Source organism: Methylobacterium sp. W2 (assembly GCF_020662345.1).
GTDB lineage: Bacteria > Pseudomonadota > Alphaproteobacteria > Rhizobiales > Beijerinckiaceae > Methylobacterium.
Genome location: NZ_VMOA01000002.1, coordinates 57,672 through 172,269, shown reverse-complemented (window position 1 = coordinate 172,269; position 114,598 = coordinate 57,672). Strand labels below are relative to the sequence as shown.

Below are 114,598 nucleotides of genomic sequence, written 5' to 3'. Positions count from 1 at the left end.
CCCGCCATTGCCCGGCGACCATCACCCGGTCGGCCCGGTGCGCCCCGCACAGGACCAGCGCGGCGAGTGGATCGTGGCTGCCGGAGAAACGCAGTTCGTCGAGGGTGAACAGGGCGAGGTCGGCCTCGCGGCCCTCCTCGATCCGTCCGATGTCGCTGCGCCCGAGGCAGGCGGCGGAGCCCTCGGTGGCCCAGCGGAGGGCGTCGAGATGGGTGACCTTCTCCGCGCCGTAGGTGAGGCGGTTGAGCATCAGGGCGTGCCGCACGCCCTCCATCAGGTTCGAATTGTCGTTCGAGGCCGAGCCGTCGACGCCGAGGCCGACGGGGCTGCCCGCCGCTTCGAGGTCGCAGGTGCGGCAGCAGCCGGAGGCCAGGGTCATGTTCGAGGTCGGGCAGTGGCAGATTCCGACCCCCGCCTTGCCGAGACGGGCGATCTCCGCGTCGTTGAAATGGATGCCGTGGGCGAGCCACGCGCGCGGGCTCATCCAGCCGACCTCCTCCAGGTAATCGACCGGGCGCAGCCCGAAGGTCGACAGGCAATAGGCCTCCTCGTCGAGGGTTTCCCCGAGATGGGTGTGCAGGCGGCAATCGTGGCGTTCGGCCAGCGCCGCGCTCTCCTGCATCAGCCGCTTCGTCACGGCGAACGGCGAGCACGGCGCCAGCCCGATCTGCACCATGGCGCCGGGCCCGGTGTCGTGGAACAGGGAGAGCACCCGTTCGCTGTCGGACAGGATGGTGTCGTCGTCCTGAACCAGGGTGTCCGGCGGCAGGCCGCCGTCCCGCACCGACACGCTCATCGAGCCACGGGTGACGACGGCGCGGATGCCGAGGCTGCGTGCCTCGTCGACCTGGATGTCGACGGACGCCTCGAGCCCCTTGGGGAACAGGTAGTGGTGGTCGCCCGCCGTGGTGCAGCCCGACAGCAGGAGTTCGGTATAGGCCAGCCGGGTCGCGAGGCGGAACGCATCCGGGGTGAGCTTGTCCCAGACCGTGTAGAGCGCCTTCAGCCAGGGAAACAGCGGCTTGTTGATCGCCAGGGGATGAGCGCGCGTCAGCGTCTGGAAGAAATGGTGATGCGTGTTGACGAGGCCGGGAATGACCACGTGGCGCGAGGCGTCGACGGTTTCGTGCACAGCCGCCGCCGGTGTCCCGCCCGACCGCACGCACTCCACGATGCGCGACCCCTCGACGACGATGCCGCCGGCGGACTCCGCCGCGAGGATCGCCAGCGGGTTCCTGATCCAGAGGCGGTGGGCTCCGGCGTCTCGTTCGCTCATCCTGGCTCCCGATGTCGTGCGCCCCTGAGCGGAGCACATTTCAGGCCGTTCGGGTATCCGTTCGTTCAGAAGATGTGGAAGGCGATGCCGGCGAGGAAGCTCTTCTCTTCGTTGCCCTTGAAGTTCGCGCGATCGACGTTGCCGAACTTGTTCAGCCAGTACTGGAACCCGATGAAGGCATCGAGCTTGTTGGGCTGGTTCCAGATCATCTTGCCGACATCGAGGACGAGGTTCGTCCGCGACAGGAACTCGACGCCTGTCCCCGGATAATAGCCGCCCGGATAGTTGAACGGGTCGCGGATGCCCTTGCCCTTCGGCGTCACGATGTTGTTGAAGCCGGCGATGCTCAGCGGAAGGTTCGGGATGAAGGTCAGCGGGAAATTGTAGACGATCTCGAACTCGGGAACGGTGTCGAAGCTGACGTCACGATCGGGCTGAAAGTTGAAGCCGTTGTGGTTCCATTCCTTGTAGGCATGGGCGCTGATATTGAGGAAGCCCGCCGGCACGTCGACCGAGAATGTCAGGCCCCCGACGACGTCACGCTTCTTCGGGCCGAAGGCGGTGTTCTTCGCGTTGGCATCGAAACCGAAGGAGAGCGAGACGTCCTTGACGATGCCCGGAATGGCGAAGGCCTTGGTCCCGGTGAGGGCGTTGAGGCTCAGGGTGCCGCGGTAGAGGCCGTAGGCTTCCGTGGCGCCGTGATCGTATTGCGCGAAGCCGCCCGGGACGTTGGTGGTTCCCGCCGGATCCTGAGATGTCGATTGCAGGATGTCGATGGAGAAGAAGTTCGTGCCGTAGGCCCAGGCGTTGGCGTGGGAAATATTGGTGATGTATTTCGGAATGTCGCGATTGCGGAAGCTGCCATCCGCCTTCTGGATCTGCACGCCCGGCTCCGCGGCCGGGAACTGGTAGCGAAAGCTGACCTGCGTATCGGAGAACAGGAAGAAGGACGGCGCCTTCACCGGCGCCGGCTCCGCGACCGTTTTCTCCGGATCGAGATCGGCCGCCATGCTGCATCCGATCATGCCGAGCGACAGAGCCGCGGCCGTAAGCCCCCGTGCGACCATCGTTCTTCTCCTCATTCGCAACATGTGAGGAGACGGCCGCAACCGATGTGCCAAGATGGGTCATCGGCCCGACGCCGATGGGCACCGTCATATAATTGCAACAAATCCCGGCTGCGCGCAGCCGTGTCGCCATCGCGTTGCCGCAGGCGGGAGACTCGTCGTACTCATGGCGCGCGCAGGCTGCCCCTGCACCGATCGCGTGTCGGGAACCGAGACCACAGTGCCTGCGTCCCCCACCCGCTCCGAAAGCCTGTCCGACAGAATCGCCGACGCCATCCTGTCGGGTGAATTCCCGCCGGGCGCCCGGCTGGACGAACAGGTTCTGGCCACGCGCTTCGGCGTCTCGCGCACACCGGTGCGCGACGCTCTGCGGCTCCTCAACGGCACCGGCCTGATCGACCTGCGCCCCCGCTTCGGCGCCACCGTGCGGACGATCACGCCGGATCAGCTCGACATGCTGTTCATCGCCATGGGCGAGATCGAGGCGACCTGCGCCCGCCTCTCGACCCTGAGCATGACGCCGACGGAGCGCGCCCAGCTTCGGCTGCTGCATGAGCGCATGGGCGTCCTCGCCGAGGCCGGGGACCACGACAGCTACGTCGTCGCCAACCAGGACTTCCACGGGCTCCTCTACGAGGGCGCCCACAATACGGTGGTGGACGAGATCGCCCGCAATCTGCGGCGGCGGCTGACGCCGTACCGCCGCATCCAGTTCCAGGCGCCGGGGCGGCTCGCCCGCTCGCATGCGGAGCACGGCCTCGTCGTCCGCGCTATCCTCGCGCGGGACGCCGCCGCCGCGAATTCCGCGATGCTCGTCCACATGAGCGTCGTCGAGGACGCCTTCGAGACCCTCGACGCCAAGAGTGCCGCCGCGCGCGAAGCGGCCGGCGAACGGGCGCGGGACCGCCTGGAACGGACGGCCGCACCGGTCCGCGCGGGCAAGGCGCGCCTGCAGCGCTGACGGCGTCGATCCCCTTGGAACGTGCATAGAAGCTCGCCAGGACGAGGCAAATCTTCGGGCATCGAAGTGTATGGTTTGGGCAGGGTTTCCCCCGTCTTTGCATACATGATGAAGCGCAGTCGGTCCGATTCGCGATTGCGCGAGGCCTCTCATGCCCAACCTCCTCGACGCCCAGCCGTCCCCGCTCCCCTTCGATGCGTCGAGCACGGCCCTTCTCATCATCGACATGCAGCGCGACTTCCTCGAGCCCGGCGGCTTCGGGGAAAGCCTCGGCAACGACGTCTCGCTTCTCGCCTCCGCGGTGCCGCCGACGAGAGCCCTCCTCGACACGGCCCGCGCGTCGGGACTTCTCGTCGTGCATACACGAGAGGGTCACCGGCCGGACCTCTCCGATGCGCCGCCGGCCAAGCTGGAGCGCGGCGAGCCCACGGCTCGGATCGGTCAGCCCGGACCGATGGGCCGCATCCTGATCCGGGGCGAACCCGGTCACGACATCATTCCCGCGCTGGCGCCGCAGGACGGCGAGCCGGTGATCGACAAGCCCGGCAAGGGCGCCTTCTACGCCACTGAACTCGCCGACGTACTCGCGGCCCTCAACATCGCGACCCTTCTCGTCTGCGGCGTGACCACCGAGGTCTGCGTGCACACGACGGTGCGCGAGGCCAACGACCGCGGCTATCGCTGCGTCGTCGTCGCCGATGCCTGCGCTTCGTACATCCCCGAGTTCCACGCCGCCGGCCTCGCGATGATCAAGGCGCAGGGCGGCATCTTCGGCTGGGTCTCGGATTCGGACAGCGTCATCGCTGCCCTCGGCCGGCACGGCTGAACCCCTTTTCCCGGCGCGGCACCTCGCCCCGCCTCGGTATGATGGAGGGCACCATGGTGAGCGGCATGACGAACACGGCCGGCGCATTCCGCCGCCCGGCCCTGTGGGTGCCCGGCGACTGGAACGCGTTCTTCGGCTTCGGCACCAACATCCTCGTCAACATGCTGGTGCTCACCGGCCTGCTGCGCTTCGTCCTCGGCATGCCCGACGCGATCACCTTCGGGCGCATCCTGCCCGCGGTCGGCCTGATGCTCTTCCTCTCCACCGCCTATTACGGCTGGCTCGGCTACCGGCTCGCCAAGGCCACCGGCCGCGACGACGTCTGCGCGCTGCCCTCCGGCATCAGCGTGCCGCATATGTTCATCGTGGTCTTCGTGATCATGCTGCCGATCAAGCTCTCCACCGGCGATCCGGTGAGGGCCTGGGAGGCGGGGCTCGCCTGGGTGTTCATCCAGAGCTTCATGCTGATGATCGGCGGGTTCATCGCCCCCGTCATCCGGCGCATCACGCCGCGCGCGGCGCTCCTCGGGACCCTCGCCGGCGTCTCCGTGACCTTCATCGCCATGCGCCCGGCGCTGGAGCTGATCCAGACCCCGGTGATCGGTGTCGTCGCCTTCGCCATCATCCTGCTCGCGTGGTTCGGCGGCGTGCGCTATCCGGGCCGCCTTCCGGCCGGCCTCGTGGCCATCCTGTTCGGCATGGCCGTGGCCTGGGGCGCCAAGCTCGTCGGGATCGACATCGGCGGGGTGAGCGGGCCCGGCCTGACGAGCGCGCTCTCCGGCATCGGCTTCTCGGTGCCGCTGCCGGCCATCGGCCACGTCTTCGGCGGATTCGAGTTCATCGGGATCATCCTGGTGACGGCGATCCCCTTCGGCATCTACGACCTCGTGGAGGCCATGGACAATGTCGAGAGCGCGGAAGTGGCGGGCGACGCCTACCCGACCACGCGGGTGCTCACCGCCGACGGGATCGTCAGCCTGATCGGCTGCCTCATGGGCAACCCGTTCATCAACGCCGTCTATATCGGCCATCCCGGCTGGAAGGCGATGGGCGGGCGGATCGGCTATTCCCTCGCCACCGGCATCGTCGTGCTGATCCTGGCCTGGCTGAACCTGATCTCGCTGATCTCCAGCGTGGTGCCGATCGTCGCGATCTCGCCGATCCTGCTCTATATCGGCATGCTGATCGGGGCGCAGGCCTTCCAGGAGACGCCGCATTCGCACGCGCCCGCCATCGTGCTGGCCTTCGCGCCGCATCTCGCGGCCTGGGCCAAGACGCTGATCGACGGGGCGCTGGGGGCGGCCGGCACCAGCGCCGCTGCGGTGGGCATGGACAAGCTCGGACAGGTCGGCGTGCTCTATCACGGGCTCGCCGTGCTCGGCGAAGGCGCGATCCTCGGCGGGCTCATCCTCGGCGCCATCGCGACCTTCATCATCGAGCGCGACTTCTTGCGGGCCTCGGCCTTCGCGGCGGCCGGGGGCGTCTTGACCTTCTTCGGCTTCATGCACGGGCCTGCCGTCGGCTTTGCGGTGACCCCGACCCTGGCGCTCGCCTACACGCTCGTCGCCGGCCTGCTCTTCGTGGCGGCCCGGGGCGCGGTCCCGGTGCCGGCGATGGCGCCGACCGCGCACGCGCCGGCTGAATAGGGCTTCCGCCCGCCGTCCTCCGTCCGAGGGCAACGATGTTCATACATCTCGCGGGCATCACCGGTCCCCTCTCCTGGAAGGAGAGGGAGCACGTCGCGCCTCATGTCGAACCCTCTTGGATAGAGCGAACAGCCTTCGGTTCGGCAAGTAATTGCTGTCCCGGCGCACGCGCCTCCTGTCCAATGCCCTCCAGTCCGATGGACCCTGGAATGGACAGCGACGTGATCCCGATCCCCGCCTCTCCGCCGATCGATCCCGAGGCCATCCCGGAGGAGGCCGCTCTTGCGCGCGACAAGCGCAGCTTGCGTCTCACGTGGCACGACGGCACCCAGGCCGTGCTCTCGGCGGCGACCCTGCGCCTGCGCTGCCGTTGCGGCTGGTGCACCCGCGACCGCCTGCAGGACCGCTTTCCGGCGGTGGAGCAGGACATCGCCCTCACGCGCATCGAGCCGATGGGCGGCTTTGCGGTTCACCTCGCCTTTTCGGACGGGCATGCGCGCGGGATCTACCCGTGGGTCTACCTGCGCGAGCTCGCGCGCGAGGCCGCCGAGCCCGCCCGCGCGGCCTGATCCGCGCCGCTCCCCCCTCACCTCATCGCACCGTCTGCACGAGCGCGCGCCTTGCGGCCGCGCTCGGGAACCGAGAGATCGCCATGGCCGCGAGCGCCCACAGAATCGAGATCATCGAGACGGACATCCTCGTCATCGGCGGCGGCACCGGCGGTCCGATGGCGGCGATCAAGGCGAAGGAGGCCGATCCGTCCCTGCGCGTCATGGTGATGGAGAAGGCCAACGTGAAGCGTTCGGGCGCCATCAGCATGGGCATGGACGGGCTGAACAACGCCGTCGTGCCCGGCTACGCCACGCCCGAGCAGTATGTGAAGGAGATCACCGTCGCCAATGACGGCATCGTCAACCAGGCGGCGGTGATGGCCTATGCGCGGGGCTCGTTCCCGATGATCCAGTATCTCGACAAGCTCGGGGTCAAGTTCGAGAAGGACGGGTCCGGCGAATACAACATGCGCAAGGTCCACCATCTCGGGACCTACGTGCTGCCGATGCCGGAGGGGCACAACGTCAAGAAGGTGCTCTACCGGCAGCTGCGCCGGCTCCAGGTGGCGGTGACCAACCGCTACATGGCGACGCGGCTGCTCAAGGGGCCGGACGGGCGCATCGCCGGCGCGATCGGCGTCAACACCCGCACCTCCGAGTTCCTCGTGGTGAAGGCGAAATCCGTGGTTCTGGCCTGCGGCGCGGCCGGACGCCTCGGCCTGCCGGCCTCGGGCTACCTGTTCGGCACCTACGAGAACCCGGCCAATTGCGGCGACGGCTACGCCATGGCCTATCACGCCGGCGCGCAGCTCGCGAACCTCGAATGCTACCAGATCAACCCCCTCATCAAGGATTACAACGGCCCGTCCTGCGCCTATGTCACCGGCCCGTTCGGCGGATACACCGCCAACAATCGCGGCGAGCGCTTCATCGAGTGCGATTACTGGTCGGGCCAGATGATGCTCGAATTCTGGCGCGAGCTTCAGAGCGGCAACGGCCCGGTCTTCCTCAAGATGGATCACTTGCGCGAGGAGACGATCGCCGAGATCGAGACGATCCTCCATACCAACGAGCGGCCCTCGCGCGGGCGCTTCCACGACCGGCGCGGCACCGATTACCGTCACCGCCCCGTGGAGATGCACATCTCGGAGATCGGGTTCTGCTCGGGCCATTCGGCCTCCGGGGTCTGGGTCGACGAGCACGCCCGCACCACGGTTCCCGGCCTCTACGCCGTGGGCGACATGGCGGGCGTGCCGCACAACTACATGCTCGGCGCCTTCGTCAACGGCGGCATCGCCGGCGCGGATGCCGCGGCCTACTGCGCCTCGAACCCGCTCGCGTCCTACGACCAGGGCGACATCGACGCCGAGACGGCGCGCGTCCTGGCACCGACCCTGCGCACGGACGGCCTCACCCCTCACGAGATGGAGTTCAAGACCCGCCGCCTCGTCAACGATTACCTCGACCCGCCCAAGGTGACGGCCAAGATGAAACTCGGCCAGCGGCGCTTTGCCGAGATCCGCGAAGATCTCGACCTCCTCGTCGCCCGCGATCCGCACGAACTGCACCGGGCGCTGGAGATGCAGTCGATCCTCGACTGCGCCGACATGGCGGCCGCCGCCTCGCTCTACCGCACCGAGAGCCGCTGGGGCTTCTATCACCTGCGCGTCGATCACCCCGAGACCGACGACGTCAACTGGAACTGCCACACCGTGCTGTTCAAGGACGATCGGGGCCGCATGGCGCATGCCAAGCGCGAGGTCGATCCGTACATCGTCCCCGTCGCGGCCGAGGACATGTCCGCCTACCACCAGCTCCGCATCAAGACGCCGGAAGCGGCCGAGTGACTTTTACGCGATCCCGGAGAAGACCATGCCGATCATCACCCAATCCTCCAGCGCCGCCGTCGTCATCGACGATGCCAAGTGCATCGCCGAAAAAGGCTGCCGTGTCTGCGTCGACGTCTGTCCGCTCGACATCCTCGCCATCGACGAGGTTCGCCAGAAAGCTTACATGAAGTACGACGAATGCTGGTATTGCATGCCCTGCGAGGTCGATTGCCCGACCAATGCGGTGAAGGTCAACATCCCCTACCTTCTGCGCTGAGGCCATCGACCATGTTCGATCCGTTCGACGACGATCTCGACGATGTGGCGCTGCGTTGCGCCGATGCCGATCCCGGCATCAGGCGCGTGGCGATGATGGAGCTGGCCGAAGCCGTGGGCGCGCGCGCCGCTGTGCTGCTGCTCGACGGGCTCGGCGATGCCGACCCCGTCGTTCGCGCCGCCGCCGCCAAGGCGCTGGACGAGCACGATGGACCGGCCGTCGTCGAAGGTCTCGTGCGCTCCCTGGAGGATGGCGATCCGGACGTGCGCCGCATGGCGGCCGACACGCTCGCCGCAAAGAAGGAGCCGTCCTGCGGGCCCCTCCTCATCGAGCGGGCCGAGCATCCCGACCCCTTCGTGCAGGCCGCCGCCCTCAGGGCCCTGCGCGAACTCGTCCTGCCCGATGCCTTGTCCGCCGCCCTCCGTGCGCTTCGGAGCCCGGCACCGGAGGTCCGTCGCGAGGGGATCGGCGTCATCGGCTATCTCAAGGCGGACAATGCCCTGCCGGCCCTGATGGCCACCGCCGCCGATCCCGACGAGACCGTGCGGCGCGCCACCATGGCGGCCCTGGTCTTCGTCCGCAGCGCCGGCCCCGGCGTCGCGATCCTCCTCGGCGGCTTAGCCGACACCAACTGGCAGGTCCGCGAGGAGGCCGTGGTCTCCATCGGCAAGATCCGCCTGCCGGAGGCCGTCGATCCCCTCATCGCCACAATGGCGGATCCGTTCTGGCAGGTGCGGAGCAAGGCGGCCAACGCCCTCGGTCGCATTAAGGCGACGGGGGCCATCCCGGTCCTCGGCGCCGCCCTCGGCTCCGATGTCAGCAACCTGCGAAAGGAGGCGGCCGCCGCCCTCGGCGAGATCGCCGATCCCCGTGCGCTGAGCCTCCTCGAAGCCTCCGCCGACGATCCCGATCCGGACGTGCGCAAGCTGATCCGCTGGGCGATCGGACGTTGCCGGGCGAGTGCCTGATCCGGCGTCTCCTCCGGCACCGACGCGCGGTTGCCGGCGGAGGCGATATCCTTCGGCCGGGCCTCACGATCGACGACGAAAAAAGGGGTTGCCTCATCGGCAACCCCTTCGCATTCCGGCCCGAAGCGTCGGACTATTCCGCGGTGCCCCACTCGTCCTTGGCCTGGGCGGAGGTCCGGTTCAGCCGGACCTTGCCGTCCTCCACAGCATCGATCGAGTCGATGTGGATGAAGTGATGCCGGCCCTGTGCCTCGGGATCGGTCCGGGTAAGCTTGATGCGCTGCCCGTCGAGGTGGTCGACCGTGCCCACATGGCCGTCATCCGAACCGACGACCGGCATGTGCTCCTGGATCTTGCTGGTATCGACCATGGTTCGAACTCCCTACTTGGTCTTGGCCTTCGACTCGGTTTTGCCGCTCTTCTTCCGCGGAGCTGCCTCCTCCTCCGTCTCGGCCTCGTCCTGTGTCGCGGCCTTGTCGTCGGTCCCGGCCTCGTCGGAGCCTTCGACGTTGAGGCTCAACGCGATCTGCGTGAGGAGTTCGTCGGTCTTCTTCTCCTCCTGAAGGGTCTCGTCGAGGAGCTTGGCGGCATCCTCGTAGCCGAGCTGGCTCGCCCAGGTCTTGAGGGTGCCGTAGCGGGCGATTTCGTAATGCTCGACGGCCTGCGCGCAGCCGATCAGGACCGCATCCGCTGCGGGGCTGTCGCCGAAATCCTCGAGATCCTCTTCCATCTCGGCGGTCAGACCCTGCATGGCCTCGCAGGTCTTGGCCCGCGCCGACTTGCCGATGATCTCGAACACCCGCTGGAGGCGCTCGACCTGGACGGCGCTCTCCTCGGCATGGGTCTCGAACGCCTGACGCAACTCGTCGTGCTCGGCGGATTTGGCCGACTTCTTCAACGCGCGGACCGATTGCTTCTCCGCATAATAGACGTCCTTGAGGGTCTCGTAGAAAGCATCATTCAAGGTTTTCTGCTTGGCGGCCATAGACATCATCCCACTTGAACGAGTGTATTGTTTCGTACCGACGCGGCATGGCGCTGGCAGTCCTTCAAGGAACGCTCGCTTTGCCTTGCGGCTCCCAAAAAATAGAGATCAATATTTGGGGGAAAACTATGGGGATTGCCCTCTGCCGTGGAACCTTTCGCTTCCCGGTCGCTCTCTGCCGCGCCCACCGGTCGTGCCGACGTCAGGACGCGGCGGGAGGATGGAGCCGCAGGCGTCCGGCCTCGCCGCAGGCCGTGAACCAGTCTCGTTCGGCGTCCCAGGGATGGCCCGACCAGCCGGCAAAGCCGAACCCGTAGACGTCGATCGGGGGCAGTGACGGTCTCCGCCCCTCGATGATGGCGAGGGCCACGAGGAAGCCCGTGCTCGGGTTCGGGGTGCCGGAGACACGAGGGGCCAGCAGGCCGCGGGCACGGTCATGCAGGGCAGATGGCAGGACATGGACCGGGCGGTGGGCGAGCTTGTCCCTCAGGGGAGCCGTCCAGCAGACGCGCTCATGGGCTCCCTCCTCGTCCGGCGAGAGTTCGGGGAAGGCCAGCAGGTAGCTGCGGGCCCGCCGGATCACGGGGCGATCGAGGAACCCGTCATCCTCCACCCAGGCGCGGGCCTGGCCCCCGCGATTGACGAGGGCGAGGAGGCTCACGCGCGATCCCGCCGGGCCGCCGAAACCCGCGGCGTTGTTGAAGCGCACCACGCAGGAGGCCCCGTCGATGGCCCGGCCGTGATCGCCGATCTCCGGCGCATTGCCGACGAGGGCGAGGTGGGGATCGTCGAGGTCCGGCCATGACGACATAAGCTGGGTTCCTTGGGCGGGCCACCGGTGCGGGGACTCGCGGATGGGGCGTTGTGTCCTATGGCGGTCCGTCAGACCGGGGCAGGGATGATCCGGGTGCCGTCCGCTCCATGGCGTTGAGGACGTCCGCGAGGGCATGGGCTGCCTCCCGGCCCAGCCCGACCTGCCGGACGCCCTTCACCCGCGCCGGCTCCAGCGTCTTGGTGTCGTAGACCGTCCACCCTCCGAGTTCGGGAGCGATGGCGTAGACGGCATGCTCGTTGTCGTTCATGGCGCGCCTCGCAGTCGAGGAGAGAGGATAGGGCGCGAAGGCCCGACTCCCAGCCTCGCGCGTCGGCTCCCTGCGCCCGCGCCGCGTCTTCCCGCCCCGTCAGCCGCCGGAATCAGGGCGCGAGGGGTTGGCCAATACGGAAAAGCCCGCCTCGGCCGAAGCCGGGCGGGTGAAGTTTTGCTCATAGGAAGGCTCCTCTCGAGGAGCGTCCGCATCTTGGTCTCTCTGGTATACCAGCGTCAAGCCCGGAACGTCACCGGATCACCGGAAACCGCAATCCCGTCGGTTTGGCTCACACCATGAGGATCCTCGCGTTATCCCCGCGCCGAGATCCTTGGAAAGATCCTTGGAAAAAGAGCGGGGAGCCGCCGGCCCCCCGCTCTTCGTGTGGTCGTCGCCGGCGTGTCGCGCCATCCGGGGCCGGAGGGCGATCGACCGTCGGTGGAGCCGCGTCAGACGATGAACGACCCGCTGTCGAGGACATGCTGGCCCTGGAGCAGGACGGCGAAGTCGGTCGCTCCATCGCCGTTGGTATCACCCTGCAGGAGGGTGTTGCCGCCGCCGAACTTCATCCGCAGTTCGCCGGCCTCGCCCGAGAACGCCTGGGTTCCGACGAACTGGAAGCCCTGGTCACCGGCGAGCCCGAAATTCGCATCGATCGCGCTCAGGTCGATGCGGTCGCCTTGAGCGAAATCGAAGTCCTTGATGATGTCGCGTCCGCCGACGGCGACGTCGCTGTCGGTGGCGTCCTTGAACACGAACGTGTCCGCACCGGCGCGGCCGTAGAGAAGGTCACGGCCGTCGCCGCCGTAGATCTCGTTATTGCCGGCATTGCCGTAGATCTGGTTGTTGGTGGCATTGCCGTTGGCGGTGAGATCCTCGGTTCCGTACAGCACCATCCTTTCGATGTTGGCTTCCATCGTATGGCTGACCGTCGACCGGATCGTGTCGGTGCCTTCACGAGACTGTTCGACTGCAACGTCGCCAGCGTCGTCGACGACATACGTGTCATTGCCGCGCCCGCCGATCATGGTGTCGGCTCCGGTGCCGCCGATGAGCGTATCGTCCCCGCCGTTGCCGACGATCCTGTCGGCGCCCGCTCCGCCGTCGAGGCGGTTGTCGCCATCGTTGCCGACGAGGCTGTTGTCGAGGGCGTTGCCGCCGCCGTTGATGTTCGCACCCCCGGTCAGGACAAGGGACTCGACATTGTCGCTGAGGATGTGGTTGACCGAAGAACGGACGGTATCCGTGCCCTGGCCGGCAAGCTCGATGACCTTATCGCCCGTGGCATCGACCACGTAGATGTCGTCGCCGAGCCCGCCATAAAGGGTGTCGGAGCCGGTTCCGCCGTCGAGGACGTCATTCCCGCCGTTGCCGTACAGGATGTCGCTCCCGCCCCCGCCACTCAAGGTATTGTCTCCGCCGGTTCCGAAGATGGCGTTGTTCAAGGCATTGCCGGTTCCGTCGAGATCTCCGGCGCCGCTCAGGACGAGGCGCTCGACATTGTCACCGAGGGTGTAGTCGATCGAGGAGCGCACGGTATCGGTGCCCTCGCCGGGCAACTCGATCACCCGATCGCCTGCATCGTCGACCACGTAGGTGTCGTTTCCGGTGCCCCCGCGCATCGTATCCGCACCGGTACCGCCGATGAGGGTGTCGTTGCCGCCTCGTCCGGCGAGCGTGTCGTTTCCGGCGCCGCCGTCGAGACGATTGTCGGCTCCATTGCCCACGAGGCTGTTGTCGCCCTCGTTGCCGGTGGCGTTGATGGCGTCGGTTCCGATGAGGATGACGTTCTCGACATTGGCGCCGAGGCTGTAGGTCACCGACGAACGGACGGTGTCGTTGCCCTCGTCGGCGGCCTCGATGACCTCATCGCCCGTGGAATCCACGACGTAGACGTCATCGCCGGCGCCGCCGCGCAGGGTGTCGTCGCCGGCGCCGCCGATGAGGACATCGTCGCCGCCGCGTGCGGTGAGCCGGTCGTTGCCGGCCCCGCCGTCGAGGCGGTTGTCACCGTCATTGCCGACGATGCTGTTGTCGAGGGCGTTGCCGGTGCCGTCGATGTCGCCGGTGCCGAGGAGGATCAGGTTCTCGACGTTGTCGGGGAGGGTGTAGGTCACCGACGAGCGGACGGTGTCGTCGCCCTGGCCGGGGGCCTCCACGACGGTGTCGCCGGGTGAATCGACGATGTAGGTATCGTCGCCGCGGCCGCCGATCATGGTGTCGTTGCCGGCGCCGCCGTCGAGGGTATCGCCGCCGATGCCGCCGCGCAGGGTGTCGTCGCCATCGCCGCCGGTCTGGGTGCCGCCGGCATCGATGACGATGTCGATGAGATCGGGCGTGGCATCGAGATTGAGCCCGACCAGGGAGACCGTGTCATCGAGGGTTCCGAGAAGGATGTCCACGGTGCCGCCGACGAGATCCGTCACGAGGGTTCCGACGCTCCCGAGAATGCCGGCACTCGTTTCCGTTCCGAGGTTCACCGGCTGGAACGGCAGGTCGAGCGTCGCCAGGACGGTGTTGCCGAGCTTGACCTCGACCCCGTCATACCCGCCCGACGCCGAGACCGTTCCGGTCACCAGGCCGGTCGAGGCCTCGATCTCCCAATTGCCGCTGTAGTTGTAGGTGAGGCCGTTCGCCTCGATCGTCAGAACCTCGAACGTATCGGTTCGGGTGCCGTCGAGAAGGAGGTCCCCGACGCTGTCGACGAGCCCTGTGAATGTGAGGTCGGCACCACCCAGGTTGGGAACAAAGAAGTCGCGAACGTCGAAGCCAGCATTGGTAAGGATCGAGACAGTGGCCATTGTTTTCTCCAAACCCACAAATCGAGAACGACGGGATAAATTGAAGATCATGCCGGCTTACATGGCATGGGGGCGTTTGATGCCCGAGCTTCAAAGGCCTTGCATGCTCAAACGGTTCCGGAGCACTGCCGCAGTTCCCGCCATATTGAGGGTTGGGTACGATTCAATACTTAATGATCGTTTTCGTATGCTTCGGAATCTGTATTCGTTTTGCTGCAGTGAGTTATCGTTTTGTGCTCTGCAGCATTCGATGGCAGGAAGAGGCTAAAGCCTTCGACGTCAAGCCATTTCGGATCGTAGTTCAGGGCCGCCCCGCGACGGCGGCCGTCCGACGGGCTTTGGACGGACCACGCATCCCAGCGGGAGGCGCGTCACGTCGGGCTCTCTATCGATCCCGGTTGCCGGGGTGCGAATGTCGGACGTCGGCGTACAGCGCCTCGCACGCGTTCAACCAGACGTCGTGCGTGAAGTGGCGGCGGACGCGGTCATGCGGGGTCCGTCGCGGGATGGCCAATGCCTGCCCGATCGCGTCGGCGAGGGCGGCGGCGTCTCCGGGCGGGGCGAAGGCGCCCGCTTCGCCGATGACCTCGCGGGCCGCTCCCCTGTCGATGCTGGCCACGGGCAGGCCGCAGGCCATGGCCTCGATGGCGACGAGGCCGAACGGCTCGTCCCAGCAGGGGGTGAACAGGAAGACCGAGGCCCGTCCGACTTCCGCCGCGAGGGAGGCCCCGTCGAGATGGCCGCCATAGCGGATCGCCCCGCCGAGGAGCGGCCTGACCGCCTCTTCCCAGTATTCGGCATCCTCCGTCGAGCCGAAGAGGGTGAGGGCGATGCCCGCCCTGCGGGCCGCCTCGATGGCGAGGTGCGTCCCCTTGTAGGGCGTGATCCGGCCGCACCAGACGGCACTGCCGTCGCCCTGGTCGCGGTAGGGCCAATCGGCCGGGTCGATGCCGTTATGGAGCACCGAGACTTCGGGCGGCGCCCCGTCCGGGAACCAGGCCCGCAGCTGCCCTTGCGACGTCACCGTGATCCGGTGAGAGGGGGCGACACCGTCGTGAACGAACCAGCGCAGGGCATCGTAGGGCGGCACGTGGAGGGAGGTGACGGTGGGCACCGCCTCCGTTCGCCCGCGCGCCAGGGGCAGGCGGCTGAGGCTGTTGTTGTGGACCACGTCGAAGCCGCCGGCGGCGATCCCGTCGCAGGCGGCGGCGTAGCCGGCATCGAGATGGGCGATCAGCGCCGGGTTGCCGGTATGCTCCTGGCCGGGGAACGTCCGCTCCTGATGCTCGGGCAGGACCGGGTCGAGGGTGAAGCGCGGGTCGCTGTCGCCGGAGGCGAACAGCACGACCTCGTGGCCGCGGGCCTGCAGCCCCCGGGCGAGGTGCCAGCTATGGGCCTCCATGCCGCCCTTGAACGGCTGGGCGATGGGCTGGCGCACATGGGCGAGGAGCGCGATCCTCATCGGATGGCTTTCATGCCGGCTCGGGCTCCGCCGCGAGGATTCCAGCCCGCTCGGTGAGGGCGGCGGCGTTGCGCGCATCGAGGATGCGGATGACCGAAGCGGTGTTCGAATAGGGCTGGTGGCTCTGCTGGCCGGTGAGCGCCAGGTCGTCGGCATCCGGGCGGCGCAGGATGCGGATCGGCCGCCCGGGCGTGTCGTCGATCAGGCCCATGAGGCGGAACGCATGGAGCCAGTGGCCCATGGTCCGGTAGCCCCATTTCGCCTCGAACAGTTCGGCGTTGCGCACCACGCTATCGAGATGATGGATCGGCGGCATGTGGTGCGGGTGGTACTGATGATAGACGCGCGCGCCTTCGAGCCAGGCGATGGCGATGCCGCGCCCGTCGAGGAGCTTGCCGAAATCGGTGTCCTCGCCGCCATAGCCCGCATAGCGCTCGTCGAAACCGCCGACGCCGAGGAAGGTCGCTTTCCGCATGGCGAAGTTCAGGGACCAGAAGCAGCGATAATCGTTGCAGATCTCGATCCCCTCGGCCGGCGGGCCGCGCCGGTCCGAATGCCGGACGGCGACATCCGCGAAGCCGTCGCAGCTCCACGCGCCGGCAGTGGCGCCGCCGGGGAGGTAGAGTACCTCGCCCATCAGCAATCCGTCGCATTCCTCGAGGCGGCGCGCGTAATCCGCCACGAGGGTGGGCGCGGGGATGCAGTCCACGTCGAGGAAGACCACCGCCTCCCCGGACGCGGCCGCCACGGCGCGGTTGCGCGCGGCGGCCAGCGGCAGCGGGTCGCCCGCCACCGGGATCTGACGGATCGGGAACGGCGCCTCCGGCAGGTCGTAGGGCTCGTCCTGCATGCGGGCGACGACGAGTTCGGCGGGCGCTTGCGTCTGACGCATCAGGCCGAGGACGAGGTTGGTGAGATGCGTAGGCCGTCCCTTGGCCAGCGTCACGACGGAAACGGTCGACATTCTCGAGGTCCGATTTTGGGGAGCGGAAGGGTTCAAGCGGCGGGCGCGCCGGCCCAGAGTTCGTCGGTGAGGGTTTCGAGCCAGCCGGCGGCGCGGGCGGCGGCCTCCGGGGCATGGAGCGGGCGCAGGGTCTCGCCGTCGAGCCGGCGCGCCCGGTCGAGGAGATCGCGCCAGCCCTGGAGGTCGCCGGGCCAGTGCGGAGCCTGCACGGCGACGCCGAGGCGCACCAGGGCCTCGGCCTTGCGCGTCTGCTCGCCGAAATAGCGCCATTCGGGCATCACCACGAGGCGCCCGCCCACCCGCGCGACCTCGTGGACCGTGTTGTCGCCGGCGGACGCGATGACGATGTCGGCGGCGGCGATATAGTCGGTCACGGACGGCACCCAGCCGAGTTCGCGCAGGTTGCCGAAATCGGTCTCGTGGCCTTCGCGGTGGGTCGGCCCGAGGGTCAGCCAGAGGGCGTCGGGCACGGCGCGTGCCGCGACGGTGAGGGGCGCGTAGGGCGTGCCGCTGCCCCCGCCGCCGGTCACGGCGACGACGATCTCCCGGTCGGGATCGAGCCGCAAGCGGGCGCGGGCCTCGGCGCGCGAGAGCACCGGATCGACGCTGGTGCACAGGCCGCCGCTGTAGAAGGTCCTGGCGCGGAGATAATCCGGGTAATCGTCCTGCTCCAGCCGCTCGTCGAAGGGGGCGAGCATGCCGATGCAGGCCTCGTAGGCGCCCACATGGCCGATGTCGGAGCGGTCTCCGTGCATGCGGATCTGCACCGCCGGCACGCTCGCCGCGCGCGCCAGCAGGGCGATCTCGGCCGAGACGTCCACCACGAACAGGCCGACCTCCCGGTCGTCGAGATGATCGAGGATGGTGCGCATGGTCCGGCGCGTCTCCCTCACGCCCAGCGGCACGCAATGCATCACGCGGGGCGTCGGCTCGGCGAACAGGCGCGCGGTGGGCACCCTGGCGCCGATCATGTTGGGCAGGGCGACGATCTCGATATCGCGGGAGAACCCGTCGAACAGGCTCGGATCGGCGGTGAGGACGGAGACCGGCCGCGTGGCGGCGAACTCGGCCACCACGGCGCGGGTGCGGTTGGCGTGTCCGCGCCCCTGGTGATGGACGAAGAAGGCGATGGGTTTCGTCATGGGGCTCAGGATGGGTTCAGGAGAACAGGCGCGTGCCGGGCTGCCGGGCGGCGGCGATCTCGGCGGGGTCGGGAGCGCGCAGGCGCCGGATGGCGGTGGCCTGCGCGTCCCAGGCGATGAGGCCGGCCTCGCGGAACTGGCCGAGCCAGTATTCCATGCACCAGGTGCCGTGCCGGGCATGGAAGCGGCTGGCGTTGCGCAGGATCGAGTCGAAATGCGGCAGGGGCGGCACGTGGACCGGGTGATGCTGGTGGTAGGCCCGCGCCCCCCCGATCCAGAAGGTCGGCAGGCCGGAGGCCGCGAGGCGCACGGCGAAATCGGTTTCCTCGCCGCCATAGCCCGAGAAGCCCTCGTCCATGCCGCCGACGCTGCGGTAGGCGGAGGCCGGAAGGGCGAAGGACAGGCCCCAGAGCTCCCGCGCCTCCGGCTCCGGGCGCAGGCCGGTCTCCGGGATCGGGGGCTTGGCCGGATGCACCCGCCCGGCACGGTCGAGGGCTTCGCAATCGAGGTGAGGCCCCACGGCGCCCTCGGGCAGGTAGAGCACCTCGCCGAGCAGCAGCGCCTCGGCTTCGGCTCCGGCATAGGCCGCGACCAGCCCCGGCCCGGGGATGCAATCCACGTCGAGGAAGATCAGGCGCTCGCCCTCCGCCGCCTCGGCGGCGCGGTTGCGGGCGGCGGCCAGCGGCATCGGCTCCCCCGGCACGTGCAGGTGGCGGACGGGACAGCCGGGATCCGGCAAGTCTGGGGCCGTCTCCGGCTGCATCCAGGCGATCACGAGTTCCAGGGGCGCCACCGTCTGCCGGGCGAGCCCGCGCATCAGGTTGCGCAGATGCTCCTCGCGGTGGCGGACCAGGGTGAGAACGCTCGCCGAGGCCGTGCTAGCCGGCATGGACGGGCGTCTTCCGGAAATGCGCGACGCCCTCGATGACGCCGCGCGCATGCGAGGCGCGGGCGACGTAGGAATGGCCGAGCGCCGCATGGGTGGCGAGGTCGTCGGAGAAGTTGGCGACGATGATCGCCTGTCGCCGCACCCGCAGCATCTCCACGTCGTTGCCGGAATCGCCCGCTACGAACACGTTGCCTTCGGCGAGGCCGTACAGCGCGCGGACGTGATCGACCGCCGTCCCCTTCGAGGCCGCGGGCGGCAGCACGTCGAGGTAGCGGCCGTGGCTGTGGATGATCGAGGCGGCGAGGCCCGAGGCGTCGAGCCTGCCCCGCACGCGCCGGGCGGTGGCGGCGTCGCCAAAATAGCTGAGCTTGTGCGGGCGCTGTTCCAGGGGGCCTTGCGGAACGAGGTCGGGAACCTGCCCGAGCACGGCCCGCACCTCCTCCCGGCTCCAGCCACGGGACACCACGTCCCGCCACGCCCGGTCGGCGGTGTAGCTCACCCCGTTGGCGTCGAGATGATAGATCTCCGAGCCCACCGACGTGATCATCACCTGGGGGCGCGGGCTCGCCTGCTGCTCCAGGATCGCCATGGCGCTGTGGAACGACCGCCCGGTGGCGACGCCGAAGGCGAGGCCCTCCTGCTCGCTGCGCCAGAGCCGGAACGCGGTGAGGCCGGCGTCGCATCCGACCAGGGTGTTGTCGATGTCGCAGATCAGGAGCTGGCGCGGATGGCTCGACGGCCCCTCGGCCGCCTCGAGGGCGCGCAGCAGGGCGTGGTAGCGCACGGCATGCCGGTCCCAATCGTAGGCCGCCGCCGCCCGCTCGCCGCCGGCGACGTAGCGTTCGCGCAGGCCGGGCTCGGTGAGGATGCGCAGGCAGGCCCGCGCGATCTCGGCCGGATCACGCGGATCGACGAGGAGGCCGTTGCCGCAGGTCTCGACGATGTCGTTGGGACCGCCGCTATCGGTGGCGACCAGGGGCAGGCCGGCGGCGGAGGCCTCGAGCAGGGTCAGGCCGAAGGGCTCGTTGAGGGCCGGGTTGACGAACACCCCGCCGCGCTCGCGGGCATAGGCGTAGAGGGCCGGCACGTCGTCGGGGCGGTGGGTCTTCGGATAGGCCACCCGCCCGTAGAGATCGTGGCGGTCGATGAGCACGAGGAGGTCGCGCATGGTCTCGGCCATGCCGCCGTCGAGGTCGTCGAGGTCGTCGCGGGTTCCGGCCACGAGGACGAGGTTGGCGCGCGCCTGGAGCTCTGGGCTCTCGCCATAGGCGGTGACCAGGGCGGCGAGGTTCTTTCTCGCCACGGGCCGGGCGAGAGCGAGCAGCGCGGGCTTGCCGGGCTCGCGCAGGAAACGGTCGATGGAGGCGTCGACCCTCGGGCAGGTACGCGCCGCGTGGAAGCGCGCCAGGTCGCTGCCCGGCGGCAGGACGCGGATGCGGCCGGGATCGTAGGCGGCATAGGTCGCGTATTGCACCTCGGCCTCGTCGCGGGAGGAGGCGATGACCAGGGCGGCGCGGGCCAGGGCCGTCTCCTCGGCCGCGATCCGGTGCGCCAGGGACGGGGTATCCGTCGGCGGCCGGCCCATGGCGCGGGCCTTCACCCGCCCGAGGGAATGCGCGGTGAACACGAAGGGGATGCCGAGCCGATCCTCCACCAGGGCGGCGACGGCGGCAGCATCGGCGTAATGCGCGTGGATCATGGCGGGGCGCACGGGCTGCGCGGCAATCCAGGTGACGAGGGCTTCGGAGAAGCTCGCCACCTCCCCGTGCAGCGCTTCCTTGGGCAGGTAATCCGGCGACGCGCTGGCGAGTCGCACGATCGTCACCTTGTCCGATACGGCTTCCTCGGGCACGGCATAGTCGGCCCCGAGCGCACTCTCGAACAGGCGGGTGGCGATGACGATCCGGTCTGCGGCCGCGTCCTGGGCACAGGCCCGGACGAGATCGAGCAAGTAGCGGATATGGCCGCCCGTATCGGCGGTCAGGCCGTAGGCGACGTCGTCACCGCGAAGACATCCTTGAAGCGCGATGTGAAGAACGAACATCAGCGGCGGGGTGCCGTCACATGGAATACGGATAAAGTGTCAAATGTTATTTCTAAAACACAAGAACAACCTGTGATCCGTATTGCGCAGGTTGCACCCAACATCTTTCCGACCCCTCCGACGCATCATGGCGGGACGGAGCGCGTCATCCATGATCTGAGCATAGCACTGCGGAACTTAGGGGTGGAAATAATCCTCTTCGCCCCGGCGGACAGTGTGACAGATATACCAAGGGTCGGGGATCACCTCAGTCTCGCCGCCCTGGAGGCCCGTGAGGGCCGGGTGGCTCCGGGGGTGCCCGCCGCCCTAGAAGCCCTGCAGATGGAGGCGCTTGCCCGCCGCCTCGACGATTTCGACATCGTCCATTGCCACGGCGAGTTCGCGCATGCCCCCGTGCTCGGCGCGCGGCGATGCCGCAGCCTGACGACGGTGCATTGGCGCGTGGACGAGCGCGACCGGGCGCTGTTCTTCGCCGGCTTCCCCGACCTGCCCGTGGCGGCGATCTCGGCGGCGCAGGAAGCCGGCATCCCGGCGGCGAACCGCGCCGGTATCGTCCATCACGGCATCGCTCGCAACCGTTACGCCCTGCGGACGGAGCCGGAGGGCCATCTCGCCTTCATCGGCCGGATGACCGACCAGAAGCGGCCCGACGTCGCCATCCGCGTCGCCCGCGCGGCGGGCCTGCCGATCCGCCTCGCCGGGACGGTGGATGTGGGAAACCCGGACTATTTCGACCGGGCAGTCCGCCCGCTGCTCGGTGACGACGCCGTCTATGTCGGCCCGGTGGATGACGGCGCCAAGGGCCGGCTCCTCGGCGGCGCCCGCGCCCTGCTGTTCCCTATCGACTGGCCCGAACCCTTCGGCCTCGTGATGATCGAGGCCATGGCCTGCGGCACCCCGGTGATCGCCTGGAATCGCGGCTCCGTGCCGGAGATCGTCGAGGACGGGGTCACGGGCTTCGTCGTCTCCTCCGAGGCCGAGGCGGTGGCGGCCCTGGCGCGGGTGGGCGAGCTCAACCGGGCGCAGGTGCGCCGCCGCTTCGAGGCGCGCTTCACCGCCGAGCGCATGGCCGCCGACTACCTCGCGATCTACCGGCGTCTGCTCGGCCGGTGAGCGGGTGCATGCGCACGGCGCTCCTCGCCTGGGACTATCCCCCCGCCCCGAGCGGGCTCTCCACCGCCGCGCGCGAGATCGCCGAGAGCCTGAGCGCGCTCGGCATCACTGTCACGGTGTTCACCCTCGACCGTACCGGGTCCGGCGACCATGCGGGCGTCGGGGTCGAGGGGATCGGCCTCCCGCCGGCCTCCTCCCTCGCGCGGCTGCGCCTGTGGGGATCGGCCGGGCACCTCGCCGCGCCCATCGCCTTCCGCCGGGCGGTGCTGCGGGCGCATGCCCGGAATCCCTTCGATTGCATCGAGGCCACGAACTGGTACGGGCCGGCCGCCCTCCTCGGAGGCGGTGATGCCCCGCCCCTGGTGACCCGCAATTCGACGCCCGCCGCCTTCTCGCGCGAACCGGCCGCCTCCCTGCGCGACCGCCTCGACGGTCTCGCCGCCGACCGGCTCGAACGTCGGCAGGCCCGGGCGAGCGCCGGCCTGATCTCGAACACCGGCGAGCACGCCATGCGGATGACGGCGCTCTATGGTCTCCGCCCCGGCCGGCCCCACGCCGTGATCGGCCTGAGCCTGCCCCCGGAGATGCTGGAACGCGCTCGCGCCGCGCCCTACCCGGAGGCCACGGACGGCCCGGTCCGCCTGCTGTTCGTCGGCCGGGCCGAGCCGCGCAAGGGGTTCGATCTGCTGCTGGCGGCCGCCGCGATCCTCGGTGCCGAAGGCGAGACCGGAACGCTTCCCGCCTTCGAGATCGCCCTCGTCGGCGTCTCCGAAGCCGACCTCCCGGCGGATTGTCCCGCCGTCGCGCGACGGCGCCTGCGCGCCCTCGGCCGGATCGACGCCGTGGCCCTGGAGACCGCCTATGGGCGAGCGCATGCGGTGCTCGCCCCCTCGCGCTACGAGAGTTTCGGCCTCGTCTATCAGGAAGCCCTGGCCCATGGCCGCCCGGTGGTGGCCTGCGCCGAGGATGCCAGTGCCCGCGCCTTCATCGGTGGGCCGGGCGCAGGCATTCTCGCGCAGGAGGCGACCGGGGCGGCCCTGGCCGACGCCATCCGGCCGCTGCTCCTGGATTCCGTCCTGCGCCTGCGCCTGCGGGACCGCGCCCTGGCGGCGAGCGGTGCCTTCGACCGGGCGCGGCTCGGAGCCGAGACCCTGGCGCTCTACGAACGCGCCATCGCGGGAGCGCGTCAGGGCCGATAGGGGCGCAGCAGTGCCGTTTCCTCCTCCGGCCGCCCCCGGCCGGGATCCATCGCCTCGTAGCGCCGGGACCGCGCCTCCACATGGGCGCGCGAGAGCCGGTGCTCGATGGCGCCGTAGAGGGCGATGAAGCCCCGCCGCCACGCACCGCCGAGATCGGGCCGCTCGTGAACACGCCCCCCGAAGCGGACATCCGCGCGATTCAGGCGGTACTGAACGTCCGGATAGACATCCGACAGGATCCCGTCGACGCGGTTGCGCCGGGGCAGGCCGATGGAGAGGACGTCCCCCTCCTCGGCCAGGGCGGCCAGGGCCGGAAGCAGCTCACCCACGGCGGGTGCCAACTCCTCGTCGGCGTCGAGCTGGAGCATCCAGGCACGGCGCGACAGGTCCTGCAGCGCGTTGCGCTGGGCCGCGAAGTCGCCGGCGAGGGGCCGGGCGGCGATCCGCACGGCGCCGGGGGGATAGCCGGCGATGGCGGCGGAAACCTGCGGGCTGTCGGGAGCGTCGAGGAGGATCGCCACGTCGCTGGTCCAGGCCGCATGGGCGGGGAGGCGGGCCAGCACGGCGTCCAGATCCTGCGGCCGGCAGAGGAGGCCGAGCGAGACCGTTGCCGGCAGCGCGGCGTCGAGATCGAACAGGTCTCCGGCGGCGGCCCGTTCGGAATGCGGATGGAGCAGTGCCGCCCGGTCGGCCTCGCACGCCGCCCGCACGCCACGGCGCAGCCGGGTCGCGGCAAGGCGCAGGGTGTAGATGTCGAGACCGTAGGGCGCTTGCGGGTCGAGGCGGAACGCGCGTCCGGCCAAGCCTCGCGCGAGATCGGCCCAGCATGCGGCGGACTCCGCCCCGGCCTCGATCAGCACGCCGCACGAGGCACAGGCGAAGGGAAACGCCCGCCGTCGCCCATCCTCATGGACGATGTGCCGGTCCGTCGGCTCGAGGCTATCGGCCTCACAGACGAAACAGCGTCGCATGGATCTCATTCCTCGCGCCCTGCCTCATCGCGCCACGGGCGTACCCGGCTCCGGCAAGGCGGCGTCTCGCCGGCCACGTTCGAGGTGGGTCTCGATGAGGTACGTCACGTTTGCTCCGGACGAGTTCACCGCCACGCTGGCGTGTCGCGGCGAGGGCGTGACCGACACCTCGGTCCCACACCCGTTAACCGGGATTCCCAGCTCGGGATATCGCGAAGGGGATGTCGACGCAGTGTCTTCGTGATCGGGAACGCAGCGGATTCGTCACGCGTCCCGTGGACCCGACCAGCCCTTCGAGTCGGGAGTCTCGATGGGCGGATCTGGGCCGCGCACTGTTCGGCCCATGGGACGTGCCGGCCGAATGGGCTGAGGTCGAACACCGAAGCGTCCGCGAGGCAAGGCAAGGCTACGCTTCGACGGTGACGCATCAAGCGGTCGCCACACCTTGGCTTGACATTGGTTGCCCGTTGCCGGTCCTCGCCCTCGTCAAGGACGGTATCGGGCCGCCGGCTCCGAGTTGCTGAACCCCTTCGCCAAGGCGAACCGCGCCTCTTCGAACGCGTCCCACGCCGCCGCCTCGGGAACCGGCGGGATCGTCACCATCTCTTTGCGGTCGAACCCGACCAACGCCGCATCGACGAGATCGTCGACCTCCATGACGTTCGGCACCGCGTCGATGGTGCCGCCGGCACGTTCGTAGATCTCGGTGCGCGTGGCGGCCGGCAAGACCGCCTGCACGTAAACGCCGTGCGGGGAGACTTCGGCCGCCAGGCTCTGCGAGAGCGTCAACAGGTAGGATTTCGTGGCCGCGTAGATGCCGGGCGAGTATTCGGGCAGCAACGCCAGGACGGACGCGATGTTGACGATGGAGCCGGTGCCTCGTTCGACCATGCCGCCGATGACGGCGGAGGCGAGCAACGTCGGGACCACGACGTTCAGGGTCAGAAGCGTCTGCATCGCTTCGGCCTCGGCCTCGACGAAGCCTCCCATCAACCCCGCGCCGGCATTGTTGACCAGGAGGTCGATGGCCGGGGTCGAGCGCAGACGCGCCAGCACCGGTTCGCGCTGCGCCGGGTCGACGAGGTCAGCGGTGATGACCTCGACGGCGACGCCGTACGCGGCCCGCAATTCATCGGCGAGGGTGTTCAGTCGGTCGGTCGCCCGGGCGACGAGGACGAGATCGTGCCCCCGGGCGGCCAGGCGACGTGCGTAGACGGTGCCGATGCCGCTCGATGCACCGGTGACGAGCGAGGTTGTCATGGACGTATCCCTTTGAAGCCTGGACCGCCGGAACCGGCTTTCGCCACGATGGCGTGCGGGCGGTCGTTCGGTGGAGGTGTCAGCCCCGCGCCTTGAGGTGCAGCATCGGATGGTGCTCGTAATGGCCGGCACCGTTCCGCACGATGGGGTCCTGCGAGGTGAGCGCCGCGATGTCCTGGTCGTCGGCGATCCGGTAGAGCGAGACCCCGTATGGACCAGTCGGGTCCATGACCGGACCATGCGCGACGATGGTGCCCTGTTCGAGCAGGTCGTCGAGGAAGGCGCCATGCCGACCCATCCAGTCCTTCTCGTCGGCGCTCATCGTCGCCAGAAAGTCGGAGCGCGGCGGGATGTACTTGCAGAGATAGTATTTCATGGCTGGACCGAATTCCTGTTGCTCGATCATGACTTGGGCGAGGATGGTTCGTGTCAGACGACGCCCATCTGCTTGCGGAAGCTCTTGTCGAAGGCTTTTTCGGGAACGTAGCGCCGCATGAACCGGAGCCGGCCGGCCGTCTTGCCCGGCGTGTAGCGGATGCTCGGCTGCTGATCGGTGGCGGCTGCGACGACCTTTTCGGCGACGGCCTCTACCGGATCTCCGGAGGCGATGCCGTTTTGCCAGGTCGCGATCATCGCCTGGCGACCTGTGTCGTAGACGCTGAGGGTCCGGTCCGGCTTGTCCGCGTTGGTCTCCAACTCGGTCCGGGTGAAGGCGGGTGCGACGAGGGAGACGCGGATGCCGAAGCTACGAAGCTCGTGGTCGAGAGACTCCGAATAGCCTTCGACGGCGTGCTTGGTCGCGCTGTAGAGCGCCGTGTACGGCCCCGGCAGGAAGCCCGCCACCGAACTGACGTTGACGATCCGGCCGCTACCCTGCGTGCGCATGATCGGCAGGACGGCATTGGTGGTCCGGACGATGCCGAAGAGGTTGATGTCGAACAGGCCTTGAGCCTGGCCGAGGGAGGATTCCTCGGCGGCGCCGATGAGGCTGCGGCCCGCATTGTTCACGAGGACGTCGATCCGGCCGGCAAGCCGGATGACCTCCGCCACCGCCTGCGTCACGGATGCGTCGTCGGTGACGTCGCAGCGCAGCATGGCGATGCCTTGATGCACCTCGCCGGGGGACGCTTTCCGGCTCGTACCGAAGACGCGGAAGCCCCTCCGGCTCAAGGCGACGGCGGCCGCGAGGCCGATGCCGCCTGCGGCACCCGTGACAAGGGCAACCTTTTCGGTGGCTGCTTTCCGCTCGACGTTGCTCATGGCTGCTCGCTCCAATGATTATGTTCGTCATCAATAGCTATTGATGATGACCGTCATTGTCAAGCGGGTCTTTGGAACCAAGGCGGCTGACAAACCGACGGGGGTGCCTTATATGTCGATCATCATCATTGACGGGGTCCGACGTGAAGGTCAGCAGGGAGCAGGTCGAGCAGAACCGACATAAGGTGCTCGATACCGCCGCGACGCTCTTCCGCGAGCGCGGCATCGCGGGCATCGGCATCGCCGACCTCATGAAGGCCGCCGGCCTGACGCACGGCGGTTTCTACCGTCAGTTCAGGTCGAAGGACGACTTCGTGGTCGAGGCCGTACGCCGTGCCTATGAGATGTCCAGCCAAGACATTCGGGAACGGATCAGCGCGGAGACCGGAGACGCCTTCGCGGCGCTCGTTCGTTACTACGTCTCCGAGCAACACCGGGACAATCCGGGAGTTGGATGCAGTCTCGCGACCTTGGCGATCGATGCGGCGCGGAGTGACGACCCGAATCTGCGCTCGTTCTTCGGGACGATCGTCAGCGGCTATCTCGACCTTCTCGTCGCCATCATGCCGGGTGCGGATGCCACGGACAAAAGGTCAGCGGCGGTCGCGGCCCTGTCCGAAATGGTGGGCGCCGTCATCCTGTCCCGCGTCGTCCCCGATCCCGCGCTTTCCAGGGAGATCCTTGGCCGCGTTGCGGATGATCTCCTCGCCGCCGCATGTCACGAACCGGACTGAACCGACCACGACCTCAGTGAATCAAACGTCCGATCACGGAACGGACTTCTGCTCGTGTCATCGGCTCCAGATCCACCGACCGATGGATCGACAGGCCTTCGATCAAGGCGTCCAGCACCTTGGCGGTGTCGGGCGCGAAATGCCGCCGCAACGCCGCGCGGCTTTTCTCCATCCAGTCCTGCATGACCTGACGCACCGGGGGATTGCGGGCCGCGAAGGCATACAGCTCGTAGCTCAGCAGCATGGTGCGGGGCGTGGCCCAACTCTCATCGACAATGAGATCGACCACGGCCTCGCACGCCTCGTCGAGGTTCGTTGCCGTGGCAAGGCGCTCCGTGAACCGCGTCGACACCCTGTCCGCGAGAAGCCTGAACGCCTCGACCAGCACCTCGTCCATATTGGTGAAGTGGTAGGTCATCGAACCGAGTGGCACGTCGGCGGCTGCTGCAACCCTGCGGTGCGTCGTGCCGGCGACGCCATGCGAGGCGACGACGTCGAGTGCGGCGCTGATGATACGGAGACGACGCTCGGGATCGTGACGGCGCTGGGCTCCGGTCAAGGCAATCTCCAAAATGACGGGCCGACGAACCCGTCCGGCCGCGGTTGGCATCCTCCACCGATGCGTACATATGTACACGTGGGCGGCTGAGGACAGGCCGTCGACGTCCAAACGCGCGGGGATCGACCGATCATGAGAACCGAAAAGCAGAAGATGCTGGCGGGCGAGGCCTACCTGCCGGGCGACCCCGAACTCAAGGCGGATGCTCAGCGTGCCCGGGAGTGGATGGCCCGATACAACACGACCCTCGCGTCATCGCCCGCCGAGCGGAGAGTGCTGTTGCGCCAATTGTTCGCTCACGTTGGCGAGGGCGCAGTGGTGCGCCCACCCTTCCACTGCGATTACGGTCAGCACATCTCCCTCGGCGAGGGCGTGTTCCTGAACTTCAACTGCGTGATCCTCGACGTCGCTCCCGTTTCCATCGGCGACCTGACGCAGGTGGGGCCCGGCGTGCAGTTCCTGACCGCCGATCATCCTCGCGATCCCGCGCTCCGGCGTGAGGGGGTCGAAAGCGGGCTGCCGATCCTCATCGGGGCGAATGTGTGGATTGGAGGAGGCGCGCTGATCCTTCCAGGGGTCACCGTGGGGGACGATGCCATCATCGGTGCGGGGGCGGTCGTCACCCGCGACGTGCCTGCGGGAGTGACCGTGATGGGCAATCCCGCCCGGCCGCGCTGAGCGGCATGACAGGAGCGATATTGCGACCGGCATGGTGCAGGCAGGCGCGGCGTGCCGCGGACCCGACGCGGTCATCGCCCGCGTCCCATCCCCCGTCGTGCCACCGTCGGATGTCAGCAATCACGGGGCGGTAGCCATCCAGGCTCGGGTCTCGGAGAGGATCTCGTCCGAGAGCGTCGGTTCGTCGACCGCACGCGCCAGGATCAGGGCGCCAAGCATGGCCGCGTAGGTGCCGATGGCCTCGCGGCGTCTATCCGCGGTGACGTCGTCGGGCAGCGCTCGAGCCAAGCCGTCGATCTGGCTGCGGATGCCTACACTCATCGCCGACCGCGTTGCGGGAGGTCGGTGTCGGACGTCTGCGGCCAGGGCTGCCATCGGGCACCCGTCCGCGACGTTGTCGCGATGTGCGGGTGACAGGTACTTCGCCACAAGGGTCTGCGGATCGTCGCACCGTCCTGACACCTCGGTCGTGGCTTGGGCGATGGCGTGCGCCATCAGCTCCTCCTTCGACGCGAAGTGACCATAGAAGCCGCCATGGGTGAGGCCCGCGGCCTTCATCACCTCGGCGATCCCGACCGCGTCGAAACCCTTCTCACGGAACAGGCGGCTGGCCTCCGAAAGGATGCGGTGGCGGTTCTCGCGCATCTGCTCCTGGGTCACGCGCATCTCGAGGAATCTCCGGTGGGACCGTTGACACAAATATGACCGCGATCATATTAAACTTCAATTATGACGGCGATCATAATTACTGCTTCGTCAGACCAGGGATCCTGCCATGTCGGTCAAAGCCCGCGTTTCAGTCACGGACGAGCACGGACAGGGCGGGGCGAAACCTGCCCAGGACCCCCACAGCGTGTCAGGAGCGGATCGCGCCTCGTGGCCTCCGATGATGGAGGCGGACGAGATTGACGATGCTGCGCCTGCGGGTTTCGAAACCCGCGAGCCCCTGACGGTCCCGGCGCGTCACGATGCAGGGGGATGGGACGCCGTCCAGGCGGCGCAACGGGCGATTGTCCCAAGCCTCGCCTGGTGCATGGCGCACCGCACGACGTGGCCGCCTCGCAAGTCGTTCAAGCATTCGATTCCGGAGACCGTAACCTCGTGAAGGCGTTCATTCTCGACCGATACAGGAAAAAGCAGCCGCTTCGGCTGGGCGATATGCCGGAACCCACCATTGGGACGGGCGACGTTCTGATCGAGATTCGTGCGGCCGGGCTGAACGTTCTGGACGCCAAGATCCGCAACGGCGAGTTCAAGTTGCTCCTTCCCTACACACCGCCCTTCGTCCTGGGCCACGATCTCGCCGGGAGCGTCATCCGGGTCGGATCGGAGGTGCGCGGCTTCCAGGTGGGTGACGAAGTCTATGCACGGCCGCGGGATGGCCGCATCGGAACCCTCGCCGAGCGCATCGCGGTCGACCCGGCGGATCTCGCGCTCAAGCCCAAGAACCTCTCCATGGCCGAGGCGGCGTCCATACCCCTCGTCGGCCTGACCGCGTGGCAGGTCCTGGTCGAGCGCGCCAAGGTCAAGCCAGGCGACAAGGTCCTGATCCACGCCGGCTCCGGCGGTGTCGGCACCTTCGCCATCCAGCTCGCCAAGCACCTCGGCGCCACGGTCGCGACCACGACGAGCGCGGCGAATGCCGATCTGGTCAAGAGCCTCGGCGCCGACGTCGTGGTCGACTACACGCGCCAGGATTTCGACACGGTCCTGTCCGGCTACGACATCGTCCTCAGCAGCCTGGACGGCGACATCTTTCGCAAGTCCCTCACGGTTCTCAAGCCGGGCGGAAGATTGATATCGATCTCCGGCCCACCGGACCCAGGTTTTGCCAAGGCGCAGGGGCTCAACTGGTTCCTCACGCAGGTCATGCGCCTGCTGAGTCTCGGTATCCGGCGTCAAGCCAGGGCTCGCGGCGTCGACTATTCGTTCCTGTTCATGCGGGCGAACGGGGCGCAACTCGCGCAGATCGCGGCACTGGTCGAGGCGGGGACCATTCGCCCGGTCATGGACCGGGTGGTCCCCTTCGAGGCGGCCAGCGATGCCCTGACCGAGCTCGAGGCCGGAAGATCCAAGGGCAAGGTCGTGGTCGAGATCCGATGAAGGGGACATCGGGCATGTCTCTGATGCCTGAATGCACGGTCGCCGTGACGGAATTGTCCGGACAATCAGGACGGAGCGTGGCCTGACGACGGTCGTCGCCTGCGATGAAACGCGTCATCCCGACCTCCCCGGATCGGGAGTTGCCCTATCGGATCAGGGCGTTCTCACACGGCCGGACCCGAAACGGTCTCGTCAGGTCTACAGGGTCTTGAAGCCCGTTCGATCTGCATCCGTAATGGGCCGGATCACCCGCGCGGGAATACCTCCGGCGATCACCTTGGATGGCAGGCTCTTGGTGACGACCGAACCAGCGCCCACGATGGTGCCATCACCGATGGTCACGCCACCCATGATGTGAACCCCGCCCCCGATCCAGCAGCGATCGCCGATGGTCACGGGCTTGGCAAAGCATCCCCCTGCGGCCCTCTCCTGCGGATCGATGGCGTGGTTCGCCGTGTAGGTTCCCACGCGAGGTCCAAAGAGGACGTAGTCGCCGATCGTCACCTCGGCTCCATCGAGGATGATGCAATCGAAGTTGGCGAAGAAGTTGCGGCCGATGGTGATGTTCTCGCCAAATTCCACCCGCAGCACCGGCTCGAACATGGAGCCGGATCCGACGCTCCGCAGGAGGGATCGCAGGGCTTCGTCCCTCGCTTCCTGCGGCTGCCCCCAGGTGGCATTGAACACGTTCGACAGGCGGACCGCCTCGGCACGCGCCTCGACCAACTCGGGTGAGAGATCGTCGTACATCGCCCCCGACAGCATCAGGGCCTTGGTCTCGGCGGGAATTCGCATGCGCGCTCTCGATCTGGCTTCGGGGGGAACCCTTACCCCGTCCTGATCCTCCACGCGACGGATCCTCGAACGGCCTTCGTCTGGTCGGGTTCGAGGGGCCGGGGGACCGGGGTCAATCCGCTCCCCCGTTCAGCACGAGACGCAGGGAGCGTGCGAGCTCGTCTCGGCGATACGGCTTGTTCAGCACGGTGAGCTCCCCCTTGCCGATGACCTGGCCCTCGTCGAGGTTGGCGACATAGCCCGAGGTCAGCAGCACCTTCAGCCCCGGACGGAGGCGCTGGGCCTCGACGGCCAACTGCGACCCGTTCATCCCGCCGGGCATCACCACGTCCGAGAACAGGATGTCGATTCGCTCGACACCCCTGAGGTACTCCAGCGCCTCCCTCGCGTTGCGTGCGACCATGACCCGGTAGCGCAACTCCTCCAGGCTCTCGACCGCCATGCCGAGCACTCCCTCGTCGTCCTCGACCAGAAGCACGGTATCGCCTTCCCCGGCCCGCCGGAGCGGAAGCGCGGTGCCGGAGCCGCTCCCCGCTTCCTCGCTGGCAGGGTCCGAGGACCGCGGAATGAGAAGCCGAAACGTCGTGCCGCCACCGACCTCCGATTCGATGGCGACGTAGCCGCCGGCGCTGCGGGTGAAGCCGTAGACCTGGGACAGGCCGAGGCCGGTGCCCTTGCCGACCTCCTTGGTGGTGAAGAACGGCTCGAACACCCGCGCCAGGGTCTCGGGTGGGATGCCGCTGCCGGTATCGGCGACCGAAATCTCGACGTATTCGCCCGGCGGCACGCCTTTGTCGGAGACGGCGGCGGTGTCGAGACGGACATTGCCGCTGCGCAGCGTGATGCGCGCGGCGTGGTCCGTGTCCTCCATGGCATCGCGGGCGTTCACCACGAGGTTGAGAACCGCGGCCTCGAACTGGGAGGGGTCGATGCGGATGGGGTCGAGGGCCGGGTCGAGGTCGAAGACCATCTGGACGGCGCCGCCCGCGGCCCTCTCGACCAGCGGGCGAAAATCCAGGAGCAGGCGGTTCGGGTTGAGGGTCTGCGGACGCAGCATCTGCCTGCGCGAGAAGGCCAGCAGTTGCTGGGTGAGTTGCTCGCCGCGACGGGCGGCGCCCATGGCGGCTTCGGCCAGGCGTACGACCCGCTCGGTGTTCTCCGGCTTGCGGATCATCATGTCGAGGCCGCCGACGATGACGGTCAGCAGGTTGTTGAAGTCGTGCGCCACCCCCCCCGTCAGCTGCCCGATGGCCTCCATCTTCTGGGCCTGGCGCAAGGCCTCCTCGGTCGCGCGTTGGTCGGTCCGATCCAAGACGATGCCAGCCATGCGGACAGGTCGCCCGTCGGAGCGATACTCTGCCCGGCCCTTGGCGGCGATCCAGCGGATCGCGCCGTCCGGGCGCTTGATGCGGCATTCGATGTCGAGGATGCCGGTCTCGATGGCGCGGTCGAAGGCCGCCGCGACGAGCGGCCGATCCTCCGCAACGGCATGGCCGAGGAAATCCGCCTTCCCCCAGGAGATGGCGGGCCGGTCGTACCCGAACACAGCGTCATGCCGCCCGGACCATCGCGCGGTGTCATGCACCAGGTCGAGGTCCCAGGAGCCCATGCCCGCGGAATCGAGTGCAAAGGCAAGGGTCTCGCGCGCAGCCTCCACCTCCCGGGTGCGCTCCGCGACCCGGCGTTCGAGGGTCTCGTTGGCGTCCCGAAGCCGCATCTGGGCCTCTTCCCGCTCCAGCATGTGCCCGCGGGCTTGATACTGGCGCCGCCGGACCCGCAACGCCGATGCGACCGCGCTGGCAAGGGTCTCGGCATTGATGGGCCGCTCCAGCAGCACGACGTTGCCGAGGCGTTCGATGAGGGTGGCCGCCCGGGCCGGCCGGCGTCCGGCCTGACGGGTCGCCAGCATGATGAACGGAAAGTCCGACCAGGGTTGCTGAGCGCCGACCCAGGCGTCGAGGGCGGTCGTGTCTTCGTCGACCAGGGCCTCCTCCGTGACGATGGTCGCGGCGGCTCCGTTCCTCAGTTCGGCGACCCACGAGGGGACGTCCGGGCAGATGACGGTCGACGTGCCCGACTTGTCCAGCAACTGGCGGATGACGGCTGCATCCCGCCCGCGCGGCGCCAGGACGAGGACCCGGTTCTCGGCCTCCGGAGTGAATGTCACGCGGCGGGTCCGGACGTATCGGCATCGCCGTCCAGCATCGCGACCCTGCCCGCGTAGGTCGGAAGTCCGGTGAGCACGCCCTGGAAGTCGGTGAGCGTCTCGCCGACCTGCAGGCCTGTCGGCGAGATCCGGAGCTCGCGGATGGTGCGCTCGTGCCCGTTCACCCGGCTCTTCACCACGGAAATGGCCGTCCGGACCGACCCTTGTGCCTCGAAGTACCGGAACAGCACGATGGCGTCGCTGAGGTAGCTCAGGTCCAGATCGGACCGGACCTCGCCGATGATCCCGTGCTGACCCAGCACCAGCACGGTCGTGACGCCCTTTTGGTTGAGGTAGTTCAGGAGTTCGTGCATCTGCAGGATGAGGTACTGCTCGCCCGGCATCGCATGGATGTAGGCATTGAGGCTGTCGATGGCGACGAAGGTCGAGCCATGCTCCTCGACCGCTTCGCGGACCCGGCAAGCGAACTCACCCGGCGAGATCTCGGCCGGATCGATCTGCATGAGGCTCAGCATCCCGGTCTCGAGATACGGATGCAGGTCCATGCCGAGTTGGGCGCAGCGTACGACCAGGGTCGCCTTTCCCTCGTCGAACAGGAAGTAGGTGGCGCGTGCGCCCCGTTCGAGCGCGGCGAGGAGGCAGCGTACGGCGGTGGTCGTCTTGCCCGCGCCGGACGGTCCCATCAACAGCGTATTCGTCCCCGCGACCAGCCCGCCGCCGAGCAGGAGGTCGAGCTCGGCCAAGCCCGTCGAGGTGGTGGCGATATCGAACTCCGACCCGTGCTCGGACGCGACGAGGCGCGGAAAGAGCCTGAGACCGCCCGTGTCGAGAGCAACATCATGGAAGCCGCCGCGATACTTGACGCCCCGCATCTTGAGGACGCGGACCCGTCGACGCTCCGAGCCGAAATCACGCTCCGTCCGTTCCAGGACGAGGGCCCCATGGGCGATGCTGTGGAGCTGGATGTCGGCGGTGTTGTCGTCGAGCAGCAGCACCGTGCAGTGGCGCGATGCGAAGAACTGCTTCAGGGCGAGGATCTGACGCCGGTAGCGCAGCGGGTTCTGGGCCAGCAGACGGAGTTCCGAGAGACTGTCGAACACGACCCGGGCCGGTTTGAGGCCGTCGACGCGCTCCATGACCTCGCGCACGGTCTCGCCGAGCTCGACATCGGACGGGTGCAGAATCGACTGCTCGCTGTCGGGATCGAGCCCGAGTTCGTTGACGAGTTCGTGGATCTCGATGCCGTCCAGGGACCAGCCGTGGGAGGCTGCGCCGGCCAACAGCTCGTCCGCGCTCTCGGACAGGGTGACGTAGAGACCCTTCTCGCCGCGTGCGACACCGTCGAGCAGGAATTGGAGCGACAGCGTGGTCTTGCCGGTTCCGGGGCTACCCTCGACCAGGTAGAGCCGCCCCTGTGTCAGACCTCCGGCAAGGACGTCGTCCAGGCCGGCGATGCCCGTCGAGACGGTCTTCCGCGTGGCGGCCGCGGTGGGGTGCTGAATGTCTTGGGGCATGGTCACCAGGATGCGGAAACGGCCTACCCGCAACCCGCTCACGCGTGAGCGACCCATGGGCCTCTCGGGATTTCGTCATGCCTTAACGCGGTATGTCGCGATAGGTCCCCGAGGGTCTACGAGTTGGTTGATCGTCCTGGGCCCGCGGTCGAAGCGCCCTGGCCCTTGAAGACCTGATCCTCAAAAGATACGCGATCGACCGAGGGCCGTATGGCTCAAGACTGCCCCGTCCTCGCCGTGACCCTGACCCAGCCCGCACCGTGCCTCGCCCTGCATTGGTGTTGCCACCCGGCTGGCTTCGACTGGGCTGGGCGCTTGGCTGCCTGAAACGGTGCCTTCGAAATCGGCGATGGTCATGCTTCTCATCGAACGCGCGAACCCGGACGTGAGGACGCTGGTATGCGTTGCCAAATGAGAACGGTCGCAAATAGGTTCGGCGAAATTCATAATGCTCGGATGAACAATGGGAACGATGTCTTGGTGACATTTGATGGTCTGAGTCCGGACGATAAAATCGTTGTCCACGACGTTGGCAACCTAAGTCCCCGAGATTTTGGGTTCATTGCATAACCCATCTCACGAAACGACTATAGCCCGGTCCGCCGTCATGGTGGGCCAGGCTTGATCGCGTTCGGCTGGGCGAGGGACTCTGTCAGCGCCCGCGCGATCATCTGTGCTATCTCCACCGCCTCAGCCTTCGTGACCCGCTTGGTGCTCTGCCGCCGGATCGGTTCGTCCTCGAAATACGTGTAGCTGACGTGCGACCCGACCGCGTCCAGCACGGCGATGGCCTCGCCCACGGTCGTGATGGTGAGCGGGAAGCGAAGCTTCGGCATGTCAGAAGCTCCCGCTCAGTGGCTCCGGCGGGGCATTGTCGGCCTCCTCATGCGGTTGGCTGCCCTTCAGCATGTCGTCCAGCCGGGATAGGAGATCACGCAGTTCAAGCCTGCCGTCGTTCAACACGTCGGCCTCGTTCACACGGCGCCGAACCGCCTCTCTGACGTCGGCCAGTGCCTCGATGTATCCCTCGGCGCGTTCGGTGCTCATGATCGGGTTCCTGGCGGCGACCGCGAGGACATAGGGCAGGCTTTCCCATCGCCTACCGCTTGCCCGACCGGATCGGCACGGTCCCCTTCGGCTTGCCGGGCACGGTCCGAAAGGACCGCGTCCCCTCGAACCGGATGAACGCTGCCTCGACCTTCGATACGGGATCACCGCTCTCGGGTTCGATCAGGAAGGCTGGGGAGGCTGACATGAGGCCCGATGGCCGCGATGGGCCGGACGGGACAGGGGAGGCGGCGCAGGATCGCTATGCCCGGAGCGTCACAGGCAATGGTCCAGCGGCCTTACCCAATAAGCCCGAACATGAACCCGAGCACGACGGCCACCGCCATGGCGATCGCAATCGCGACACCTAGACCCGGATCGGGACCGAGATCCTTGAACCGCATGCTCTGTTCTCTTCACACTCGCGAGCCGCCAGACGCATCACGTGGAATGCGCGGGGCAGGTTTTCCAACCGCAAATGCTGGGCTGATGTCCCGGGTTTCTGTTGGGATAACTGTCGGGGCAGCTATCAGAAACCGAGCTAACGATTGGTCGGAGTGGCAGGATTTGAACCTGCGACCCCCACGTCCCGAACGTGGTGCGCTACCAGACTGCGCTACACTCCGACGGCCGGCGTCTCCACCAGCGAGCGGACGTATAGCGAGGCCGGCGCGGAGCCGCAAGCGCCATCATGGCCCTTGTTGCGATATGGCGGAAAGACCGGCGGCCCAATCGGGCGGGAGGGTGCGGCGGACGCAGTCGACATTCGCCGCCATGATGGCGAGGGCGGCGGCATAGCCCGGTGCCGTGGGGAGGGCGTGCAGGCTCCACGCATTCGTCCCGTCCGGCATCGCCAGCAACTCCGCCCTCTCCGGCGTTACCGAGACGACAAAGCTGTCGAGGGGCAGGGAGAGACCCTGGCCGGTGGCCTTCGCCACGGCCTCCTTGCGCGTCCAGCAGGCGAAGAACGCCGCCGTGAGGTCGCGTGGCGACAGGGCTTCGAGGGCAGCGATTTCCTCCCGCGCGAAATGCGCCCGCGCGATGCGCAGCAGGTCGGGCATCGGGCGCACCTCTTCCACGTCGATGCCGATCTCCGCGGAAGAGGAAAGCCCGATCAGGGCGCGGCTGCCGGAATGGGACAGGCTGAACCGGCATGCCCCGGAGAGCTTACCCGCGAGATACGGTTTGCCGGAGGGCGTCGCACCGAAGGCGAGGTCGCGCGGGTCCAAGCCGAGCCGATCTCCGAGCACGAGGCGCAGGGCCGCGTGGCTCGCCTCGAACCGCCAGCGATCCACGTCGCGGGCGAATCGGGAGGCACGTGCGGTCTCGTCATCGGAGAGGAGGTCCCGGCACTTCGCCCGGTGGTCGAGGGCCTGGGTGAGATCGACGTCCCAGACCGTGACGTAAGAAGCCGTACTCGTGCGACCCGGCGTCTCGGTGCCCATCGGCTAGCTCGGAAAAGCGGCGGTCACGCGTCAGATCAACCGGCCGGATGCACCGTCCCGCTCTTGAACAACGACGAGGCCGAGATAAGCGATCTGGCAGAGGGCAACCAAACCATAGAACGTGCCGACGGCCGCCAGCCATGAGAAATCGTGCTTGACGGCCACGGCAGCGGCGATCGCCATGCTCGCCGCAAGGATCACCGCGAGCGCCATCAGCGGCCTGCGGGTCGCACCAGTCATGTCATCGACATTCCGCACCAGGCACCTCGACGACATGGACGTCCGTCATCCCACCAATGGGATGTTGAAGCGTCAATGTGCCGGGGCCGGGCTCAGGCGGCAAGCACCGTCCGATCAGACGTACACGTTGCCGGCGGTCTGTGGAAAACGCTCGGCCAGGGCACGGCGCAGCTTTTCCAGGGCGCGGTTCTCGATCTGCCGAACCCGCTCCTTCGAGATACCGAGGCGGCGGCCGAGCGCTTCGAGAGTCGCCTGGTCCTCCGTGAGTCTCCGCTCGCGCAGGATCCGCAATTCGCGCTCGGAGAGCACGGTGAGCGCCTCGTTGAGCCAGGTGAGCCGGCGCTCGCCATCCACCGAAGCCGAGACCGTCTCGTCGGGCAGGTCGGACCCATCCACGAGGAAATCCATCCGTTCGGAGGAGGCCTCGCTCTCCTCGCCCACGGGGGCGTTGAGGGACATGTCTGGTCCGGAGAGGCGCGCGTCCATCAGGGCCACGTCCTCGCGGGAGACGCCGATGGCGGTGGCGATGCGGCGATGGATCTCGTCGCCCACATGCTCCTCGGTGGATTGCATCAGCTTGGCGCGAAGGCGGCGCAGGTTGAAGAACAGCGCCTTCTGGGCCGAACTCGTGCCGCCGCGGACGATGGACCAATTGCGCAGGATGTAATCCTGGATCGAGGCCCTGATCCACCAGGTGGCATAGGTGGAGAAACGGACTTCCCGTTCCGGCTCGAACCGGGCCGCCGCTTCCATCAGGCCCACATGCCCCTCCTGGACGAGGTCGGCCATGGGCAGGCCGTAATGCCGGAAGCGTCCCGCAATGGCGATGACGAGGCGCATATGGGCGGAGATCAGGCGGTGGAGCGCGTGTTCGTCGCGCTCGTCCTTCCAGCGGACGGCGAGGCCACGTTCCTCGTCTCGCGCCAGGAAGGGCGCCTCCATGGCCGTACGAATGAACTGTCGCCGTATCCCCGCGATGTCCGCCATTCCCGCCTCCGCCTTTCGTCCGTTGCGTGCGCGCACCGCGAGGGGCTCTTCGGGTCGAGCGACCCGAATGGTCCGAAGAGCGTGGGCACTGGCCCGGGGGCATGGCCCAGGCACCCGACAACGGGGCCGTTGCACCGATAGTTCCGCTGGCCTGGACGGGGAGGGGACGCGACGCTGCGGCACAGGGGGCCACCCAAGCGGCGCCTATCGGGGAGGCCGGCACGGCAAAAGGCCCGGCGCTGGTGCGCCGGGCCCTTTGGTCGAACGAATAAGACTTGGGACGTGAGGCCGATCAGGCGGCCTCTTCCCGGATCTCGTCGCCGTCGCCTTCCGCCTCGGCATCGCCCTCGGCTTCCGCCTCGCCCTTGGCACGGCGGGGCGACTTGGCGAGGCTCTGCTCGATGAGCTTGAGCGCCTCCGTCTCGGTGATCTTGTTCACCGAGGAGATCTCGCGCAGCACGCGGTCGAGGGCGGCCTCGTAGAGCTGGCGCTCGCTGTAGGATTGCTCGGGCTGGGCCTCCGAACGGTAGAGGTCGCGGACCACCTCGGTCACCGACAGCAGGTCGCCGGAATTGATCTTGGCCTCGTATTCCTGGGCGCGGCGCGACCACATGGTGCGCTTGATCCGGGCGCGGCCGGTGAGCACGTCGAGGGCCTTCTTGACGAGCTCGGGCTCGGCGAGCTTCCGCATGCCGACGCTGTTGGCCTTGGCGGTGGGCACGCGCAGGACCATCTTGTCCTTCTCGAACGAGACGACGAACAGCTCGAGCTTGTAGCCGGCGATTTCCTGCTCCTCGATCGCAGTGATGCGGCCGACGCCATGAGCTGGGTACACCACCGCTTCGCCGGTCTTGAAGCCTTGGCGGCCTGCCGTCGTCTTCTTGGCTGTGGTCATGCGAGAAGCGCCTCCAGAACATCGCGCGGGTCGAGTCGCGCTGAACCTTCATTCCCGGGGTGGGTGACCCGGCTTGAGCCCCTTGTCCGCCGGCCATCGATGCGTCATGCATCGGCCGAGCGGGTCCCAGGCTAGCCGATCATTCACACCATGCGATCAGGGCCGCGGAAGGCGTATGCGCCTCCAGCGGTCGATCACATGCCGCCTCGTCTCGCCGAGGTAGCGTCCCACGAAGATGGGAAGCCGACTCTGTCGAAAAGTTTGGAAACCACCGATGCGGTAGCCAAAGGCAGCACGTCAGGCACGAACGACGGCAGGTGGTCTACATACCACAAACCGGGCGCCGAATCAAAGGATTGCCGACGCAGGGCATGCGTGCGCGACCGGTCGGGCCGGGCTTCGCACGGTGCCCGATACACGCGGGAAGGGAATCCCCGGGGAGGAAACCTCCGGAGCGTTGACGGGTCGACGCGTCCACCGGCCGGCCCGCCATTCGCGGCGTCATGAAGCGCCCGCGTCCGCCGCCCGACCGGGAATCCCGGGCTGCCGCTCTAGGAGCGGGGCTAGTCGCCGGTGCCGGGGGAGGCCGAGAAATGCGCCTCGAGCTTGCCGCCGACGCCGTCCCAGTCCTTGGCGTCGGACGGGGCGTCCTTCTTCTGCGTGATGTTGGGCCAGCTCCGCGCGTAATCGGCGTTGAGCTTCAGCCAGGTCTCCAGGCTCGGCTCGGTATCGGGCTTGATCGCCTCGGCGGGGCATTCCGGCTCGCAGACGCCGCAATCGATGCATTCGTCGGGGTGGATGACGAGCATGTTCTCGCCCTCGTAGAAGCAATCCACGGGGCAGACTTCCACGCAGTCCATGTACTTGCACTTGATGCAATTGTCGGTGACGACGTAGGTCATGTGCCCTTCAGCCTTATCCGTGGTGGGGTGGATCGCGAGACCCGAGCCCGCTTTGGCCCCGATCCTAGACCGGCCTCCCGCACGGCTCCGTTAACGCGTCCGTGTGTCACGCGCCTTGCGGACAGCGCGTCAACCGCCCCGCCCGTCATTTCCGCACGGCTCTATCCCCTGCCAGAGTGGCTGACAAGCAGCGGTGGCTCATGCCGGCTGCGTCCGGTGCGTCCGTGCCACACCCCAGGAGGAGGGACGGATCACGCCGTGCCGTCGTCGGATTCCGGGGACGGGCCGCCCGACAGGATGTCGTAGAGGCCCCGCGCCTCGGGGGCGGGGCCGCGCCGCTCGCCGAGATCCACCACCCGCACCACTGCCGTCACATGGGCGGCGGCGACGGTGACCACGTCACCGATGCCGATCCCCTTGGCGGGATTGTCGGTGCGCGTCCCGTTAACGCGGACGAAGCCGTCCTCCACCAGGGAGGCGGCAAGGGAGCGGCTCCGCGCGAAGCGGGTGAACCAGAGCCACTTGTCGAGACGCTGCCGCCCCGGCTTCATCCAGATCTAAGCAGGTTCAGCAAAAGTGGTCACCGGTTTTGCGTCCTGAAACCTGCGACACCTCAAAGGCCTAAGCGAGGTGAAGCGTTGGCGAGCCAGCGCGAACCTGCTTAGCGCTTGCCGCCATCGCCGGCTTCGAGTTGAGCCTTGAGCGCCGCGAGTTTGGCGAAGGGCGAATCCGGGTCCGGAGCCCGCTCGCGGCGCTGCGGACGCTGCTCTTGCTGCGCGGCGGGCCGGCCTTCGTCGCGGCGCTCGGGACGAACCCGGCCGGGCTCGAACCGCTCGCGGCGGGGGGGACGTCCACCCTCGGGCCGACCGCCATCGCGGCGGCCTCCCTCGGGCCTGTCGCCCTGGCCGCTGCGGTTGCGCTCGGCCCCCTCGGGACCGCCCGCACGGGGAGCGCCGGCATGAGCGGGGCGCCGATCCTGACGGCCTTCGCCGGGAGCGCGGTTGCCCGCCGGCGCGCCGTCACGGCCACCCCGTGGGCGGTTCTGCCGCGGGGCGGAACTGCGCTGATGCCGCTGGAGACGCCAAATTTCGACCAGAACCGGCTCGGCCGCGACGGATTCCGTGGCGGTTTCGGGCTGGGTCTCGTCACCGGAGGCCGTCTCGACCGTCTCCGGTTCGATACCGGCGAGGGTCGCGGATTCCGCCACGGGGACGGGGGCCGCCTCGGGTTCCTCGGCGGAATCCACCGACGTTTCGGCGGCCCGTGCCTGCTCGTTCTCGGCGGAGACGGCCTCGGAAGGGCCGGTCTCGACAAGGGCTGTCTCGGAAGGCGCGGCCTCCTCGGACACCGCCTCGGGATCGGGCACACCTTCCGCCACGGGCTCGGCCGTGTCGGGCGAGGTCTCGCCTTCGGAATTCGTCTCGTTCTCGGAGGTGGCCTCAGCTTCCGGCTTGGTCTCGCCTTCGGACGTGACTTCGCCTTCTGGCTTCGCCTCGTCCTCGGTCGCGGGTGCGGCCTCGTCGGACACCGTCACCGCCTCGTCGGTGGAGGCGGTCGCCGGGGCGATGGGCTGGGTCGCGGCGGCGGGGCGCAGCGGCACGGTGATGGCCGGGCCGGGGCGGCTCTCGGCGACGTAGCCGAGGGATTTCAGGATCGATCCGAAATCCTCGCCCGAACAGCCGACCAGGGAGGTCATGCCCACGGTGGCGACGAAGGCATCGCCATCGGCGGTGCCGGCCGGGGCCTCGCCGGGGGTGGTGCCCGGCACATAGGTCACCGCCGGGCGGATCAGGTCGGCGAGGCGCTCCAGGATGTCGACGCGCACGGCGCGCTCGCCGCAGACGCGGAAGCCGGCGGCGCGGTAGAGGCCCTTGGCGATCTCGGGATCGACCTTGATCGAGGTGCGTCCGGAGCCGGCCAGATGCGCGATCTCGTCGAGGCCGCGCTGGTCGAGGCCGCCGTTCTTGAGCGCCCAGAGCTGGGCGGCGAGGGTGCGGGGCGCCGGCTTGAGCAGGGCCGGCAGGAAGATGTGATAGGCGCCGAAGCGGACCCCGTGGCGGCGCAGCGCCCCGCGCCCTTCCTGATCGAGGGTGCGCATCTCGTGCATCACCTTCGAGCGTTCCAGGACGCCGAGCGATTCGACCACCTGGTACCCGATGCCCTTCGAGAGGCCGACGAGATCGGCCGCCGTCTCGATCTCGATCAGCGGGCCGAGGAGGCGGACCACATAGGCCTTGAGCCAGGCCACCAGCCGGGCCTCGACCTTGTCGCGGGCCGGGCCCGTGAGCTGCTCGTCGGCGAGCAGCCGCACATGCGGCTCGAACAGCTTGTCGCCCGGCGTCAGCTTGGCGACCGGGTCTCCGGTCCAGCGGACAATGCCGTCATGGGACAGGACCAGGGACGAATCCGCCGCGGCCGAGAAGCGCTCGGCGCGCGCCTCGATCTCGCCGCCGAGCGCCTTTTCGGCAGCACTGCGCAGGGTCTTGGCCTCGTGGCCTTCCGCGCCCGGGTCGGCAACGAACTGGAACCCGTGCAGATGGCCGACATGCTGGCCCTCGACGGTAACGTCCCCGCCGGCGGTGATCTCAGCTTCCAACATCGTATTCTCTCTCAGGCGCCGCATCAGGACGCTGGTGCGCCGATCGACGAAACGGCTCGCAAGGCGCTCGTGCAGGGCGTCAGACAGTCTGTCCTCTACCCGACGTGTCTCGCCCTGCCAATGGACGGGATCAATCAGCCAATCCGGCCGGTTGGCGACGAAGGTCCAGGTTCGCCCCTGCGCGATGCGCTGGGACAGGGCGTCGATGTCGCCGTCGGTGCGGTCGATCATCGCCACGTGCTTGGCGAACCAGTCGTTGGGAATGCGCCCGGCCATGCCCCGCATGAGGAAGCGGAACAGCTGGGCGACGAGATCCGCATGGGTCTGGGGATGGACCTTGCGGTAATCGGGCACGCCGCAGGTGTCCCACAGGCGGCGCACCACCGTCGGATTGGTGGCGATGTCGCGGATGTCGTCCTCGCGCATCAGGATCTCGAGGGCCGACTGGTCCTCGCCCATGGGCGCGCGGGTCAGCCCCTTCTCGTTGGGATGCGCGTCCAGGCTCTCCTGAAGGGCCTTCAGCGAGGAGAAGTCGAGGTCGGGGTTGCGCCATTGCAGCACCCGGAGGGGCTCGAAATCGTGGTTCTCCAGGGCCTCGATCATTTCGGGCTCGAACGGGGCGCAGCGCCCCGTCGACCCGAAGGTGCCGTCCGAGAGGTGGCGTCCGGCCCGGCCCGCGATCTGCCCCATCTCGGGGGGCGTCAGCCGGCGGAAGCGCGTGCCGTCGTATTTCCAGTTGGCCGCGAAGGCGACGTGGTCGACATCGAGGTTGAGGCCCATCCCCACCGCGTCGGTGGCGATGAGATAATCGACGTCGCCCGATTGGTAGAGCTCCACCTGGGCGTTGCGGGTGCGCGGGGACAGCGCACCGAGCACCACGGCGGCCCCGCCGCGCTGGCGCCGGATCAGCTCGGCGATGGCGTAGACCTCCTCCGCCGAGAAGGCGACGATGGCCGTGCGCCGGGGCAGGCGCCCGAGCTTCTTCTCGCCGGCATAGGTGAGTTTCGAGAGGCGGGGGCGGGTGGTGGTGTGCACGCCGGGAATCAGCGACTGCACCAGGGGCAGCATGGTGGAGGAGCCGATGAGCAGCGTCTCCTCGCGCCCGCGCTGGTGCAGCAGGCGGTCGGTGAAGACGTAGCCCCGGTCCATGTCGGCGGCGAGCTGGATCTCGTCGATGGCGACGTACGCCACGTCGAGGTCGCGCGGCATCGCCTCGATGGTGGAGATCCAGTAGCGCGGCCGGTCCGGCTTGATCTTCTCCTCGCCGGTGACGAGAGCGACGTGCTCGACCCCCACCCGCGCCACCACGCGCAGGTAGACCTCCCGCGCCAGCAGGCGCAGGGGCAGCCCGATCATCCCCGTCGGATGCGCGAGCATCCGCTCGATGGCGAGATGGGTCTTGCCGGTATTGGTCGGCCCGAGCACCGCCGTGACGCCGCGCGAGCGGGCCTGCGGGGGGAGGGAGCGGCGCGTCATGTGCGAGGGGCTGGTCCCTTCGGCCGAGGAAGCCGGCGGCAGGTTTTTATGGCGGCCCGTCGAATAAGGCCGCCCGATATCATACCAGACGATGATGAGGAGACCTCATCGTCGTCTGCCCGCGCGACTGCGCGGCGGCGGGCGTCCGCCGAACGCGCTGATCCCGGCCATCGGTCGGGATCAGTGCCGCATGGTACTCAGTCATCGCTGCGCAGGGGCCGTCCGGGCGGCCGGGTCCCACGCTGCGTCTCCCCGCCATATGGGGCGCCACCGCCCCGATAGCCACCGCCCCGGTATCCATAAGGATCGACGTAGATCTCCACCGGGTCCGCCGGCCGCTGCGGCGCGAGATCGGCGCAGAGCGTGTCGGGCATGGCGATAAGGGGCCCGCGCCGGGGCGGCTTGCCCTCGATCACCTCGGCGGAGGAATAGGCGTCGCCCCCGCAGGGCGAGATGTCCGTGCTCAGCCCGCCGGCACGGACCAGGCCGGGCCATCCCGACGCGCCGATCAGGATCGCGGCGAGCGCGAGGAGGCCACGCAGAGGAGAGGAGCCGCGCTTCATCGGGTCGTTCCGGTTCCGGGGGGAATGCGCCAGGCCGCCGCACCGGACAGGGCCTCGCCAAGGGCCGCGAACCCGCCCTCCAGGTCGTTGCCGGACAGGGCGTAGCCATGAGCCCCGAGGCCGGTGAAGCGCGCGCTCGCCCTGCGCCGGGGGAGGATCGGCAAGGCGGCCGACCGCTCCGGGTCGACGCGCAGCACGAAGAAGCGCTGGCGGCTGAGCATGACCGGCCGCAGGTCCTCGATCGCGTCCCACGGGATCCAGTCCGTCGACAGGCGCCGGTCGAAGATGCCCCGGCGCCCGACGGAGACCAGCGTGCCCGAGCGGAACATCCGGGGCGCGCCGACGAGGCTGGCCGCGCCGAAGAAGATCAGGCCGAGCCACAACATGAAGTCGGTGTAGCCGCCGGGCGCCATCTCATGCCCCCGCATCCCGGGACGCACATAGAGCATCCATGCGGCGGCGACGGTGAACCCCACGGCGATGAGGAACAGCCCCGCCGAGCGAAGGCGCGAGACCGCGATGTCGACTTGCTCGTCCACAGCCTGCCCGTCCACGATCTGCCCGTCCATGATTCAGACGATTCCCGCCCGGCCGGCCGGAGCCGCGTCTATTGGTCGACCAGGGTCGCCTGCGCCACCTGCCCCGAGGCCTGCCCGTCGGCTTGAGCGGTCACGGTCTGGGGGCCGCTGCGGTTCCAGCGGGTGGCCTCGATGATGTTGGTGCCGAGCGTCGTGCGCACGGCGATGCGCACCGGCAGCAGCACGCGGGTGCCCTCGACGGGGGCGAGCCACACCGACATGTCGCGGTTGTCCTCCATGAACTTCACCCCCGGCCGGTCGGGACGGTGTCCGGCAATGGCCTGATAGCGGGCGTTGCAGACGAGGACGGGGCCGGCATAGCCCGGCTTCTCGACATGGCGCGTCTCGCCGTAGCTCAGCACCACGTTGAAGCGCGTCGCGCCGTCGAAGACCGGGATGGTGCGGTTGCAATTGGCCTGGTCGGTGAGCTCGCCCCGGCTCACCGCCGGCATCATCAGGGCGCTCGCCGGATCGACGATGCCGCGCTTGTTGGCCGGGGTCACCGGCACCCGGTCACCCATATCGACGAGGGGCGGCGTCACCTCCGATTGGGTGACGTTGCCGCGCGCCAGCGCCATCCGCACGGCGATGCCGGAATTCGAGGTCTTGGTGGAGATGGCAAAGGCGCTCGGCTGCGGCCCCTCGGCGATGAGGCCGCTGGCGCGGGCCGAGCCCATGCCCCCGGTTACCGCACCGACGAGGCCGGTGAGCCGGGCCGAGACGTCCATGCGGTAGCGTGCGCTCTCGAACTGGCCCGAGACCTGCGCGGTGCCGATGGGGATGCCGGCGAGCGCGATGCCGTAATCGACGGTGACCGTCGCCGGGGCGGCGGAGCGGGCGGAAGTGGCCTTGGGCCGCGCGAATCCCTCGGAGGCGGGAATCACCCCGAGGGCGGCGAGGAGGCTGGCGCGGAGGAAGCGCGTGGCGCACATGGCGTGAGGCTCTGAAGTTCCAGGGCTTGGAGCCATGCGGCGCAAGGGACCGGACGGCATTGTTCCGCCATCGTCCCCGTTCGTGGTTAACACATCGTATGGATGCCACGGCGCGAGGCTTCGTGAAGGCCGCTGCGCCGGCCTCGGAGCGCGGCTTTTCCCATGGGCAAAACGCAGCTCCGCCCTTGACGGATACCCTGCCGCTCCCCTATAGGCTCGCGCCTTCAATGAGACGCCGCTCGATCGGTTCTGGCGTGCGTGAGGCCCGTGGCGCATTGCGACCGGCCTTCCGCCATCGCCCGGTCTGACGCGGAACGAGACGGGAATTAGAACAATGTCGCGCCGTTGCGAACTCACGGGCAAAGCCGTGCAGACCGGCCACCTCGTGAGCCACTCGAACCGTAAGACCAAGTGCCGGTTCCTGCCGAACCTGTGCCAGGTCACGCTGCAGTCGGACGCCCTGAAGCGTCGCGTGCGCTTGCGCGTCACGGCCCATGCCCTGCGCTCGGTGGAGCACCGTGGCGGCCTCGATGCCTTCCTCATCAAGGCCCGCGAGATCGAGCTGTCGCAGACGGCCCGTCTGATCAAGCGCGAGCTCCACAAGAAGCTCGCCGAAGTCGAGACCCCGGCCGCCGCCTGAGGGCCGTGACGGTCGAGGCCTCCGCTTCGATCACGCCGACGTCTCATGGTTGATTTCGAACGGCCGCCGCATGCATCGCGCATGCGGCGGCCGTTCGCGTTGATTCCGACCTCCCTGCTCTCCGGCTCTCCCCGATGACCGTGCTGTCGCTCATCGCCCCGATCTTCGGGCTGATCCTCATCGGCTGGGTCGCGGCGCTCGCCGGGTTCCTGTCGGAGAAGGTCAGCGACGGCCTCTCCGAATACGTCTTCGCCATCGCGGTGCCGGCGCTCATCATCGCGACGCTGACGCGGCCGGGTCTCACCGGCGAAGTCACCTGGTCGTACTGGTTCAGCTATTTCGGCGGTGCCGGCCTGTCCTGGCTCGTCGGCTCGCTGATCGGCCTGCGCCGCGAGGGCGTCGGGCGGACGGGGGCGATCCTGCACGGATTCGCGGCGAGCCAGTCGAACACCATCTTCATCGGCGTGCCGATGATCCTCCAGGCCTATGGCGACGCGGGCGCGTTCCCGCTCTTCATGCTGCTGGCCGTCCACCTGCCGCTGATGATGGGCTGCGCCACCTTCCTCATCGAATCGGACGGGCAGAAATCGGTCTTCCAACGGGTGAAGGGGCTCGGCCTCGTCCTCTTCCGCAACCCGATCTTCCTGTCGCTGATGATCGGTCTCGGCCTGAAAAGCTTCGGCCTCGCGCCTGCCGGGATGGTCAAGTCGCTGCTGGACGCGCTGGCCGGCACCGCCTCCACCTGCGCGCTGATCGCGCTCGGCGCCGGCCTCGTGCGCTACCGGGTATTGCACGACCTGCCCGGCGCCATGGTGGTGACGACCCTGAAACTCGTCCTGCATCCCCTGGCAGTCTGGGTCCTGGCCTTCCACGTCTTCACCATGCCGCCCGCCTATGCCGGGGTCGCCACCCTGTTCGCGGCGATGCCCGTCGGCATCAACTCCTACCTGCTCGCCGTCCGCTACAAGGCCGAGACCGGGCTGATCGCTGCCGCCGTCATGCTCTCGACCCTGCTCGCGGCCGCCACCACATTGGCTTGGCTCGCGATCCTCGGACACAGCTGAACGGTTCGGTGCCTTGACCAGCGCGGCTGCTGTTTGTACCGATCGGTACAGACGATCATAGGAGCCCGAGCCCATGTCCGAATCCCGCCCGCCGCTGCCCCCCTTCACCCGCGAGACCGCGATCCAGAAGGTCCGCGCCGCCGAGAACGGCTGGAACGGCTGCAACCCCGAAAAAGTCTCGCTGGCCTACACGGCGGACAGCCGCTGGCGGAACCGCTCGGAGTTCTTCTCGGGCCGTCCCGCCATCGTCGATTTCCTCACCCGCAAATGGGCGAAGGAACACGAATACCGGCTCATCAAGGAGATCTGGGCCTTCACCGAGGACCGCATCGCCGTGCGATTCGCCTACGAGTTCCACGATGCGGCCGGCGACTGGTTCCGCGCCTATGGCAACGAGAACTGGGAGTTCGACGCCCTCGGCCTGATGCGCCTGCGTCACGCCAGCATCAACGACCTCGCGATCTCCGAATCAGAGCGCAAGTTCCACTGGGACCGCAGCGCGCCGCGCCCCGACGACCATCCCGGCCTCACCGATCTCGGGCTCTGACCGGAATATGGCGAAGAAGCCGGGGGCGCGGGAGGACGCTCTGCCCGCCATCGCCGAGGTGTTTCGCGAATACGGCTACGAGGGCGCGAGCCTCGCCCTCATCGGAGCCCGCACCGGTCTCGGCAAGGGCAGCCTCTACCACGCCTTCCCCGGCGGCAAGGCCGAGATGGCTGAGGCCGTGCTCGACGCCATCGGCGCATGGTTCGAGGACAAGGTCTACGCGCCGCTGCGCGACGATCCCGATCCAAGGGCGGCGATCCGGCTCATGCTGTCGGAGACGGACGCCTATTTCCGCTCCGGCCGGAGAATCTGCCTCGTGGGCGCCTTCGCGCTTACCGAGGGGCGAGACGGGTTCGCGGACCGGATCGGCGGCTACTTTCGGGATTGGCGCGAGGCCCTGGCTCAGGCCCTCCTCCGCGCCGGACGCCCGGAGGCCGAGGCGGAGTCCCTCGCCGAGGATACAATCCTGGCGATCCAGGGCGGCCTCGTCCTCGCCCGCGCCCTCGACGATCCGGCCGTGTTCGGTCGGATGCTGGGGCGGTTGGAGGAGCGATTGGTATCGTAAGTGGGTGAAATCCGGCGGATGCTATCCATCCTCGACGTTTATGATGGGTGGAAAGCGGATGGGTTATGAAATGGGTTCACATATGGTCAGTGGATTCACGCTTCTCGACGATGCGCTGCGAATGCCAGCACCAGCCACGCCCTTGTGGAGCATCGTGGATGTTCGGTGCGCTCATCTGCAGGACTGGCCATTGCAAGTAACGCTAGAGCGTGAGGCAGCCGGTTGCTTCTGACGTTCCACAATGTAATAAGTTTTTGCGCGCACGACCATACGACGATTACCAATTACTGGATCGTGCGTTCCGAAGAGAAAGTTGCTGTCGGGTCAATCTATCAGATCGGCACAAGCACCTATCTGGACGAATTTTCTCAAAGCACTCCGGCTCTTTTTGGGCTGCAGATCATTCACTACCTGATCGCAGGCTATGACCTTTGCGTTGAGGTGTTGGCAATCCGCCCGCCGGAGATCGTGGTGAACGTCCCTCGTTAGGCTACCTGCTGTTCTCGAGTTGTCGGCTGACCAACCATCCGGTTTCCGGCCAGGCCAAACATCTAGGTCAACGACGTCGATTTATCCAGGCTGGGTAAAAACGCCATCAGTGCCAATTGCTGTACCTCGTTCATCTTCAAGGTCGGAGGGGGCGGCCAATGCGAGTCGATTTCCCGTCCAGCGTCCGCAGTAAGAGGGTCGCCCAACCACCCCCACCTCCAACTCCTCCCCACAAGGGGGAGGAGGGTGCCGCGCAGCCCGCGAAATGTGTCAATGCCGTAGCTTGGAAGGAGAGGAAGTCTGGCGCGTCCACCTGACCCGACGTGATGAACCGGAGCCTGCATGACACAGACCCCGACCGTCGGAGCCTAACGCCTAACGCCGCCCGCCCGCGGCCCTGCGCCTCGGCGCGGCGCCACCGCCCGCATCCTCCTCGAACAGCTCCGCCAGCTTCTCCGTCATCGCCCCGCCGAGTTCCTCGGCGTCGATGATGGTGACGGCGCGGCGGTAGTAGCGGGTCACGTCGTGGCCGATGCCGATGGCCAGGAGTTCCACCGGCGAGCGGGTCTCGATGTCCTCGATCATCCAGCGCAGGTGGCGTTCGAGATAGTTGCCCGGATTGACCGAGAGGGTCGAATCGTCGACCGGCGCGCCGTCCGAGATCACCATCAGGATCTTGCGCTGTTCGGGCCGGGCGAGCAGGCGCTTGTGCGCCCAGTCCAGGGCCTCGCCGTCGATATTCTCCTTGAGCAGCCCCTCGCGCATCATCAGCCCGAGGTTTTTTCGCGCCCGGCGCCACGGCGCATCCGCCGACTTGTAGACGATGTGGCGCAGGTCGTTGAGGCGGCCCGGCGCGTTGGGCTTGCCCGCCGCCAGCCACGCCTCGCGCGATTGGCCGCCCTTCCAGGCGCGGGTGGTGAAGCCCAGGATCTCCACCTTCACGCCGCAGCGCTCCAGGGTCCGCGCCAGGATGTCGGCGCAGGTGGCCGCCACCGTGATCGGCCGGCCGCGCATGGAGCCCGAATTGTCGAGCAGCAGCGTGACGACGGTGTCGCGAAAATTGGTGTCCTTCTCGCGCTTGAACGAGAGCGGCTGGAACGGGTCGGTCATCACCCGCACGAGGCGGGCGGGATCGAGCTGGCCCTCTTCGAGATCGAATTCCCAGGCCCGGTTCTGCTGGGCGAGGAGCCGGCGCTGGAGGCGGTTGGCGAGGCGGCCGACGACGCCCTGGAGATGGGCCAGCTGCTTGTCGAGATAGGTGCGCAGGCGCGCGAGCTCGTCGGCGTCGCAGAGGTCCTCGGCGTCGATCATCTCGTCGAAGCGCGGGTTGAACACCTTGTATTCGGGGCCGCGCGGCTCGTTGGGCCGGGTGTTGGGCGGGCGCTTGGCCTCGGACGCCTCCTCGGATTCCGCGTTCTCGGACTCGTCCGGCAACTCGCCCGAGGGCGCGTCGGCGGCTTCCGTCGCGCCGTCCTGCAGCTCGTCGGAGGCCTCCTCGGAGGTCTCCATCTCGGACTTGTCGCCCTGGGACTGCTCCTCGGCCTCGCCCTCGCTCGGGGTCTGCTCGTCGTCCTGCCCCTCGTTCTCGTCCTCGTTGTCGTCGTCCTCGGGGTCGAGCGGCGTCTCGTCCGCCATATCGAGGGAGGACAGCAACTCGCGCACCGAGCGGGCGAAGGAGCGCTGGTTCTCGAGATTGCCGATGAGGCCGTCCAAGCTGGGGCCGGCCTTCTCTTCGATATGCGAGCGCCACAGCTCGACGATCTTGCGCGCGGCCTTGGGCGGAGCCTCCCCGGTCAGGCGCTCGCGCACCATCAGGGCGACGGCATCCTCCATGGGGGCGTCGGCCCGGTCGGTGATGTCCTCGTACTTGCCGCCGCGATGGTAGCGGTCCTCGAGCATCGCCGAGAGGTTCGAGGCGACACCGGCCATGCGGCGCGAGCCGATGGCCTCCACGCGGGCCTGCTCCACGGCATCGAACACGGCGCGCGCGCCGGCATTCTCGGGGGCGAGGCGGCGATGGACCGCCACATCGTGGCAGCCGAGGCGCAACGCCATCGAATCGGCGTTGCCGCGCAGGATCGCCACGTCCTCCGGCGTCAGCTTGCGCGGCGGCTCGGGCAGGCGCGCCTTGTCGCCGGTGAGCGCCGGGCGGTCGCTGGCATAGACCACCTCGATCTCGGAGCGCTTGGCGATGGCGCGCAGGCATCCGGCCACCGAGCGCTTCAGCGGTTCGGCGATGGGCTCCCGGCGTTCGCCGGCTTTGCGGTTCGAGTTGGCCACGATCGCTACTTCTTCACCGAGTCGAAATCGAAGGGACGGCGCAGGATGTCGTCCCAGGAATAGGGGCACGTATCGGGGAATTCGTCTGCCGGCAGATGCGTCTCGTCGGCTGCCCAGTTGCGGGCGATGGGATAGATGTCGTCCCGGATCTCATCGAGGGACGATTTCAATCCGGGATTCTTGCTGAGCAGACGTTCGTAGCGCCGACGCTGTTCCACGATCGAATAGATCCAGCTCGGCGTCCGCATTTCCGGCTGCTGGTCCCACTTGAGCATATGCATCAGCAACACGCGGAGCACGCTCTCCAGACGATGGTATTGCGCCGCGCCCACATCGCTCAACTCCTCGGCGATGTTTTGGAGATCGAGCGAATCGACGGCCCCGGCGCGCAGGAGCGAAACCTGCTCCTCGACCCAGCCATAGAGGTCGTCCTCGTAGCGCACGCGGTTGGGCGCATGCGCCTTGGATGACGTCTCGGTGGATGTCCTTTCACCCTTCAAGGCCGGTTCGGCCATCGCGTCCTCCGCGTCGATCCTCAGCTCAGCGCCACGTTCATCGCGCTCTCGGGCAGTTCCTTGCCGAAGGCGCGCTGGTAGAATTCCGCCACCAGGGTGCGCTCCAGCTCGTCGCACTTGTTGAGGAAGGTCACCCGGAAGGCGAAGCCGATATCCTGGAAGATGTCGGCGTTCTCGGCCCAGGTGATCACCGTGCGCGGGCTCATGACGGTGGAGAGGTCACCGTTCATGAAGGCGTTGCGGGTCAGGTCGGCGACCCGGACCATGCGGTTGACGATGTCGCGGCCGCCGTCGCGCTGGTAATGCGCCGCCTTCGACAGGACGATGTCCACCTCGCGGTCATGGGCGAGGTAGTTCAGCGTGGTGACGATGGACCAGCGGTCCATCTGGCCCTGGTTGATCTGCTGGGTGCCGTGATAGAGGCCGGACGTGTCGCCGAGCCCCACCGTGTTGGCGGTGGCGAACAGCCGGAACGCCGGATGGGGCCGGATCACCCGCTTCTGGTCGAGGAGCGTCAGGCGGCCCGAGACTTCGAGCACGCGCTGGATCACGAACATCACGTCCGGGCGGCCGGCATCGTACTCGTCGAAGACCAGGGCGACGTTGTTCTGCAGCGCCCAGGGCAGGATGCCGTCCTGGAAGGCGGTGATCTGCTTGCCGTCCTTCAGCACGATCGCGTCCTTGCCGACGAGATCGATGCGGGAGACGTGGCTGTCGAGGTTGATCCGGATGCAGGGCCAGTTCAGGCGGGCGGCGACCTGCTCGATATGGGTCGATTTGCCGGTGCCGTGATAGCCGGTGACCATGACGCGGCGGTTGCGGGCAAAGCCCGCCAGGATCGCCAGTGTGGTCTCGCGGTCGAAGATGTAATCCGGGTCGAGATCGGGAACGTGTTCTGCGCTCGCCGAGAAGGCCGGCACCTTGAGGTCGAGATCGATGCCGAAGGCCTCGCGGACGGAGACCGTCCGGTCGGGCAGCGAGGCGGGGGTGTCGTCAGAGAGCATACGGGACCTCGTCGGGGCGGGCTCCGGCATGGGCCGGGCTCGCGGGATCTATCACGGTGGGCATTGCCGGTTCCCGCGCGGGGCAGGACGTGGAATGCCACCTTGTAAGGGGCTGCGTCGGCGGACGCCAAGGGGTGCGAAGACTCGATATAGGGCCTCCCGCGCGGATTGCCGCCTCACGCCGCACGAGATTTCGAAAAACGCTGCATCGATCGTGCCGCGTTCCGGAATCCGGCTCAGCACAGGCCGGCGGCGCGCAGGGTGTCGTGGGCGCGGATGATGTCGCGCAGGCGCTCCTCGAACGAGCGGTCGCCGCCATTGGCGTCGGGGTGGAAGCGCTTCACCAGCACCTTGTACTGCGCCTTGATGGCGGCGGTGTCCGCGTTCTCGTCGAGGCCGAGCACGTCGAGGGCCTTGAGGGCGGCCACCGTGAGGCGCGGCCGGCTCGGCTCGGGCTTGGCCCGGCGCGAGGTCTCGCCGACGCCTTCGCTGCGCAGGATGTCGAGGGGATCGACATAGGCCCAGTCGCGTTTCGGCTCGCCCGGTTTCGCCCCGGCCGCCCGCGTCGCCGGGTTCACGCCCATGGCCCAGGTCGGGCGGTGCCCGATCACGGCGTCCTTCTGGTAGGCCTGGACGGCGGCGTCGTTCATGCCGTCGAAGTAGTTGTAGGTGGCGTTGTAGGCGCGCACGTGGTCGATGCAGAAGCGCCAGTACTGGCCTTCCGCCTTGCGGCCCTTGGGAGCGCGGTAGAGCCCGGCATTCGTGCAGCCGGGGGTCTCGCAGCCCGTCTGGGACGCAGCCTTGGGCTCGTCGCAGCTGGGCCTGCGCTTGATACGGATGCTGTCGAACAGGCGCGAGTTGAGATCCATGGTGGGGCGATTATGAGAGGGCGTGTCCGAGACACAAGGGCGGCGGGCCTGATGACGCATGCGGAGATCGGGGGTTGACGACCCCGAAGCCTCCAGGCGCCTACGGGACGGGAACGAAGCGACGGAAACGCGAGGACACGATGACCGGCACGCTCAAGGATTGGATCACCGGAGCGCTCGACGCGCAACTGGCGCCGCAGGCTCTGGCGGTGGTGGACGAATCCCACCTCCATGCGGGCCATTCGGGCGCGCGGCCCGAGGGCGAGACGCATTTCCGGGTGGAGATCGTCTCGGCCGCCTTCGAGGGTAAGAGCCGGGTCGAGCGCCACCGCATCGTGAACGGCGTTCTCGACGAGGCGTTCAAGCGCGGGCTCCACGCCCTCGCGGTGAAGGCGAAGGCGCCGTCCGAGGCCGCCTGAACGGTCCCGTCAGACGAGGAACATGGTGGCGATGGCCCTGCAATGCACCCCGCATCTCGCCATCGACGAGGCGGAACTCGAAGAGACCTTCGTGCGCGCCTCGGGGCCGGGGGGGCAGAACGTCAACAAGCTGTCCACGGCGGTGCAGCTCCGCTTCGATGCGCGGCGCTCGCAATCCCTGCCCGACGCCGTGGCGGTGCGCCTGATGCGCCTCGCCGGGCGGCGGCTGACGCTGGACGGCGTCATCGTCATCATGGCTCAGCAGTTCCGCACGCAGGACCGCAACCGGGCCGATGCGCGCGAACGCCTCGCCGCCCTCGTCGCCGAGGCGGCGGTGCCGCCGACGCCGCGCCGGGCCACGCGGCCCACCCTCGCCTCGAAGAAGCGCCGCCTCGACGAGAAATCCCGCCGCGGCGCCACCAAGCGCCTGCGCAGCGACGGCGGGGGCGATTGAGTTACTTCACCGGTCCCCTTGCGTCCGGCGGATGGTACTCCTCGGCGCCGGTGACATAGGCGCTGCCGGGCTTCAGGACGGTGAGCGCGATGGCGACGAGGGCGAGGAGCGCCGCCAGGGCTGCCGGGAACAGGAAGGCATCCTCGCCGTAATGGGTCTGGAGGAAGCCGCCGATCACCGCGCCGGTGCTCAGGGCGCCCCAGAGGGGGGCCTGGATCCAGAACGAGGGTGCGACCTTGCCCAGCAGGAGATTGGCGAGCCCGGTCCCGAAGCGCACCACCGCGCCCGTGACGTAGGTGAGGGCGAGGCTGCGCCCGGCCTCGTCCTGCAGCGTGGCGTTCTGGAGGCCGAGCGCGACGACGATGGGATAGACGTGCAGCGGCCAGGAGAAGCTGCCGTAGGGCATGACGAGGCCGACGGCGAGGAGCACCGCCTGGAGCAGCAGCATCACCGACAGCCGCCAGCGCCCGACCCAGGCCGCGATCAGCGTGCCCGCGAAGGCGCCGAAGCAGAACATGACGATGACCGAGCTGACCCGCGCCGTGCTCTCCCAATCGAACTTGCTCACCGAGACGCCGAAGCGGGTGGTGTTGCCGCTCATGAACGACATGAAGAGCTGTGAGAATTCGAGGAAGCCGATGGAATCGGCGCAGCCGGCCAAGGCCGAGAGGGCGAGGGCGAAGGGGATGCGCGTCGTCGGGCTCGCCGGAAACGACTTGTCGGTCTTGTCGGCCATGCGTCTGCACAGGCTCCTTCGGAAGAACGGATCGGATGGATTGAGGCCCGACCTTACCGATCGGGCGCCGCGGAGGAACCGCTGGCGTCCGCCCGATGGACCGGGCTGGGGGAGTGCCGTGCCGTGCAACACATGACGAGGGGGTTCGGTTCAACCCAATCGTGCACAATCGGGATTACGGATCGCAGGACCCGGTCTTGCGCAGCACCACCACCCGTCCCGGAACGTCGATCCCGCGCTCGCGGCGGATCGCTGCCGGATCGAGGCTCAGAAGGTCGAGACTGGCCGCATCCGCCACCTGCCGGAGGTAGCGGTCGCCATGGGCGTAGCGGGCGTCCATCCCGAGGACGAGGCCGCCCTCGGGGTGCCATTGCACCGTGAAGGCGACGAGGCCCGAGGGCCGCAGGATGCGCGCCGCTTGCGCCATTACTCCTGTGAGGCCGCCCACATAGATGAACACGTCCGCCGCCACGACGAGGTCGGCGCTGTCCGCGGGCTCGTCCGCGAGAAGGCGGGTGAGATCCCCCTCCACCAGACGGTCGTAGCGTTTGCGTCGGGCGGCCTCCGCGAGCATGCCGGGAGAGACGTCGATCCCCGTGAGGGTCCGGGTCCGGCCGGCCAGCGCCTCGCCCATCAGGCCGGTGCCGCAGCCGAGGTCGAGCACGTCGCCGAAGCGCTCCGGCGCCGTGGCTAGGGCATCGAGGGCCGCCACCAGGAGTTCCGGCCCGCGATAATGCAGGTCGTCCACGAGGTGGCGCTCGAAGCGGGGGGCGTAGCCGTCGAACAGGGCGCGGATATAGGCCGGCGAGATCGAGCCGAGGGCGTCGCCCTGGCCGATCTGGACGAGGCGCAGCCGCGCCCCGAGTTCGTCGTGCGGATCGAGATCGAGGGCGTTGCCGTAGGCCCTGAGGGCGGCGTGGTGGTCGCCGGGGTCCGCCGTGGCGAGGTGGCGCGCCTCCCGTGCCCTCCCGAGGAGGAACCAGGCGGCGGCGTAGCGCGGCGCGATCTCCAGGGCCTGCTCCGCCATCTCGGCCGCGCCCTGCGCGTCGCCCTCCACGAGGCAGGCCTCGGCATAGGCGTAGCGCCGGTCGGCGAGGAGGTCGCCGGAGCTATTCTGGAGGGAGGTGTGCGCTCGCGGGTTCATCTCGGCAGGGTCCGCAAAAGGGGTCACCGGTTGTGCGTCGACGACCCGCGGCACAAAAGACCGAGGCCGGTTCGCGTTGGCGAGCCGACGCGAACCGGCCCGGGCGCCCTATATCACGTCGCATGAGCTGCCATCCCGATCTTCGGCCCCGCGCATGAGCCTTCGCGCCGGCGACCTCCTGACCCAGACCCGCGAGGGCCTGTACTGTCCGCTCGGCGGATTCCATGTGGACCCAACCTGGCCGGTGCCGCGTGCGCTGATCACCCACGGCCATGCCGACCATGCCCGGGCCGGCCACGGCAAGGTGCTGGCCACCGGCCAGACCCTGCGGATCATGGCCGTGCGCTACGGCGAGGATTTCTGCGAGGCGCGCCAGGAGGCGGTGCTCGGCGAGGAGATCCGCATCGGCGACGTCACCGTGCGCTTCGCGCCCGCCGGCCACGTCCTCGGCTCGGCCCAGATCGCGATTCAAGCGCAGGGCGTCCGGGTGGTGGTGTCGGGCGATTACAAGCGCGCCTACGACCCGACCTGCCTGCCCTTCGAGGTCGTGCCCTGCGACGTCTTCATCACCGAGGCGACCTTCGGCCTGCCGGTCTTCCGGATGCCCGACACGAAGGACGAGGTGAAGAAGCTCCTCGATTCCGTCGCCCTGTTCCCCGAGCGCGCCCACATCGTCGGCGCCTACGCGCTCGGCAAGGCGCAGCGGGTGATGGCCCTCCTGCGGGAGGCGGGCTACGACCAGCCGATCTATCTCCACGGCGCCATGGAGAAGCTGACGGAGTTGTACAAGCAGGAGGGAATTCCCCTGGGAGATACGCCGAAGGTCGTCGCGACGGAGCGCGGGAAACTCCACGGCGCCATCGTGCTCTGTCCGCCCTCGGCGATACAGGACGTGTGGTCGCGCAAATTTCCCGATCCCGTCACCTCTTTCGCCTCGGGCTGGATGCGGGTGCGGGCGCGTGCCCGGCAGAAGGGCGCCGAACTCCCCCTCGTCATCTCCGACCATTCCGACTGGCCCGACCTCTGCCGCACCATCCGCGAGACCGGGGCCGGCGAGGTCTGGGTCACGCACGGGCAGGAGGACGCCCTGGTGCATTGGTGCGGGACACAAGGGATCGCGGCGAAACCGTTGCACATGCTGGGCTATGGCGACGACGGCGAGGCAGAGCCTGCGGCAGTGGAGGAGCCTCCGGTGGTGTCGGACGAGGCCGCGGCATGAACGACTTCGCCCATCTCCTCGACCGCCTCGCCTACGAGCCGCGCCGCAATGCCAAGCTGCGCCTGCTGCAGGATTACTTCGCCCATGCCCCCGACCCGGAGCGGGGCTGGGCGCTCGCCGCCATGACCGGCAACCTCAGCTTCCGCGAGGCCAAGCCGGCGATGATCCGTGGGCTGGTGGAGGCGCGGGTCGATCCGGTGCTGTTCGCGCTCTCGCACAATTATGTCGGCGATCTCGCCGAGACCACCGCGCTGATCTGGCCGGTCTCCGCTGCTCCCCCTCTCCCCGCCGGGCGGGGAGAGGGCCGCGACGACCTCGGCGTCGGCGCGGCAAGCCCGCAGGGCGAGGGTGAGGGGGTGTCACCGGACGAGGCTCCTCCGGCTTCGCCCCCTCACCCCCGACTGCCACAATCTCGCGGGCAGCGCGGGTCCCCTCTCCTGGAAGGAGAGGGACAGGGTGAGGTGCGTGACCTCTCCGGAGATGGACCACACCTCACCCCAGCCCTCTCCTTCCAGGAGAGGGAGCCCGTCGCGCCTCGTGCCGGACTGTCGGGCGATCCTTCGATAGGACTCGGCCACAACAACCCACCGCCTCACATCCCCACCCTCGCCGAGGTGGTGGACACGCTGCGCACCACGAAGAAATCCGACCTTCCCTTCCATATCGCCGATTGGCTCGATGCCCTCGACGAGACCGGGCGCTGGGCACTTCTAAAGCTCATCACCGGGGCGCTGCGCGTGGGCGTCTCGGCGCGCCTCGCCAAGACCGCCGTGGGGGCGCTCGGCGGCCACGAGGCCGATGCGGTGGAGGAGGTCTGGCACGGGCTCGAGCCGCCGTATCTCGGCCTGTTCGCCTGGGTCGAGGGGAGGGGGGAGCGCCCCACCACCCTCAATCCGGCGCTGTTCCGACCGCCGATGCTGTCCCACCCCATCGACGAGGAGACCGACTTCGATAAGCTCGACCCGGCCGCCTTCTCGGGCGAGTGGAAATGGGACGGCATCCGGGTCCAGCTCTCGGGCGGCCGTGACGAGGCCGGCGAGCAGGTGGCGCGGGTCTATTCGCGCACCGGCGAGGACATCACGGGCGCTTTCCCCGATCTCGCCGAGGCGATCACCTTCACCGGCACCATCGACGGCGAATTGCTGATCCTGCGGGAGAGCCGCGTGCAGAGCTTCAACGTGCTGCAGCAGCGCCTCAACCGGAAGGCCGTCACTCCGAAGCTGCTGGAAGAATTCCCCGCCCATGTCCGGGCCTACGACCTCCTCACGGCGGAGGGCGAGGACCTGCGCCCGCTGCCCTTCGCCGAGCGCCGCGCCCGGCTGGAGGGGTTCGTCGCCGCCCTGGATCACGCCCGCATCGACCTCTCGCCGCTCGTGAGCTTCGCCACCTGGGACGATCTCGCCGAGGCCCGCGCCGACCCGGCCTCGGTGGGAGCCGGCGAGGATGCCGACGCCATCGAGGGGGTGATGCTGAAGCTGCGCGACAGCCCCTATCTCCCCGGCCGCCCCAAGGGGCCGTGGTGGAAGTGGAAGCGCGAGCCGCATCTCGTCGACGCGGTGATGATGTATGCCCAGCGCGGCCACGGCAAGCGCTCGTCCTTCTATTCGGACTACACGTTCGGGGTCTGGCGCGAGCGGCCGGAGGGCGGCCGGGAACTGGTGCCGGTGGGCAAGGCCTATCACGGCTTCACCGATGCGGAGCTGGCCAAGCTCGACCGCTATGTCCGCAACAACACGACGAAGCGCTTCGGCCCGGTGCGCGAGGTGGCCTGCGGCCTCGACGAGGGGCTGGTGCTGGAGATCGCCTTCGAGGGGGTCCAGCGCTCCACCCGGCACAAATCCGGCGTCGCCATGCGCTTCCCCCGGGTCCATCGCATCCGCTGGGACAAGCCGGCGGCCGAGGCCGACCGGATCGAGGCTCTGGAGACCATCCTGGCCCGCGGCGAGCGCGAGATCGCGCCGGGCGCCGTCATCGAGGGAGAGACATCATGAGAGGTTCGGGTCGGATCGGCGGGATCGAAGGCTTTCAGGAGGGAGAGATCCGGCGCCAGGCGAGCGCCCGACTCACCGTCTCGACGCCGGGGCAGGGATTCACGGATATCACCGCGTCCGTGGCCGACTTCCTGCGGCGCAGCGGCATCGGGCAGGGCCTGCTCGCCCTGTTCTGCCGGCACACCTCGGCCTCCCTGACGATCCAGGAAAATGCCGACCCGGATGTGCAGAGCGACCTGATGACGGCGCTGGACGGGCTCGCCCCGCGCCTCCCCGGTGGCGGGTACATCCATTCGGCGGAAGGCCCCGACGACATGCCGGCGCATATCCGCACCCTCCTGACGGATTCAGGGCTGACGATCCCCGTCCTCGACGGGCGGCTCGTCCTCGGCACGTGGCAGGGCATCTATCTGATCGAGCATCGCGACCGGCCGCATCGGCGCGACATCGTCCTGCACGTCGCCGGGGCCTAGAGCGCTCTCGGCCGACGTGGATGCCGGTTCGGCGAAGACGAGCGCGGCACGACGAGGCTCCAGAGATGTGCCCCGACCCGACGTGGTCGGCGCAGCTCCGGGCGGCGCGCCATCACCGGGCGCGCCGCCGGTTCTCAGCTCACGCGGCCCGCCCGTTGCGCCGGGCGCCGACCTTCGGCGTTCCGTGTTTCGAGACCCAGACCGCGGCCTGCGTCCGGTTGCTGACGTTGATCTTTCTCAGCACGTTCTTCACGTGGATCTTCACGGTCGCCTCGGAGATCCGCAATTCCCGGGCGATGGACTTGTTCGAATGCCCGGTGGCCAGGCAGGCCAGAACCTCAATCTCGCGATTGGAGAGATCCGAAACCGTCGCCGGGGACGCGTCGGCGGTCTTCGGGAGCGTCATGAGGGACGGTTTCGGGAAGCCGTTCGCCGCGCCGGCCAGGTGAGACGCGGCATCGATGGAGATCACGATGTTGCCGCCCATCACCACGTTCAGCGACCGGATCAGCGCGATCGGCTGCGCGCTCCGGTTCAGGCAGGCGTGGATGCCCATCTGAAGCAGATACCGGGGCACCGCCGGATCGGTCTCGGCCGTCAAGGCGACGATCCGGGCCAGGGGAAACTGAGCTTGCACCACGGGAACCAGCGCCGCCTCGAGCTGCTCCTGGCCGAACTCGGTCAGGATGATCAGGGCCGGCAGCTGTCCGGGGCTCATGTCGGAGATGTCATCGATGGAATCGAGGATCGAATATCCGTTCTGATTTAAAATTCCGACGAGCCCGTCCCGCTCCAGGCCCCGCGGCCCGATAATGATGGCGGGGATGCTTGCATGGGAAGTCATTCGACCGTCCGGTCTGCCGATGATGCTGGGAATGAAATCGGATTTGGGAGGCTCTGAGGCGGCTGTGACACTGATTGGCATCGGACTTACTCCAATCTGGATTCGGAAATCGATGGCATTGGCAAATGTCTGCTGACCTTGACGGATCGGGCCGCCGCGTCGTGGCAGGATCGTCCACTTGGCGAAGGGGCAAAGCCCATTCACAGTTGGGCAAGTCGCCAATCATCGCTCATATCGGGCGAAGCGACTTCGAATACTTATGTTATTATTCTATGTTAAAGAATCCAACGATCCCTCGGCGTCCCTTTCGGATGTTTAATTCAATTACGCTCAACTAACACGACAATATCGAACGTAACAAGCAAAAATGGGAACTCTAATTCATGGCATTCGCACCATCGAAATGGATGTATCCCGATGTCGCCAGCGTGGGTTGAAGCAACCGTTTCTGGTAGATTCGCCTCTTGCGGCGCTCTTACTCGCAGGCGGGGAGCCCTGGTGAGCCTTGGTGCATGCGCGCCGGCAACGCGGTCCCCCGCACCCTGAATCAGCGAGACCTTGCCAGGATCTATGCCGTGGTATGACTACTTAGATCGATCCTCGTCGACGATTGTTCATGATCGAAGCGCGGCGCCAACGATCGACGACCGGGATGCACCTTCAATTGCAGAATCGTCGATCTTCTACGTAAAGCTGCGCCCGAGGGGCGAGCGGAAGATCATGCTGGCGCCGATGCCGAAACCGAAGACGCACCAGAACCAGATGCCCAGCATCGGCCCTTCGAGCGCCACGTCGAAGGAGGCATCCACCACGATGCCGAGTCCGTAGCAGGCGATCCAGATGAACAGCTTGGCCCAGTGCTCCTCCCCGCGTCGGCGGGCCCAGAGCAGGCTGTGGAACAGCATCGTGAACCAGGTCACCAGGACGCCGAGCCAGAGGGCGAGGCCGGGAACACCCGATCGCGCCAGATAGGTCATGTTCACGTTGTGCGGGCTTCGCAGCACCGAATCGGCCGTCACCCATTGCTTGTAGCCGTCCTCCAGGGCGATGTTCACGCCGAAACCCTTGCCCGTCCAGAAATACGGCCCGCGCAGCGTGTAGTCCTGAATCGTCGCCCACCAGCGCAGGCGGAACTCCTTGGTCGCCTCGAAATTCGAGGTCTCACTGGCGCCGACGACGCTCTTCAGGCCCTCCACGAGCTGTTTGGGACCGGTCGCCCGCTCGTTGCCGGGAAGCTGGATGCTGAGGTCGAAGACCGTCGCGATGATCGCCGCGGCGAGGAAGACCAGGACGATGGGCAGGAATTGCCGCAGCCGGCGCCCGGCGACGGCCGCGACCACCACCGGCACGAGACAGGTCAGCATGGCGCCACGGCTCGACGTGACGACGATCATGCTCGCCATCAGCACGGCGATCCAGAGCCGCGAGAATCGGCCGAGCCCCAGCATGACGAAGACGGCGATGCCCGCGAGGTGGCTGGCGGCCTCCCCGGCCCGGACATTGGGGATCTGGATCTCGGTGCCGGGGATCTTCAGCAAGGCCGAGCTCAGGCCGAACACGATGCCGCCGGCGAGGGCATAGAACCGCGCGAACCGGCCATAGGCGTCGACGGCCCGCGTGAATCGGCCGGGCTCCTCCAGCAGCAGGGCGACGACGATCAGGGCGAACAGGCCGTAGAGGGCCAGCACGCTGTCGCGCGGGGCGTCCATCCCGTAGGGGCCCACATACGGCACGGTGCGGATGAGGACCCAGCCCATCAGGACGATGAGCATCCGGCTCGCCGGCGTCGCCAGGATGGCGAGCCAGCATCCGGACCGCAACAGGGCGATGAGGCCTCCGGCCAGGGCCATCTCGCCCACGAAGAGCGGCGGGATTCCCACATAGGCGAAGCTCTTCCCGATCACCGCATAGCCCACGAGCACGAAGACGAGGGCGCGGCAGTAGCGCGTGTTGAAGTCATCGGCGGACCGGCCGAGGGGAAGGGCGGTGTCGAGACGGGACTGGATCACGCGGGCGACCTCATTCGACGGGGCCGGGACGATGCTGGGAGTGCCACTCACGGAACTCCCCCTGCTCTGCCGTGCTCGGAGCGAGAACCGACAGTGGCCGGGCGTTGTGCAAGCACTCTGAAAGCCGTCTGATTGGATTTTTCAGCGTATTCTCATGCCAAAGCAGATCGTCCCAGGAGACCATCTCACCCTGAAGTGCCCTTTGCTTAAGTAAATGGCCTCGAAGGAGCGCTCCAGACACCAGAGCGATCCCTGGAAGCCTCCTTCGAGGCCGCGCCGCGGCCCATCAGGATGAGGTAAAGCTTTGGACCGACAACCCAAACAGGCGCCTAGACCGCGATCTGCATCGTCCGGTGCGATCCCATCGCCTCGGCGTAGATCTGCAGGAGCTGGTTCGTCGTGACGGTTTCGCTCCAGCACGATTCGTATTGCGACCGCGCCGCCCGGCTCATGCGCTCGGATGCGGCGCGATCGGTCAGGATCCGCGTCATGGCGCGGGCGAGGTCGGCGGCGTCGCCCGGGGCGGCATGCAGGCCGGTCACCTCGTCCGAGACGATCTCGGCCAGCGAGCCGATCCGCGACGCGATCACCGGTAGGCCCATGGCGAAGGCTTCGACCACCACCATCGGCAATCCCTCGTACCAGAGCGAGGGGACGATCAGGGCCCTGGCCTCGCTCATCGCCGCGCGGACCTGCGCGGGAGTGACCTGGCCCCGATAGTCGAGATCGGGCGAGGCGGCGACCTGATCCGCCAGCGGCCCCGTGCCGACCACCGTGACCCTGCGGCCGGCGAGCTTGGCGGCGGCGATCAAGGTCTCGATGCCCTTCTCGCTGGTGAGACGCCCCACGAACAGCAATCCCTCCCGTTCGCCGGGCCGGACCGGGCCGGGATCGGCGAGCCCGTTCGCCTTCACGGCGATGCGGCCGCCGGGCAGCCCGGCCGCGATGAACCGGCCACGCTCGAATTCGGTGAGCGCGATGAAGCGATCCACATCGTTCGCCCATGTGCCGATCTGCTTGTGATGCTGGATCGATCGCGCCACCGCCAGCGATCCGAGCCGGGAATCCCGGTAGCACCGGTGCAGCACCGCATTGTAGGCGGAGCCGCCGACGCAGACCTCGCAGGGCGCGCCGTTCCGCGTCAGCATCGCATTTGCGCAGATGATCCGGTAATTGTGCAGCGTCTGGATCGTCGGTGTTCCCGTCTTGCGGACGGCCACATGCACCATCGGCGAGATCAGCGGGAAGTAATTGTGCACGTGGACCACGTCAGGCCGGAAGACAGCGATCTCCTTCAGGACGAGGCCGATGTTCTTCGGCGAATTCACCGACTGGAACGCCGCGCGCAGGCGATCGATCGGCGTGACGATGGACTTGTTGCTCAAGGTGAAGAGCCGGACCTCGCATCCGGCCCGTTCGAGGGCGCCGATCTCCTGGGCGACGACGGAATCCTCGCCGCCATGGAACTGGTACTCGTTGTGGACGATCAATACGCGCTTCGACATCCTGATCGCCTCACGGTCGGTGCTGTGACTGTTGCTGCGGTGTCGTCCCGTGGCGGCGCGAGGCCGCAGCCGCATCCATAAAGGGGAAGCGGATGCGGCGACGGGCACGGGGGCAGGCGTCTCGTCCGAGACGCCGTCGGGCGCGGCGTTACTCGGCCGCGACGGAATGCCGGACCGGATGGGCCTGGGCGATCTCTTCCTCGATCCAGCGGTAGGTCGGCACGAGTCCCTCGCGGATCATGATCGTGGGTTCCCAATTGAGGACCTTGCGGATCAGGCCGTTGTCGCTGTTGCGCCCACGCACGCCCTGGGGCTTCGTCACGTCATGGCGCTTGGTGATCGTCTTGCCCGCGATCTCCGCCGCGATGTCGACGAGGTCGTTGATGCTGATCATCTCGTCGGTGCCAAGATTGATCGGCGCGGAGTAATCGGCGCCCATCAGCCGGTACAGGCCCTCGACGCAATCGTCGATATACATGAACGAGCGGGTCTGGAGACCGTCGCCCCAGACCTCGATCTCGCCGCCGTCGGGACAGAACACCACCTTGCGCGAGATCGCGGCTGGCGCCTTCTCCCGTCCGCCGTCATAGGTGCCGAGCGGACCGTAGACGTTGTGGAACCGCACCGACCGGGTCGGGATCTTCCAATCCTCGGTCATGTATTGGCACAGCTTCTCCATGTAGATCTTCTCGAGCCCGTAGCCTTCCTCGGGCTGGGCCGGCCAGGCGACGTCCTCGGCGAGCGGGGTGACGTCGGGCGAGAGCTGGAGGTGCTGGGGATAGACGCAGGCCGAGGAGGAGAAGAGGAACTTCTCCAGGCCGCTGTAGCGCACGGCCTCGACCATATGCGCGCTGATCAGGGTGTTGTTGAGGGTGATCTCGGCATGCGAGCCGCTGATGAAGCCGATGCCGCCCATATCGGCCGCGAGGTGGTAGACCTCGTCCATGTCCTTGACGGCGATGGCGCAATTGTCACGCATGCGAAGATCGACCTGCAGGAAGTCGTGCGCGGCCGAGGCTTCGTATTGCGGAAGCTTGATGTCGGCCCCGCGGACCCAATAGCCCTTGCTGACGAGGCTTTTTACGAGATGGTGTCCGATGAACCCACCGGCCCCGGTCACAAGTATCTTTTTCATGACAGACAGCCCTTATTCAATGCGTGCCGCCAGAAGGACTGCATGATCGTCGACTGTATTGGTAGGAACCTTGTGAGTTAGATCGAAAGCGCTCAACCTGCCGCCATAGTACCCTTGCGCCGCACGGGGCGACATTGCGGGGGCGATGCCGACATCGCGGTCACAGGTGCCGGGCAAATGTGAGCCCACGGCCTCCGCCATCCTCCGGATGCTCATGCCGAAGCAGATCATCCAAGCAGACGACCTCATCCTGAGGTGCCGGAGCGTAGCGGAGGCCTCGAAGGAAGTTTCCAGAGACCACTGCGATCCCTGGAGGGCTCCTTCGAGGCCGCTGCGCGGCACCTCAGGATAAGGTCGTGCCTTGGAACAGCAACTCGACGAGGCCCTGAATCTCGTCCCGCGCGGATCCTGTCAGGCCACCGAATTGGGATGACGAAATGTCGGATCGACTGTTCGACGCGAAGAAGTAGCGTCGTTCGGGTAGATTTCGGACTATTTTATGCCCACTCGGAAGAGATGTTCTCCAGAACAGGATGATATTTTAAGGTTGCCGCTTGCGGCGGTTGCTGTTCGACACGAGCAACCGCCTTTGCTGATCTGAACGATCCATGGAGGCTGGAATGCGGGTGGCGGTCATCGGCGTCGGATATGTCGGGCTCGTATCCGGGGCGTGCTTTGCCCAGTTCGGGCACCATGTGCATTGCGTGGACAAGGACCCTCAGCGGATCGCCGCCCTGTGCGCCGGCCGGATGCCGATCTACGAGCCGCATCTCGATGCCCTCGTCGCCGACAACGTCGCGGCCGGACGCCTGACCTTCGGCACCGACCTCGCGGCGGCGGTCCGCGACGCGGAGGTGGTGTTCATCGCCGTCGGCACGCCCGCCCGGCGCGGTGACGGCCATGCCGACCTCGCCCACGTCTTCGCCTGTTCCCGCGACATCGCCCGGGCGATTCAGGGCTATACCGTGGTGGTGACGAAATCGACGGTCCCGGTGGGTACGGGGGACCGGGTCGAGCACATCATGCGCTCGGTCCAGCCGCAGGGGGCCTTCGCCGTCGTCTCGAACCCCGAATTCCTGCGCGAAGGCGCGGCCATCGCGGATTTCCAGCATCCCGACCGGATCGTCATCGGCACCCAGGACGAGCGGGCGCGGGCGATCATGACCAACCTGTACCGGCCCCTGGCGGAGGCCGCCGTACCCCTGTTCTTCACCACCCGGCGCACCGCCGAGCTGGTGAAGTACGCCGCCAACGCCTTCCTCGCCATGAAGATCGGGTTCGTCAACGAGATGGCCGATCTGTGCGAGCGGGCGGACGCCGATGTGGCGGGCGTCGCCTACGGGATCGGCCTCGACCGGCGGATCGGCGCGCAGTTCCTCCAGCCCGGCCCCGGCTTTGGCGGATCGTGCTTTCCCAAGGATATTCAGGCGCTGATCAAGTCGGCGCAGGATTACGGCGTCCCCTCCCGCATCATCGAGACGGTGGCGGCCGCCAACGAGCAGAGAAAGCGATTGATGGCGCGGCGCCTGATCAAGGCCTGCGGCGGCTCCGTCCGGGGGCTGACCATCGCGGTGCTCGGTCTGACCTTCAAGGCGGATACCGACGACGTCCGCGAGGCGCCGGCCACCTCGATCATCACCGCCCTGCAGGACGAGGGCGCCGAGGTGCGGGCGTACGATCCGCAAGGGATGGATCAGGCCAGGTCGCTCATGCCGGACCTCGCCTACGCCACCGATCCCTATAGCTGCGTGGCGGGCGCCCATGCCGTGGCGATCGTCACGGAATGGAGCGTGTTCCGTACCCTCGACCTCGCCCGTCTCCGGGCGCGCATGGCCGGCCCGGTCCTCGTCGATTACCGCAACATCATCCCGGCGGCGGAAGCCGCGGAGGCGGGCTTCCGCCATGTGGGCATCGGCCGGCGCAGCGTCACGGCGGAGCGCCCGGCGCCACGGATCGACCTGACCCAGCCGCAGGGCGCCGTCCTGCCGGAACTCGCGGTCGCCGCGGGGTAGTCCCGCGGTTCCGGCCATCAGTCGAACGATAGCCGCCCCGCTAAGACGGGGCGGCTATCGTGCATCGGATCGACTTGAAAAATCTGGCATCGTCGCAAGACGACGGACCATCGCATCCGACCACCTCATCCTGAGGTGCCATTTGCGCCAGCAAAGGGCCTCGAAGGAGAGCTCCAGACACCATGGCGGTTACTGGAGCCCTCCTTCGAGGCCGCTCCGCGGCGCCTCAGGATGAGGTAAACATCTGGGATGACAGAGGAAAGTGGCGCTCGGCAGAGGCGATGCGGGAGCGAGGCTCCCGTCATCGTCCCTCTATTTACCGTCCGGTCGCGGTCCGCAGGGCGGGCTTCGGCCAGAACGCGGCGGCCTGGGCGAGCACGGTCTCGATCACCTCGTCCTGCTCGTCGATGCGCAGATCCGGGAAGAGCGGCAGCGAGAGCGTGCCCTCGCCCCATTCCCGGGCGACGGGGAGGAACGGCGCTTCCGGCACGTCGCGGTAGAGGGTCAGGGTTGGCACGCTGCGGTAATTCACCGTCGTGCCGATGCGGGCCTCGCCCAGCGCCCGGAGCATGTCGTCGCGGCGCCCGTCGGGCACGTGGATCGGGAACAGGTGCCGGGCCGAGACCACGCCCGGCTCCATGGCCGGCCAGGTGAACGGGGTGCCGGCGAGCGCGCTCTCGTAGCGCCGGCTCAAGGCCTCGCGCCGGGCGCACTGGACCTCGACCTGGTCGATCTGGGGCGCGAGCAGGACCGCCAGCAGGTCCGGCAGGTTGGCCTTGGTGCCGAGGCGGTTGATGTCCCAATGGTTGTAGGTGCCGCCCTGGAAGCGCTGGGCCGCGCCGGCGGACATCCCGTGCAGGACCGTCTGGACCAGAGTCTGGGCCAGGACCGGATCGCGGGTGATCACGGCGCCGCCCTCGCCGCAGGTGACGTTCTTGGTGGCGTAGAAGGAGAAGATCGCCGCATCGCCGTCCTGCCCCGGCCGGCGGCCGTTGCGGCTGCCCTCGAAGCAATGGGCCGCGTCTTCGATGATCCGGATCGCGGACGGGATTGCCGCCCGCAAGGCCGGGATGTCCACCATCTGGCCGTAGAGATGGACGGGGATGATCGCCCGGGTCCGTTCCGTCACCGCCGCCGCCGCCAGGCCGAGATCGATCAGGAGCGTGTTCGGATTGCTGTCCACGAAGACCGGCGTCGCGCCGACGAGGCGCACCACGTTGGCCGTCGCCGCGAAGGTCATGGCGGGCACGATGACCTCGTCGCCGGGGCCGATCCCCAAGGCGAGGAGGGTCGCCACCGCCCCTTGCGTCCAGCTCGAGGTGAGCTTGGCATGCGGCACGGCGAAGAAGTCCCGCAGCAAATCCTCGACGCGCGCGCCCTCGGGGCCGGTCGTCAGGAACGCGCTCCCCAGGACCGAGGCCACCCGCACGGCGTAGTCCGGCGAGAGCGCATGCCTATAGAACGGGACTGCCATCCGTTGTCTCCATGGGTTGGCTGAGGGCCGGCGATGCCGGTGTGGTCCGGTAGAGGGCCTGCAGGCGTGCCGCGACCGCGGTCCAGTCGGCCGAGCACCCCATCCGGTGGGCGCCGCGGGACATCGCCTGCCACTCGCCGGAATCGAGGGCGGCCGCCCGGACGAAGGACCGGGCCACGGCCTCGGCCGTCAGGTCCTCGATGAGGAGGCCGGCGCCGTGGCGTGCCATCGCCTCGCTCATCCCCGCCTCGGCGGTGATGAGGAGCGGCACGCCGAGGATCTGCGCTTCCAGCGCGGCCGTCGGCCAGCGGTCGAGGCGCGAGGGGAAGGCGAAGAAGTCCCAGGCCCGGACGACCGCGTCCCGGTCGGCTCCGTAGCGCGGCCCCTCGAAGGTCACGGCGGACGCGACCCCGAGGCGACCGGCCATCGCCGCCAGCTCCTCGCGCTCGTCGCCGGGGCCCATGACGACGAGGCGGCCCGCGCCGCCCTGCCGCCGGTAGAGGGCGAACCCTTCGATCAGCAGGTCGAGGCCCTTGTGGAACGTCGCGAGCCGGCCGCAGAAGCCGAAGACCGGCGAGCCTTCGGCCGGGCCGGGCCTGTCGACGAATCCCGGACGCCCGCCGAGGGCGCTCGAATAGACCCCGTGGGGCACGAGGACCGACCGGGCCTTCGGCGCCAGGCGGCGGAGTTCGGCCTGTTCCAGCGCCGTGATGACGTGGACGAAGCGCGCGCCTTCGAGAACGCTGCGCTCCAGCAGCCGGACGTAGAGCGCCGTCGACGGTTTCACCAGCCGGCCGGCCCGGTCGTAGAAATGCGAGAAGCAGGCGTGGAGGCTGATGACATAGGGGATGCCGCGCCGCCGCAGCATCCGTGTCAGCAAGACCAGGAGCGGCTGGCGCGCGCCGTGGAAATGAAAGATCGTTCGCGTGTCGGCTCCGTCGAGGAAAGCCTCGCGGGAGCGGCGCGACAGGCTGACCGTGCGGCCGAGGATCCTGCGCCCGTCCAGCGGGATATGATCCAGCCGGATGCCCGCCGGCACCGTCATCCCGTACGGATCCCGCGACAGGAACAGGATGCGGGACGCCTCGCCCGACAGGGTCTGCTCGGTGACGAGGGAGCGCGTATTCTGATGAATACCATTGGCGAAGGAGGGATATCCCTCCTTGTTCTCGATGATGACATGACGGACGGAGAGCGGGGAGCCGCCATCCGGCCGTCGGACCGGGGACGAGGAAGACACGTCGTGGGCTCGCATGGCTGTCCTCCTAAGCAGGTTTCGCAGAAGTGGCCCCCGGTTCTGCGATCGAAAACCTGCGACACAGCGAAGAGCTAAGAGTGCCTCACAAAACTCCCGATCACGGTCGGTTCTCGCTCCAAGCACGACAGCGCAGCGGGAGTTTTGTAAGGCACTCTTAGGCCGGTCGATGGGAGGCGCGGGTCCGGATCCGCGCGGGTGCGTCCTGTCTCAGGCGCGCGCCACGTCCGCGGCGTTCTCGAATTGCGGACGGGGGAAGACGTTGGGGCTCGCGGCGACGGTCTCTTCGGCCGCGAGGGGGAGGCTCAACCCCTGGAGCGGATCGGCGAGCAGCATCTTGTACCACTTGACCGTGTTGCAGGCCGGCGTGTTGCGCAGGATCTTGGCTTCGATCGCGTTCTGGATCTCGATGACGGCGTCTTCGATCCGGTGCTTGGCGCTGAAGCCGAAGTCTTCGCGCGCCTTGGCGAAGCTCACATGGTAGTCGCGCCGGTCGAGTCCGCCGGGCATGAACTCGATCTCGATCGGCTTCGAGACGGTGTTCTTCACCGCGAGCGCGATGTCGACGATCTGGCGATTGTCCCAGCCGATGTTGAAGGCCTCCCCGGCGACGGCTCCGGAGGGCGCGCGCAGGGCGCCGAGGAACGCGGCGGCGACGTCCCGCACATGGACCACGGGGCGCCATTGCGAGCCATCGCCCCCGACCGTGATGCGGCCGCGATCCAGGGCGTCGAAGGTCATCTGGTTGACGACGAGGTCGAACCGCATGCGCGGCGACAGGCCGAAGACGGTGGCGTTCCGGAGGGCGGTGGCGGTGAAATGGCCGGTATTCAAGGCGAGCACCGCCTCCTCGGCCCTGGCGCAGGTCTGCGCGTAGATGGTGAGCGGGCGTAGCGGCGTGTCCTCGGCGAGGAACATGTCCTGGCCGGCGCCGTAGACCGCGCAGGAGCTGGCGAACAGGTAACGGCGGACGCCGGCGCGCTTGGCGGCCATCGCGGCCCTGACACGGCCCTTCTCGTTGATGGACCGTGTCAGTTCCGGGTCGAGGTCGCCCGACGGATCGTTCGATAAGGCGGCCAGATCGATGGCATAATCGCAGTCGTGATAGGCGCGGTGGTCGATGGTCCTGATGTCCTGCTTGACGATCTCGAGCTTCGGGTGGCCGTCATACTTCGAAAGGCACGGCGTTCCGAAGTAGAACGCATCAATGGCCTTGACCCTGTACCCATTGCGAAGCAGTTCTCCGACCATGACGGATCCAATATATCCGCCAGCTCCCGTGACAGCAATTTTTGCGTTCATGGCTCTCTTCCATCACGTCATGAAAACGATCTACATCAGTCTTGATATTCAATTTAATGTGATGATTTTGGTAAATCAAAAGAACAATCGGACTAATAACTATGGAACCCTGATGTCTTCGATCGTGCCAAATCAAGCCGAGCCGGTGCGCGAAGGGGTTAGTCGAGATGATTTCCGGCACGACAGGCTTCGTCCGCTCCGATCGACTGGAGATGAACGCTGGTGCCCGGTGCTGGCGAGGCGCAGCCGTCGCGGGAAGGGGCATGCCCGGCACCGAGTTCGCTTCGGGCTGGCGGTCTTCTGGCCGCCGTCACGTCATCCGACGGGCCATGCGACGCGACGGCGTACAATGGGACGTATCGGCATTGGCCGAGGCATCGCGATAGCGCGTGCAAGGGCTCGCTTCGGCCTCACAGGGCATCGGTCGGACCAAGAGTTATTAAAGTGTATTCAAAGTGTCTCTGGCGAGACTCGCCGCCGCGCTGTCGTGCTCCGAGCGAAAACCGATCGTGAGCTGATGTTGCGTCAGTATTCTGTTTGATCGGAGGCCCATGCCAAAGCGATCATCCCAGCAGACATCCTCATCCTGAGGTGCCCTTCGCCTCGGCGAAGGGCTTTGAGGGAGCTCTCCAGACACCAAAGCGATCCCTGGAAGTCTCCTTCGAGGCCGCTGCGCGGCACCTCAGGATGAGGTGAAGCCTTGGACAAGCACCCCATCTGTTTGATCGGTTTTCTCGGCGGTTGCTCATGCCAAAGCCGATCATCCAATCAGACCACCTCATCCTGAGGTGCCCTTTGCGGCAGCAAAGGGCTTTGAGGGAGCCCTCCAGACACCAAAGCGATAACTGGAAGGCTCTCTCAAAGTCGCTACGCGGCACCCCAGGATGAGGGAACGCCTTGAACAAACGCCTCAATGGTAACCTTAGACGGTCGCCATCTCTTCGAGCACGTCGTTCAGGGATGCCACACCCGGATGATGCGCGACCAGACTGCTCCGGTCCCCGGCGTTGCAGTATTTGATACCCCAGAGCGCGGCCTGTGTTCTGTTTCGGACATTGATCTTTCGGAGGATCGCTTTGACGTTACCTTTCACGCGTCCCTCGGCAATGGATAGGCGCTCGGCGATCGTGCGGTTCGAATCGCCCTTGATCAGGCAGGCGATGATGCTGAGTTCCCGCTCCGAGAGCTGGAACGTCTGATCGTCCGAGGGAGGCCGATCCTCGCTGATGGGTGCCGGTGCCTGATCCGCCTCCTCGCACGGCTCGGTCTTCACATGCGCGCGAATCGACAGGTGCGGCACGACGCAGTGATCGAGCAGGATCAGTTCCAGGGCCTGCACCAGCGTATCCGAACCGGCGCTGGACAGAAGGATGGCCGCCGCGCCGCATTCCAGCATCGGTGCCACATGCTCGGCTTCGCAGGTCGCGCAGATGCAGATGATGAAGCTCTTCGGAAAACGAAGACGAGCGTTGATGATCTCTTCGGTCGGCGCGTCCACCGTCGGGTGGATACTTATGATAACAATCAAATTAGAATCAAATGTTTCAGTAAAATCCTGGACCTGATCGAGGCTTCCCGTCGTGGAAATCACGTCGAAGCCGCTCTTTATCAAGATGTAGCGTAAGCCTTCTCTGTAGAGCGCCGTTCCGCCGCTGATGACGGTTGCCGGACGTTTTGCAGGTGCAACATTGAGTCGTGGAAAGGCAGTTCCGGATACATGAATCATCGCTGGACCCCCACCGATTCGCATCGAATAAATCGACTGCTCCGTCTTCAAGTAATGTACAAATCGATACATTAAATTGAGAGTCTGGTATGAATTGGAACAATCTGATCGTCAATGAAAAATGGGTTAGATAATCCTTATTTGGTCATCCCATTTGATCGATCGCGGTCTCTGACTTCGCCCGGCCATCCGAAAGCTCTATGCGGATGTTAATTTATGGTGGTTCTAGGTGCGAACATTGAGAGGCGCACTCGCGGATTCCTGCATCATCTCAAATTCAGCGACTGTATAGATTCCGCTCGGATCGTTCGGGTTCGGTCATACGCCGAGATCGTCCGTTCGGAGTAGGTCTCTATCGATCTCCGATGACTGACAGCGCGAGGTACAATCGGCGGCATACAGTTGCAGTGATGTGAGATTCGATATGTTGGGCAGGTGGTTGCACCCTCATAACAGCTTTGCCGGCTCAAAAAGATCGATCGGCGCCTGCGATCCGGCGCAGGTCGATTCGGTTCGCGCGCCGCTCCCCGCAGGTGGGGGGTGGGCCGAGTCGTTCCGACACGACCATGCCGACCTCGTCGCCCCGAATCGGCCGGGGCGCCGGTTTTCGGGCAGCCTCTATTGGCTGCTGGCCACGACCTCCATTCTCAGTGCGATCGTGTTCGGCCTCGTGGTCGAGACGACCCGGTCCGTGGGAGCGCGCGAGGCGCGCCAGACCCAGGACGGGTATCGGGCCGCCCTGCAGCAGGCCGAGGACCGAATCACGACCCTCGCCCTGGAGCTTCGCTCGGAGAAGGACGCGGCCGAGATCGCCCGTTCCCTTCTGGGCCGGCAGGTCGATGACGGGCGCCAAGCGCTTGAGGCCGTGGAGGCCGACCTGAAGCGGACACGCTACGATCGCCAGCTTCTGTCCGCCCGCGCGGATGACCGCGAGCAGGCGCTCCAGCGCCTCGAAGGGCAGTTCGAGGCCAGCCGCAGGGAGGTCTCGACCCTCCGGTCCGAGGCTGCGGATCTCCAGGCCCGCGCCGATGCGGCGATCCGGGCGCAGACGTTGGCGGATGAGGCACGCCGGGTGGCCGAGACCGCCCTGGCGGAGATCGGGCTCGCCCGCGATGGCGATGCCCCGGCGCGGATGGAGCTGGCGTCGGTCGATGCCGATGCGACACTCGACGTCGCAAAAACCGGTGCGGCGAAGACCGACGCCGCGGAGGGCGGATCCGAAGCGGCGCGGGCCGCTGCGTCCAAGATCCCGGAGGTCGCGCCGGTGGACGGCGCGCCCGCGAGCGACCTGCGCCCGAGATGGCTGACGCTCGGCGGCGCCACCTTCGCCTCCCTCGACGCCCTGACCTATGCGAGGGGCATCGCCCCATCGAAGCCGAAAGCGGTGCCGGCGCCCCCAATCCTCCGCCGCGCGTCTCCGCGCCCGAATCACGGGCGGCCCCAGGCGAACGCCGCCGCGCCGGCATCGGCGGAGTCCTCCCCCGCCGCGAAGGCGCTGTCCGATGACGGAGGCGCCGGCCCGAACGGCGAGGCCCACGAATCGGTCCGGGCCTCGCGCCTCCCGGTTTCGTCACTCACGCAGCCACCCCTGGCCCGGGCGGCGGCGCAGGTGAAATCCGCCCGCGGCAATGGGGCGCCCTCGGGGAAAAAGCTCAGTAATCCGAAGTAGCGCTTCTCATGCGCGGATTAACGCAGCATTCTTTATTTGCAAGGTCGAGAAAACGAGTTCGGTTCGTCATGCGGATCTGGGTTCGTCTCAATCATCCCTTTCGGTGAAGACCTCGGGCACCGGTTCCGTCCGGATCGCTGTCCCATAGCCGATCTTCATTCAACAATATTCTTGGAATTGATGTCGTTGTTTGTGGGAAACAAGCCTTTTGCCTGATTTGTAAAATTTGAAATCTCGTTTTTTGTTTCAAATTATCGATTCCCATGACGTACAGCGGTACCGGAGCCTGTCGAGATGGAATTCATCGGGAACCGTCCTCGGGACGATACGGTCGCCCATCATGCTGAGGACGATGCGAGACCCACCGCCTGTTTCATCGGCGATGGGACATTGCTGATCCGATGCGCGGAGCTCTTCCTGGCCGCGGGACATGCGATCTCCGCCGTTGTGACGCGAGATTCCCGGGCCGCCGACTGGGCGCGCCGCGCGGGTCTCACCCTCATCGAGAAGGACGCGTTCCTGAAAGCGGGCCAGGGCCAGGCACCGGTCGATTTCCTGTTCAGCGTCGGCAATCTCGATGTGATCCCGCCCGCCATCCTCGCCCGGGTCCGGCGCCGGGCGATCAACTTTCACGACGGCCCCCTGCCGAGGCATGCCGGCCTCCATGCCACGACCTGGGCGATCCTCGCCGGGGAGACCTCCCATGCGGTGACCTGGCACCAGATCGACGAGACCATCGATACCGGCGCCATCCTGGCCCAGGAGCATTTCGACATCCTGCCCGGTGACACCGTCTTCAGCCTCAACGGCCGCTGCTACGAGGCCGGCGCCTCGAGCTTTGCCGCCCTCCTCGATGGGCTCGTCTCGGGCCGCGCGGAGGCGAGGCCGCAGCGGGGCGAGCGCAGCTATCACGGCCGGTTGAAGCGCCCGGATCGCGCCGCGACCCTGGATTTCCACCAGCCCGCCGGGAGGATCGCGGCCCTCGTCCGCGCCCTCGATTTCGGCCCGGTGCCCAACCCGCTGGCGCGGCCGAAGATCCTGATCGGGCAGGATCTCGTTCTCGTCCGGGGCGCGGAGATCGGTGCCGCCTCGGGTCACCTCCGTCCCGGCACGATCACGCGGGTGGGGCCCGACCTCGTGTCCGTCGCGACGGCGGATCGCGAGATCGTCCTTACCGGTCTCACGACCCTGCGGGGCGAGCCGGCCGGGGCGATGTTCGTCGTCGGCACGGTCCTGCCCGAGATCGAAGGGCCGCGCGCCGAGGCGATCACGGCGGCCCAGCGCCTCGCCGCCGCCCACGAGGCGTTCTGGATCGAGCGCTTGGCCGATGTCGCCGCGCCGACGCTGCCCTATCCCCGTCGCGGGGCCGGCGGGTCCGACGCCGCGCCGTATTCCATCTCGGTCCCGCTTGCCCGGACGGCGAACCCGGACGACGCGGCGGCGGCCTTCGTCGCCTGGATCGGCCTCGTCTGCGATGCTCCGCGGGTCACGCTGGGGCTCAGCGAAGCCGCCGCCGATTCCGTATGCGAGACTTCGCCGTGGTTCCTGCCGGACCGTCCCCTGACCCTGGCCGTCGACCGGGACGGCACCGTCGCGGAGCTGCGGGCCGCCTACGGACAAACGCGCGCGGACCTCGCCGACAGGGGGATTCTGGCCGCCGATCTACCGCCACGCGTCGCATCGTCGGACTTGCGCGAAAAGGCCGTCGGATGGCGCAAGATCGGCATGGTCCATGGCGGTGCAAAGCCGGGTCTCCTGGCGCGTTCCGGCTCCGAACTTGTGCTGGTTCTGAGCGACAGCGGGGACCGGGCTGAGCTCCTCATTTGCGGCCGGACCTTCGAGGTCGCGGTCGCGCAAGCCATGGCCGGGCAGTTCGCGGCCTTCCTCCGCGCGTTCCTGGCCGATCCCGACATCCGCCTCGGCGCGCTCCCCCTGGTGCCGGAGGAAGAGGCGGCGATCGTGGCGGCGATCAATGCCACCACCGCGCCCTTCGCGGAGGATCGCAGCATCCACGACGAGATCGCCGCCTGGGCCGCAGCGTCACCGCAGCGGGACGCCGTGGTCGCCGGCAAAGCCCGCCTCACCTACGGCGACCTCGACCGCGCCGCCGGGGAACTTGCCGGCCGCCTCGTCGCGGCCGGAATCGGGCCGGGGACCATCGTCGGCATCTGCCACGAGCGGGTGCCCGACCTCGTCGTCGCCGTCCTCGCGACCCTGAAGGCCGGTGCGGCCTACCTGCCCCTCGATGCCGAGTATCCGCGCGAACGCCTCGCCTACATGCTCGAGGATTCGGGCGCCGAGGTCCTGCTGACGAGCCGCTCCCTCCAAGAGCGCCTGGCCTTCGCCTCGACCACGGTGCTCTACACCGCGGACGCCCAGGGCGAGGTCGCGCCGCCGCCCGGCCGCGCCGGCGGGGGAGATCTCGCCTACGTCATCTACACCTCGGGTTCCACCGGCCGGCCCAAGGGCGTCGCGATCACCCATCGCAACCTGATGAATTTCTGCGCCGGCATGGATGCCCGGATCCCGCACGACCCCCCCGGCATCTGGCTCGCGGCGACGAGCCTGTCCTTCGACATTTCGGTGCTCGAAATCCTCTGGACCCTGGCGCGCGGCTTCACAGTGGTACTGCACGGCCAGCGCTCCGAGCCGAGTTCCGGCCCCGGCTTCAGCCTGTTCTACTTCTCGAACGACGACGCGGCGGACCCGCAGGACAAGTACCGCCTGCTGCTGGAGGGTGCGCGCTTTGCCGACCGCAACGGCTTCGAGGCGGTGTGGACGCCCGAACGGCATTTCCACGCTTTCGGCGGCCTCTACCCCAATGCGGCGCTGAGCGCCGCCGCCCTCGCCGCCTGCACCGAGCGCGTCAAGATCCGCGCCGGCAGCTGCGTCCTGCCGCTCCACCATCCCCTGCGCGTCGCCGAAGACTGGGCGATGATCGACAACCTCTCGAAGGGCCGGGCCGGCATTGCCTTCGCGTCGGGTTGGCAGCCGAACGACTTCGTCCTGGCGCCCGAGCGCTTCGCCGAGCGCAAGGAGAGAATGGCGGGGCAGGTCGACGACATCCGCCGCCTCTGGCGCGGCGAGCGCCTGCCGTTCCCCAACCCGCTGGGCAAGATCGTGGAGATCGGCACGATGCCCCGGCCGATCCAGCCCGAACTGCCGATGTGGCTCACGGCGGCCGGCAATCCCGACACCTTCGTCCAGGCCGGGCGTCTGGGATGCGGTGTCCTCACCCATCTCCTCGGCCAGACCCTCGAGCAACTGGCGGACAAGATCCGGCAATACCGCATGGCGTGGCGGGAGGCCGGCCATGCCGGCGAGGGGCACGTCACCCTCATGCTCCACACCTTCGTGGGCGAGGACGAGGATTTGGTCCGCGAGACCGTCCGCGAGCCGATGAAGCGCTATCTCGGCAGCGCGATGGACTTGGTCAGGCAGGCCGCCTGGACCTTCCCCACCTTCGTCCAGCGCGCGGCCTCCGACGGCCGCACGCCGGCCGACATCCTCGATGCCGGGGACCTGTCGGCCGCCGATCGCGACGCGCTGCTGGATCACGCCTTCGAGCGCTATCACCGCACCGGCGGCCTGTTTGGCACCCCGGAATCCTGCCTTGGCATGGTGGAGGCGGTGCGGCGCATCGGGACCGACGAGATCGCCTGCCTCGTCGATTTCGGGGTGCCGACCGATCTCGCCCTCGACCATCTCGAACACCTGAAACGCCTGATGGTTCTGGCCGGAACCCTCACCGCGACCGTGCCGGCCTCGGTGCCCGAGGACATCGTCCGGCACCGGGTCACCCACTTCCAGTGCACGCCCTCCATGGCCCGGATGCTGGTGGCCGATGCGGCGGGCCGCCACGCCCTGGGGCAACTCGGAACCATGATGGTGGGCGGCGAGGCCCTGAGCGCGGATCTCGCCGGCCGGCTGCGCGACCTCCTGCCCGGCACGCTCCTCGGCATGTACGGGCCGACGGAGACGACGATCTGGTCGGCGGTGGTCGAGATCGACGGCTTGGAACGCGGCGTGACCCTCGGCGAACCCATCGCCAACACGGCGCTGCACGTGCTCGACGCGCACCGGCGCCCGTGCCCGGCCTATGTGGCGGGCGAACTCCATATCGGCGGGGAGGGCCTCGCCCGTGGCTATCTCGGCCGCGAGGAGCTCACGGCGGAGCGGTTCGTCCCCAATCCCTTCGGCCCGGGACGGCTCTACAGGACGGGCGACCTCGTCCGCCGGGATGCCTCTGGAGCGCTGATCTTCCTCGGGCGGCTCGATCACCAGGTCAAGGTCCGGGGGCACCGCATCGAGCTGGGCGAGATCGAGGCCGCATTGGCGCGCCAACCCGGCATCGCTGCCGCCGTCGTGGTGGCGCGCGAGGATAGCGACGGCGACCAGCGCCTGGTGGGCTACGTCACCGCCAGGGACGGCGCGATCCCGCGGCCGGAGGCCCTGCGCGAGGCCGTCGCCTCGACGCTGCCCGCCTTCATGGTCCCGGCAGCGATCGTGGTCCTGCCCGCCTTCCCGATGACCCTGAACGGCAAGGTCGATCGTGGCGCGCTGCCGGCGCCGCATCAGTCATCGGAGACGCAATCGGCATCGCCCGAGGCGCCGATGAGTTCGGTGGAGGCGCTGATCGCCGGCATCTGGGGCGAAGCGCTCGGTCGCTCGGTCGTCGCCACGAACGAGAACTTCTTCGACCTCGGCGGTCACTCCCTCCTCGTGGTGCAGGTCCAGCGCCGTCTCGGCGAGGAACTCCGCCGCGAGATCGCGATCACCGACCTGTTCCGCTTCCCCACGATCCGCACCCTCTCCCTGCATCTCGGAGGATTCGCCACCGGTCCCTCGGCGGCGGACCGGGGACACGACCGGGCCAAGGCGCGGCAGGCGCTCCGACGCCGCCAGGAGATGCCGGCGACGGTCGCCTGAGCCCTCGGTCACCAGAGAATACGTGAGGTACGCCATGTTTTCGCCGATCCCCGACACAGCAGGTGATGCACCCGGCCGGATCGCCATCATCGGCATGGCGGGGCGTTTCCCGGACGCCGCCACGACCGGCGAGCTCTGGGATCTGCTGAAGGCGGGACGCGAGGCGACGCATTGGTTCAGCGACGAGGAGCTGCTGGCCTCCGGCGTCTCCGCCACGCAATTGCGCGACCCGCGCTACGTCAAGGCCGGCATGGCCCTGCCCGACATGGAGGCGTTCGACGCGGGCTTCTTCGGCCTGAGCCCACGGGAAGCGGCCATCCTCGATCCCCAGCACCGGCATTTCCTCGAATGCGCCTGGGAAGCGCTGGAGGATGCGGGTCATCGTCCCGAGGCGTTTCCGGGCCCGATCGGCGTTTTCGCCGGCTGCGGGATGCAGGCCTATTTCGCCAACAACCTGCTGACGAATGCCGAGCTCGTCGATCAGGTGGGACTCTTCCTCCTGCGCCACACGGGCAACGACAAGGATTTCCTCGCCACGCGGGCCTCCTACCTCCTCGACCTGCAGGGGCCGAGCATCTCGGTGCAGACCGCCTGCTCGACATCCCTGGTGGCAGTTCATTTCGCGGTCCAGAGCCTTCTGTCCGGCGAATGCGACATGGCGCTGGCCGGCGGCGTGACCATCGAGGTGCCGCACCGGCAGGGCTATCGCGCCGCCGAGGGCGAGATCCTGTCGCCGGACGGGCATTGCCGCGCCTTCGACGACGAGGCCAACGGCACCCTGTTCGGCAGCGGGGTCGGCATCGTGGCCCTGCGCCGGCTGGAAGACGCGGTCGCCGCCGGGGATCACATCTACGCGGTCATTTGCGGCTCGGCGGTCAACAATGACGGCTCGACCAAGGCCGGCTATCTCGCGCCCAGCGTCGAGGGACAGGCGCGCGCGGCGGCCGAGGCCCTTGCCGTCGCCGGGATCGACCCCGGCAGCGTCAGCTACATCGAGGCGCACGGGACCGGCACGCCGGTGGGAGACCCCATCGAGCTCGCGGCCCTGAGCGAGGCCTATTCCGTCCCCGGCCGGCGCCAGTTCTGCGGCATCGGTTCGCTCAAGACCAATATCGGGCATCTCGACACGGCGGCCGGGGTGGCGGGCCTCATCAAGGTCGCCCTGGCGATGCATCACGAGGAACTGCCCGCGAGCCTCAACTGCGCCCGGCCCAACGGCCGGTTCGATTTTTCCGCGAGCCCGTTCTCGGTGGTCACGACGGCCAGACCCTGGCCACGGACCGGGACGCCCCGGCGTGCCGCGGTGAACTCCCTCGGGGTCGGCGGCACCAACGCCCACGTCATCCTGGAGGAGGCCCCGGCCGTGCCTGTGCCGGGTCCCGCGCGGGACTGGCAGATCCTTGCCCTGTCGGCACGAACCGCCGAGGCCCTCGACGGGGCGAAACGCAAATGGCGCGAGAGGCTGGCCGACCCTGCATCGGGGCTGACACTGGCGAACGCGGCCTTCACCACCCAGGCCGGCCGCCGCGCCTTCCCGCATCGCTGCGCCGTCATCGCCCGTGATCATGCGGGGGTGTGCGAGATCCTGGCCAGCCACACCCACCGCCGAATGGGCCTGGGCAGCGCCGGTGCCGGGACCGTCGGCGCGGTTTTCATGTTCCCCGGCGGCGGGGCGCAATATCCGGGCATGGGCCGCGATCTCTACCGGGACGTCCCGGCCTTCCGCGAGGCGCTGGAGGCATGCTTGGCGCTGCTGCCGCCCGATGCACCGGACGGCCTGCGGGCGCTGCTCCTCGACAGCGAACCGGGCGACGCCGCCGCCGCCGCCCTCCTCGCGCGGCCGCGCTACACCATCCCGGCCCTGTTCATCGTCGAATACGCCACGGCGCGCATGATGCTCGCCTGGAACATCCGCCCCGCTGCCGTGATCGGGCACAGCATGGGCGAGTATGCCGCCGCCTGCATCGCCGGCGTGATGTCCCTCGCCGATGCCCTTTCCGTCGTCGTCCTGCGCGGGCAGATCTTCGAGGCCGCGCCCGCGGGCGCCATGCTGGCGGTGTCGCTGCCCTCGGCGGAGTTGCGCGAGCGGATCGGTGACGCCCTCGACATCGCGGCGGAGAACGCCGCGACGCTGACCGTCGCGACCGGCTCCGTCCACGAGATCGCTGCCCTCGAACGGCGGCTGGCGGAGGACGGGATCGAGTTTCGCCGGCTGCGGATCGACGTCGCCGCCCATTCGCGCATGCTCGACCCCTTCCTCGATCGGTTCCGCGCGCGCCTGGACTCGATCGCCCTGCGCGACCCGACGATCCCCTTCGTCTCGAATCTCAGCGGCGCCTTCGTCGGGCCGGGCGAACTCACGCGGCCGGACTACTGGGTGTCGCATCTCCGGCAGACCGTTCGCTTCGGCGCCGGCGTCTCGGCGATCCTGGCCGAGCCCGACCGCGCGCTCCTGGAGATCGGGCCGGGCCACAGCCTCGGCGCCCTCGCGCGCCTCGCGGAAGGCGGGAGCTTCGCCCCACTGGTCATTGCTCCCACCATGGGCCAGCCCGGCGATACGGAACCGGATGTCTGCGTCGCCCTGACCGCAATCGGCAAGCTCTGGGCCTGCGGCTATGCCGTCGACTGGGCGGTGATCCGCGGGGGCGACGACGCGCGCCGGGTTCCCGTGCCGACTTATGCCTTCGAGAAGCACCGGCACTGGATCGCGCCGGTGCGGGCGGGGACGATGCCGGTGGCCGTCGAGGCCGGTGCGGACGGGCTCCAGCGTCTCGATTCCATGGAGAACTGGTTCTCGGTGCCGCAATGGATGCTGGTGCCGGTCGCGGCCCGCGCGGCCGCGCCGGACCGGACATGGCTGGTCTTCGCCGACGCCTCGCGCCTGAGCACCGCGATCCTGGCTGCCCTAGAGAACCGGGGCGCGCGCGTGACCGTCGTGCGTCCCGGCGAGGCCTTCACCGTCCGCAACCGCCTGTATCAGATGCGGCCCGACCAGCCGACCCAGTACCGGGATCTTGTCGCGGCTCTCGACCGGGATGGAATGGCGCCGGATCACATCCTCCATCTTTGGTCGATGAGCGCGCCGGACCCGTCCCCGGAGCGCCCCTGCGCCGAACAGGCACTGGGCTTCGACAGCCTTCTCGCCCTCTGCCAGGCGATGCAATATTGCGACGTCGCGGTGCCGAAACGCCTGAGCATCGTGACGCGGGAGAGCCAGTCGCCCCCGGACCATGCGGCCCGGCATCCGGAGCGCGCGACCCTGCTCGGCCTGTGTCGCGTCCTGCCCCGCGAGATGCCGGGCCTGGCGACGCAGGTCATCGATCTCGGCGGCGAGGATGGCCCCAGCCGCGACGAGGATCCGGTGGCCGAAGCCGCCCTCGTCCTGGCGGAATGCGACGCGGAGCACGGCGTCGACCTCGTGGCCCATCGCGGGGGTGCGCGATGGGTTCAGCGGATGGTGCCCACGCGCATCGAAGGGCCGGCGGGGCTTCCCCATCGGCTGCGCCGGAACGGCGTCTATCTCGTCACCGGCGGGTTCGGCGGCCTGGGCCTCGCCCTCGCCGGCTGGCTGGCGCGCGATGTGACCGCGCGGCTCGTGCTGGTGGGGCGCGATGCCTCCGCCCATGTTGCGGCGATCCGCGATCTGGAAGCCGAGGGGGCGGAGATCCTCGCGGTGAGCGCCGATGTGACCGACCGCGCGGCCATGGAGCGGGTCATCGTCGCCGCGCGGCAACGCTTCGGTGCGCTCCACGGCGTGTTCCATGCGGCGGGTTCCATCGACGATGGCCCGATCATGGAGAAGACCGTCGAATCCAGCCGCCGGGTGATGGCGCCGAAGCTGGCCGGGGGCCTGGTTCTCGACGCGCTGCTGCCGGAGGGAAGCCTCGACCTGTTCGTGGTGTTCTCCTCCACCAGCGCCCAGATCGGCCCGCCCGGCCAGGTCGATTACGCCGCCGCCAACACCGCCCTGGACGCGCTGGCCGCCCGGCGCGGCGACGGCCTCTCGGTGGCGTGGGGAATCTGGGGCGATATCGGCATGGCGGCCCGAATCTACGGGGGGGCGGCCATGTCCGGTACCCCCGAAGGTCACCCGCTCCTCGGGGTCGAGACCGGCCGCACCGAGACCGTCATCACCTTCCAGGCCCTCTACGATCCCGCCCGCATGTGGGTCCTGGCGGAGCACGTCCTCGACGGCCGTCCGATCCTGCCCGGCGCGGCCTATGCCGAGATCGCACTGGCGGCCGCCACGGCGGGATTCACCTCCTCCGGCGTCGATCTGCGGGGGCTCACGGTCGATCTTCCCCTCGTGTTCGAGCCCGGCGTGAAGCGCCTGGTGCGCACCACGCTCACAGCTCGCGACGGCGGCGGCTTCGCCCTCTCCGTCGAGAGCCGCCCCCTCCTGGGCGAGGAATGGGTCGAGCACGCGCGCGCCACCCTGTGGCCGGGATCGACCCTGCCCTGGGCGGTCCGGCGGGTGGCCCGTCGGGCAGCGCGCCGGGAGGGGGTGCACGCGCTTCCGGGCCTCGGCTTCCCGCAGGGGGAGACCGTGACATTCGGGCCGCGCTGGCACACGATACGCTGGATCGAGCGCGGCGATTGGGAGGCCGTGGCCGAACTGGAATTGGCCGCCGAGTTCGCGGGCGACCTCGACGGGATCACGGCGCACCCGGCGCTCACCGATCTCGCGACCACCTTCGGGCTGCATCTTCTCGCCCCCCCGGCCGACGACATGGTCTACGTCCCCACGTCGATCGAGCGCATGCGGATCGCACCGGGGCGCTGGCCCTGTCGGATCCGCAGTCACGCGCGGCTTACGGCGCTGCAGCACGGCGCTTCCGCCCGGTTCGACGTGGTCATCGGCGATGTGAACGGGGTGCCGCTCGCCGTCTTCGAAGGCTTCACCCTGCAGAGCGTGTCCCGCGCCGTGAAGTCCTCGCAGGCCGAGGCGCATCCGCCCAGCCTCGAGGCGAGGCTCAAGGCCGGCATCATGGCGGCGGACGCTCCCGACCTGTTCCGCCGAGTCCTCGATTGCCGGGGCGCCGGGATCGTCGCGTCGTCGATCGCCCTGTCCGACCTGCGCCGGGAGGCCCTGGCCGCGATCCGCCCGAAGCCGGCGGCGGCGCAGCGTGCGGCCCGGCCGGCCAGCGGCGAGCCGGACTACGCGAGCGAGATCGAACGCCAGATCGGCGGGTACTGGGCGGACCTGCTCGGCATCCCCGCGGTGCGTCCCCAGGACGACTTCTTCGAGCTCGGCGGGTTCTCGCTGTTGGCGGTCCGGTTGTTCGCCCGCATCCGCAAGAACCACGACGTGGACCTGCCGATCGCCACCCTGTTCCGCGCCTCCACCCTGCGGCAACTGGCGAGTCTCGTCGGCGGCATGATCGCGCCCGAACCCGCGGCGGACGGCACCGAAGGGGCTGCGGCGTCGGACAAGGTGCTGGCGATGCCGCCCGTCGCCTGGTCGCCCCTGGTGGAGATCTGCCGGGGCGTCCCCACCCGTGCCCCGATCTTCTGCATCCATGGCGGCCAGGGCAACGTCCTGAACTTCGAGAAGCTGAGCCGGCGCCTCGGCCGGGACCAGCCCTTCTACGGATTGCAGGCACGGGGCGCCGATGGGCGGCTCGCGCCGCTGGAATCCATCGAGGAGATGGCGGCCTCCTACATTGCGGCCATCCGCGAGGTCGACGCGCATGGTCCCTACCGGATCGCGGGCTATTCCGGCGGCGGCGTGATCGCCTACGAGGTCGCGCAGCAACTGACCCGCGCGGGCTTCTCCATCGCGCTTCTCGTCCTCTTCGACACCCTGTCGGCCACCAGCGCCGCCCAGCATCACAGCACCGTCGAGCGGCTCTGGGCGGTCCGCCGCTGGAGCCTCGGCTATACGCTCGGCTGGCCGTCCCGCCTGATCGAGCGCCGCCGGCGCGCCGCAGAATTCGCGCGGGAGCGTTTCGACCCGAACGTCCCGATCCCCGACATGTACCGCGCGCAGTTCATTATGAACGCCTACCTCGTCGCGCAGAGCCGCTACACGCCCGAGCCCTATGCGGGGAGCATGCTGCTGTTCCGTTCGACGGACGCGTATGTCCCCTATCTCCTCGCCGGTCCGGATCTCGGCTGGGGCGGTCTCGTCCGGGGAGGGATCGACATCCACAAGATCGCGGCGACGCACGAGACGCTGTTCCAGGAACCCGCCGTCGACAAGCTCGCCGGCATCCTCCGGCGCAGGCTCGACGCCCTGATGCATTATCCCGTGCGCAAGAGCGCCTGATGCGGGTTCCAACCGATCATTCCGGATGCCGCATCGGCCAGCCCCACCGGGCATCGACGTCGCCGCGCTCCGCACAGGACGACACCCCGTTGCCCGGCAGGGAGACCGAAGATGGATTTCGTTGATCGCGCCTACAAAAACTACAACGACGTCAAGCAACTCGGCCTGCCCGTGCTCCTGCGCGGGCTGCACCGCCACGCGTCCCCCCGCGAGGCCCGTCTGGTCCGGACGATCCACGGCGCGTTCTACATCCGGCCGCACACGTCGGACATGGAGGTGCTGAGATCCGTCTTCGGCGACATGACCTACAACCTCGACCGGGTCCGCCAGGGGGCCGCCACCCGGAGCGAGTACGAGCGGATCTGCACCGCCGGAAAGACGCCGATCATCATCGACGGAGGCGCCAATGTGGGAATCGCGGCGCGCTACTTCGCGAAGGCCTATCCGAGGGCGGTCGTGCTCGCGGTGGAGCCGGACGAGGACAACCTCGTCGTCTGCCGGAAGAACACCGAGGTCTGTGCCAACATCTGCGTCGTCCCGACCGCCCTCGGCGGCCGGCGCGGTTGCGTGAACCTCGATTACAGCAACGGCGGTGCCGACAGCGTGCGGACCGAGCGGTCCGACCAGGGAATTCCGATCACCACCATCGCGGAACTCAAGGATCTGATCCCCAACGGCGAGCTGCTGATCGTCAAGATCGATATCGAGGGCTTTGAGAAGGACGTGTTCTCCGGCGAGATCGACTGGGTCTCGGAGCCGCATGCGATCATCGTCGAACCGCACGACTGGATGCTGCCGGGTGACGGCACCAGCTTTCCGCTGCAGGACATCCTCATGCGCGAGAAGCGGGAGATGATCCTGTCGGGCGAGAACCTGATGTTCTTCAAGTCCCGCGCCGAATCCGCCAGGAGCGACACGTCGAACTGGCCGACGAGGGGCCTTCTTAAGGTGGTGCCGTCCGCGTGACGAGGCGGCCCAGCTTCTCCTGTCCGGCATCGCGAAAGCCGGCATAGTCGATGGGCGTCCGCCCCCAGATGAAGCCCGGCTTCATGTCGGCGGGCGCAGCGTAGGTGTTTCTGTCGAAACTGTTGCCGCCCTCCTCGATGATCCGGGCATTCGGGGCGGCCGCGTCCGTATCCGTGACGCCGCCGGCGCTGCCCTTGCCGGTGAACAGGATCCGGTTGTCGTGGACGCGGTTTCCGGTCGTCCTGTAGAAGCCGCCGCCGTCCTTCTCGCGGCCCTGGTCGACGAGCACGATCGCGCGACCATCAGGCCGGACGGTGATGGTGTTGTCGAAGACGTCGACGCCGCTCGATGCGGCCACCTGGATGTCGGCCCCCCAGTACCAGGTTGGATGGCTCGCGCCGTTGAAGCGCAGCGTATTCCTGCGGATCACGGCGTCGTAGGAGATCTCATAGAAGATCCCGGCGCCGAGATTGTTCTCCACATTGTTCCTCTCGAACATCACGTCCCGGCAATCGATGTCGCACCAGAGTCCGGGGCCCGCATTGTCATGGACGTGGTTTCCGCGCAGGACCACCTCCTGGCTCTGGGTGATCTTGAGGCCACCGGCCTCCCATTCGGGGTCGAAGCCGGCCGTGTTGTTCGAAGCGATGCGGTTGTTCTCGATCAGGATGCGCCGGCCCTGCGCGGCCGCGCCGAGCTGGCCGTTCCGCTCGATCGTGCTGCCGGTGATCGCCCCGTCGGTGCCGACATCGACGCCGAGCCCGGCATTCAGGCGAATCTGCGAATCCTCCACGCGCCACCCGGTGGCCTCGCCGCCGCGGATCGCCCCCATCTGGGTCGGCGTGTCGTATTTCTCGACGACGAGGCCCCTGATCCGTACATCGGCGGCCCGGCTGCGGAAGGCGAACCGCGCCCCGCTGACCTCGACGCGGCGCCCCTCCGGGTTGTCGGCCAGGATCGCACGGCCGGCTGCCGCCTCCACCACGTAACGTCCGGGACCGAGATCGTCACGTGACGCGACGCGGGTGAGCGGCTGGCCGTCGAGGAACACGGCCAACGACAAGAGGCAGAGCGAGCCGCCGCCGCGACACTGCCCGGCGCCCACATGGCGCGGGTAAACGCCGGTGAGGGACCAGAACGCGCCCACCCGCTCGAACTGCCGGACGATGCGCGAGCCGTCGAGGATGCTGCCGGGCGCGCCCAGGAACGTCTGACCGCGCAAGGGCGCGATCTCCTGCATCCGGTAGAGGCCGGCACCAATGCAGATGGTCCCGCCCTCTCCGGCGCGGATCGCCGCCCGCTGGATCGACTCGCCGGCGGCGACGCGCACGGCCGTGCCGGGGCAGGCCCCCTCCGGGCCCTCTCCCTGCGCGGGGGCGCCCCCCTGCCAGAGGATCAGCCCGGCGAGGGGCAGCGCATGGCGGAGCGCGCGCCGCGTCATGGCTCTCGCCGCCCGGTGGGCCAAGCGTGCGACGGGCATCGCTGCCGGTGAGGCTTTTGCCAAGCGGTCATCCACCAGTTCGATCCTACAGAAAGCAGTTCTTGCCTGCCGGTACAGTCACGGCCGGGACGAGATCTCGCCGTCGCCGGCCCTGTACGGGGTTCTGCAAAACAGTGCAGGTTCCTTCGCGCGGAAAGGAAGGTGAAAAACGGTCTAGATCGCAGGGGCGAACGGGTTAGTCCGTGATCTCACTTCCCAAGCGAACGCGGAATCCCGCTCAATCGCACCGACCAGGCGGTGGATCGGCCGGATGGTGGATGGAAGCTCCGCCGTCGCGGCCCGGATGCCCGGACGACGGCCGATCCCCCGACCGGAGCGTCGCGCTTGCCACGATCAACGAGGACGGAATGAACCGGGTTCTGGATCACTCGAAGAGCGGGGTCAGCGTCGTGCTCCGCCAGACCTACGAAGCCCAGACCCTGGGGTTCCTCACCGCGATCCTTCGGCATCGCCGGGTGATCGTCGGGCTCGCCGCCGCCGCCCTGGTGCTCGCGACGGCCATCTGCTGGTCGCTGCCGGACAAGTACAGCGCCGAGTCTCTGATCCAGGTCGATCTCAGCCGGGTCGGCGCCTCTCAGGCCACGTCGCAGAACCAGCAGGCTGCGACCAGCCTCGATGCCGGCGCCATCGTCGAGAGCGAGGCGCGGGTGATCCGTTCGCCGGCCATCGTCAGGCATGCGGTGGAGGATCTCAAGCTCCAGGACGACCCGGCCTTCGCGCGGGGGCCGGGCCTCGTCTCTCGCATCCTCTCGACGCTGGTGCCCGGATCGGCGAAGCAGCCCGCCAATTCCGCCGCTTCGGTGGAGGCGCTGACCCGCGAGCTCTCGCGGAACCTGACCGTGACCAACGACACGCGGGCCTACCTGATCAACGTCTCCTACAACTCGACCTCGCCGGAGCGTTCGGCGCGGATCGTCAACGCCGTGGTCGACGCCTATCTGCGCAACCGCCTCGAGATGGGGGTGGCGGCGGCCGAGCGGACGAGGACCTGGCTCGAGGAGCAGATCGGCGAGAGCCGGCGCGAACTCGAGACCGCCGAGGCGACCGTCGACCGCTACAGGCGGCAGACCGGATATGTGGAGGGCGGCACGCAGGGCATGAGCCTGCCGCAGCAGGAGGTGCGCGATGCCGTGGCCCAGCTCGCCACAGCCCGCCAGACCCGGCTCGCGGCCGAGGCGCGCCTGTCGCGGGCGCAGGAGGTCTTCGCCGCCGGCGGCACCCCCTCGGCGCAGGACCTTTCCGGCGCCCCCCTGATCCAGAGGATGCTGGAGAACGCGGAATCGGCCACGCGGGAATTCGCCAACGTCGCCGCGACCGGACCGCGTCATCCGGCCTACCTGCAGGCCAAGGCCAATATCGAGGCTGCGCAAACGCGGCTTCGCGAGGAGATCAAGCGCGCGATCGGCAATCTCGAGAGCGACGTCAAGGCGGCCACCGCCGACGAGGCGAACCTCGCCGACAGGGTCGACGTGCTGAAGGCGCACCTCGTCGAGGGGATGGGGCAGGACGCCAAGCTGCAGAGCCTGCAGACCAACGCGGCGGCCATCCGCGAGCGCCTCAAGCTCCTGAGCGATGGCCATGCCCAGGCGCTGGCGCTCACCGGGATGAAGTCCTCGACCACGCAGATCGTCATGGCGGCCAAGCCCGTGACGGTCCCCTCGGGGCCGAACCGGCTCATGATGATCTGCCTCAGCGTCCTCGGGGCGAGCGGCGTGGGGATCGGCTACGCCGTGATGATGGACCGGCGCGACACCGGCTTCCGCTCCGATGCCGAGATCGCGCACGAAACCTCCCACCGCTGCCTCGGCATGGTGCCGGAACTCACGAGCGGCTCGTCGGCCGCCGAGGTCCGGATGTTCGACGAATCGATCCGCCTCGTCAGCGCGGCCCTCACCGGAGCCCGTGCCCTGGCCGAGCCCCGGGTCGTCATGGTGACGTCCGCGGTGCCCGGCGAAGGCAAATCGCTTCTCTGCATGGCGATGGCGAGCCTCCTGGCTCAGCGCGGCACCCGAACTCTCGTGATCGACAGCACGCCGCGCCTCCATGCCGAGACCGACCAGCCCAGTCTCGAGGATGTCGTGTTCGGCGACGCGGCGGGTTTCCTGCTTCGGAACGATCCCGGCCGGGTCGTCGTGCTGCATCGGGCCGTGCAGGGCGACTCGCACGACCTCTTCCTGACACCGGCCTTCGAGAGTTTCATCGAGCGGGCTCGGGAGAGCTTCGATCTCGTCCTCTTCGAGGCGCCGCCCGTGATGCTGTCCGTGGATGTCCTGGCGATGGGCGGCCTCGCCGATGTCACGATCATGGCCGTGCACTGGAACCGGACCCCGCGCGAGACGGTCCAGGCGGCGTTGCGGCGGCTGCAGGACAATTCCGTGCGTCTGCGCGGCCTGGTCCTGACGCATGTCAATCTTACGGAGCACAAGGACTTCCGCGTCGTCGACCAATGCTCCCATTACAACGATTACCGGGGGCATTTCGAGGAAGCCGGGTCGCATCACGCTCACGGCACCCTGCTGCCGTCCAAGCTGTCCTCGTAGGACCGGCCCCCGGACTCGTTTCCTTCTCGCGCAATGTCATTGTGCGCGATTTTTCTCGGCGGCCATCCAGCGGATGTCGATCATGGCTTCGATCATCGTCGTATTCACGCCTGCCAGCGGAGGCGGCGCACCGCGTCGCCGCGCGGCCGGTGCCGGCTTAACGCGGCCGGCGGTGGAGCCGGCCGGTGCTCGCTAAAGTGAGGGCGGCGCGGATCGCCTGGCCCCTGATCGATCAAGGCGTCGCGAGCCTCGGCAACTTCCTGTTCACGATCGCCCTCGCGCGGACATTGCCGCCGCAGGAATACGGTGCGTTCGCGCTGCTCTTCGGGATCCTGATGATCCTCTATACCGTCATGTCGTCGGTGCTGTTTTATCCGATGTCGGTCCTGGCCGATCCCGCGGACAGGGGCCGCATCTCCGAACTGATGAGCGCGAGCTTCATCCTGCTCGTCGGCCTGTGCATTCCGGCCGGTCTCGTCCTCGCCGTCACGGCATTCCTCGTCGGCCGACCAGACCTCATCGCGGCGCTGCTCGTCTACTTCTTCGTCTGGCAGGTCCAGGAGGCGTTTCGGCGCTACCTATTCGTGGAATTGCGCTTCGGAGCCGCCGTTCCGGGCGAGATCATCAGCTATCTCGGGCAGATCCTGATCGTCGTCTGGCTCGCGCTCCGGGGTGACCTGACCCTGGAGACCGCTCTCTATGCCATGGCCGCCACATCGGCGGCGGCGGCCATCCTCCAAGGCATACAGGTGGGTTTCTCCCTGCGCCGGCATACGATGTCCGGCATCCGGAGCGTCGCCCTGGAATTCTGGCGCCTCGGCGGATGGGCGCTGGCGAACAATCTCTGCGCCGCCCTGCGGGTCCAGTTCCTGTTCTGGTTCCTGGCCGGCCTTTCCGGGGCCGCTCTGCCGGCGCTGCTCCAGGCCGGCTTCAACATCGTCAACCTGCTCAACCCGCTCATGATCGGGCTCGGCAACATCATCCTCCAGGTCTCCGCGCGGGCGCATGCCGGGGGTAAGGCGGAGGCATGGCGCGCCACCCATCCCCTCGCGCTGTCGGGGATGCCCATCGTGATCGTGTTTCTCGGGGCCATCATCGCGTTTCCCCACGAGGTGCTCGGCCTCATCTACGGAGCCCAGTCTCCCTATGTGGACATCGCGACCCCGGTCCGGCTCCTCGCCATCGCGGCCCTCGCCGCCTTCGTGACGGATATCGTATGCGCCTATTTCCACGGCGTTTCGCAGGCCAAGCAGGCCCTGATCGTGAACGCGGCCGGGGCCGTGGCGACGATCCCGATCGCCATCCCGCTCATCATCGGGTTCGGCCTCAACGGAGCCTGCATTGCCCTCTGCCTCGCGAACGCCGTGCGCCTGATCGTGCTGCACCTCCTCTTCAACAGGCTGATCGCCGCCGATACCGCCGGCCCGTCCTCCGGCAGGGGGCGAGACCATGCCATCCCGACCCGCTCCGTGGACAACCCGGGTGAGGCCATGGGCGGCGCCGTGGCATCACGCGTCGCTGGGATGCCGGCTTCGGAACTGACGCGGACCTGACCGGCGCTCACACCGGATCGGGCCCCGCCGGCGGACCATGGCATCCACTGATGCCGCTGGCCTCGCCGTTCCCGCCGGCACCTGTCCGATCAGCCCTTGCGGGGAGTTCCACCACGGCGACGAGCGAGAGTGGGTCACCCCATCCGATCGCCTTCATCGTCAGACGCTCTTCCAGGCCCCTGCGCGGGGCCGCGGCGGTTTGGGCATGCAGATCCGACGCCCCGTCATGGCAATCGGCGCTGAATCCGACCGATGCTCAGCCCCGGCGCGTGCGGCGGACACCCGCCATCGCACGGGCGGAAGGTGATGAGTTCCCCTCACCATCCTCTGGGCTCAGATGAAGGGGCCGATCAGCCGCTCGTACTCGGCCTCGGCGAGGCCATAGCTGTCGCCGGCCAGTTCGACGAGTTTGAGCCGGTCACGGATCGTGATCTGCCCGCGCCGCATCACGATCATCCGCGTGCGCTCCAACTCGTGCAGGGCGACGGTGACGCGCGGGCGGTGCATGCCGAGCATCAGCGCCAGCATCTCATGGGTCATCACCACGCGGCCCTCGTCGAGCCTGTCACTGGCCAGGAGGAGGCAGAGCGCCAGGCGCTCCTCCACCGAATGGTGCCGGTTGGCCAGGGCCATCTGGCTGGTCCAGAGGATGACGACCTGGACGTAGCGCAGGAGGATGTCGCGCAGGGCACTGCTCTGGGCCATCGCCTGGCGCAGGGCGCCCGCGCCCATCCGCAAGGCCCGCCCCGCCACGCGGACCTCCACGGTGAGGGGCGTATGCTCGATGCCGAGCACGAGGGCGGTGCTGACCATTCCATCGCGCCCGACGACGGCGATCTCCACGGTGCCGCGTTCGGCGATCGCCATGGTCACGGAGGCCAGTCCGCTCTCGATGAAATACGCGTGCGGAATGGGCTCGTTGGCTATGACGATCCGCTCACCGACGGTCAGCACCACCTCTTCGAGTTGCGGCAGCATCTGGCTGAAGACTTCGATGGGAAGCGCCCGCAAGAGGCGGTTCTCGACCAACGGCGCCTGGAGCGGCTGGAGTCGTGAGTTCATGAGTGACGCTCCGGCAAGCATCTCGCCTATACTTTCAAGGAACTCGGAATACACAATGGCGAAGACTCGCATCCTGCAGAGTATTGATTAAAATTCCAGTAAAATAGTACAATATTAAGTACTAGGCCTGACCTCAATGTGTATTTTAATTCGTGGCATCTGAGCTTTGACGATGCGCGCGAGTGATCGGGATGCCGAGGCCGAGCCGCGTGTCCAAGGCGGCCGGCTCCCGCCTCCGCCCGTGGCGGGGGGGAGGGCGCGAGCCTGCGTCCACATGCATCCTGCAAGTGCGAGGCGGATGGTCATTCGGCTCGCGACGCCCGAACGGCGTCGATGTCCGCCGCGCAGGCCGTGGGGGAGGTGCCGGTTCCCGTATCAGCGCGCCGGGAGGGAGCCCGGCTTGGGCAGGGCCAGGCTCGTCCGGATCGGGATCGTCGGCGGTTCGCGGCGGACGTCGATGATATCGCCCGGCTGGAGAAGCGCACGCTCGTTCGCCTCGAAGGTCTCTGTCCGCTCGCCGACGGCGCGCGTGATGAAGACCTTCCGCGCCGGGGTACCGGGAGTGGCGGCACCGAGCATGCCGCCGGACTGGAGGCGCGCCTCCCGGATCTCGCGGGCGCTCGGCAACTGCATCTCCACTTCGGTCAGGCGCGTGGTCACGTCCTGCAATTCGGTGAGGATGCGGCGGTGATAGGTATCGGTGAGTTCCTGGGCGCGCAGGGCGAGGTCGCCGATCGCCAGATCGAGCCGGGCGAGTTCGGAGTTCAGCCGCGCGATGGTCCCCTTGTTCCGGGCCTCCTCGCGCTGCAGTTCGATCCCCTGGTACCGCCGCGCCAGACCGTTGCTGATGAGCTTCTCGTAATCCTCGAGATGGGACTGGATCAGCCGGAGCTGGATCTCCTCCGCCTTGCGTTGCGCCTCGACGCCGGCGATCTCCGCCTCGATCCGCGGCTTCTGCGCACGGAGCATCTCGGCGGATTGCGCGAAGGCACTCCGCTGCGCCTTCAGGATCCCGCGTTCCTCCGCGAGGAGGCGGGTGAAGCCCTCGTCGCGCTCGCTGCCGCGTGGCGGGGTGAAATCCTCGCGGTCTTGCCGCTGCGCTTCCAGCCTCTCGCGACGGACCATGAGCAGGCGCAGGGTCGCCTCCAAGACCCGGACCCGCTCGTCTGAGCTGAGGAATTCCGTGCGTTGGGAGATCTGCGCCTGTTCGGGCAACGCGAAGCCGCCGGCCAGGGCGATGCCGCTCAGGACCGAGGCGCCGTAGCGGAACGGGTAGCTCCCCGCGACGCGCACATCGCCGAGGAGATAGATCGGCCGCATCTCCGTGATGCGCAGGCTCACCACCGGCTGTTGCAGGAAGCCGTCGGCCAGATGGCTGACGATCTGCTTTTGCGCCTCCGGCAAGGTCATCGCCGACACGGAGACTTCGCCGACCAGGGGCAGGAACAGCGCGCCGCTGCCATTGACCACGAACTCGCCCGAGAGTTCGGCCTGGCCATAGACCGACAATCCGAGCCGGTCTCCGGGCGCGAGGCGGTAGTTGGAATCCTGGGCGCTGGCCGCCCCGCCGAGGGCGACCCACAGGGCGAGTGCCGCAATGCGGTGGGGCACGCGCACCAAGCGCGTCCGTCGATGCTGTCTCATCATGGATCAACCGACCGCTTGTCTGGTGAGGCCTATCTCGCAGGATCACCGATAGTCTAAACTGCAGGAATTCCGGCTCCGGCATCGCCTTTCGGACGATCGCAGTTCTACAAGGAGTTAATCCTTCCGAAGAACGACCATGTTCTGAAATCTAATCGGCAATTTTTGGCGTCGATCCGCAGTAATATTCGATGGTAGTATTCCTTATTCGGTCATGAGCCCTGCCCTATGCACCGGATGCGCCACTTGTAGTGTGCGATGATTGTCCGCCATGGTTCGGCGGCGCTCCGAGTTCCTCGCCGAGGGGAACGGTAGGGCGAGATCACCGACGGAACGCTCGTTCCCGTCTCGGACGCGACCTTCGTCGGTCCTGGGAATGAGCCGGAGGGGCACCGACAATGAAGCGCATCCTCGTAACGGGTGGGGCCGGGTTCATCGGGTCTCATCTTTGTGGACGTCTGATCAAGCAGGGAAACGAAGTTCTCTGCGTCGACAATTTCCTGACAGGTGCGCGCTCGAACCTGGATAAGCTGCTCACGCACCAATCCTTCGAGCTCCTTCGCCACGACGTGACGTTCCCGCTCTACGTGGAGGTCGACGAGATCTATAATCTCGCCTGCCCCGCCTCGCCGGTTCACTATCAGCGCGATCCCGTCCAGACGACGAAGACCAGCGTGATGGGCGCGATCAACATGCTCGGCCTGTCCAAGCGTCTTCACGCCCGCATCCTCCAGGCCTCGACCAGCGAGGTCTATGGCGATCCGGACGTTCACCCCCAGCCCGAGGGCTATTGCGGCCATGTCAGCATCGTCGGGCCGCGCGCCTGTTACGACGAGGGCAAGCGCTGCGCCGAAACGCTGTTCCACGATTACCGCCGACAACATCGGATGTCGGTGCGCGTGGCGCGGATCTTCAACACCTACGGACCGAACATGCACCCGCAGGATGGCCGGGTGATCTCGAACTTCATCGTCCAGGCGCTGACGCATCAGCCGATCACGATCTACGGCGACGGCTCCCAGACCCGGTCGTTCTGCTACGTGGACGATCTCGTCGAAGGCTTGCTCCGCCTGATGGCGGTGGAGGAGGAGCCCGGCGACGTGGTCAACCTTGGCAACCCGTCCGAGATCAACGTCCTCGCCCTGGCCGAACGCATCGTGCAGCTGTGCAACTCGCGCTCGACGATCGAATGCCGGCCCTTGCCCCAGGACGACCCGAAGCGGCGATGCCCCGACATTTCCCGCGCCCGCGAGAAGCTGAGATGGTCGCCGCGGGTCGATCTCGATACCGGTCTGGTGCGGACGATCGCCTATTTCGAAGCGCGGCTCATCCAGAAGGGCTCGCCGATTCATGCCCTGCGCGAACTGGCCCGCTCCGAGCCCCTGACGCAGGTCGCGGGATGACCGACGATCTCACGCCGAGCGGCGCCGACCTGAATCGCTGGGCGCAATCGGTGCGCCCGGAAACCCACCGCCGCCAGGCGGTCGAGGTAACGGGCGCGGAGAGGGCGGGGGCCTCACCCGCCCCCGTGGGAGGCTGGGAGCTGCCGCGCGCCACGGTTCTGGGGCTCGGCGTCAGCGCCATCACCTTCGCGGACGCCATCGCGGCCATCGATGCCTTCGTCCGCTCGCGGACGCCGCATTACGTCTGCATCACCGGGGCCCATGGGGTGATCGAGAGCAGGAGCGACCCGCGCTTGCTCGCGATCCACAACGCGGCGGATCTCGTGACGCCGGACGGCATGCCCCTCGTCTGGATGTCGCGGCTCCTCGGCCATACGGCGACCGAGCGGGTCTACGGCCCCGACCTGATGCGTGCGATCACGCGCCTGTCGCCGGCCCGCGGCTATCGCCATTTCTACTACGGCGGAGCACCCGGCGTGGCTGAAGCCCTGAGCGCCCGCCTCAGCGATGCGCATCCGGGGCTTTCCGTGGTCGGCACCTGCTGCCCTCCGTTCCGCAGCCTGTCGCGGGAGGAGGACGAGGCGGTGGTGGCACAGATCAATGCCGCGCGGCCGGACATCGTCTGGGTAGGCCTGAGCACGCCCAAGCAGGAGAACTGGATGGCCTCCCATCTCGGACGCATCGATGCGCCGGTGATGATCGGCGTCGGCGCCGCCTTCGATTTCCTGGCGGGCACCAAGCGGCAGGCCCCGGTCTGGATGCAGAAGCGGGGCCTCGAATGGCTGTTCCGCCTCGTGAGCGAACCGAGGCGGCTCTTCGCCCGCTACATGAAGATCGTCCCCCTGTTCCTGCTTCTCGCCGCCGGGCAACTCATCAGGACATGGTTCGCCCGTCGGTTCCGAGACGGCGACGGAGCCTCCCCCGCGATGCCGGCCCCGCCGCCTCATCGTCCCGGATGATGCTCGCTCCCGGTCCGTGCCGGGCTCGCCCCCGTCGCGACGCTATCCCGCTTCCTCTCGTTCCAGGGCCGGCATGGCCTCGCGTTTCCGGAATGGCTTCCCATGAGCACCACCGACAGCATCATCCTCGCGGGCCCTGCGGTCGAGCGGGCCAAGCCGGTGGAGTCCGAACTCCGGCCGGGACGGCGGCGGGCCATCGTCACGGCGGTTCTGGTCGGGGGGGATCTCTTCTTCTCAGGCGTGGCGGGCCTCGTGCCCGGGCCGCTGACCGGCTGGCTGCCGCTGACGGATTGGCTGGGGCCCGCCACCTCGGTGCCGATTCCCCCCGTCGGCATCGTGCTCATCCTGGCGGTGTTCGGGCTCTATTCCAGCTATGGGCCGAGCCCGCCCGAGCGGTTGCGATTGCGCGTCCTCGGGGTCTGCATCTACGCGATCAGCTGCCTGCTAGTCGTGAGCGCTCAGGGGCCGACAGCGCGGGGCGTCGCCGATATCGCGGTGGTGTCGGCGCTTCTGGTGGTGATCGGCTTCTATGGCGAATCCGCGCTGAGGAGCATGCTGATCCGGTGGAAGCTCTGGGGGGCTCTTACCGTGATCGTGGGAGCCGACACCGCCGGGCGCAGCCTGGCCGACACTCTCCTCGCTCAGCCGGAACTCGGGTTCCGGCCGGTGGGCTTCCTCGCCGAGCGCGGGCAGGAGCCGGTCCGGATGGAGGGGCTGCCCATCCTCGGCATGATCGACGAGACCCCGGCGGTGCCCGTGGAGGTGCTGCTGTTCTCGTCCTGCGCCACCCTCGCCCTGTACGACGGCAAGGGGACGAGCCGGTCTCCCGCTCCGCGCACGGTGCTGGTCCAGCAGATCCACGACTTGCAGACCATGTGGGTTCAGGTGCAGCCCCTCGGCAGCGCCATCGGCCTCGAAATCCGGCGCGAACTGTACCGGCCGCGCAACCTCGCCCTCAAGCGCGTGATCGACTGCACCCTCGCAAGCCTCGGCCTCATCGTGGCCCTTCCGGTGATCGTGATCCTCGCCGCAGCGATCCGCAGCCTCGATCCGGGCAGTCCGTTCTACGTCCAGATCCGCGTGGGACGGCATGGACGGCCGATCCGGGTCCTGAAGTTGCGGACGATGTATTCCGACGCGGAGCGCCGTCTGCACGCCCATCTCGAATCCTGCCCGGCGGCCCGTGAGGAATGGCAGCGCTTCTTCAAGCTCTCGGCCGATCCGCGAATCCTGCCGAAGGTCGGGCATTTCATCCGGCGAACGAGTCTAGACGAGCTGCCGCAGCTCTGGAACATCCTGCGCGGCGACATGAGCCTCGTCGGGCCGAGGCCGTTTCCGGCCTATCACATGGACGGGTTCGACCCCGAGTTCCGCGCGCTTCGCACCAGCGTGCCGCCCGGCCTGACCGGCCTCTGGCAGATCTCGTCGAGAAGCGACGGCGATCTCCACGTCCAGCGCAGCCAGGACACCTATTACATCCGCAACTGGTCGCCGTGGCTCGACCTCTACATCCTGATGGGAACGGTCTCGGCCGTCCTCGGCGCCAAGGGCGCGCGGTAACCCGCAGCCAGTCAGGGGCGACGATGCCCGTATCGGCCGATCGGACGGCGCGTGCCGTCTTCATTTCACGCGTCTCGGCCCTCGGTGTCGATCCAGCCGGCGCAAAGCGCGACCCGACCCGCCGCGATGAGGAATGATTTCGGCCGAACCGGCTAATCGTTCCGGGCCGGCTTCGCCGTGCCGATCCGCGGGCGACGCATCAAGCCCCGGTGGGTGCGGTTCGTGGCGCCAATTCTTCGCGCCAGTTCTTCACGCTACGTCTTCGCGGCGCCGCAGATCTCGACTCTGCATGGCGGCCATTCGCGGGATCTTTCCGACATCCATGTCGCGAGCCGGCACCGGCGCATCGCTACTTCGAGCAGCGATCGGTGCTCCATCCCGGCTGTGCCGAACCCTTTGAGAATCCTTGAGATACGCCCGGACCCGCATCCGCCGCCGGCTGAGAAATCGATCTCCCTGCGATCCCGAATCGATGCCCTGCCACCGTGTCAGTGGCGGGTCGTGGGAAGTTTAGTATCAGCGCTCTGACACATTTAGAACAATATTGGAAAGATAGCTTAGCTTAGAAATCAGTTGATTTCTCTCAATAGCTAATTGATTTGTACATAAGAGTACATTTATCAGAGGTAAATCTTCTTAATTGTGAGATTAAAGAGAAATAGCTCGATATTTCTCTTTGTCCGGCCATGGCTTGGCCGGGGAGGTCATCGATGCTGCGGTGTCGATGCGAAGGAATGGCCGTGTCTACTCGCACGGACCATGAGCGATCGGCGTCCCCGCCGATCACTGAAAACGTTGGAGAAACAATGCATCAGGTAATTGGCGGCAATCCGAATCAAGATCTCGTATCGCCCGTGTCGGCGCCCGTTGATTCGATTGCCTTGACGCGTCACGACGGCCCGATCCAGTCGGAATATGCCGGCCAGGTCATCGAGAATCTCGACATCTACGCCGAGGGCACCGCCGCCGTGTCGATCCAGCACGACGGCGTCGTGCTCAGGAACGTCAGGATCCATCATTCCGACGGCGTCGGGGTGTCGGTGATCGGCGCCGATGGCGTCCGTATCGAGAACAGCGAGATCATCAATGCGGGGGCACCCGCTTCGGGGCCGGAGACCGATACGGGCCAGAACAACATCGATGTCGACCGGGGAACCAACCTCACCGTCACCGGCACGACCCTGCGCGAGGGCTCGTCGGGCATCTATCTGCTCAACTCGCCCGGCGCGGCCCTCAGCGGCATCGAGGGGTACGACTTCCACGGGCCTTTCCCGCGCGGACAGCTCGTGCAGTTCGATAAGTCGCCGGATTCGACCCTCGACACCTTCTACGTCAAAAACAATCCCGACGTTGCCTGGACCGAAGACAACATCTCCGTCTACCAGAGCGCCAACGTCACCATCTCCAACGGCGTCATCGACGGCAACAACTCGCCGAGCGGCGTCGGCGTGATGTTCGAGGAAGGGTCCACCGGCGGCAGGGTCAGCCACGTCGACGCGATCCACATGGGGAACGGCGCCTTCTCCACCTATACTGACGATGTCAGTTTCGACCACACCCGGTCGATCGACAACATTGCCACGGATCAGGGACGGGGCGCTCCGCTCTCCAACGCCCTCATCTGGAACACGTCCGGGGAGGGCGTGTCGGTCACCAACTCGTCCTACGAGAATGCGGGCAATCCCACCAACATTCTGTGGGGTGAGGTTGCGGCCACCGTGGCCGATGTCACCGAAGCGGACATTGCACCCCAAGCCCATTGGACCAATGGGTTCGCGTGGAACGGCGATACCCCGATCGTGACGATCCCCGAGCCCGTCGACCCAGCGCCGGTGTTGCCCGTACCGGATCCCGTCGAAGTCCCGCCGGTGGTGACGGTGCCCGATCCCATCGAGACGCCGCCGACCGTGCCGGTCGATTCGATCGCCCTGACGCGTCACGACGGCCCGATCCAGTCGGAGTATGCCGGCCAGGTCATCGAGAACCTCGACATCTACGCCGAGGGTACCGCCGCCGTGTCGATCCAGCACGACGGCGTCGTGCTCAGGAACGTCAGGATCCATCATTCCGACGGTGTCGGGGTGTCGGTGATCGGCGCCGATGGCGTCCGCATCGAGAACAGCGAGATCATCAATGCGGGGGCACCCGCTTCGGGGCCGGAGACCGATACGGGCCAGAACAACATCGATGTCGACCGGGGAACCAACCTCACCGTCATCGACACGACCCTGCGCGAGGGCTCGTCGGGCATCTACCTGCTCAATTCGCCCGGCGCGGCCCTCAGCGGCATCGAGGGGTACGACTTCCACGGGCCATTCCCGCGTGGACAGCTCGTGCAGTTCGACAAGTCGCCGGATTCGACCCTCGATACCTTCTACGTCAAGAACGACGCTGCCACGTCCTGGACCGAAGACAACATTTCCGTCTACCAGAGCGCCAACGTTACCATCTCCAACGGCGTCATCGACGGCAACAATTCGCCGAGCGGCGTCGGCGTGATGTTCGAGGAAGGGTCCACCGGCGGCAGGGTCAGCCACGTCGACGCGATCCACATGGGGAACGGCGCCTTCTCCACTTATACCGACGATGTCAGCTTCGACTTTACCCGGTCGTTTGACAACATTGCCACGGATCAGGGACGGGGGGCGCCGCTCTCCAACGCCCTCATCTGGAACACGTCCGGGGAGGGCGTGTCGGTCACCAACTCGTCCTACGAGAATGCGGGCAATCCCACCAACATTCTGTGGGGCGAGGTTGCGGCCACCGTGGCTGATGCCACCGAAGCGGACATCACACCGCAGGCACACTTGATCAACGAGTTCGCGTGGAGCTGAAACCGACCTGACACCATCATGCGTCCGGGCTGATCGAAAGATCGGTCCGGGTGCGGATCGATTGCGCTTGTCCCAAAGCTTTACTCTGCGGGATAAGCGCTTTCATGGTGATAGTTCAGTTGATCGAGTGATCGTCCCATTCAATATATTGGCGTTGTTCGGGCCAAAAAAATATACATATCAGCCCGATGCTGCCAAATACGGAAACAAAGGCGGAGATCCAGAATATGATGTCCAGCACGGCGCCCTCCGGTCGTGCAATGGGGCCAGATCTTTTTTCGCCGATGAAAGATCGACTGTCAATTACGCCGTAATTTCTATGGTATTCGATCGAGAATCTGCAGTGCGGCTGAATTCAGTCCTGAAACAGGACGGATGTCGCGGGTCGTCTCGTGCGAGAAAAAGCGGATAAGCCCGGCACCGCGAAAGTCGGACACGAATCGGGTTACGCTGTCCGCGACGGTGCGGGCGCCCACCTTACTCCGCCACCGCCTCGGCCATGAACTTCGCATGGCCCTTCGCGCGCAGATCGCAGGCTGGGCAGGTGCCGCAGCCGTAGCCCCAGGCGTGGCGTTCCCCGCGCGTCCCGAGGTAGCAGGTGTGGGTGTCCTCGACGATGAGGTCCACCAGGGGTTGGCCGCCGAGGTCCTTGGCCATCTTCCAGGTCTCCGCCTTGTCGATCCACATAAGGGGCGTGTGGAGGACGAAGCGGCGGTCCATGCCGAGATTCAGCGCCACTTGGAGCGCCTTGATCGTGTCGTCGCGGCAATCGGGATAACCGGAATAATCCGTCTCGCACATGCCGCCGACGATGTGGCCCAGCGACCGCCGGTAGGCCAAGGCTGCGGCGAAGGTCAGGAAGATGATGTTGCGGCCGGGCACGAACGTGTTGGGCAGGCCACCCGCCTCGAAGGCGATCTCGGTGCTGCGGGTGAGGGAGGTCTCGGAGATTTTGCCGAGGGCATCGAGGCTGATGGTGTGGTCGCGGCCCAGACGCCGGAACCAAGCCGGGTTCATGGCCGCCATCGTCTCGCGCAAGTGGGCCCGCCCGTCGAGCTCGACCCGGTGGCGCTGGTTGTAGTCGAAGCCCAGGGTCTCCACCCGGGGAAAGCGCTCGAGCGCCCAGGCGAGGCAGGTGGTGGAATCCTGTCCGCCCGAGAACAGGACCAGGGCGCCGTCATCGCTCATGGTCAGGATTCGCCTTCGTATTCGGCCCAGGACATCGGGGTCTCCATCACCTTGACCGAGGACAGGCCGGGCAGGGAGGGCTTCGTCCGATGCCAGATCCAGGCCGCGATGTGCTCGGCGGTGGGGTTCTCCAGCCCCTCGATCTCGTTGAGGCAGTAATGGTCGAGCTGGGCCAGGATCGGCGCGAAGGCGTGCTCCACGTCAAAGAAGTCCACCACCCAGCCCGTCGCCGGGTCTACGGCGCCGGAGATCGTCAGCTCGACCCGGTAGGAATGCCCATGCATCCGGTGGCAGCGATGCGTCTCGGGCACGTTAGGCAAGCGGTGCGCCGCCTCGAAGGTGAAGGCTTGGGTGATCTTCATGGACGACTCTACAGAATTTAAACGCGATGGGGTGGCCGGATGGCGGTCACGGAATGCCGATGATCTTGTGAGTCTGCAGCGACAGCCGCCAGCGCGCGTCGCGGCGGCAATACTCCACTGCCGCCCGGGTATGGGCAAGGCGATCGGGGCCGTCCATGGGCTGGAGCCAATGGTGGCGGAAGTCGAGGGCGGCGAAGCGCTCGGGAAGAGCCTCGTCCTGCGGGTAGACCAGCTTCAGCTCGTGTCCGGTGGTCTGGACCAAGGCATTGCCCGCCTTCGGGCTCACGCAGATCCAGTCGATTCCCTCGGGGGCCGCCAGGGTTCCGTTGGTCTCCACTGCGATCTCGAATCCGCGCGCATGCATCGCCGCGATCAGGGCGGGGTCGAGCTGCAGCAGCGGCTCGCCGCCGGTGAAGACCACGTAATGGTGAGAAGCGCCGCCTTCCCAGGTGGCGGCGATGGCGTCGGCCAGAGCCTCAGGCGTCGAAAAGCGCCCGCCACCCTCGCCGTCCATGCCGATGAAGTCCGTGTCGCAGAAGGTGCAGGCGGCCGTGGCGCGGTCCTCCTCGCGGCCGGACCAGAGATTGCAGCCGGCAAACCGGCAGAACACCGCGGCTCGGCCCGCCTGGGCTCCTTCACCCTGGAGGGTGTGGAACAGTTCCTTGACCGCGTAGCCCATCGCTCTCTCAGCCGATCTCCCCGGAAGGCCCCCGTCCCGCGATGGGGAACGGCCTGCCTCCAACATCGCGACGCGATGTGACAGCCCATAGACGCCTCCCCGCTCCGAGGCCATGGGGCGGAGCCCAACGCAACCATGCGCGCGCGGCAACGTCCGGCCTTCGCTCGCATGACGTCTGCCTGACCGGGCCTGTGCATCGCACCAATCGTTCGGCCGCATCGCCATGGTCTCGCCACGGAGACGGCGTTGATGGGCATTCGCGCCGGGCCTTCTCGTAGGGATGGCCGAAGGCTGGCATTCCTCGCCAAAGCGCGGCCGGTGCGCTATTTTTCTTTGGACGGACCGGCCATGATGGCGTCGGGGCGTTCCCTTTCGAGACGGGCCTGATGTCGAACCGATTGTTGCGCCGCCTCGTCCTTGGTCTCGCCACGGCTGCGGGATTGCTCGGAGCGGGTGCGGCCGGCGCGGTGACGGCGCCGATCCTCGTGGTCGAGGTCGATTCCGGCAAGGTCATCTACGCTCAGGGTGCCACCGACCCGTGGTTCCCCGCCTCCATCACCAAGCTGATGACCGCCTACGTCGCCCTCGACATGGTGCGGCAGGGCAAGGTCTCCCTCGACTCGCTCATCACCATCTCGCCCGCCGCCGCCGCCGAGCCGCCCTCGAAGATGGGGTTCCGGCCGGGCACGCAGCTGACCCTCGACAACGCCCTGAAGATCATCATGGTCAAGTCGGCCAACGATGTCGCCTGGGCGATCGGCGAAAATCTCGGCGGCTCCGTCGAAGGCTTCGCAGCCATCATGAACGAGACCGCCGCCCGGATCGGAATGCGCGAGAGTCGCTGGACCAATCCCAACGGCCTGCCGGACGCCCGGCAATGGACCTCGGCCCGCGACATGGCAGTGCTCGGCCGGGCACTGATCCGCGACTTTCCTGACAACCGCGCCCTGTTCTCGATCAGCGCGATCCAGTTCGGCAAGTCGATCATGGCCAATCATAACGGCCTGCTCGGCCGCTATGCCGGGGCCGACGGCATGAAGACCGGATTCATCTGTTCGGGCGGTTTCAACGTCGTGGCCAGCGCCACCCGAAACGGCCGCCGCCTCATCACCATCATCATGGGCCAGCCGAGCGCCCGCGAGCGCGACCTCAAGGCGTCCGACCTGTTCGATTACGGCTTTGCCCAGTCGGCAGGATGGACGGCGCCGACCATCGATTCGCTGCCCGCGTCCGCCATCTCCGAGCCTCCGGACCTGCGTCCCTATATCTGCGACAAGCGCAAGGCCCTGCCCGTCGACGAGGGGCCGGGCCCCATCGCCTCGCAGGCCGGCAGCGAGAACGCCTCGATCCTGGCCGCCGCCGCGCCCGTGGGCTCGGCGCTCGCCTTCGCCACCCTCAACAACGGCTCCCTGAAGGGCCGTGCCCTGCCGCCGCGCGCCCCCCTGCAGCCGATCCTGGTCTGGATCGGCCGCGATCCGGCCGAAGGCGCCATCGCCCTGAACGAGCAGGCCGAGGCCGAGAAGGCGGAACGCGCCGCCAAGATCGCGGAGGCCCGCAAGACGAAGCTCGAGGCCGCGAACGCCAAGCGCGAGGCGTCGAGGCTCGCCAAGCCGGCTGCGAACGGCAAGGGCGTCGTGCCCGCCACCGCCAGCGCCTATGCTCCGGTGGAGACGACGCCGGTGATCGCGGGAGGTGCGAGATCCTCCGCCAAGGTCGATACCGGCAAGAAGCCCGCTGCAAAAACCGCGGCGAAGCCGGCCCACAAGGTCCCGGAAAAGCCGGCGGCGAAGGCTGGCGACAAGACCGCGGCCAAGTCATCCGCCGCCAAGCCCGCTGTGAAGCCTGTGAAGAGCGCCGCCAAGGCATCCGGCACCAGCAAGACTTCCGCTGCGCGATCCGCCGAGGATTGAGCCAGCGGCGGCGGCAGGGTAGGCCGGTTCCATGGCCAATCCTTCCCCGCCCACGTCTCCGAACAACGATCCGCGCCGTCCCGAGCCGATCCCGCTCACGGTGCTCACCGGCTTCCTCGGAGCCGGCAAGACCACGCTCCTCAACCGGATGCTGCGCGATCCGGCCCTGTCGGACACCGTGGTCATCGTCAACGAGTTCGGCGAGATCGGCCTCGATCACCTCCTGATCGAGACGGTGGACGAGGACATGATCCTGCTCGGCGCCGGGTGCCTGTGCTGCACCGTGCGCGGCGACCTCATCGCCACCCTCGAAGATCTGCTGCGCAAGCGCGACAATGGCCGCATCACGCCGTTCCGCCGGGTCGTCATCGAGACGACGGGCCTCGCAGACCCGGCCCCGATCCTCCACGCGCTGATCTACCATCCCTATCTCGCCCTGCGGTACCGGCTGCAGGCCGTCGTCACCGTGGTGGACGCGGTCAACGGCGCGTCCACCCTCGACGCTCATCCCGAGGCCCTGCGCCAGGTCGCCGTGGCTGACAGGATCGTGCTGGCGAAGGAGGATCTCGTTGACACCGGCAGCGACGCCCTGCGCGCCCGCCTCCGGATCCTCAATCCCACGGCGCCCATTCATGGCCCCGACGTGGCGCCGTCGGAGCTTCTTGGCGGGTTTTTCGGCCTGGACGGCAAGAGCGAGGATATCCGTGCTTGGCTCGGCGCCGAGGCCTTCCCGGACCACGATCATCATCACGGCCACCACCATCACGACGTGAACCGCCACGATGCCGCGATCCGGGCCTTCACCCTCACCAGCGACGTGCCGGTGAAGCGGGCGGCCTTCGAGATGTTCCTCGATCTCCTGCGGTCCGGACACGGCCCGAAGCTCCTGCGCTTGAAGGGGCTGGTGGCGCTCGCCGACGAACCGGATCGTCCCGTGGTGGTCCACGGCGTCCAGCATGTCATCCATATGCCGGTCCAGCTCGCCGCATGGCCCGACGACGATCACCGCTCGCGCCTCGTCCTGATCGTGCGCGATCTCGATCCGGCCTTCGTCACCGGCCTGTGGGATGCCTTCCTCGGGCGTCCGAGGATCGATGCGCCCGATGCCGCCGCTCTGACGGCCAATCCGCTGGCGATTCCCGGAGGCTAGGTCACCGGTCTCTTCGGCAGGACCCGTCCTGTTTCGGGAATGGCTGGGCGGCATTCATTTTGATTCTATATACCATGCTTGGCCGTATGGCGGAGAGTGATGTTCCATTTCGGAACACATCGGTAGCGGAATCACCGAATGAGACAGGGGCTGAGCATCATCGAGGGTGGCCGGTTCGTAGAAGCGGAGCGATTCGGGACGGATGTCGACGCGGGCGGGTGTCGCATCGTCTTGAGGCGGCCCAACGTGGTGGAACCGGTGGAGGTCGACGCGTGGCGCGCGCTCCTGACCCGCATCCGCTGGCCGGAACCGATCTACGCCGACCCTGACTACCTGCTCACCGCGGCCGTGCATCAGTCCGGCGGCCGCGATCTCGTCTTCGCCTTCGCGTGGAGCGGGCAGGGCGAGTTCGCGCGCCTGCGCGGCGTCATTCCCCTGTCCATGCCGCATGGCCTGTGGGGCAACGGCCGGGCGCAGGGCTGGTACCCGCCCGGTCCGGTCGTCGCGCCCACCATCGAGCCCGGGTTCCTCGATGAGGTCGAGGGCGCCTTGCGGGCGGCGGTCAAGGCGGTCCATCCCCGCTCGACGCTGATCATGATCCCGCCCCCCGTCGTGCCCGCACCGGAGGAGACGGTCCTCCTTTCGGAAGCGTCCGAGGCCCAAGTCGTGCCGGCGCGGGATCGTGTGGGCGTGCGGCTTGCCGGACCGTGGACTCGCGATGGCGTCGAGATCGAGCGCATCACCGAGCCCTTCCGCATCCGCGATGCCGTCGAGGCCTATCTCTCGTTCGATGCGCGGGTGTCCGGAAACCCGATCGTTCGGGATCCGTCCGCCTCGTCCATGGTCAGGGTTGTGACGCGGCGCTTCGCCCAGAGGCGCCAGACCAGCGTCGATTTCGCGCGCAAGGATGGCGTCATCGTCGCAGCGGCCCTGCGCCTCGGCGCCGGTCCGGGCTCGATCGTATGGCGGCAGGCCGAGACGCGGGCGGCCTGACCGTCCTATACGCTCCGGATATCAGAGGCCGAACCGGCCTCTACTCGTCCTCGCCGAACTTGTTGGCGAGGAGGTCGGTGATGGCTTGGAGGCAAGCTTCGGCATCGCTGCCAGAGGCCACCACGGCGATGGAGGTGCCCTGTGCCGCGCCGAGGGTGAGCAGGCCCATGATCGAGCGTCCGCCCACGGTCTCGCCCGAGCGCGTGACGGTCACCGCAGCCTCGAACTTCTCCACCGTCTGTACGAACTTGGCCGAAGCTCGCGCGTGCAGTCCGCGCCGGTTGATGACCGGAAGGATCCTCAAGTGGCCGCCCTCCGGGACCATGATCTCGGGCTCGACATCGTCGTCGTCGTAAGCGTCGCTCATGGGCCTGTGCCGTCCCTGTCCTGTCCCTGTGGCCGGGTCCGCCAACATTTAGCCCGCTGCGTCCGGCCCGATCCTCGTCCAGTGATGGCACGACCGCGCCGGGACAACGCCGCGGAAAATCGCCACGCTTGCCTGATAAGCCGGCAGAGGATGTTTGGGAAAGTCCGTTCGTCTCGCGGAAGTATTATTTGCCTGCGAGGACGCGCGAGGCGACGTTGATGTACTTCCGGCCCGCCTCCTGAGCATGGAGCACCGCATCTCCCAGGGGCTCGGCATCGCGGACGCTGGCGAGCTTGATCAGCATCGGAAGGTTGATTCCAGCCACCACCTCCACCGTCCCGCCATTCATGCAGGACAAAGCGAGGTTGGAGGGCGTGCCGCCGAACATGTCGGTGAGCACGACAACGCCCTTGCCGGTATCGACCCGGTCCACGGCGGAGACGATGTCGAGCCTGCGCAACTCCATATCGTCTTCGGGGCCGATCGTGATCGTCTCGATCTGCTTTTGCGGACCGACTACGTGTTCAAGGGCAGCCTTGAACTCGGTGGCGAGCAGCCCGTGGGTGACAAGCACCATTCCAATCATAGACGCGTGTTCCGACACCCAGTGGGAGCCGCCATTTTGTGCAGCGCAAGGTCAGACGCAAGACGAGAGTCAAGTTTTGCGTCTCCTAGCCCCAGGATCATGTCATGTGGGTGCGCGCCACGCTATATGGGATGGCCGAATTCGCATGAGACGGTGCGGAGGTGCGTCCGTGGGGCAACGCTTGCCCTCGTGATAAGGGCATCGAGCACGAGACCCGGCGCCAATGCGCAGTCGCGGATGCTGCGGTCCAGCATGATCCGGCGAATCGCGACGCCGAGGATATCCACCGGATCCAGGGGTGTGTCGGGCAGTCGTGGCAGTGTCCCGACGAGATCGACCACGAGGCGGATGACGGCCGCATCGGCCAGCGGGGATGCCCGGACGAGCCCCACGCCCCGGATCTCGATCAGCCCACGAAGGGCGGGATGGCCGCGCGCAACGATGCGTCCGTGATGGTGGGTGAGCCCGATACGGTCGTCGCCCACCAGCGCGGCGTATCCGCCCTCCTGCCGCGCCCGATCGAGGAGAGCGAGGGCCAGGGACGATTTGCCGGCGCCGGATTCACCCCTGATGAGGATGCCCGCCTCTCCCAGGACCAGGCAAGTGGCGTGGACCGTGAGGGCCTGCGAGGGGAGGAACCGGTCCACGGGCCGGTGCGCCTAGCGGGTGACCGCGGGGAGCCGCACGACGAACCGCGCACCACGCACCGTCGCTTCCCCGTTCTCGTCGGCGGGTCCGGGGCGGTTCGCGGCCCTGATCGTGCCGCGATGGGCCTGGACGATCTGGCGCGAGATCGAGAGGCCGAGGCCCGAATTCTGACCGAACCCCTGCTCCGGCCGGTCCGTGTAGAAACGCTCGAAGATGCGCTCCAGGGCGTGTTCGGGAATGCCGGGGCCCTCGTCCTCGACGATCAGCTCGACCTCGGCGCGGACCCGGCGGAGGGCCACCCGTACCTTGGCATCGGGGGGTGAGAACGAGCGGGCGTTGTCGAGGAGGTTGTTGACGACCTGTCCGAGCCGGCTGTCATGCCCGAAGATCATGAAGGGGGCCTCCACGTCGCCGGGGGGCGTGTCCACGTCGAACTGGATGAGGGCGTCCTTCGGGCGCCGCCGCTCGTTGGCGACGGAGACCACCGTCGTCATCAGCTTGTGCAGATCGACCTTGCGCGCCTCGGCGCGGGCGAGCTCCGCATCGAGGCGCGAGGCGTCGGAAATGTCGCTGATGAGGCGGTCGAGGCGCTTCACGTCGTGCTGGATGATGGCGAGCAGGCGCGAACGGGAATCGTCGGACTTGGCGAGGGGCAGCGTCTCCACGGCGCTGCGCAGGGAGGTGAGGGGGTTCTTCAGCTCGTGGCTCACATCGGCGGCGAAGCTCTCGATGGCGTCGATGCGCCGGTAGAGGGCCTGGGTCATGTCGCGCAGGGCACCGGACAGGTGGCCGATCTCGTCGGTCCTGCCGGTGAAATCGGGGATTTCCTCGCGCGACTTGATGCCGAGGCGGACCTTCTCGGCGGCGTCCGCAAGGCGGCGGACCGGCCCGGCAATGGCGCCGGCCAGCAGGATCGACAGGACCAGCATGACGGAGGCTGCGATGAGGAAGACCTGGAGCAGGCCGAACCGCTCCGAGGCGATGACCCGGTCGATGTCGCCTCCTTGGGTCGAGAGCATCAGCGCGCCGCGCACCGCGCCGGAGCGCAGGATCGGGACCGCCACGGAGACGTTGGTCTCACCCGCCTCGTTGCGGCGGACCAGGGTGCCGCGTGCGCCGCCGAGGGCGACCTGGACCTCCTTCAGGCTATGGCCGCTCGCGGGGCCGACCTCCTCCAGAACCGGCGTTCGGGCGGTGCCGAACAGCCTAGCCTGGATGAACTCCCAGGCCTGTTCGAGGAAATTGCGCTTGCTCCGCACGACGATGCCGTCGCTGCGGCTCATCTCGCCGCGGGCCGAGAGCGTACGGGTGTCGAACAGCAGGCCGCCATCCTGGTCGTAGACCCGCGCGCGGTTGCCGGTGGGCGTGATGAGGCGGCGCAGGAGCGGCGCCACCCGCTCGGGATTGAGGGAAAAGGTGAGCGGCGAGGGGGTGTCGTCGCCCGCGCCGTTCTCTCCGGCCTGAAGCTGGAGCAGCTTGTCGGGATCGATGCGGATCGCGTCGGTATCCACCGAGGCCGAGGAGGAGATCGCCCCGGCGATGATCTCGCCCTGGATCAGCAGGCTCTGCACCCGCGCCTGGATCAGCCCCTGCCGGAACTGGTTCAGGTAGAGGAAGCCGAACAGCAGGGCGATCAACCCGACGAGGTTGAGGACGACGATCCGGCGGGTCAGGCTCGACGAGGCGCGCTGGCCGATGCCGCGCCAGATCGTGCGCGGCAGGGCGAGGAGGCCGCGTTGCGGGGCGTCGGCTTGGTCTTGGGAATCCACGATCGTCCGGGGTTGGAGAGCCGGCCCGGAATGGGCGCCATCGTTGCAGGGAAAACACCGCCACGGAACGCCTCAAAACACCGCCACGCGACGCCGAAACCCGTCCGTTCGGGAAGGCGGCGCGTGGCGGTGCCGGCGGTGCGGGAGTTCGACGTCCGTGGGTCGCGCTCAGCCTTCCTTGAAGCGGTAGCCGACGCCGTACAGGGTCTCGATCATGTCGAAGTTGGTGTCGACCACCTTGAACTTCTTGCGCAGGCGCTTGATGTGGCTGTCGATGGTGCGGTCGTCCACATAGACCTGATCGTCATAGGCCGCGTCCATCAGGGCGTTGCGGCTCTTCACGACGCCGGGCCGGTGGGCCAGCGCCTGCAGGATCAGGAACTCGGTCACCGTGAGGGTGACGGCCTCGCCCTTCCAGGTGCAGGTGTGCCGCTCCGGGTCCATCATCAGCAGGCCGCGCTCCAGGGAGCGGGCGGCGGCATCCGCCTCGCGCGCGGCGGCGCCCGGCCCGTCCTTGGGGGCGAACCGGCGAAGCACGGCTTTGACCCGCTCCACCAGGAGGCGCTGCGAGAACGGCTTATGGATGAAATCGTCGGCGCCCATCTTGAGGCCGAAGAGCTCGTCGATCTCCTCGTCCTTCGAGGTCAGGAAGATCACCGGAAGGTCGGATTTCTGGCGCAGGCGGCGCAGCAGCTCCATCCCGTCCATGCGCGGCATCTTGATGTCGAAGATCGCGAGATCGGGGGGCGAGTGCTTCAGGCCGTCGAGGGCCGAGGCGCCGTCGGTATAGGTCTGGATCCGGTAGCCTTCGGTCTCGAGGGCGATCGAGACGGAGGTGAGGATGTTTCTATCGTCGTCCACGAGGGCGATGGTGGGCATGTCGCGTTCCCTGTTGCTCGGATGCGGCCTTCGCGGACGTCGGTTCGCTTTTGTCGTCTCCACATCCCGCCCTCGGAAGACGAGGGCCGGCAAGACGCGCTGGCGAACCCTTCGGAAGCGGGGCCGCATTCGCGCGGAGAGTCAGGCTGTGTAAAGACTTCGGTTGAAAAAAGCGAGCTTGCTCGGTGGATAGGTCGGTTTGACGCTTGACTGAGGCCGTCGTGCCGCAGTCCGGCGGCCTCGCGCAAGCGGTCCGAGAACCCCTATCATCGCGATTCTGAATGAAGGCCGGCGGTCGGAAAGTCCGGTCCGAGACCACATGAGAGCAGGGTGCACCATGGCTGACGGCGAGCGGATCGAAGATGGTCGGGGCGAGGCGGGGGAGGCACCGCCGCAGCGGCGGGGGCCTGCCGTCCCGCTTCCGGCCTCGGAGGCCCCATTCGACGCGATCGGCCTTGCCCGGCATCTCCTGCGCAGCATCCGCTCCGGGGCGTTGGCGACCCTCGACGCCGAGGACGGCACGCCCTTCGCTTCCCTGGTGACGATCGCCACGGATGTGGACGGAACGCCGCTGATGCTGCTCTCGCGCCTCTCGGCGCATACGCGCAACCTCCTGGCCGATCCGCGCGCCTCGCTGCTGTTCAGTGCCGGCGGCAAGGGCGATCCCCTGGCCCATCCCCGCCTCACCGTCACCGGCCGGGTGAGCCGGACGACGGAG

At 67.7% G+C, this 114,598-nt stretch carries 97 protein-coding genes and 1 tRNA gene (2 of these 98 only partly in view); 38 read left to right on the top strand and 60 right to left on the bottom strand.

Annotated elements, in window-relative coordinates:
* Positions 1–1,276, bottom strand: the 5' portion of a protein-coding gene (locus FPV16_RS02015) for an 8-oxoguanine deaminase (protein ID WP_227435746.1). 89 nt of this gene lie to the left of the window's left edge; the window shows 1,276 of its 1,365 coding nt (coding positions 1–1,276); the start codon lies at positions 1,274–1,276; its stop codon lies off the left edge, out of view.
* A gap of 65 nt (positions 1,277–1,341) precedes the next feature.
* Complete coding sequence (locus tag FPV16_RS02010) at positions 1,342–2,343, bottom strand: hypothetical protein (protein WP_227435744.1); 1,002 nt, start codon at positions 2,341–2,343, stop codon at positions 1,342–1,344.
* Between the two features lie 220 nt (positions 2,344–2,563).
* On the opposite strand from FPV16_RS02010, the gene FPV16_RS02005 reads away from it, so the two are divergent.
* The 7 genes from FPV16_RS02005 (at position 2,564) to FPV16_RS01975 (ending at position 9,401) form a co-directional block, all read left to right on the top strand.
* Positions 2,564–3,304 (top strand): GntR family transcriptional regulator, encoded by a 741-nt coding sequence (locus FPV16_RS02005; protein WP_227435741.1) that lies wholly within the window; start codon positions 2,564–2,566, stop codon positions 3,302–3,304.
* A 151-nt stretch (positions 3,305–3,455) separates the two neighbouring features.
* A complete protein-coding gene (locus FPV16_RS02000) occupies positions 3,456–4,130 on the top strand; it encodes a cysteine hydrolase family protein (RefSeq protein WP_227435739.1) in 675 nt (224 codons plus the stop codon).
* 53 nt (positions 4,131–4,183) lie between these two features.
* Positions 4,184–5,776, top strand: coding sequence for a regulator (locus FPV16_RS01995; RefSeq protein ID WP_227435737.1), 1,593 nt, complete (start codon positions 4,184–4,186; stop codon positions 5,774–5,776).
* Between the two features lie 209 nt (positions 5,777–5,985).
* Positions 5,986–6,345: a DUF971 domain-containing protein gene (locus FPV16_RS01990; protein ID WP_227435735.1), complete on the top strand. Its 360-nt coding sequence runs from the start codon at positions 5,986–5,988 to the stop codon at positions 6,343–6,345.
* A gap of 83 nt (positions 6,346–6,428) precedes the next feature.
* Positions 6,429–8,174 (top strand): fumarate reductase/succinate dehydrogenase flavoprotein subunit, encoded by a 1,746-nt coding sequence (locus FPV16_RS01985; protein WP_227435733.1) that lies wholly within the window; start codon positions 6,429–6,431, stop codon positions 8,172–8,174.
* Between the two features lie 25 nt (positions 8,175–8,199).
* Positions 8,200–8,433, top strand: coding sequence for a ferredoxin family protein (locus tag FPV16_RS01980; protein WP_227435732.1), 234 nt, complete (start codon positions 8,200–8,202; stop codon positions 8,431–8,433).
* An 11-nt stretch (positions 8,434–8,444) separates the two neighbouring features.
* On the top strand, positions 8,445–9,401 hold the full coding sequence (locus tag FPV16_RS01975; RefSeq protein ID WP_227435730.1) for a HEAT repeat domain-containing protein: 957 nt from the start codon (positions 8,445–8,447) through the stop codon (positions 9,399–9,401).
* A 133-nt stretch (positions 9,402–9,534) separates the two neighbouring features.
* Here FPV16_RS01975 and FPV16_RS01970 read toward each other — a convergent pair whose 3' ends face one another.
* The 10 genes from FPV16_RS01970 to FPV16_RS01925 form a co-directional block, all read right to left on the bottom strand.
* A complete protein-coding gene (locus FPV16_RS01970) occupies positions 9,535–9,771 on the bottom strand; it encodes a DUF2171 domain-containing protein (protein WP_227435729.1) in 237 nt (78 codons plus the stop codon).
* 12 nt (positions 9,772–9,783) lie between these two features.
* Positions 9,784–10,386 (bottom strand): ferritin-like domain-containing protein, encoded by a 603-nt coding sequence (locus FPV16_RS01965; protein ID WP_227435727.1) that lies wholly within the window; start codon positions 10,384–10,386, stop codon positions 9,784–9,786.
* Between the two features lie 202 nt (positions 10,387–10,588).
* Positions 10,589–11,197 carry a hypothetical protein gene (locus FPV16_RS01960; protein ID WP_227435726.1) on the bottom strand — a complete coding sequence of 203 codons (609 nt, stop codon included), beginning with the start codon at positions 11,195–11,197 and terminating at the stop codon, positions 10,589–10,591.
* Positions 11,198–11,255: 58 nt separating this feature from the next.
* Entirely contained in the window at positions 11,256–11,468 is a 213-nt protein-coding gene (locus tag FPV16_RS01955; protein WP_227435725.1) for a hypothetical protein, read from the bottom strand.
* A 452-nt stretch (positions 11,469–11,920) separates the two neighbouring features.
* A complete protein-coding gene (locus tag FPV16_RS01950; RefSeq protein WP_227435724.1) occupies positions 11,921–14,272 on the bottom strand; it encodes a calcium-binding protein in 2,352 nt (783 codons plus the stop codon).
* 385 nt (positions 14,273–14,657) lie between these two features.
* Positions 14,658–15,734, bottom strand: a complete 1,077-nt coding sequence (locus tag FPV16_RS01945) for a glycosyltransferase (protein WP_227435723.1) — start codon at positions 15,732–15,734, stop codon at positions 14,658–14,660.
* 10 nt (positions 15,735–15,744) lie between these two features.
* The gene (locus FPV16_RS01940) at positions 15,745–16,698 is read right to left on the bottom strand and encodes a galactosyltransferase-related protein (protein ID WP_227435722.1); all 954 of its coding nucleotides are present in this window, start codon (positions 16,696–16,698) and stop codon (positions 15,745–15,747) included.
* A gap of 32 nt (positions 16,699–16,730) precedes the next feature.
* On the bottom strand, positions 16,731–17,840 hold the full coding sequence (locus tag FPV16_RS01935) for a glycosyltransferase (RefSeq protein WP_227435721.1): 1,110 nt from the start codon (positions 17,838–17,840) through the stop codon (positions 16,731–16,733).
* A 16-nt stretch (positions 17,841–17,856) separates the two neighbouring features.
* The gene (locus tag FPV16_RS01930; protein WP_227435720.1) at positions 17,857–18,729 is read right to left on the bottom strand and encodes a glycosyltransferase family 2 protein; all 873 of its coding nucleotides are present in this window, start codon (positions 18,727–18,729) and stop codon (positions 17,857–17,859) included.
* Positions 18,719–20,773 carry an HAD-IIB family hydrolase gene (locus FPV16_RS01925; RefSeq protein WP_227435719.1) on the bottom strand — a complete coding sequence of 685 codons (2,055 nt, stop codon included), beginning with the start codon at positions 20,771–20,773 and terminating at the stop codon, positions 18,719–18,721. Before FPV16_RS01925 ends, FPV16_RS01930 begins: the two co-directional genes overlap by 11 nt.
* 72 nt (positions 20,774–20,845) lie before the next feature.
* Between FPV16_RS01925 and FPV16_RS01920 the strand changes: the two genes are divergently transcribed.
* Positions 20,846–21,886, top strand: a complete 1,041-nt coding sequence (locus FPV16_RS01920) for a glycosyltransferase family 4 protein (RefSeq protein WP_227435718.1) — start codon at positions 20,846–20,848, stop codon at positions 21,884–21,886.
* An 8-nt stretch (positions 21,887–21,894) separates the two neighbouring features.
* Complete coding sequence (locus FPV16_RS01915; RefSeq protein WP_227435716.1) at positions 21,895–23,085, top strand: glycosyltransferase family 4 protein; 1,191 nt, start codon at positions 21,895–21,897, stop codon at positions 23,083–23,085.
* On the opposite strand, the gene FPV16_RS01910 is transcribed toward FPV16_RS01915, so the two are convergent.
* From FPV16_RS01910 to FPV16_RS01895, 4 genes are all read right to left on the bottom strand, one after another.
* Positions 23,073–24,056, bottom strand: a complete 984-nt coding sequence (locus FPV16_RS01910; RefSeq protein WP_227435715.1) for a hypothetical protein — start codon at positions 24,054–24,056, stop codon at positions 23,073–23,075. The two genes, FPV16_RS01915 and FPV16_RS01910, sit on opposite strands and share 13 nt — an antisense overlap.
* 486 nt (positions 24,057–24,542) lie before the next feature.
* Positions 24,543–25,316: an SDR family NAD(P)-dependent oxidoreductase gene (locus tag FPV16_RS01905; RefSeq protein ID WP_227435713.1), complete on the bottom strand. Its 774-nt coding sequence runs from the start codon at positions 25,314–25,316 to the stop codon at positions 24,543–24,545.
* A gap of 79 nt (positions 25,317–25,395) precedes the next feature.
* Positions 25,396–25,692 carry a YciI family protein gene (locus tag FPV16_RS01900; protein ID WP_227435712.1) on the bottom strand — a complete coding sequence of 99 codons (297 nt, stop codon included), beginning with the start codon at positions 25,690–25,692 and terminating at the stop codon, positions 25,396–25,398.
* Positions 25,693–25,745: 53 nt separating this feature from the next.
* Positions 25,746–26,576 (bottom strand): oxidoreductase, encoded by an 831-nt coding sequence (locus FPV16_RS01895; RefSeq protein ID WP_227435710.1) that lies wholly within the window; start codon positions 26,574–26,576, stop codon positions 25,746–25,748.
* A 143-nt stretch (positions 26,577–26,719) separates the two neighbouring features.
* Here FPV16_RS01895 and FPV16_RS01890 point away from each other — a divergent pair, with 143 nt between their 5' ends.
* A complete protein-coding gene (locus tag FPV16_RS01890; protein ID WP_227435709.1) occupies positions 26,720–27,310 on the top strand; it encodes a TetR/AcrR family transcriptional regulator in 591 nt (196 codons plus the stop codon).
* A gap of 13 nt (positions 27,311–27,323) precedes the next feature.
* Here FPV16_RS01890 and FPV16_RS01885 read toward each other — a convergent pair whose 3' ends face one another.
* Entirely contained in the window at positions 27,324–27,869 is a 546-nt protein-coding gene (locus FPV16_RS01885; RefSeq protein WP_227435707.1) for a TetR/AcrR family transcriptional regulator, read from the bottom strand.
* A 132-nt stretch (positions 27,870–28,001) separates the two neighbouring features.
* Between FPV16_RS01885 and FPV16_RS01880 the strand changes: the two genes are divergently transcribed.
* Positions 28,002–28,547, top strand: coding sequence for a sugar O-acetyltransferase (locus tag FPV16_RS01880; RefSeq protein ID WP_227435706.1), 546 nt, complete (start codon positions 28,002–28,004; stop codon positions 28,545–28,547).
* Between the two features lie 120 nt (positions 28,548–28,667).
* On the opposite strand, the gene FPV16_RS01875 is transcribed toward FPV16_RS01880, so the two are convergent.
* Positions 28,668–29,213 carry a TetR/AcrR family transcriptional regulator gene (locus FPV16_RS01875; protein WP_227435705.1) on the bottom strand — a complete coding sequence of 182 codons (546 nt, stop codon included), beginning with the start codon at positions 29,211–29,213 and terminating at the stop codon, positions 28,668–28,670.
* Positions 29,214–29,648: 435 nt separating this feature from the next.
* On the opposite strand from FPV16_RS01875, the gene FPV16_RS01870 reads away from it, so the two are divergent.
* Complete coding sequence (locus tag FPV16_RS01870; RefSeq protein WP_227435702.1) at positions 29,649–30,650, top strand: NADP-dependent oxidoreductase; 1,002 nt, start codon at positions 29,649–29,651, stop codon at positions 30,648–30,650.
* A gap of 198 nt (positions 30,651–30,848) precedes the next feature.
* Here FPV16_RS01870 and FPV16_RS01865 read toward each other — a convergent pair whose 3' ends face one another.
* The 17 genes from FPV16_RS01865 to FPV16_RS01785 form a co-directional block, all read right to left on the bottom strand.
* Positions 30,849–31,445 (bottom strand): sugar O-acetyltransferase, encoded by a 597-nt coding sequence (locus tag FPV16_RS01865; protein WP_227435700.1) that lies wholly within the window; start codon positions 31,443–31,445, stop codon positions 30,849–30,851.
* A 112-nt stretch (positions 31,446–31,557) separates the two neighbouring features.
* A complete protein-coding gene (locus FPV16_RS01860; protein WP_227435698.1) occupies positions 31,558–33,612 on the bottom strand; it encodes an ATP-binding protein in 2,055 nt (684 codons plus the stop codon).
* Complete coding sequence (locus tag FPV16_RS01855; protein WP_227435799.1) at positions 33,609–35,126, bottom strand: ATPase domain-containing protein; 1,518 nt, start codon at positions 35,124–35,126, stop codon at positions 33,609–33,611. Before FPV16_RS01855 ends, FPV16_RS01860 begins: the two co-directional genes overlap by 4 nt.
* Positions 35,127–35,731: 605 nt before the next feature.
* Complete coding sequence (locus FPV16_RS01850) at positions 35,732–35,962, bottom strand: hypothetical protein (RefSeq protein WP_227435696.1); 231 nt, start codon at positions 35,960–35,962, stop codon at positions 35,732–35,734.
* 1 nt (position 35,963) lies between these two features.
* Entirely contained in the window at positions 35,964–36,173 is a 210-nt protein-coding gene (locus tag FPV16_RS01845; RefSeq protein ID WP_227435694.1) for a hypothetical protein, read from the bottom strand.
* 52 nt (positions 36,174–36,225) lie between these two features.
* A complete protein-coding gene (locus FPV16_RS01840) occupies positions 36,226–36,381 on the bottom strand; it encodes a hypothetical protein (protein WP_227435692.1) in 156 nt (51 codons plus the stop codon).
* 341 nt (positions 36,382–36,722) lie between these two features.
* Positions 36,723–36,799, bottom strand: a tRNA-Pro gene (locus FPV16_RS01835).
* A gap of 63 nt (positions 36,800–36,862) precedes the next feature.
* On the bottom strand, positions 36,863–37,618 hold the full coding sequence (locus FPV16_RS01830) for a 4'-phosphopantetheinyl transferase family protein (RefSeq protein ID WP_227435690.1): 756 nt from the start codon (positions 37,616–37,618) through the stop codon (positions 36,863–36,865).
* Between the two features lie 30 nt (positions 37,619–37,648).
* On the bottom strand, positions 37,649–37,876 hold the full coding sequence (locus tag FPV16_RS01825; RefSeq protein ID WP_227435688.1) for a hypothetical protein: 228 nt from the start codon (positions 37,874–37,876) through the stop codon (positions 37,649–37,651).
* Between the two features lie 96 nt (positions 37,877–37,972).
* The gene (locus tag FPV16_RS01820) at positions 37,973–38,845 is read right to left on the bottom strand and encodes an RNA polymerase factor sigma-32 (RefSeq protein WP_026176254.1); all 873 of its coding nucleotides are present in this window, start codon (positions 38,843–38,845) and stop codon (positions 37,973–37,975) included.
* 292 nt (positions 38,846–39,137) lie between these two features.
* A complete protein-coding gene (locus FPV16_RS01815) occupies positions 39,138–39,740 on the bottom strand; it encodes a CarD family transcriptional regulator (RefSeq protein ID WP_227435687.1) in 603 nt (200 codons plus the stop codon).
* Between the two features lie 563 nt (positions 39,741–40,303).
* Positions 40,304–40,642 carry a ferredoxin FdxA gene (fdxA, locus tag FPV16_RS01810; protein WP_027171203.1) on the bottom strand — a complete coding sequence of 113 codons (339 nt, stop codon included), beginning with the start codon at positions 40,640–40,642 and terminating at the stop codon, positions 40,304–40,306.
* A 251-nt stretch (positions 40,643–40,893) separates the two neighbouring features.
* Positions 40,894–41,193, bottom strand: coding sequence for a S4 domain-containing protein (locus tag FPV16_RS01805; RefSeq protein ID WP_227435685.1), 300 nt, complete (start codon positions 41,191–41,193; stop codon positions 40,894–40,896).
* A gap of 110 nt (positions 41,194–41,303) precedes the next feature.
* A complete protein-coding gene (locus FPV16_RS01800; RefSeq protein ID WP_227435683.1) occupies positions 41,304–44,717 on the bottom strand; it encodes a helicase-related protein in 3,414 nt (1,137 codons plus the stop codon).
* 197 nt (positions 44,718–44,914) lie between these two features.
* Complete coding sequence (locus FPV16_RS01795; RefSeq protein ID WP_227435681.1) at positions 44,915–45,280, bottom strand: hypothetical protein; 366 nt, start codon at positions 45,278–45,280, stop codon at positions 44,915–44,917.
* On the bottom strand, positions 45,277–45,849 hold the full coding sequence (locus tag FPV16_RS01790) for a hypothetical protein (RefSeq protein ID WP_227435680.1): 573 nt from the start codon (positions 45,847–45,849) through the stop codon (positions 45,277–45,279). The genes FPV16_RS01795 and FPV16_RS01790 overlap by 4 nt, the downstream gene beginning before the upstream one ends.
* A 38-nt stretch (positions 45,850–45,887) precedes the next feature.
* Positions 45,888–46,790, bottom strand: coding sequence for a DUF3108 domain-containing protein (locus tag FPV16_RS01785; protein WP_227435678.1), 903 nt, complete (start codon positions 46,788–46,790; stop codon positions 45,888–45,890).
* Between the two features lie 334 nt (positions 46,791–47,124).
* On the opposite strand from FPV16_RS01785, the gene rpmB reads away from it, so the two are divergent.
* The 5 genes from rpmB (at position 47,125) to FPV16_RS01760 (ending at position 50,095) form a co-directional block, all read left to right on the top strand.
* Positions 47,125–47,430, top strand: coding sequence for a 50S ribosomal protein L28 (rpmB, locus tag FPV16_RS01780; protein ID WP_018046086.1), 306 nt, complete (start codon positions 47,125–47,127; stop codon positions 47,428–47,430).
* 134 nt (positions 47,431–47,564) lie between these two features.
* The gene (locus FPV16_RS01775; protein WP_227435677.1) at positions 47,565–48,494 is read left to right on the top strand and encodes an AEC family transporter; all 930 of its coding nucleotides are present in this window, start codon (positions 47,565–47,567) and stop codon (positions 48,492–48,494) included.
* A gap of 73 nt (positions 48,495–48,567) precedes the next feature.
* A complete protein-coding gene (locus tag FPV16_RS01770) occupies positions 48,568–49,041 on the top strand; it encodes a DUF1348 family protein (RefSeq protein WP_227435675.1) in 474 nt (157 codons plus the stop codon).
* A 7-nt stretch (positions 49,042–49,048) separates the two neighbouring features.
* Positions 49,049–49,606, top strand: coding sequence for a TetR/AcrR family transcriptional regulator (locus FPV16_RS01765; protein ID WP_227435674.1), 558 nt, complete (start codon positions 49,049–49,051; stop codon positions 49,604–49,606).
* Positions 49,607–49,828: 222 nt separating this feature from the next.
* Positions 49,829–50,095, top strand: a complete 267-nt coding sequence (locus FPV16_RS01760; protein ID WP_227435672.1) for a hypothetical protein — start codon at positions 49,829–49,831, stop codon at positions 50,093–50,095.
* A 375-nt stretch (positions 50,096–50,470) separates the two neighbouring features.
* Here FPV16_RS01760 and cobT read toward each other — a convergent pair whose 3' ends face one another.
* The 4 genes from cobT to FPV16_RS01740 form a co-directional block, all read right to left on the bottom strand.
* A complete protein-coding gene (cobT, locus tag FPV16_RS01755) occupies positions 50,471–52,375 on the bottom strand; it encodes a cobaltochelatase subunit CobT (protein WP_227435670.1) in 1,905 nt (634 codons plus the stop codon).
* Positions 52,376–52,380: 5 nt separating this feature from the next.
* Positions 52,381–52,890: a DUF29 domain-containing protein gene (locus FPV16_RS01750; protein WP_227435667.1), complete on the bottom strand. Its 510-nt coding sequence runs from the start codon at positions 52,888–52,890 to the stop codon at positions 52,381–52,383.
* A gap of 20 nt (positions 52,891–52,910) precedes the next feature.
* Positions 52,911–53,894, bottom strand: a complete 984-nt coding sequence (cobS, locus tag FPV16_RS01745) for a cobaltochelatase subunit CobS (RefSeq protein ID WP_227435665.1) — start codon at positions 53,892–53,894, stop codon at positions 52,911–52,913.
* Between the two features lie 236 nt (positions 53,895–54,130).
* Complete coding sequence (locus tag FPV16_RS01740; protein WP_227435663.1) at positions 54,131–54,763, bottom strand: J domain-containing protein; 633 nt, start codon at positions 54,761–54,763, stop codon at positions 54,131–54,133.
* Between the two features lie 140 nt (positions 54,764–54,903).
* Between FPV16_RS01740 and FPV16_RS01735 the strand changes: the two genes are divergently transcribed.
* Together FPV16_RS01735 and arfB are read left to right on the top strand one after the other, a co-directional pair.
* Positions 54,904–55,182 carry a BolA family protein gene (locus FPV16_RS01735; RefSeq protein WP_227435662.1) on the top strand — a complete coding sequence of 93 codons (279 nt, stop codon included), beginning with the start codon at positions 54,904–54,906 and terminating at the stop codon, positions 55,180–55,182.
* 31 nt (positions 55,183–55,213) lie between these two features.
* On the top strand, positions 55,214–55,636 hold the full coding sequence (gene arfB / locus FPV16_RS01730) for an alternative ribosome rescue aminoacyl-tRNA hydrolase ArfB (protein ID WP_026176336.1): 423 nt from the start codon (positions 55,214–55,216) through the stop codon (positions 55,634–55,636).
* A gap of 1 nt (position 55,637) precedes the next feature.
* Here arfB and FPV16_RS01725 read toward each other — a convergent pair whose 3' ends face one another.
* Together FPV16_RS01725 and FPV16_RS01720 are read right to left on the bottom strand one after the other, a co-directional pair.
* Positions 55,638–56,372 carry a YoaK family protein gene (locus FPV16_RS01725; RefSeq protein ID WP_227435660.1) on the bottom strand — a complete coding sequence of 245 codons (735 nt, stop codon included), beginning with the start codon at positions 56,370–56,372 and terminating at the stop codon, positions 55,638–55,640.
* Positions 56,373–56,547: 175 nt separating this feature from the next.
* Positions 56,548–57,516: a methyltransferase domain-containing protein gene (locus FPV16_RS01720; protein WP_227435658.1), complete on the bottom strand. Its 969-nt coding sequence runs from the start codon at positions 57,514–57,516 to the stop codon at positions 56,548–56,550.
* Positions 57,517–57,670: 154 nt separating this feature from the next.
* On the opposite strand from FPV16_RS01720, the gene FPV16_RS01715 reads away from it, so the two are divergent.
* From FPV16_RS01715 to FPV16_RS01705, 3 genes are read left to right on the top strand one after another with little or no spacing between them, the layout of a single operon-like run.
* On the top strand, positions 57,671–58,735 hold the full coding sequence (locus FPV16_RS01715; RefSeq protein WP_227435657.1) for a ligase-associated DNA damage response exonuclease: 1,065 nt from the start codon (positions 57,671–57,673) through the stop codon (positions 58,733–58,735).
* On the top strand, positions 58,732–60,726 hold the full coding sequence (locus FPV16_RS01710; protein WP_227435655.1) for a cisplatin damage response ATP-dependent DNA ligase: 1,995 nt from the start codon (positions 58,732–58,734) through the stop codon (positions 60,724–60,726). The genes FPV16_RS01715 and FPV16_RS01710 overlap by 4 nt, the downstream gene beginning before the upstream one ends.
* Complete coding sequence (locus tag FPV16_RS01705; protein WP_227435654.1) at positions 60,723–61,199, top strand: secondary thiamine-phosphate synthase enzyme YjbQ; 477 nt, start codon at positions 60,723–60,725, stop codon at positions 61,197–61,199. The genes FPV16_RS01710 and FPV16_RS01705 overlap by 4 nt, the downstream gene beginning before the upstream one ends.
* A gap of 139 nt (positions 61,200–61,338) precedes the next feature.
* Here the strand turns inward: FPV16_RS01705 and FPV16_RS01700 are convergent, their stop codons facing one another.
* The 4 genes from FPV16_RS01700 to FPV16_RS01685 all read right to left on the bottom strand — a co-directional run bounded on the left by FPV16_RS01700 (position 61,339) and on the right by FPV16_RS01685 (position 66,692).
* Positions 61,339–62,043, bottom strand: coding sequence for a response regulator transcription factor (locus FPV16_RS01700; protein WP_227435653.1), 705 nt, complete (start codon positions 62,041–62,043; stop codon positions 61,339–61,341).
* 683 nt (positions 62,044–62,726) lie between these two features.
* Positions 62,727–64,103 carry an O-antigen ligase family protein gene (locus FPV16_RS26245; protein ID WP_227435652.1) on the bottom strand — a complete coding sequence of 459 codons (1,377 nt, stop codon included), beginning with the start codon at positions 64,101–64,103 and terminating at the stop codon, positions 62,727–62,729.
* Positions 64,104–64,381: 278 nt separating this feature from the next.
* Complete coding sequence (locus FPV16_RS01690; RefSeq protein WP_227435651.1) at positions 64,382–65,557, bottom strand: glycosyltransferase; 1,176 nt, start codon at positions 65,555–65,557, stop codon at positions 64,382–64,384.
* Positions 65,558–65,705: 148 nt separating this feature from the next.
* The gene (locus FPV16_RS01685; protein ID WP_227435650.1) at positions 65,706–66,692 is read right to left on the bottom strand and encodes an NAD-dependent epimerase/dehydratase family protein; all 987 of its coding nucleotides are present in this window, start codon (positions 66,690–66,692) and stop codon (positions 65,706–65,708) included.
* A gap of 620 nt (positions 66,693–67,312) precedes the next feature.
* Between FPV16_RS01685 and FPV16_RS01680 the strand changes: the two genes are divergently transcribed.
* Positions 67,313–68,704: a UDP-glucose dehydrogenase family protein gene (locus tag FPV16_RS01680; RefSeq protein ID WP_227435649.1), complete on the top strand. Its 1,392-nt coding sequence runs from the start codon at positions 67,313–67,315 to the stop codon at positions 68,702–68,704.
* 316 nt (positions 68,705–69,020) lie between these two features.
* On the opposite strand, the gene FPV16_RS01675 is transcribed toward FPV16_RS01680, so the two are convergent.
* From FPV16_RS01675 to FPV16_RS01665, 3 genes are all read right to left on the bottom strand, one after another.
* Positions 69,021–70,178: a DegT/DnrJ/EryC1/StrS family aminotransferase gene (locus FPV16_RS01675; RefSeq protein ID WP_227435648.1), complete on the bottom strand. Its 1,158-nt coding sequence runs from the start codon at positions 70,176–70,178 to the stop codon at positions 69,021–69,023.
* The gene (locus FPV16_RS01670) at positions 70,159–71,433 is read right to left on the bottom strand and encodes a glycosyltransferase family 4 protein (protein ID WP_227435646.1); all 1,275 of its coding nucleotides are present in this window, start codon (positions 71,431–71,433) and stop codon (positions 70,159–70,161) included. Before FPV16_RS01670 ends, FPV16_RS01675 begins: the two co-directional genes overlap by 20 nt.
* A gap of 210 nt (positions 71,434–71,643) precedes the next feature.
* Entirely contained in the window at positions 71,644–72,735 is a 1,092-nt protein-coding gene (locus FPV16_RS01665) for an NAD-dependent epimerase/dehydratase family protein (RefSeq protein ID WP_227435645.1), read from the bottom strand.
* Here FPV16_RS01665 and FPV16_RS01660 point away from each other — a divergent pair.
* Positions 72,734–73,276 carry a hypothetical protein gene (locus FPV16_RS01660; RefSeq protein WP_227435643.1) on the top strand — a complete coding sequence of 181 codons (543 nt, stop codon included), beginning with the start codon at positions 72,734–72,736 and terminating at the stop codon, positions 73,274–73,276. The genes FPV16_RS01665 and FPV16_RS01660 overlap by 2 nt on opposite strands.
* A 381-nt stretch (positions 73,277–73,657) precedes the next feature.
* Here FPV16_RS01660 and FPV16_RS01655 read toward each other — a convergent pair whose 3' ends face one another.
* Complete coding sequence (locus tag FPV16_RS01655) at positions 73,658–74,461, bottom strand: response regulator transcription factor (protein ID WP_227435641.1); 804 nt, start codon at positions 74,459–74,461, stop codon at positions 73,658–73,660.
* A 439-nt stretch (positions 74,462–74,900) separates the two neighbouring features.
* Between FPV16_RS01655 and FPV16_RS01650 the strand changes: the two genes are divergently transcribed.
* The 4 genes from FPV16_RS01650 (at position 74,901) to FPV16_RS01635 (ending at position 88,293) form a co-directional block, all read left to right on the top strand.
* Positions 74,901–76,130: a hypothetical protein gene (locus FPV16_RS01650; protein ID WP_227435639.1), complete on the top strand. Its 1,230-nt coding sequence runs from the start codon at positions 74,901–74,903 to the stop codon at positions 76,128–76,130.
* A gap of 447 nt (positions 76,131–76,577) precedes the next feature.
* On the top strand, positions 76,578–81,059 hold the full coding sequence (locus FPV16_RS01645) for a MupA/Atu3671 family FMN-dependent luciferase-like monooxygenase (protein WP_227435637.1): 4,482 nt from the start codon (positions 76,578–76,580) through the stop codon (positions 81,057–81,059).
* A gap of 34 nt (positions 81,060–81,093) precedes the next feature.
* On the top strand, positions 81,094–87,327 hold the full coding sequence (locus FPV16_RS01640) for a type I polyketide synthase (protein WP_227435636.1): 6,234 nt from the start codon (positions 81,094–81,096) through the stop codon (positions 87,325–87,327).
* Between the two features lie 111 nt (positions 87,328–87,438).
* On the top strand, positions 87,439–88,293 hold the full coding sequence (locus FPV16_RS01635) for an FkbM family methyltransferase (protein WP_227435634.1): 855 nt from the start codon (positions 87,439–87,441) through the stop codon (positions 88,291–88,293).
* On the opposite strand, the gene FPV16_RS01630 is transcribed toward FPV16_RS01635, so the two are convergent.
* Positions 88,271–89,734 carry a right-handed parallel beta-helix repeat-containing protein gene (locus FPV16_RS01630; protein WP_227435632.1) on the bottom strand — a complete coding sequence of 488 codons (1,464 nt, stop codon included), beginning with the start codon at positions 89,732–89,734 and terminating at the stop codon, positions 88,271–88,273. The two genes, FPV16_RS01635 and FPV16_RS01630, sit on opposite strands and share 23 nt — an antisense overlap.
* A 317-nt stretch (positions 89,735–90,051) precedes the next feature.
* Here FPV16_RS01630 and FPV16_RS01625 point away from each other — a divergent pair, with 317 nt between their 5' ends.
* Positions 90,052–92,334 (top strand): GumC family protein, encoded by a 2,283-nt coding sequence (locus FPV16_RS01625; protein WP_227435630.1) that lies wholly within the window; start codon positions 90,052–90,054, stop codon positions 92,332–92,334.
* Positions 92,335–92,519: 185 nt separating this feature from the next.
* Positions 92,520–93,887, top strand: a complete 1,368-nt coding sequence (locus FPV16_RS26240) for a lipopolysaccharide biosynthesis protein (protein WP_227435628.1) — start codon at positions 92,520–92,522, stop codon at positions 93,885–93,887.
* A gap of 333 nt (positions 93,888–94,220) precedes the next feature.
* Here the strand turns inward: FPV16_RS26240 and FPV16_RS01615 are convergent, their stop codons facing one another.
* Complete coding sequence (locus tag FPV16_RS01615) at positions 94,221–94,949, bottom strand: Crp/Fnr family transcriptional regulator (RefSeq protein ID WP_227435627.1); 729 nt, start codon at positions 94,947–94,949, stop codon at positions 94,221–94,223.
* Between the two features lie 375 nt (positions 94,950–95,324).
* The gene (locus FPV16_RS01610; protein WP_227435626.1) at positions 95,325–96,566 is read right to left on the bottom strand and encodes a polysaccharide biosynthesis/export family protein; all 1,242 of its coding nucleotides are present in this window, start codon (positions 96,564–96,566) and stop codon (positions 95,325–95,327) included.
* A gap of 425 nt (positions 96,567–96,991) precedes the next feature.
* Here FPV16_RS01610 and FPV16_RS01605 point away from each other — a divergent pair, with 425 nt between their 5' ends.
* The 4 genes from FPV16_RS01605 to FPV16_RS01590 all read left to right on the top strand — a co-directional run bounded on the left by FPV16_RS01605 (position 96,992) and on the right by FPV16_RS01590 (position 103,349).
* Complete coding sequence (locus FPV16_RS01605; protein ID WP_027171171.1) at positions 96,992–97,996, top strand: UDP-glucuronic acid decarboxylase family protein; 1,005 nt, start codon at positions 96,992–96,994, stop codon at positions 97,994–97,996.
* Positions 97,993–98,955: a WecB/TagA/CpsF family glycosyltransferase gene (locus FPV16_RS01600; RefSeq protein ID WP_227435625.1), complete on the top strand. Its 963-nt coding sequence runs from the start codon at positions 97,993–97,995 to the stop codon at positions 98,953–98,955. The genes FPV16_RS01605 and FPV16_RS01600 overlap by 4 nt, the downstream gene beginning before the upstream one ends.
* A 102-nt stretch (positions 98,956–99,057) precedes the next feature.
* Positions 99,058–100,515, top strand: coding sequence for a sugar transferase (locus tag FPV16_RS01595; RefSeq protein WP_227435624.1), 1,458 nt, complete (start codon positions 99,058–99,060; stop codon positions 100,513–100,515).
* 881 nt (positions 100,516–101,396) lie between these two features.
* Complete coding sequence (locus tag FPV16_RS01590; protein WP_227435623.1) at positions 101,397–103,349, top strand: right-handed parallel beta-helix repeat-containing protein; 1,953 nt, start codon at positions 101,397–101,399, stop codon at positions 103,347–103,349.
* A gap of 477 nt (positions 103,350–103,826) precedes the next feature.
* Here FPV16_RS01590 and queC read toward each other — a convergent pair whose 3' ends face one another.
* The 3 genes from queC to queE are packed head-to-tail and all read right to left on the bottom strand — an operon-like array spanning position 103,827 to position 105,578.
* Positions 103,827–104,537: a 7-cyano-7-deazaguanine synthase QueC gene (gene queC / locus FPV16_RS01585; protein ID WP_227435622.1), complete on the bottom strand. Its 711-nt coding sequence runs from the start codon at positions 104,535–104,537 to the stop codon at positions 103,827–103,829.
* Between the two features lie 2 nt (positions 104,538–104,539).
* Positions 104,540–104,899: a 6-carboxytetrahydropterin synthase QueD gene (gene queD, locus FPV16_RS01580; protein ID WP_227435621.1), complete on the bottom strand. Its 360-nt coding sequence runs from the start codon at positions 104,897–104,899 to the stop codon at positions 104,540–104,542.
* Between the two features lie 46 nt (positions 104,900–104,945).
* Entirely contained in the window at positions 104,946–105,578 is a 633-nt protein-coding gene (queE, locus tag FPV16_RS01575) for a 7-carboxy-7-deazaguanine synthase (protein ID WP_227435619.1), read from the bottom strand.
* A 386-nt stretch (positions 105,579–105,964) separates the two neighbouring features.
* Here queE and FPV16_RS01570 point away from each other — a divergent pair, with 386 nt between their 5' ends.
* The 3 genes from FPV16_RS01570 to FPV16_RS01560 all read left to right on the top strand — a co-directional run bounded on the left by FPV16_RS01570 (position 105,965) and on the right by FPV16_RS01560 (position 109,631).
* Complete coding sequence (locus FPV16_RS01570) at positions 105,965–107,488, top strand: D-alanyl-D-alanine carboxypeptidase family protein (protein ID WP_227435617.1); 1,524 nt, start codon at positions 105,965–105,967, stop codon at positions 107,486–107,488.
* A gap of 31 nt (positions 107,489–107,519) precedes the next feature.
* Positions 107,520–108,638: a CobW family GTP-binding protein gene (locus tag FPV16_RS01565; RefSeq protein WP_227435615.1), complete on the top strand. Its 1,119-nt coding sequence runs from the start codon at positions 107,520–107,522 to the stop codon at positions 108,636–108,638.
* 138 nt (positions 108,639–108,776) lie between these two features.
* Complete coding sequence (locus tag FPV16_RS01560) at positions 108,777–109,631, top strand: hypothetical protein (RefSeq protein WP_227435612.1); 855 nt, start codon at positions 108,777–108,779, stop codon at positions 109,629–109,631.
* Positions 109,632–109,671: 40 nt separating this feature from the next.
* Here the strand turns inward: FPV16_RS01560 and FPV16_RS01555 are convergent, their stop codons facing one another.
* The 5 genes from FPV16_RS01555 to FPV16_RS01535 all read right to left on the bottom strand — a co-directional run bounded on the left by FPV16_RS01555 (position 109,672) and on the right by FPV16_RS01535 (position 113,880).
* Complete coding sequence (locus tag FPV16_RS01555) at positions 109,672–109,998, bottom strand: HPr family phosphocarrier protein (protein ID WP_227435611.1); 327 nt, start codon at positions 109,996–109,998, stop codon at positions 109,672–109,674.
* A 184-nt stretch (positions 109,999–110,182) separates the two neighbouring features.
* Entirely contained in the window at positions 110,183–110,584 is a 402-nt protein-coding gene (locus tag FPV16_RS01550) for a PTS sugar transporter subunit IIA (protein WP_027171161.1), read from the bottom strand.
* A gap of 122 nt (positions 110,585–110,706) precedes the next feature.
* A complete protein-coding gene (locus FPV16_RS01545) occupies positions 110,707–111,231 on the bottom strand; it encodes an HPr kinase/phosphorylase (protein WP_227435609.1) in 525 nt (174 codons plus the stop codon).
* 12 nt (positions 111,232–111,243) lie between these two features.
* A complete protein-coding gene (locus tag FPV16_RS01540) occupies positions 111,244–113,001 on the bottom strand; it encodes a stimulus-sensing domain-containing protein (protein ID WP_413629144.1) in 1,758 nt (585 codons plus the stop codon).
* Positions 113,002–113,169: 168 nt separating this feature from the next.
* The gene (locus FPV16_RS01535) at positions 113,170–113,880 is read right to left on the bottom strand and encodes a response regulator transcription factor (RefSeq protein ID WP_018046124.1); all 711 of its coding nucleotides are present in this window, start codon (positions 113,878–113,880) and stop codon (positions 113,170–113,172) included.
* A gap of 337 nt (positions 113,881–114,217) precedes the next feature.
* On the opposite strand from FPV16_RS01535, the gene FPV16_RS01530 reads away from it, so the two are divergent.
* On the top strand, positions 114,218–114,598 hold the beginning of the coding sequence (locus FPV16_RS01530) for a HugZ family protein (RefSeq protein ID WP_227435608.1). The gene runs 438 nt beyond the window's last position; the window shows 381 of its 819 coding nt (coding positions 1–381); the start codon lies at positions 114,218–114,220; its stop codon lies beyond the right edge, outside the window.

What these genes read in the sequence shown, in the direction of transcription:
- FPV16_RS02010 (WP_227435744.1), bottom strand. Translation starts at nt 2,343, where the DNA reads ATGGTCGCACGGGGGCTTACGGCCGCGGCTCTGTCGCTCGGCATGATC.
- FPV16_RS02000 (WP_227435739.1), top strand. Translation starts at nt 3,456, where the DNA reads ATGCCCAACCTCCTCGACGCCCAGCCGTCCCCGCTCCCCTTCGATGCG.
- FPV16_RS01995 (WP_227435737.1), top strand. Translation starts at nt 4,184, where the DNA reads ATGGTGAGCGGCATGACGAACACGGCCGGCGCATTCCGCCGCCCGGCC.
- FPV16_RS01990 (WP_227435735.1), top strand. Translation starts at nt 5,986, where the DNA reads ATGGACAGCGACGTGATCCCGATCCCCGCCTCTCCGCCGATCGATCCC.
- FPV16_RS01985 (WP_227435733.1), top strand. Translation starts at nt 6,429, where the DNA reads ATGGCCGCGAGCGCCCACAGAATCGAGATCATCGAGACGGACATCCTC.
- FPV16_RS01980 (WP_227435732.1), top strand. Translation starts at nt 8,200, where the DNA reads ATGCCGATCATCACCCAATCCTCCAGCGCCGCCGTCGTCATCGACGAT.
- FPV16_RS01975 (WP_227435730.1), top strand. Translation starts at nt 8,445, where the DNA reads ATGTTCGATCCGTTCGACGACGATCTCGACGATGTGGCGCTGCGTTGC.
- FPV16_RS01970 (WP_227435729.1), bottom strand. Translation starts at nt 9,771, where the DNA reads ATGGTCGATACCAGCAAGATCCAGGAGCACATGCCGGTCGTCGGTTCG.
- FPV16_RS01965 (WP_227435727.1), bottom strand. Translation starts at nt 10,386, where the DNA reads ATGGCCGCCAAGCAGAAAACCTTGAATGATGCTTTCTACGAGACCCTC.
- FPV16_RS01960 (WP_227435726.1), bottom strand. Translation starts at nt 11,197, where the DNA reads ATGTCGTCATGGCCGGACCTCGACGATCCCCACCTCGCCCTCGTCGGC.
- FPV16_RS01955 (WP_227435725.1), bottom strand. Translation starts at nt 11,468, where the DNA reads ATGAACGACAACGAGCATGCCGTCTACGCCATCGCTCCCGAACTCGGA.
- FPV16_RS01950 (WP_227435724.1), bottom strand. Translation starts at nt 14,272, where the DNA reads ATGGCCACTGTCTCGATCCTTACCAATGCTGGCTTCGACGTTCGCGAC.
- FPV16_RS01945 (WP_227435723.1), bottom strand. Translation starts at nt 15,734, where the DNA reads ATGAGGATCGCGCTCCTCGCCCATGTGCGCCAGCCCATCGCCCAGCCG.
- FPV16_RS01940 (WP_227435722.1), bottom strand. Translation starts at nt 16,698, where the DNA reads ATGTCGACCGTTTCCGTCGTGACGCTGGCCAAGGGACGGCCTACGCAT.
- FPV16_RS01935 (WP_227435721.1), bottom strand. Translation starts at nt 17,840, where the DNA reads ATGACGAAACCCATCGCCTTCTTCGTCCATCACCAGGGGCGCGGACAC.
- FPV16_RS01930 (WP_227435720.1), bottom strand. Translation starts at nt 18,729, where the DNA reads ATGCCGGCTAGCACGGCCTCGGCGAGCGTTCTCACCCTGGTCCGCCAC.
- FPV16_RS01925 (WP_227435719.1), bottom strand. Translation starts at nt 20,773, where the DNA reads ATGTTCGTTCTTCACATCGCGCTTCAAGGATGTCTTCGCGGTGACGAC.
- FPV16_RS01915 (WP_227435716.1), top strand. Translation starts at nt 21,895, where the DNA reads ATGCGCACGGCGCTCCTCGCCTGGGACTATCCCCCCGCCCCGAGCGGG.
- FPV16_RS01910 (WP_227435715.1), bottom strand. Translation starts at nt 24,056, where the DNA reads ATGCGACGCTGTTTCGTCTGTGAGGCCGATAGCCTCGAGCCGACGGAC.
- FPV16_RS01905 (WP_227435713.1), bottom strand. Translation starts at nt 25,316, where the DNA reads ATGACAACCTCGCTCGTCACCGGTGCATCGAGCGGCATCGGCACCGTC.
- FPV16_RS01900 (WP_227435712.1), bottom strand. Translation starts at nt 25,692, where the DNA reads ATGAAATACTATCTCTGCAAGTACATCCCGCCGCGCTCCGACTTTCTG.
- FPV16_RS01895 (WP_227435710.1), bottom strand. Translation starts at nt 26,576, where the DNA reads ATGAGCAACGTCGAGCGGAAAGCAGCCACCGAAAAGGTTGCCCTTGTC.
- FPV16_RS01880 (WP_227435706.1), top strand. Translation starts at nt 28,002, where the DNA reads ATGAGAACCGAAAAGCAGAAGATGCTGGCGGGCGAGGCCTACCTGCCG.
- FPV16_RS01875 (WP_227435705.1), bottom strand. Translation starts at nt 29,213, where the DNA reads ATGCGCGTGACCCAGGAGCAGATGCGCGAGAACCGCCACCGCATCCTT.
- FPV16_RS01865 (WP_227435700.1), bottom strand. Translation starts at nt 31,445, where the DNA reads ATGCGAATTCCCGCCGAGACCAAGGCCCTGATGCTGTCGGGGGCGATG.
- FPV16_RS01855 (WP_227435799.1), bottom strand. Translation starts at nt 35,126, where the DNA reads ATGCCCCAAGACATTCAGCACCCCACCGCGGCCGCCACGCGGAAGACC.
- FPV16_RS01850 (WP_227435696.1), bottom strand. Translation starts at nt 35,962, where the DNA reads ATGCCGAAGCTTCGCTTCCCGCTCACCATCACGACCGTGGGCGAGGCC.
- FPV16_RS01845 (WP_227435694.1), bottom strand. Translation starts at nt 36,173, where the DNA reads ATGAGCACCGAACGCGCCGAGGGATACATCGAGGCACTGGCCGACGTC.
- FPV16_RS01840 (WP_227435692.1), bottom strand. Translation starts at nt 36,381, where the DNA reads ATGTCAGCCTCCCCAGCCTTCCTGATCGAACCCGAGAGCGGTGATCCC.
- FPV16_RS01830 (WP_227435690.1), bottom strand. Translation starts at nt 37,618, where the DNA reads ATGGGCACCGAGACGCCGGGTCGCACGAGTACGGCTTCTTACGTCACG.
- FPV16_RS01820 (WP_026176254.1), bottom strand. Translation starts at nt 38,845, where the DNA reads ATGGCGGACATCGCGGGGATACGGCGACAGTTCATTCGTACGGCCATG.
- FPV16_RS01815 (WP_227435687.1), bottom strand. Translation starts at nt 39,740, where the DNA reads ATGACCACAGCCAAGAAGACGACGGCAGGCCGCCAAGGCTTCAAGACC.
- fdxA (WP_027171203.1), bottom strand. Translation starts at nt 40,642, where the DNA reads ATGACCTACGTCGTCACCGACAATTGCATCAAGTGCAAGTACATGGAC.
- FPV16_RS01805 (WP_227435685.1), bottom strand. Translation starts at nt 41,193, where the DNA reads ATGAAGCCGGGGCGGCAGCGTCTCGACAAGTGGCTCTGGTTCACCCGC.
- FPV16_RS01800 (WP_227435683.1), bottom strand. Translation starts at nt 44,717, where the DNA reads ATGACGCGCCGCTCCCTCCCCCCGCAGGCCCGCTCGCGCGGCGTCACG.
- FPV16_RS01795 (WP_227435681.1), bottom strand. Translation starts at nt 45,280, where the DNA reads ATGAAGCGCGGCTCCTCTCCTCTGCGTGGCCTCCTCGCGCTCGCCGCG.
- FPV16_RS01790 (WP_227435680.1), bottom strand. Translation starts at nt 45,849, where the DNA reads ATGGACGGGCAGATCGTGGACGGGCAGGCTGTGGACGAGCAAGTCGAC.
- FPV16_RS01785 (WP_227435678.1), bottom strand. Translation starts at nt 46,790, where the DNA reads ATGTGCGCCACGCGCTTCCTCCGCGCCAGCCTCCTCGCCGCCCTCGGG.
- rpmB (WP_018046086.1), top strand. Translation starts at nt 47,125, where the DNA reads ATGTCGCGCCGTTGCGAACTCACGGGCAAAGCCGTGCAGACCGGCCAC.
- FPV16_RS01775 (WP_227435677.1), top strand. Translation starts at nt 47,565, where the DNA reads ATGACCGTGCTGTCGCTCATCGCCCCGATCTTCGGGCTGATCCTCATC.
- FPV16_RS01770 (WP_227435675.1), top strand. Translation starts at nt 48,568, where the DNA reads ATGTCCGAATCCCGCCCGCCGCTGCCCCCCTTCACCCGCGAGACCGCG.
- FPV16_RS01765 (WP_227435674.1), top strand. Translation starts at nt 49,049, where the DNA reads ATGGCGAAGAAGCCGGGGGCGCGGGAGGACGCTCTGCCCGCCATCGCC.
- FPV16_RS01750 (WP_227435667.1), bottom strand. Translation starts at nt 52,890, where the DNA reads ATGGCCGAACCGGCCTTGAAGGGTGAAAGGACATCCACCGAGACGTCA.
- cobS (WP_227435665.1), bottom strand. Translation starts at nt 53,894, where the DNA reads ATGCTCTCTGACGACACCCCCGCCTCGCTGCCCGACCGGACGGTCTCC.
- FPV16_RS01740 (WP_227435663.1), bottom strand. Translation starts at nt 54,763, where the DNA reads ATGGATCTCAACTCGCGCCTGTTCGACAGCATCCGTATCAAGCGCAGG.
- FPV16_RS01735 (WP_227435662.1), top strand. Translation starts at nt 54,904, where the DNA reads ATGACCGGCACGCTCAAGGATTGGATCACCGGAGCGCTCGACGCGCAA.
- arfB (WP_026176336.1), top strand. Translation starts at nt 55,214, where the DNA reads ATGGCCCTGCAATGCACCCCGCATCTCGCCATCGACGAGGCGGAACTC.
- FPV16_RS01725 (WP_227435660.1), bottom strand. Translation starts at nt 56,372, where the DNA reads ATGGCCGACAAGACCGACAAGTCGTTTCCGGCGAGCCCGACGACGCGC.
- FPV16_RS01720 (WP_227435658.1), bottom strand. Translation starts at nt 57,516, where the DNA reads ATGAACCCGCGAGCGCACACCTCCCTCCAGAATAGCTCCGGCGACCTC.
- FPV16_RS01715 (WP_227435657.1), top strand. Translation starts at nt 57,671, where the DNA reads ATGAGCCTTCGCGCCGGCGACCTCCTGACCCAGACCCGCGAGGGCCTG.
- FPV16_RS01710 (WP_227435655.1), top strand. Translation starts at nt 58,732, where the DNA reads ATGAACGACTTCGCCCATCTCCTCGACCGCCTCGCCTACGAGCCGCGC.
- FPV16_RS01705 (WP_227435654.1), top strand. Translation starts at nt 60,723, where the DNA reads ATGAGAGGTTCGGGTCGGATCGGCGGGATCGAAGGCTTTCAGGAGGGA.
- FPV16_RS01700 (WP_227435653.1), bottom strand. Translation starts at nt 62,043, where the DNA reads ATGACTTCCCATGCAAGCATCCCCGCCATCATTATCGGGCCGCGGGGC.
- FPV16_RS01690 (WP_227435651.1), bottom strand. Translation starts at nt 65,557, where the DNA reads ATGTCGAAGCGCGTATTGATCGTCCACAACGAGTACCAGTTCCATGGC.
- FPV16_RS01685 (WP_227435650.1), bottom strand. Translation starts at nt 66,692, where the DNA reads ATGAAAAAGATACTTGTGACCGGGGCCGGTGGGTTCATCGGACACCAT.
- FPV16_RS01680 (WP_227435649.1), top strand. Translation starts at nt 67,313, where the DNA reads ATGCGGGTGGCGGTCATCGGCGTCGGATATGTCGGGCTCGTATCCGGG.
- FPV16_RS01675 (WP_227435648.1), bottom strand. Translation starts at nt 70,178, where the DNA reads ATGGCAGTCCCGTTCTATAGGCATGCGCTCTCGCCGGACTACGCCGTG.
- FPV16_RS01670 (WP_227435646.1), bottom strand. Translation starts at nt 71,433, where the DNA reads ATGCGAGCCCACGACGTGTCTTCCTCGTCCCCGGTCCGACGGCCGGAT.
- FPV16_RS01660 (WP_227435643.1), top strand. Translation starts at nt 72,734, where the DNA reads ATGGCTCTCTTCCATCACGTCATGAAAACGATCTACATCAGTCTTGAT.
- FPV16_RS01665 (WP_227435645.1), bottom strand. Translation starts at nt 72,735, where the DNA reads ATGAACGCAAAAATTGCTGTCACGGGAGCTGGCGGATATATTGGATCC.
- FPV16_RS01655 (WP_227435641.1), bottom strand. Translation starts at nt 74,461, where the DNA reads ATGATTCATGTATCCGGAACTGCCTTTCCACGACTCAATGTTGCACCT.
- FPV16_RS01640 (WP_227435636.1), top strand. Translation starts at nt 81,094, where the DNA reads ATGTTTTCGCCGATCCCCGACACAGCAGGTGATGCACCCGGCCGGATC.
- FPV16_RS01635 (WP_227435634.1), top strand. Translation starts at nt 87,439, where the DNA reads ATGGATTTCGTTGATCGCGCCTACAAAAACTACAACGACGTCAAGCAA.
- FPV16_RS01630 (WP_227435632.1), bottom strand. Translation starts at nt 89,734, where the DNA reads ATGACGCGGCGCGCGCTCCGCCATGCGCTGCCCCTCGCCGGGCTGATC.
- FPV16_RS01625 (WP_227435630.1), top strand. Translation starts at nt 90,052, where the DNA reads ATGGAAGCTCCGCCGTCGCGGCCCGGATGCCCGGACGACGGCCGATCC.
- FPV16_RS01615 (WP_227435627.1), bottom strand. Translation starts at nt 94,949, where the DNA reads ATGAACTCACGACTCCAGCCGCTCCAGGCGCCGTTGGTCGAGAACCGC.
- FPV16_RS01605 (WP_027171171.1), top strand. Translation starts at nt 96,992, where the DNA reads ATGAAGCGCATCCTCGTAACGGGTGGGGCCGGGTTCATCGGGTCTCAT.
- FPV16_RS01600 (WP_227435625.1), top strand. Translation starts at nt 97,993, where the DNA reads ATGACCGACGATCTCACGCCGAGCGGCGCCGACCTGAATCGCTGGGCG.
- FPV16_RS01595 (WP_227435624.1), top strand. Translation starts at nt 99,058, where the DNA reads ATGAGCACCACCGACAGCATCATCCTCGCGGGCCCTGCGGTCGAGCGG.
- queC (WP_227435622.1), bottom strand. Translation starts at nt 104,537, where the DNA reads ATGAGCGATGACGGCGCCCTGGTCCTGTTCTCGGGCGGACAGGATTCC.
- queD (WP_227435621.1), bottom strand. Translation starts at nt 104,899, where the DNA reads ATGAAGATCACCCAAGCCTTCACCTTCGAGGCGGCGCACCGCTTGCCT.
- queE (WP_227435619.1), bottom strand. Translation starts at nt 105,578, where the DNA reads ATGGGCTACGCGGTCAAGGAACTGTTCCACACCCTCCAGGGTGAAGGA.
- FPV16_RS01570 (WP_227435617.1), top strand. Translation starts at nt 105,965, where the DNA reads ATGTCGAACCGATTGTTGCGCCGCCTCGTCCTTGGTCTCGCCACGGCT.
- FPV16_RS01565 (WP_227435615.1), top strand. Translation starts at nt 107,520, where the DNA reads ATGGCCAATCCTTCCCCGCCCACGTCTCCGAACAACGATCCGCGCCGT.
- FPV16_RS01560 (WP_227435612.1), top strand. Translation starts at nt 108,777, where the DNA reads ATGAGACAGGGGCTGAGCATCATCGAGGGTGGCCGGTTCGTAGAAGCG.
- FPV16_RS01555 (WP_227435611.1), bottom strand. Translation starts at nt 109,998, where the DNA reads ATGAGCGACGCTTACGACGACGACGATGTCGAGCCCGAGATCATGGTC.
- FPV16_RS01550 (WP_027171161.1), bottom strand. Translation starts at nt 110,584, where the DNA reads ATGATTGGAATGGTGCTTGTCACCCACGGGCTGCTCGCCACCGAGTTC.
- FPV16_RS01535 (WP_018046124.1), bottom strand. Translation starts at nt 113,880, where the DNA reads ATGCCCACCATCGCCCTCGTGGACGACGATAGAAACATCCTCACCTCC.